Annotated in this window: 97 protein-coding genes, 7 tRNA genes and 10 pseudogenes (1 of these 114 only partly in view); 41 read left to right on the top strand and 73 right to left on the bottom strand. The window is 70.5% G+C overall.

The window, feature by feature from the left end; genetic code table 11:
• Nucleotides 1-104: 104 nt before the first annotated feature.
• The 7 genes from ACZ45E_RS21580 to pgsA all read right to left on the bottom strand — a co-directional run bounded on the left by ACZ45E_RS21580 (nt 105) and on the right by pgsA (nt 5,890).
• Nucleotides 105-857, bottom strand: coding sequence for a YebC/PmpR family DNA-binding transcriptional regulator (locus tag ACZ45E_RS21580; protein ID WP_468222777.1), 753 nt, complete (start codon nt 855-857; stop codon nt 105-107).
• A gap of 47 nt (nt 858-904) precedes the next feature.
• The gene (pdxT, locus tag ACZ45E_RS21585) at nt 905-1,513 is read right to left on the bottom strand and encodes a pyridoxal 5'-phosphate synthase glutaminase subunit PdxT (protein ID WP_468222778.1); all 609 of its coding nucleotides are present in this window, start codon (nt 1,511-1,513) and stop codon (nt 905-907) included.
• Between the two features lie 5 nt (nt 1,514-1,518).
• Entirely contained in the window at nt 1,519-2,454 is a 936-nt protein-coding gene (gene pdxS / locus ACZ45E_RS21590) for a pyridoxal 5'-phosphate synthase lyase subunit PdxS (protein ID WP_468222780.1), read from the bottom strand.
• A 116-nt stretch (nt 2,455-2,570) separates the two neighbouring features.
• The gene (locus ACZ45E_RS21595) at nt 2,571-3,116 is read right to left on the bottom strand and encodes a hypothetical protein (RefSeq protein ID WP_468222781.1); all 546 of its coding nucleotides are present in this window, start codon (nt 3,114-3,116) and stop codon (nt 2,571-2,573) included.
• Nucleotides 3,117-3,159: 43 nt separating this feature from the next.
• On the bottom strand, nt 3,160-4,323 hold the full coding sequence (locus tag ACZ45E_RS21600; protein ID WP_468222783.1) for a glycosyltransferase family 4 protein: 1,164 nt from the start codon (nt 4,321-4,323) through the stop codon (nt 3,160-3,162).
• Entirely contained in the window at nt 4,320-5,234 is a 915-nt protein-coding gene (locus ACZ45E_RS21605; protein ID WP_468222785.1) for a phosphatidylinositol mannoside acyltransferase, read from the bottom strand. Before ACZ45E_RS21605 ends, ACZ45E_RS21600 begins: the two co-directional genes overlap by 4 nt.
• Entirely contained in the window at nt 5,231-5,890 is a 660-nt protein-coding gene (pgsA, locus tag ACZ45E_RS21610; protein WP_468222787.1) for a phosphatidylinositol phosphate synthase, read from the bottom strand. The genes ACZ45E_RS21605 and pgsA overlap by 4 nt, the downstream gene beginning before the upstream one ends.
• A 247-nt stretch (nt 5,891-6,137) precedes the next feature.
• On the opposite strand from pgsA, the gene ACZ45E_RS21615 reads away from it, so the two are divergent.
• Entirely contained in the window at nt 6,138-8,354 is a 2,217-nt protein-coding gene (locus ACZ45E_RS21615; protein ID WP_468222789.1) for an elongation factor G-like protein EF-G2, read from the top strand.
• 168 nt (nt 8,355-8,522) lie between these two features.
• Nucleotides 8,523-10,271, top strand: a complete 1,749-nt coding sequence (locus ACZ45E_RS21620) for a hypothetical protein (protein ID WP_468222791.1) — start codon at nt 8,523-8,525, stop codon at nt 10,269-10,271.
• Here the strand turns inward: ACZ45E_RS21620 and yczE are convergent.
• A complete protein-coding gene (yczE, locus tag ACZ45E_RS21625; protein WP_468222793.1) occupies nt 10,216-10,893 on the bottom strand; it encodes a membrane protein YczE in 678 nt (225 codons plus the stop codon). The genes ACZ45E_RS21620 and yczE overlap by 56 nt on opposite strands.
• A gap of 112 nt (nt 10,894-11,005) precedes the next feature.
• Between yczE and yczR the strand changes: the two genes are divergently transcribed.
• Nucleotides 11,006-12,469, top strand: a complete 1,464-nt coding sequence (gene yczR, locus ACZ45E_RS21630) for a MocR-like transcription factor YczR (protein ID WP_468222794.1) — start codon at nt 11,006-11,008, stop codon at nt 12,467-12,469.
• Nucleotides 12,470-12,582: 113 nt separating this feature from the next.
• On the opposite strand, the gene ACZ45E_RS21635 is transcribed toward yczR, so the two are convergent.
• A complete protein-coding gene (locus tag ACZ45E_RS21635; protein WP_404219617.1) occupies nt 12,583-13,146 on the bottom strand; it encodes an HIT family protein in 564 nt (187 codons plus the stop codon).
• A 67-nt stretch (nt 13,147-13,213) separates the two neighbouring features.
• Here ACZ45E_RS21635 and ACZ45E_RS21640 point away from each other — a divergent pair, with 67 nt between their 5' ends.
• Nucleotides 13,214-13,903: a potassium channel family protein gene (locus ACZ45E_RS21640; RefSeq protein WP_468222796.1), complete on the top strand. Its 690-nt coding sequence runs from the start codon at nt 13,214-13,216 to the stop codon at nt 13,901-13,903.
• A gap of 25 nt (nt 13,904-13,928) precedes the next feature.
• Here the strand turns inward: ACZ45E_RS21640 and thrS are convergent, their stop codons facing one another.
• From thrS to ACZ45E_RS21655, 3 genes are all read right to left on the bottom strand, one after another.
• A complete protein-coding gene (gene thrS / locus ACZ45E_RS21645) occupies nt 13,929-15,908 on the bottom strand; it encodes a threonine--tRNA ligase (protein WP_468222798.1) in 1,980 nt (659 codons plus the stop codon).
• Nucleotides 15,909-16,028: 120 nt separating this feature from the next.
• Nucleotides 16,029-17,246 carry a hypothetical protein gene (locus tag ACZ45E_RS21650; protein WP_468222799.1) on the bottom strand — a complete coding sequence of 406 codons (1,218 nt, stop codon included), beginning with the start codon at nt 17,244-17,246 and terminating at the stop codon, nt 16,029-16,031.
• A 50-nt stretch (nt 17,247-17,296) separates the two neighbouring features.
• A complete protein-coding gene (locus ACZ45E_RS21655) occupies nt 17,297-17,863 on the bottom strand; it encodes a DUF4365 domain-containing protein (RefSeq protein WP_468222801.1) in 567 nt (188 codons plus the stop codon).
• Nucleotides 17,864-18,073: 210 nt separating this feature from the next.
• Here ACZ45E_RS21655 and ACZ45E_RS21660 point away from each other — a divergent pair, with 210 nt between their 5' ends.
• A complete protein-coding gene (locus tag ACZ45E_RS21660) occupies nt 18,074-18,799 on the top strand; it encodes an exonuclease domain-containing protein (RefSeq protein ID WP_468222803.1) in 726 nt (241 codons plus the stop codon).
• 75 nt (nt 18,800-18,874) lie between these two features.
• Here ACZ45E_RS21660 and ACZ45E_RS21665 read toward each other — a convergent pair.
• The 9 genes from ACZ45E_RS21665 to ACZ45E_RS21705 form a co-directional block, all read right to left on the bottom strand.
• A tRNA-Val gene (locus ACZ45E_RS21665) sits at nt 18,875-18,946 on the bottom strand.
• Nucleotides 18,947-18,985: 39 nt separating this feature from the next.
• Nucleotides 18,986-19,441 carry an SRPBCC family protein gene (locus ACZ45E_RS21670; protein ID WP_468222805.1) on the bottom strand — a complete coding sequence of 152 codons (456 nt, stop codon included), beginning with the start codon at nt 19,439-19,441 and terminating at the stop codon, nt 18,986-18,988.
• 40 nt (nt 19,442-19,481) lie between these two features.
• The gene (locus ACZ45E_RS21675) at nt 19,482-22,238 is read right to left on the bottom strand and encodes an exo-rhamnogalacturonan lyase family protein (RefSeq protein WP_468222807.1); all 2,757 of its coding nucleotides are present in this window, start codon (nt 22,236-22,238) and stop codon (nt 19,482-19,484) included.
• Nucleotides 22,239-22,306: 68 nt separating this feature from the next.
• Entirely contained in the window at nt 22,307-22,885 is a 579-nt protein-coding gene (locus ACZ45E_RS21680; RefSeq protein WP_468222809.1) for a hypothetical protein, read from the bottom strand.
• Complete coding sequence (locus ACZ45E_RS21685) at nt 22,882-23,757, bottom strand: carbohydrate ABC transporter permease (protein ID WP_468222811.1); 876 nt, start codon at nt 23,755-23,757, stop codon at nt 22,882-22,884. The genes ACZ45E_RS21680 and ACZ45E_RS21685 overlap by 4 nt, the downstream gene beginning before the upstream one ends.
• A complete protein-coding gene (locus tag ACZ45E_RS21690; protein ID WP_468222812.1) occupies nt 23,754-24,728 on the bottom strand; it encodes a carbohydrate ABC transporter permease in 975 nt (324 codons plus the stop codon). The genes ACZ45E_RS21685 and ACZ45E_RS21690 overlap by 4 nt, the downstream gene beginning before the upstream one ends.
• A 13-nt stretch (nt 24,729-24,741) precedes the next feature.
• A complete protein-coding gene (locus ACZ45E_RS21695) occupies nt 24,742-26,025 on the bottom strand; it encodes an ABC transporter substrate-binding protein (protein WP_468222814.1) in 1,284 nt (427 codons plus the stop codon).
• 233 nt (nt 26,026-26,258) lie between these two features.
• Nucleotides 26,259-26,330: transfer RNA gene (locus tag ACZ45E_RS21700), tRNA-Val, on the bottom strand.
• Nucleotides 26,331-26,391: 61 nt separating this feature from the next.
• The gene (locus ACZ45E_RS21705; protein WP_468222816.1) at nt 26,392-26,829 is read right to left on the bottom strand and encodes a TIGR02611 family protein; all 438 of its coding nucleotides are present in this window, start codon (nt 26,827-26,829) and stop codon (nt 26,392-26,394) included.
• 189 nt (nt 26,830-27,018) lie between these two features.
• On the opposite strand from ACZ45E_RS21705, the gene ACZ45E_RS21710 reads away from it, so the two are divergent.
• The gene (locus ACZ45E_RS21710; protein WP_004002642.1) at nt 27,019-27,432 is read left to right on the top strand and encodes an SsgA family sporulation/cell division regulator; all 414 of its coding nucleotides are present in this window, start codon (nt 27,019-27,021) and stop codon (nt 27,430-27,432) included.
• A 251-nt stretch (nt 27,433-27,683) separates the two neighbouring features.
• On the top strand, nt 27,684-28,253 hold the full coding sequence (locus ACZ45E_RS21715; RefSeq protein ID WP_468222818.1) for a CGNR zinc finger domain-containing protein: 570 nt from the start codon (nt 27,684-27,686) through the stop codon (nt 28,251-28,253).
• Between the two features lie 12 nt (nt 28,254-28,265).
• Here the strand turns inward: ACZ45E_RS21715 and ACZ45E_RS21720 are convergent, their stop codons facing one another.
• A complete protein-coding gene (locus ACZ45E_RS21720; protein WP_468223096.1) occupies nt 28,266-28,487 on the bottom strand; it encodes a hypothetical protein in 222 nt (73 codons plus the stop codon).
• A gap of 206 nt (nt 28,488-28,693) precedes the next feature.
• Nucleotides 28,694-29,161, bottom strand: coding sequence for a hypothetical protein (locus tag ACZ45E_RS21725; RefSeq protein WP_468222820.1), 468 nt, complete (start codon nt 29,159-29,161; stop codon nt 28,694-28,696).
• A gap of 188 nt (nt 29,162-29,349) precedes the next feature.
• On the opposite strand from ACZ45E_RS21725, the gene ACZ45E_RS21730 reads away from it, so the two are divergent.
• On the top strand, nt 29,350-29,853 hold the full coding sequence (locus ACZ45E_RS21730; protein WP_468222822.1) for a DsbA family protein: 504 nt from the start codon (nt 29,350-29,352) through the stop codon (nt 29,851-29,853).
• Nucleotides 29,854-29,878: 25 nt separating this feature from the next.
• Here the strand turns inward: ACZ45E_RS21730 and ACZ45E_RS21735 are convergent, their stop codons facing one another.
• The 3 genes from ACZ45E_RS21735 to ACZ45E_RS21745 form a co-directional block, all read right to left on the bottom strand.
• Nucleotides 29,879-30,703, bottom strand: a complete 825-nt coding sequence (locus tag ACZ45E_RS21735; RefSeq protein WP_468222824.1) for a GNAT family N-acetyltransferase — start codon at nt 30,701-30,703, stop codon at nt 29,879-29,881.
• Nucleotides 30,704-30,746: 43 nt separating this feature from the next.
• Nucleotides 30,747-31,568 (bottom strand): aminotransferase class IV, encoded by an 822-nt coding sequence (locus ACZ45E_RS21740; RefSeq protein ID WP_468222825.1) that lies wholly within the window; start codon nt 31,566-31,568, stop codon nt 30,747-30,749.
• A gap of 86 nt (nt 31,569-31,654) precedes the next feature.
• Complete coding sequence (locus ACZ45E_RS21745) at nt 31,655-32,701, bottom strand: chorismate-binding protein (protein WP_468222827.1); 1,047 nt, start codon at nt 32,699-32,701, stop codon at nt 31,655-31,657.
• 167 nt (nt 32,702-32,868) lie between these two features.
• On the opposite strand from ACZ45E_RS21745, the gene ACZ45E_RS21750 reads away from it, so the two are divergent.
• The 5 genes from ACZ45E_RS21750 to ACZ45E_RS21770 all read left to right on the top strand — a co-directional run bounded on the left by ACZ45E_RS21750 (nt 32,869) and on the right by ACZ45E_RS21770 (nt 33,373).
• Nucleotides 32,869-32,941 (top strand) — tRNA-Gly (locus tag ACZ45E_RS21750).
• Between the two features lie 35 nt (nt 32,942-32,976).
• Nucleotides 32,977-33,050, top strand: a tRNA-Cys gene (locus ACZ45E_RS21755).
• A gap of 1 nt (nt 33,051) precedes the next feature.
• Nucleotides 33,052-33,123: transfer RNA gene (locus tag ACZ45E_RS21760), tRNA-Val, on the top strand.
• Nucleotides 33,124-33,161: 38 nt separating this feature from the next.
• Nucleotides 33,162-33,233, top strand: a tRNA-Val gene (locus ACZ45E_RS21765).
• A 65-nt stretch (nt 33,234-33,298) separates the two neighbouring features.
• A tRNA-Val gene (locus ACZ45E_RS21770) sits at nt 33,299-33,373 on the top strand.
• A gap of 59 nt (nt 33,374-33,432) precedes the next feature.
• Here the strand turns inward: ACZ45E_RS21770 and ACZ45E_RS21775 are convergent.
• From ACZ45E_RS21775 to ACZ45E_RS21785, 3 genes are all read right to left on the bottom strand, one after another.
• Nucleotides 33,433-33,717, bottom strand: a complete 285-nt coding sequence (locus tag ACZ45E_RS21775) for a TFIIB-type zinc ribbon-containing protein (RefSeq protein ID WP_468222829.1) — start codon at nt 33,715-33,717, stop codon at nt 33,433-33,435.
• Nucleotides 33,718-33,786: 69 nt separating this feature from the next.
• On the bottom strand, nt 33,787-34,743 hold the full coding sequence (locus ACZ45E_RS21780; RefSeq protein ID WP_468222831.1) for a phosphotransferase: 957 nt from the start codon (nt 34,741-34,743) through the stop codon (nt 33,787-33,789).
• A 260-nt stretch (nt 34,744-35,003) separates the two neighbouring features.
• Complete coding sequence (locus tag ACZ45E_RS21785; RefSeq protein WP_468222832.1) at nt 35,004-35,213, bottom strand: hypothetical protein; 210 nt, start codon at nt 35,211-35,213, stop codon at nt 35,004-35,006.
• Between the two features lie 646 nt (nt 35,214-35,859).
• On the opposite strand from ACZ45E_RS21785, the gene ACZ45E_RS21790 reads away from it, so the two are divergent.
• Complete coding sequence (locus tag ACZ45E_RS21790) at nt 35,860-37,047, top strand: serine/threonine-protein kinase (protein ID WP_468222834.1); 1,188 nt, start codon at nt 35,860-35,862, stop codon at nt 37,045-37,047.
• 106 nt (nt 37,048-37,153) lie between these two features.
• On the opposite strand, the gene ACZ45E_RS21795 is transcribed toward ACZ45E_RS21790, so the two are convergent.
• From ACZ45E_RS21795 to ACZ45E_RS21835, 9 genes are all read right to left on the bottom strand, one after another.
• On the bottom strand, nt 37,154-37,981 hold the full coding sequence (locus ACZ45E_RS21795; RefSeq protein WP_468222835.1) for a TrmH family RNA methyltransferase: 828 nt from the start codon (nt 37,979-37,981) through the stop codon (nt 37,154-37,156).
• A 54-nt stretch (nt 37,982-38,035) separates the two neighbouring features.
• A complete protein-coding gene (gene cobA / locus ACZ45E_RS21800; protein WP_468222836.1) occupies nt 38,036-39,271 on the bottom strand; it encodes a uroporphyrinogen-III C-methyltransferase in 1,236 nt (411 codons plus the stop codon).
• A 226-nt stretch (nt 39,272-39,497) separates the two neighbouring features.
• The gene (gene cobT / locus ACZ45E_RS21805; RefSeq protein ID WP_468222837.1) at nt 39,498-42,746 is read right to left on the bottom strand and encodes a nicotinate-nucleotide--dimethylbenzimidazole phosphoribosyltransferase; all 3,249 of its coding nucleotides are present in this window, start codon (nt 42,744-42,746) and stop codon (nt 39,498-39,500) included.
• 364 nt (nt 42,747-43,110) lie between these two features.
• Nucleotides 43,111-44,328: a precorrin-6y C5,15-methyltransferase (decarboxylating) subunit CbiE gene (cbiE, locus tag ACZ45E_RS21810; protein ID WP_468222839.1), complete on the bottom strand. Its 1,218-nt coding sequence runs from the start codon at nt 44,326-44,328 to the stop codon at nt 43,111-43,113.
• A 139-nt stretch (nt 44,329-44,467) separates the two neighbouring features.
• Nucleotides 44,468-45,106, bottom strand: a complete 639-nt coding sequence (locus ACZ45E_RS21815; protein ID WP_468222840.1) for a GNAT family N-acetyltransferase — start codon at nt 45,104-45,106, stop codon at nt 44,468-44,470.
• Between the two features lie 141 nt (nt 45,107-45,247).
• Nucleotides 45,248-46,081, bottom strand: coding sequence for a MetQ/NlpA family ABC transporter substrate-binding protein (locus ACZ45E_RS21820; protein WP_468222842.1), 834 nt, complete (start codon nt 46,079-46,081; stop codon nt 45,248-45,250).
• A gap of 29 nt (nt 46,082-46,110) precedes the next feature.
• Nucleotides 46,111-46,941, bottom strand: a complete 831-nt coding sequence (locus ACZ45E_RS21825; protein WP_468222844.1) for a MetQ/NlpA family ABC transporter substrate-binding protein — start codon at nt 46,939-46,941, stop codon at nt 46,111-46,113.
• A 75-nt stretch (nt 46,942-47,016) separates the two neighbouring features.
• Nucleotides 47,017-47,769, bottom strand: coding sequence for a methionine ABC transporter permease (locus ACZ45E_RS21830; RefSeq protein ID WP_468222846.1), 753 nt, complete (start codon nt 47,767-47,769; stop codon nt 47,017-47,019).
• Nucleotides 47,766-48,821 carry a methionine ABC transporter ATP-binding protein gene (locus ACZ45E_RS21835; protein WP_468222848.1) on the bottom strand — a complete coding sequence of 352 codons (1,056 nt, stop codon included), beginning with the start codon at nt 48,819-48,821 and terminating at the stop codon, nt 47,766-47,768. The genes ACZ45E_RS21830 and ACZ45E_RS21835 overlap by 4 nt, the downstream gene beginning before the upstream one ends.
• A gap of 702 nt (nt 48,822-49,523) precedes the next feature.
• Here ACZ45E_RS21835 and ACZ45E_RS21840 point away from each other — a divergent pair.
• Complete coding sequence (locus ACZ45E_RS21840) at nt 49,524-49,883, top strand: hypothetical protein (RefSeq protein ID WP_468222849.1); 360 nt, start codon at nt 49,524-49,526, stop codon at nt 49,881-49,883.
• Entirely contained in the window at nt 49,864-50,304 is a 441-nt protein-coding gene (locus ACZ45E_RS21845; protein ID WP_468222851.1) for a hypothetical protein, read from the top strand. Before ACZ45E_RS21840 ends, ACZ45E_RS21845 begins: the two co-directional genes overlap by 20 nt.
• Here the strand turns inward: ACZ45E_RS21845 and ACZ45E_RS21850 are convergent.
• The 3 genes from ACZ45E_RS21850 to ACZ45E_RS21860 form a co-directional block, all read right to left on the bottom strand.
• Nucleotides 50,294-50,818: a GNAT family N-acetyltransferase gene (locus tag ACZ45E_RS21850; protein WP_468222853.1), complete on the bottom strand. Its 525-nt coding sequence runs from the start codon at nt 50,816-50,818 to the stop codon at nt 50,294-50,296. The two genes, ACZ45E_RS21845 and ACZ45E_RS21850, sit on opposite strands and share 11 nt — an antisense overlap.
• A 38-nt stretch (nt 50,819-50,856) precedes the next feature.
• Nucleotides 50,857-51,372 carry a sigma-70 family RNA polymerase sigma factor gene (locus ACZ45E_RS21855; RefSeq protein WP_468222854.1) on the bottom strand — a complete coding sequence of 172 codons (516 nt, stop codon included), beginning with the start codon at nt 51,370-51,372 and terminating at the stop codon, nt 50,857-50,859.
• Between the two features lie 74 nt (nt 51,373-51,446).
• The gene (locus ACZ45E_RS21860) at nt 51,447-52,649 is read right to left on the bottom strand and encodes a glycerophosphodiester phosphodiesterase (protein WP_468222855.1); all 1,203 of its coding nucleotides are present in this window, start codon (nt 52,647-52,649) and stop codon (nt 51,447-51,449) included.
• A 210-nt stretch (nt 52,650-52,859) separates the two neighbouring features.
• Between ACZ45E_RS21860 and ACZ45E_RS21865 the strand changes: the two genes are divergently transcribed.
• Entirely contained in the window at nt 52,860-53,612 is a 753-nt protein-coding gene (locus ACZ45E_RS21865; RefSeq protein ID WP_468223098.1) for a lysophospholipid acyltransferase family protein, read from the top strand.
• A gap of 138 nt (nt 53,613-53,750) precedes the next feature.
• Here the strand turns inward: ACZ45E_RS21865 and ACZ45E_RS21870 are convergent, their stop codons facing one another.
• Nucleotides 53,751-55,028: an ABC transporter substrate-binding protein gene (locus ACZ45E_RS21870; RefSeq protein ID WP_468222856.1), complete on the bottom strand. Its 1,278-nt coding sequence runs from the start codon at nt 55,026-55,028 to the stop codon at nt 53,751-53,753.
• A gap of 562 nt (nt 55,029-55,590) precedes the next feature.
• Between ACZ45E_RS21870 and ACZ45E_RS21875 the strand changes: the two genes are divergently transcribed.
• From ACZ45E_RS21875 to ACZ45E_RS21885, 3 genes are all read left to right on the top strand, one after another.
• Nucleotides 55,591-56,583, top strand: coding sequence for a LacI family DNA-binding transcriptional regulator (locus ACZ45E_RS21875; protein WP_468223100.1), 993 nt, complete (start codon nt 55,591-55,593; stop codon nt 56,581-56,583).
• Between the two features lie 784 nt (nt 56,584-57,367).
• Entirely contained in the window at nt 57,368-58,342 is a 975-nt protein-coding gene (locus ACZ45E_RS21880) for a LysR family transcriptional regulator (RefSeq protein ID WP_468222858.1), read from the top strand.
• A gap of 403 nt (nt 58,343-58,745) precedes the next feature.
• Nucleotides 58,746-59,366, top strand: coding sequence for a hypothetical protein (locus ACZ45E_RS21885; RefSeq protein WP_468222859.1), 621 nt, complete (start codon nt 58,746-58,748; stop codon nt 59,364-59,366).
• Between the two features lie 390 nt (nt 59,367-59,756).
• Here the strand turns inward: ACZ45E_RS21885 and ACZ45E_RS21890 are convergent, their stop codons facing one another.
• Nucleotides 59,757-60,878 carry an epoxide hydrolase family protein gene (locus tag ACZ45E_RS21890; RefSeq protein WP_468222861.1) on the bottom strand — a complete coding sequence of 374 codons (1,122 nt, stop codon included), beginning with the start codon at nt 60,876-60,878 and terminating at the stop codon, nt 59,757-59,759.
• A 168-nt stretch (nt 60,879-61,046) separates the two neighbouring features.
• Between ACZ45E_RS21890 and ACZ45E_RS21895 the strand changes: the two genes are divergently transcribed.
• Both ACZ45E_RS21895 and ACZ45E_RS21900 read left to right on the top strand, forming a co-directional pair.
• The gene (locus tag ACZ45E_RS21895; RefSeq protein WP_468222863.1) at nt 61,047-62,675 is read left to right on the top strand and encodes a hypothetical protein; all 1,629 of its coding nucleotides are present in this window, start codon (nt 61,047-61,049) and stop codon (nt 62,673-62,675) included.
• Between the two features lie 194 nt (nt 62,676-62,869).
• Nucleotides 62,870-62,998: pseudogene (locus tag ACZ45E_RS21900) on the top strand (IS256 family transposase); the annotation flags it as partial.
• Nucleotides 62,999-63,028: 30 nt separating this feature from the next.
• Here the strand turns inward: ACZ45E_RS21900 and ACZ45E_RS21905 are convergent.
• Nucleotides 63,029-63,808 carry an NAD(P)H-dependent oxidoreductase gene (locus ACZ45E_RS21905; protein WP_468222865.1) on the bottom strand — a complete coding sequence of 260 codons (780 nt, stop codon included), beginning with the start codon at nt 63,806-63,808 and terminating at the stop codon, nt 63,029-63,031.
• A gap of 139 nt (nt 63,809-63,947) precedes the next feature.
• Between ACZ45E_RS21905 and ACZ45E_RS21910 the strand changes: the two genes are divergently transcribed.
• Both ACZ45E_RS21910 and ACZ45E_RS21915 read left to right on the top strand, forming a co-directional pair.
• Nucleotides 63,948-64,796: a helix-turn-helix transcriptional regulator gene (locus ACZ45E_RS21910; RefSeq protein WP_468222866.1), complete on the top strand. Its 849-nt coding sequence runs from the start codon at nt 63,948-63,950 to the stop codon at nt 64,794-64,796.
• Nucleotides 64,797-65,555: 759 nt separating this feature from the next.
• On the top strand, nt 65,556-66,329 hold the full coding sequence (locus ACZ45E_RS21915) for an alpha/beta hydrolase fold domain-containing protein (protein ID WP_468222868.1): 774 nt from the start codon (nt 65,556-65,558) through the stop codon (nt 66,327-66,329).
• On the opposite strand, the pseudogene ACZ45E_RS21920 reads toward ACZ45E_RS21915, so the two are convergent.
• Together ACZ45E_RS21920 and ACZ45E_RS21925 are read right to left on the bottom strand one after the other, a co-directional pair.
• Nucleotides 66,326-67,250: pseudogene (locus tag ACZ45E_RS21920) on the bottom strand (IS481 family transposase). The gene ACZ45E_RS21915 and the pseudogene ACZ45E_RS21920 overlap by 4 nt on opposite strands.
• 16 nt (nt 67,251-67,266) lie before the next feature.
• Nucleotides 67,267-67,656, bottom strand: coding sequence for a MerR family transcriptional regulator (locus tag ACZ45E_RS21925; RefSeq protein ID WP_468222869.1), 390 nt, complete (start codon nt 67,654-67,656; stop codon nt 67,267-67,269).
• Between the two features lie 170 nt (nt 67,657-67,826).
• Here ACZ45E_RS21925 and ACZ45E_RS21930 point away from each other — a divergent pair, with 170 nt between their 5' ends.
• The 3 genes from ACZ45E_RS21930 to obgE all read left to right on the top strand — a co-directional run bounded on the left by ACZ45E_RS21930 (nt 67,827) and on the right by obgE (nt 70,727).
• On the top strand, nt 67,827-68,318 hold the full coding sequence (locus tag ACZ45E_RS21930; protein ID WP_468222871.1) for a flavin reductase family protein: 492 nt from the start codon (nt 67,827-67,829) through the stop codon (nt 68,316-68,318).
• 13 nt (nt 68,319-68,331) lie between these two features.
• Nucleotides 68,332-69,528: an LLM class flavin-dependent oxidoreductase gene (locus ACZ45E_RS21935; protein ID WP_468222873.1), complete on the top strand. Its 1,197-nt coding sequence runs from the start codon at nt 68,332-68,334 to the stop codon at nt 69,526-69,528.
• 200 nt (nt 69,529-69,728) lie between these two features.
• Nucleotides 69,729-70,727 carry a GTPase ObgE gene (obgE, locus tag ACZ45E_RS21940; protein WP_468223102.1) on the top strand — a complete coding sequence of 333 codons (999 nt, stop codon included), beginning with the start codon at nt 69,729-69,731 and terminating at the stop codon, nt 70,725-70,727.
• Nucleotides 70,728-70,809: 82 nt separating this feature from the next.
• Here the strand turns inward: obgE and ACZ45E_RS21945 are convergent.
• Nucleotides 70,810-70,947 (bottom strand): annotated as a pseudogene (locus ACZ45E_RS21945) (IS5 family transposase); the annotation flags it as partial.
• Between the two features lie 531 nt (nt 70,948-71,478).
• On the opposite strand from ACZ45E_RS21945, the gene ACZ45E_RS21950 reads away from it, so the two are divergent.
• Complete coding sequence (locus ACZ45E_RS21950; protein WP_468222874.1) at nt 71,479-73,218, top strand: cellulase family glycosylhydrolase; 1,740 nt, start codon at nt 71,479-71,481, stop codon at nt 73,216-73,218.
• A gap of 1,018 nt (nt 73,219-74,236) precedes the next feature.
• Here the strand turns inward: ACZ45E_RS21950 and ACZ45E_RS21955 are convergent.
• From ACZ45E_RS21955 to ACZ45E_RS21965, 3 genes and pseudogenes are all read right to left on the bottom strand, one after another.
• On the bottom strand, nt 74,237-75,055 hold the full coding sequence (locus ACZ45E_RS21955) for a ribosome-inactivating family protein (RefSeq protein WP_468222876.1): 819 nt from the start codon (nt 75,053-75,055) through the stop codon (nt 74,237-74,239).
• A gap of 624 nt (nt 75,056-75,679) precedes the next feature.
• A pseudogene (locus ACZ45E_RS21960) lies at nt 75,680-76,004 on the bottom strand (HU family DNA-binding protein); the annotation flags it as partial.
• Complete coding sequence (locus tag ACZ45E_RS21965) at nt 76,004-76,288, bottom strand: transposase (RefSeq protein WP_468222877.1); 285 nt, start codon at nt 76,286-76,288, stop codon at nt 76,004-76,006. The pseudogene ACZ45E_RS21960 and the gene ACZ45E_RS21965, both read right to left, overlap by 1 nt.
• 3 nt (nt 76,289-76,291) lie before the next feature.
• On the opposite strand from ACZ45E_RS21965, the gene ACZ45E_RS21970 reads away from it, so the two are divergent.
• The gene (locus tag ACZ45E_RS21970) at nt 76,292-76,480 is read left to right on the top strand and encodes a hypothetical protein (RefSeq protein ID WP_468222879.1); all 189 of its coding nucleotides are present in this window, start codon (nt 76,292-76,294) and stop codon (nt 76,478-76,480) included.
• 74 nt (nt 76,481-76,554) lie between these two features.
• Here the strand turns inward: ACZ45E_RS21970 and ACZ45E_RS21975 are convergent, their stop codons facing one another.
• From ACZ45E_RS21975 to ACZ45E_RS22015, 9 genes and pseudogenes are all read right to left on the bottom strand, one after another.
• Nucleotides 76,555-77,169 carry a TetR/AcrR family transcriptional regulator gene (locus ACZ45E_RS21975; protein WP_468222881.1) on the bottom strand — a complete coding sequence of 205 codons (615 nt, stop codon included), beginning with the start codon at nt 77,167-77,169 and terminating at the stop codon, nt 76,555-76,557.
• 389 nt (nt 77,170-77,558) lie between these two features.
• Nucleotides 77,559-78,524, bottom strand: coding sequence for an alpha/beta hydrolase (locus ACZ45E_RS21980; protein WP_468222882.1), 966 nt, complete (start codon nt 78,522-78,524; stop codon nt 77,559-77,561).
• 481 nt (nt 78,525-79,005) lie between these two features.
• Complete coding sequence (locus ACZ45E_RS21985) at nt 79,006-79,278, bottom strand: response regulator (protein WP_468222884.1); 273 nt, start codon at nt 79,276-79,278, stop codon at nt 79,006-79,008.
• Nucleotides 79,279-79,509: 231 nt separating this feature from the next.
• Complete coding sequence (locus ACZ45E_RS21990) at nt 79,510-80,481, bottom strand: quinone oxidoreductase family protein (RefSeq protein WP_468222886.1); 972 nt, start codon at nt 80,479-80,481, stop codon at nt 79,510-79,512.
• Between the two features lie 132 nt (nt 80,482-80,613).
• On the bottom strand, nt 80,614-80,796 hold the full coding sequence (locus ACZ45E_RS21995; protein ID WP_468222887.1) for a hypothetical protein: 183 nt from the start codon (nt 80,794-80,796) through the stop codon (nt 80,614-80,616).
• 379 nt (nt 80,797-81,175) lie between these two features.
• Nucleotides 81,176-81,533 (bottom strand): annotated as a pseudogene (locus tag ACZ45E_RS22000) (thiamine pyrophosphate-dependent enzyme); the annotation flags it as partial.
• Between the two features lie 329 nt (nt 81,534-81,862).
• Nucleotides 81,863-82,291, bottom strand: coding sequence for an SRPBCC family protein (locus ACZ45E_RS22005; RefSeq protein ID WP_468222888.1), 429 nt, complete (start codon nt 82,289-82,291; stop codon nt 81,863-81,865).
• Nucleotides 82,292-82,417: 126 nt separating this feature from the next.
• Nucleotides 82,418-82,894 (bottom strand): annotated as a pseudogene (locus ACZ45E_RS22010) (Dps family protein).
• A gap of 140 nt (nt 82,895-83,034) precedes the next feature.
• Nucleotides 83,035-83,790 carry a dienelactone hydrolase family protein gene (locus ACZ45E_RS22015; RefSeq protein WP_468222890.1) on the bottom strand — a complete coding sequence of 252 codons (756 nt, stop codon included), beginning with the start codon at nt 83,788-83,790 and terminating at the stop codon, nt 83,035-83,037.
• A 568-nt stretch (nt 83,791-84,358) separates the two neighbouring features.
• On the opposite strand from ACZ45E_RS22015, the gene ACZ45E_RS22020 reads away from it, so the two are divergent.
• Both ACZ45E_RS22020 and ACZ45E_RS22025 read left to right on the top strand, forming a co-directional pair.
• On the top strand, nt 84,359-84,577 hold the full coding sequence (locus ACZ45E_RS22020) for a hypothetical protein (RefSeq protein ID WP_468222891.1): 219 nt from the start codon (nt 84,359-84,361) through the stop codon (nt 84,575-84,577).
• Nucleotides 84,578-84,691: 114 nt separating this feature from the next.
• Nucleotides 84,692-85,159, top strand: a complete 468-nt coding sequence (locus tag ACZ45E_RS22025; RefSeq protein ID WP_468222892.1) for an SsgA family sporulation/cell division regulator — start codon at nt 84,692-84,694, stop codon at nt 85,157-85,159.
• Between the two features lie 82 nt (nt 85,160-85,241).
• Here ACZ45E_RS22025 and ACZ45E_RS22030 read toward each other — a convergent pair whose 3' ends face one another.
• The 4 genes from ACZ45E_RS22030 to ACZ45E_RS22045 all read right to left on the bottom strand — a co-directional run bounded on the left by ACZ45E_RS22030 (nt 85,242) and on the right by ACZ45E_RS22045 (nt 89,157).
• Complete coding sequence (locus tag ACZ45E_RS22030; protein WP_468222893.1) at nt 85,242-85,853, bottom strand: DUF308 domain-containing protein; 612 nt, start codon at nt 85,851-85,853, stop codon at nt 85,242-85,244.
• 44 nt (nt 85,854-85,897) lie between these two features.
• The gene (locus tag ACZ45E_RS22035) at nt 85,898-87,517 is read right to left on the bottom strand and encodes a tannase/feruloyl esterase family alpha/beta hydrolase (RefSeq protein ID WP_468222894.1); all 1,620 of its coding nucleotides are present in this window, start codon (nt 87,515-87,517) and stop codon (nt 85,898-85,900) included.
• A 247-nt stretch (nt 87,518-87,764) separates the two neighbouring features.
• On the bottom strand, nt 87,765-88,484 hold the full coding sequence (locus tag ACZ45E_RS22040; RefSeq protein WP_468222895.1) for a cytochrome b/b6 domain-containing protein: 720 nt from the start codon (nt 88,482-88,484) through the stop codon (nt 87,765-87,767).
• Nucleotides 88,432-89,157, bottom strand: coding sequence for a molybdopterin-dependent oxidoreductase (locus ACZ45E_RS22045; protein WP_468222897.1), 726 nt, complete (start codon nt 89,155-89,157; stop codon nt 88,432-88,434). The genes ACZ45E_RS22040 and ACZ45E_RS22045 overlap by 53 nt, the downstream gene beginning before the upstream one ends.
• 542 nt (nt 89,158-89,699) lie before the next feature.
• Here ACZ45E_RS22045 and ACZ45E_RS22050 point away from each other — a divergent pair.
• Nucleotides 89,700-90,263, top strand: coding sequence for a hypothetical protein (locus tag ACZ45E_RS22050; RefSeq protein ID WP_468222899.1), 564 nt, complete (start codon nt 89,700-89,702; stop codon nt 90,261-90,263).
• Nucleotides 90,264-90,385: 122 nt separating this feature from the next.
• On the opposite strand, the pseudogene ACZ45E_RS22055 reads toward ACZ45E_RS22050, so the two are convergent.
• The 3 genes and pseudogenes from ACZ45E_RS22055 to ACZ45E_RS22065 form a co-directional block, all read right to left on the bottom strand.
• Nucleotides 90,386-91,036 (bottom strand): annotated as a pseudogene (locus tag ACZ45E_RS22055) (FAD-dependent oxidoreductase); the annotation flags it as partial.
• A gap of 76 nt (nt 91,037-91,112) precedes the next feature.
• A pseudogene (locus ACZ45E_RS22060) lies at nt 91,113-91,637 on the bottom strand (SDR family NAD(P)-dependent oxidoreductase); the annotation flags it as partial.
• A 128-nt stretch (nt 91,638-91,765) separates the two neighbouring features.
• Nucleotides 91,766-93,208, bottom strand: coding sequence for an aldehyde dehydrogenase (locus ACZ45E_RS22065; protein WP_468222901.1), 1,443 nt, complete (start codon nt 93,206-93,208; stop codon nt 91,766-91,768).
• 140 nt (nt 93,209-93,348) lie between these two features.
• Here ACZ45E_RS22065 and ACZ45E_RS22070 point away from each other — a divergent pair.
• From ACZ45E_RS22070 to ACZ45E_RS22090, 5 genes and pseudogenes are all read left to right on the top strand, one after another.
• Nucleotides 93,349-93,630, top strand: a pseudogene (locus tag ACZ45E_RS22070) (TetR family transcriptional regulator); the annotation flags it as partial.
• A gap of 267 nt (nt 93,631-93,897) precedes the next feature.
• A complete protein-coding gene (locus ACZ45E_RS22075; protein ID WP_468222903.1) occupies nt 93,898-94,977 on the top strand; it encodes an alpha/beta fold hydrolase in 1,080 nt (359 codons plus the stop codon).
• A gap of 61 nt (nt 94,978-95,038) precedes the next feature.
• Nucleotides 95,039-95,821: a creatininase family protein gene (locus tag ACZ45E_RS22080; RefSeq protein ID WP_468222905.1), complete on the top strand. Its 783-nt coding sequence runs from the start codon at nt 95,039-95,041 to the stop codon at nt 95,819-95,821.
• Nucleotides 95,822-95,930: 109 nt separating this feature from the next.
• Entirely contained in the window at nt 95,931-96,782 is an 852-nt protein-coding gene (locus tag ACZ45E_RS22085) for an alpha/beta fold hydrolase (protein WP_468222906.1), read from the top strand.
• A gap of 106 nt (nt 96,783-96,888) precedes the next feature.
• Nucleotides 96,889-97,767: pseudogene (locus ACZ45E_RS22090) on the top strand (helix-turn-helix domain-containing protein).
• A gap of 171 nt (nt 97,768-97,938) precedes the next feature.
• Here the strand turns inward: ACZ45E_RS22090 and ACZ45E_RS22095 are convergent.
• Together ACZ45E_RS22095 and ACZ45E_RS22100 are read right to left on the bottom strand one after the other, a co-directional pair.
• A complete protein-coding gene (locus ACZ45E_RS22095; RefSeq protein ID WP_468222908.1) occupies nt 97,939-98,076 on the bottom strand; it encodes a Bax inhibitor-1/YccA family membrane protein in 138 nt (45 codons plus the stop codon).
• 227 nt (nt 98,077-98,303) lie between these two features.
• Nucleotides 98,304-99,815, bottom strand: a complete 1,512-nt coding sequence (locus tag ACZ45E_RS22100) for an MDR family MFS transporter (RefSeq protein ID WP_468222910.1) — start codon at nt 99,813-99,815, stop codon at nt 98,304-98,306.
• Nucleotides 99,816-100,506: 691 nt separating this feature from the next.
• Here ACZ45E_RS22100 and ACZ45E_RS22105 point away from each other — a divergent pair.
• Nucleotides 100,507-103,239, top strand: coding sequence for a helix-turn-helix transcriptional regulator (locus tag ACZ45E_RS22105; protein WP_468223104.1), 2,733 nt, complete (start codon nt 100,507-100,509; stop codon nt 103,237-103,239).
• Between the two features lie 10 nt (nt 103,240-103,249).
• Here the strand turns inward: ACZ45E_RS22105 and ACZ45E_RS22110 are convergent, their stop codons facing one another.
• On the bottom strand, nt 103,250-104,041 hold the full coding sequence (locus ACZ45E_RS22110; RefSeq protein ID WP_468222913.1) for an alpha/beta hydrolase: 792 nt from the start codon (nt 104,039-104,041) through the stop codon (nt 103,250-103,252).
• A 310-nt stretch (nt 104,042-104,351) separates the two neighbouring features.
• On the opposite strand from ACZ45E_RS22110, the gene ACZ45E_RS22115 reads away from it, so the two are divergent.
• Nucleotides 104,352-104,816, top strand: a complete 465-nt coding sequence (locus tag ACZ45E_RS22115) for an SsgA family sporulation/cell division regulator (protein ID WP_468222915.1) — start codon at nt 104,352-104,354, stop codon at nt 104,814-104,816.
• A gap of 181 nt (nt 104,817-104,997) precedes the next feature.
• On the opposite strand, the gene ACZ45E_RS22120 is transcribed toward ACZ45E_RS22115, so the two are convergent.
• The 3 genes from ACZ45E_RS22120 to ACZ45E_RS22130 form a co-directional block, all read right to left on the bottom strand.
• Nucleotides 104,998-105,924: an alpha/beta hydrolase gene (locus ACZ45E_RS22120; protein WP_468222916.1), complete on the bottom strand. Its 927-nt coding sequence runs from the start codon at nt 105,922-105,924 to the stop codon at nt 104,998-105,000.
• Between the two features lie 142 nt (nt 105,925-106,066).
• Complete coding sequence (locus ACZ45E_RS22125; protein WP_468222917.1) at nt 106,067-106,261, bottom strand: hypothetical protein; 195 nt, start codon at nt 106,259-106,261, stop codon at nt 106,067-106,069.
• Between the two features lie 98 nt (nt 106,262-106,359).
• Complete coding sequence (locus ACZ45E_RS22130; protein ID WP_468222920.1) at nt 106,360-106,953, bottom strand: TetR/AcrR family transcriptional regulator; 594 nt, start codon at nt 106,951-106,953, stop codon at nt 106,360-106,362.
• A 45-nt stretch (nt 106,954-106,998) separates the two neighbouring features.
• On the opposite strand from ACZ45E_RS22130, the gene ACZ45E_RS22135 reads away from it, so the two are divergent.
• On the top strand, nt 106,999-109,239 hold the full coding sequence (locus ACZ45E_RS22135) for an ATP-binding protein (RefSeq protein WP_468222923.1): 2,241 nt from the start codon (nt 106,999-107,001) through the stop codon (nt 109,237-109,239).
• 2 nt (nt 109,240-109,241) lie between these two features.
• Here the strand turns inward: ACZ45E_RS22135 and ACZ45E_RS22140 are convergent, their stop codons facing one another.
• Complete coding sequence (locus tag ACZ45E_RS22140) at nt 109,242-111,500, bottom strand: tetratricopeptide repeat protein (RefSeq protein ID WP_468222925.1); 2,259 nt, start codon at nt 111,498-111,500, stop codon at nt 109,242-109,244.
• Between the two features lie 291 nt (nt 111,501-111,791).
• Here ACZ45E_RS22140 and ACZ45E_RS22145 point away from each other — a divergent pair, with 291 nt between their 5' ends.
• Nucleotides 111,792-111,978: the 5' end (the start) of a helix-turn-helix transcriptional regulator gene (locus ACZ45E_RS22145; protein ID WP_468222927.1), read on the top strand. The gene runs 2,615 nt beyond the window's last position; only the first 187 of its 2,802 coding nucleotides appear in the window; the start codon lies at nt 111,792-111,794; its stop codon lies off the right edge, out of view.

Raw genomic sequence — 111,978 nt, forward strand, 5'->3', positions numbered from 1 at the left:
CCCATACTTTGTTGGCGGCAGATTCAGAGGTCGCGGAACAAACAGAGAAAGAAGGGGGGGGGGGGGGTTGTTTTCCCCCCCCCCCCCCCCCCGCTGCTGTCACGTCAGGCGTCGACCTTCTCCATGACCTCGTCGGAGATGTCGAAGTTGGCGAAGACGTTCTGCACGTCGTCGCTGTCCTCGAGGGCGTCGATCAGCTTGAAGATCTTGCGCGCGCCCTCTTCGTCCAGCTCGACCTGCATGGTCGGGACGAAGTTGGCGTCGGCCGAGTCGTAGTCGATGCCGGCTTCCTGGAGGGCGGTGCGGACCGCGACCAGGTCGGTGGCCTCGGAGAGCACCTCGAAGGACTCGCCCAGGTCGTTGACCTCCTCGGCGCCCGCGTCGAGCACGGCGCCCAGGACGTCGTCCTCGCCCAGCTCACCCTTGGGGACGACCACGACGCCCTTGCGGTGGAACAGGTACGACACCGAACCCGGGTCCGCCATGTTCCCGCCGTTGCGGGTCATGGCGACGCGCACGTCGGAGGCGGCGCGGTTGCGGTTGTCGGTGAGGCACTCGATGAGCACCGCGACACCGTTGGGACCGTAGCCCTCGTACATGATCGTCTCGTAGTCGGCGCCACCGGCTTCGAGACCGGCGCCGCGCTTGACCGCGGAGTCGATGTTCTTGTTCGGGACCGAGCTCTTCTTGGCCTTCTGGATGGCGTCGAAGAGGGTCGGGTTACCCGAGATGTCGGCGCCGCCGGTGCGGGCCGCCACCTCGATGTTTTTGATCATCTTCGCGAAGAGCTTGCCGCGCTTGGCGTCGATCACGGCCTTCTTGTGCTTCGTCGTAGCCCATTTAGAGTGGCCGGACATCTGCCTGTCTCCTTCGCGTAACCAACCTCAGTACGAACGCACAGATCCTACAAGGAACCCGAAGCGCCCTTCGCCCGCACCATGTCCACGAAAAGACCGTGGAGCCGGTGGTCCCCCGTGAGCTCGGGGTGGAAGGACGTCGCGAGCGCGCTGCCCTGTCGTACGGCGACGATGTGCCCTTCGTGCTCGGCCAGCACCTCCACCGCGGCTCCCACGGACTCCACCCAGGGGGCGCGGATGAAGACGCCCTCCACAGGATCGCCCTCCACGCCCTGTACGTCGACCGTCGCTTCGAAAGATTCGTTCTGTCGCCCGAAGGCGTTACGGCGCACGATCATGTCGATGCCGCCGATGGTCTCCTGGCCCGAGCGCGGATCGAGGATCTTGTCGGCGAGCATGATCATTCCGGCGCAGGTGCCGTAGACCGGCAGACCGGCGCGCACGCGCGCGCGGAGCGGTTCCATCAGGCCGAACAGTTCGGCCAGCTTGGAGATGGTGGTCGACTCGCCGCCGGGGATGACCAGGCCGTCGACCTCGGCCAGTTCTTCGGGGCGCCGCACCGGCCTGGCCACGGCGTCGGCCGTGGCCAGGGCGATGAGGTGCTCCCGTACGTCGCCCTGGAGAGCCAGGACGCCGATGACGGGGGTGGTGCTCATGGGGCTTACCAGCCCCGGTTCGCGTAGCGCTCGGCCTCGGGCAGAGTGTCGCAGTTGATGCCGACCATGGCCTCGCCCAGGTTGCGGGACGCGTCCGCGATGATCTTGGGGTCGTCGTAGAAAGTGGTGGCCTTCACGATGGCGGCGGCGCGCTTGGCCGGGTCGCCCGACTTGAAGATGCCGGAGCCGACGAAGACGCCCTCCGCGCCGAGCTGGCGCATGAGCGCGGCGTCGGCCGGGGTGGCGACGCCACCGGCGGAGAAGAGGACCACCGGCAGCTTGCCCAGCTCGGAGACCTCCTTGACCAGCTCGTAGGGGGCGCGCAGGTCCTTGGCGGCGGCGTACAGCTCGTTGTTGTCGAAGCCGCGCAGGCGGGCGATCTCGTTCTTGATCTGGCGCAGGTGGCGGACCGCCTCGACGACGTTGCCGGTGCCGGCCTCGCCCTTGGAGCGGATCATGGCCGCGCCCTCGGCGATGCGGCGCAAGGCCTCGCCCAGGTTGGTGGCGCCGCAGACGAACGGGGTGGTGAAGGCGAACTTGTCGCTGTGGTTGACCTCGTCGGCCGGGGTCAGGACCTCGGACTCGTCGATGTAGTCGACGCCGAGGGACTGCAGGACCTGGGCCTCGACGAAGTGGCCGATGCGCGACTTCGCCATGACCGGGATGGAGACGGCGCCGATGATCTCTTCGATCATGTTCGGGTCGGACATCCGGGCCACGCCGCCGTCCTTGCGGATGTCGGCCGGGACCCGCTCCAGGGCCATGACGGCGACGGCGCCTGCGTCCTCGGCGATCTTCGCCTGCTCGGCGTTGACCACGTCCATGATGACGCCGCCCTTGAGCTGCTCGGCCATGCCGCGCTTGACGCGGGCGGTGCCGGTGGCGGGATCGACGGGGGAGGCGGCGGACTGCGGGGTGCTGGTGGACACGGATGACCTCATTCGATGACGAAGGCTTGATGCACCCCCGAGGAAACCCCTGCCGACCAGGCCACTACAAGAGCCAATGACTACGCGGTGGCTCTTTTCGCCGTGTGCCCGTCCGCCGGGCGCGCGTCCTACGCGGTGGCGCGGTCGGCGAGGGCCGCCGGAGGCTCGTCGTCCATCTCGAAGGCCAGCGGGAACGGGGCATGGCCGGCCAGCCGGAACCAGCGGACCGTGCGGTGGCGGCGCAGGGCGCGGGCGGCGCGGACGGAGTCGTTGTGGAAGCGGCGGGCCATGGGCACACGGCGCACCGCCTGGGCGAGTTCCTCGGCGGCCTCCTCGCCGCCGGGCGCCTCCCGCACGGCCTCGACCTGGTCGGCCTCGCCGAAGACCGCTCTGAGCGCCTGGCTCAGCTCGCTCTCGGCGACCTCGCGGTGGTCCTCCTCGGCCTGCCGGGCGGCGTGCGCGGCCTCGTAGAGCACGATCGAGGCGGCCGGGTCGAGGACGCCGGACGTGGCCAGTTCCTGGGCGACGGAGGCCCGGCGCAGGAGTTGGGCGTCGAGGGCGGCGCGGGCCGCGTCGATGCGGGCGTGCAGGCGGTCGAGGCGCCCCGCGGTCCAGCTCAGATAGAGGCCGATCGCGAAGAGGGCTACGGCGATCCAGATCAGGGTGGCGGTCACGGGCGGCAACGTTACCGGTGGTGGACCGCGGCCCCGCGCCCGCTCAGTCCCTGGCCGCCAGGCCGAACCGGGCCCGCAGCCCCGTCCGCTCGTCGGCGGCCACCACCGTCGCCCCGTGCGTCACCGTCTCGTAGACCGAGAGGATGTCGGCCCCGACGGTCGACCAGTCGAAGCGGCGGACGTGCTTGCTGCCGTGCTCGCGCAGCTCCGCCCGGCGCTCGGGGTCGGCGAGGAGGCGCAGCACCGCCTCGGCGAGAGCGTCGGCGTCCTCGTTCGTGAAGAGTTCGCCGGCCGCGCCCTGGTCGAGGACCTGGGCGAAGGCGTCCAGGTCGGAGGCGAGCACCGGGGCGCCCGCGGACATCGCCTCGACCAGGATGATCCCGAAGCTCTCGCCGCCGGTGTTCGGGGCGACGTACACATCGACGCTGCGCAGCAGCCGCGCCTTGTCCACGTCGCTGACCATGCCGAGGAACTCGACGCGCTCGCGCATCTCCTTCGGCAGCGACTCGACGGCCTCCACCTCGTCGCCGCGCCCCGCCACGAGCAGCCGGGTGTCCGGACGCTCCGCGAGGATCTTCGGCAGCGCCTTGATCAGGACGGGCAGGCCCTTGCGGGGTTCGTCGATCCGCCCGATGAAGCCGATCGTGCCCCCTTGCCACTCGGCCTTGGGCTCGGCCCGCGCGAAGAAGTCGACATCGACCCCGTTCGGGATGACCACCGCGTCGCCGCCCAGGTGTTCCACGAGGGTGCGGCGCGCGTACTCGCTGACCGCGATGCGGGCGCTGATCTTCTCCAGGGCGGGCTGCAGGATCGGATACGCGGCGATCATGGCGCGCGAGCGGGGGTTGGAGGTGTGGAAGGTGGCGACGATGGGGCCCTGCGCCGCCCAGCAGGCGAGCAGGCCGAGGGAGGGCGACGCCGGTTCGTGGATGTGGATGACGTCGAACGTCCCGTCGTGCAGCCATCGGCGTACGCGCGCCGCGCTCAGGAAACCGAAGTTGAGGCGCGCGACCGAGCCGTTGTACGGCACGGGGACCGCGCGGCCCGCCGACACGACGTACGGCGGCAGGGGGGTCTCGTCGTCCGCCGGGGCGAGGACGGAGACCTCGTGGCCGAGGGCGATGAGGTGCTCCGCCAGATCGCGGATGTGGAACTGGACGCCGCCCGGCACGTCCCATGAGTACGGGCAGACGATTCCGATCCTCACGCGGACCGCTCCTCGACATGCTTCAGGTCAGCGAGCCACAGACGTTGCAGCATGTGCCAGTCCTCCGGATGGTCCGCGATTCCCGTGGCGAAGGCGTCGGCCAGCGCCTGCGTCATGACAGACGTCTTCTCGGCCCGCGTACCTGTCTCGGGGACGTCGACGGGCGGGTGCACGCGGCCTCGCATGGTCGTCGGCGAGTCGTACCAGAGGGTGACGGGCAGAAGCAACGCGCCCGTCTGCTGGGCGAGCAGCGCGGGTCCTGCGGGCATCCGCGTCGTCTCGCCGAAGAACTTGACCTCGACACCTGAGGACGACAGGTCGCGGTCGGCGACGAGGCAGACGAGGCCGCCCCCGCGCAGCCGGCGGGCCAGGGCGCCGAAGGCGGAGCCGCCGGTGTGCGGGATCACCTCCATGCCGAGGCCCTCGCGGTACGCGACGAAACGGTCGTACAGCGTCTCGGGCCTGAGCCGCTCGGCGACCGTCGTGAACGAGGTCTCCAGCCTGGTGGTGACCCAGGCGCCCGCGTGGTCGTAGTTGCCCATGTGGGGCAGGGCGAGGACGACGCCCTTGCCCGCGTCCAGGCCCTCGGTGAGCTGGTGCAGGCCCTGGATGGTGAGACCGTCCTTGATGCGCTGCCTGCTCCAGGTGGGCAGCCGGAAGGATTCCATCCAGTAGCGCAGGTAGGAGCGCATGCCCGCCCGGGAGAGTTCGGCGAGCCTCTGGGGCGTCGCGTCCGGCACCACCCGGGCCAGATTCGCCTCCAGGCGGAGCACGCCCTTGCCGCGCCGCTTCCACACGGCGTCGGCGATGGTCCTGCCCAGGCGCGTCGCGACCGGTTCGGGGAGCTTCTTCACCGTGGACCAGCCGAGCCCGTACAGCGCGTCGGCGATCCGTTCCTGCGCGCCGCTCACGAGGCGGTCTCCTCCTGGGCTGCCGCGGCGTCGGCCTCGGCGGATTCGCGGCGGACGGTCACCACGCGCTGGATCAGCGTGACGAGGCTGCCGACGGCGACGATCCACAGGGCGACGGGCAGCAGGTACTGAATGCCGGGCACGCCGAACGTGTGCAGCCCTGCGAAGCCGGCGGCGACCAGGGAGATGACGAGCCGCTCGGCACGCTCCACCAGGCCGTTGACGGCGACGGGCAGGCCGATCGCCTCACCGCGGGCCTTCGTGTAGGAGACGACCTGGCCACTGGCGAGGCAGAAGATCGACACCGCGCACAGGACGTTGTCGTTCCCCGAACCCGCGTACCAGAGGGCCAGGCCACCGAAGATGGCGCTGTCCGCGACCCGGTCGAGCGTGGAGTCGAGGAACGCGCCCCAGCGGCTGGAGCGCCCGAGCTGGCGCGCCATGTTGCCGTCCACGAGGTCCGAGAAGACGAACAGCGTGATGACGACCGTGCCCCAGAAGAACTCTCCGCGCGGGTAGAAGACCAGCGCTCCCGCCACGACTCCGGCGGTGCCGAGGAACGTGACCGTGTCGGGGCTGACCCCGCGACGGATGAGAAACGCGGCGAACGGTGTGAGGACACGCGTGAAGAATGCACGCGCGTACTTGTTCAGCATGGCCTTCCCGAGGGTCGGTGCCGTGCGACCCCTCTGGCCACCGGCTGGCCCATCGTAGTCACGCGCGCACAGGAACGGCCGCCCGGCCACCTCGCGCGCGTGCGATCGCGTACGACGTATGGACGCACAGTGACCGGAGTGCAAAGCTCGGTGACACCGCGGGCGTCGCCGAAGCCGCCTCCGCACGCGGATTCGCGTGTCCGCGCCTCAGGGACCACCTCACCGTGGAACAACCGGGAGGCAAGGCATGGGCGACAAGGCGAACGGACACCCCGGAGCCGCCGGCAGGGCAGCGACGGCCGACCATCCCGCGTCCGTACGGAATGTGGTGCTGGTCGGCCACAGCGGATCGGGCAAGACGACTTTGGTGGAGGCCCTCGCGCTGACCGCGGGGGCGGTGAACCGGGCGGGCCGGGTCGAGGACGGCACCAGCGTCTCCGACTACGACGAGATCGAGCACCGCCAGCACCGCTCGGTCCAGCTCTCGCTCGTCCCGGTCGAATGGGGCGACTACAAGATCAACCTGCTGGACACCCCCGGCTACGCGGACTTCGTCGGGGAGCTGAGGGCCGGTCTGCGAGCGGCGGACGCGGCCCTCTTCGTCGTCTCGGCGGCGGAGAGCCCGGAAACCATGGCCGGCGCGACGCGCATGGTGTGGGAGGAGTGCGCGGCCGTCGGCATGCCCCGGGCGATCGTCGTCACGCACCTGGAGGCGGCGCGCTCGGACTTCGAGGAGATGACCCGCACGTGCGCGCGCGTGTTCGGCGGCGACGACCCCGACGCCGTACTCCCGTTGTACCTGCCGCTGCACGGGGCGGCGGGAGCGGACGGGCACGCGCCCGTGACGGGCCTGATCGGGCTGCTCTCGCAGCGCCTGTACGACTACGCCTCGGGCGAGCGCAAGGAGTCCGAACCCGGCGAGGAGCAGCTGCCAGGCCTCGATGAGGCCCGCAACCGGCTCATCGAGGGCATCATCTCGGAGAGCGAGGACGAGTCCCTGATGGACCGCTATCTGAGCGGCGGGACCATCGACTTCAAGACACTGGTGGAGGACCTGGAGCGGGCCGTCGCCCGCGGCGTCTTCCATCCGGTCCTCGCGGCCGCTCCGGCGGCCGACGGCGCACGGCAGGGCATCGGCACGGTCGAGCTCCTGGAACTGATCACGGGCGGTTTCCCCTCTCCCCTGGAGCGCGAGGCACCGGCGGTGAGCACGCCCGCGGGTGCGGCGCGGACGGTCGGCGGCTGTGATCCGGGCGGCCCGTTGGTGGCCGAGGTCGTGAAGACCGCCTCGGACCCGTACGTGGGCCGCATCTCCCTCGTACGGGTCTTCTCGGGCACCCTGCGCCCCGACGAGACGGTGCACGTGTCGGGGCACGGGCTCGTGGACCGGGCGCACGAGGCGCGCGCCCTGCACGAGTCGGACGAGCGGATCGGTGCGCTGTCGGCGCCGTTCGGCAAGCAGCAGCGCACTCTCACGCAGTGCATAGCCGGCGATCTGGCGTGCGTGGCGAAGCTGCACAGGGCGGAGACCGGCGACACCCTCTCGGCGAAGGAGGACCCGCTGCTGATGGCGCCGTGGGACCTGCCGGCGCCCTTGCTGCCGCTCGCCATCCAGGCACACAGCAAGGCCGACGAGGACAAGTTGTCGCAGGGCCTGTCGCGGCTCGTCGCGGAGGACCCGACGATGCGGCTGGAGCAGAACCCGGACACCCACCAGGTGGTGCTGTGGTGTCTGGGCGAGGCGCACGCGGACGTGGCCCTGGAGCGGCTGCGCAGCCGGTACGGGGTGCAGGTCGACGTGATCGGTCACAAGGTCTCGTTGCGGGAGACGTTCGCGGGGAGGTCCGCGGGGCGCGGCAGGCACGTGAAACAGTCCGGCGGGCACGGACAGTTCGCGATCTGCGAGATCGAGGTGGAGCCGCTGCCCGGCGGGTCCGGCATCGAGTTCGTCGACAAGGTCGTGGGCGGCGCGGTGCCGCGGCAGTTCATCCCGTCCGTCGAGAAGGGCGTACGCGCGCAGGCGGCGCGGGGCGTCGCGGCCGGGTATCCGCTCATCGACGTACGGGTGACGCTGCTGGACGGCAAGGCGCACTCGGTGGACTCCTCCGACGCCGCGTTCCAGACGGCGGGCGCGCTCGCCCTGCGCGAGGCGGCGTCCGACGCGAGGATCCATCTCCTGGAGCCGGTGGCCGAGGTACGGGTGCTGGTCGGCGACGACTACGTGGGGGCGGTGATGAGCGATCTGTCGGGGCGCCGCGGCCGGGTCGTCGGGACCGAACAGGCGCCGGGCGGGCGCACCCTCGTACGGGCCGAGGTGCCGGAGATCGAGATCGGGCGGTACGCGGTGGATCTGCGGTCGCTGTCGCACGGTACGGCCCGCTTCGACCGGGGCTACGCGCGGCACGAGCCGATGCCGCCGCAGCTGAGCGAGAGGATCCGCGAACAGGCGCAGGACACCGCGTAGTTCGGCCGCCGCCGTCCCCCTCGACCACCGGCATCCTCCTTGCCAGGGCGGATGTCGGTGGCGGCCGTTAGGCTGGTGCACGATCGGAGGGTTCAGGAAGATCAACTGATCAACAGGTGTGCGGGGCGCGGAAGTCGGGAAAAGCCGCAGCAGCGATGGTGCGCGGTGATGGGGGCGGCAGTGGCGGACGATGCATTCGATTTCAGGCCGGGGGCGCAGATCCCGCTCCAGGGGTCGGCGGGGCAGACCGCCGCGACCTTCGCCATCGCGTCGGCCGCGTACCGCGACGACAGAGCCTCGAAGATCGAGGACGCCAACAACGAGTGGCACAAGACCGAGGCGAAAGCGGGTACCTGGTCCCTGTTCGCGCCCAATCTGGGTGAGGCGTTCTCCCGGGCGGTGCAGGTGCGGATGCTGGGCGGCGGGCGCAAGGCCCTCATCCAGTCGTTCGGCACGGAGCCGCAGGTCGTCGTCGAGCACTGCCTGGCCGCCAACCGGATCAGGCGGCAGCGCGACAGCCTGCTGACCATGGTGACGCTGCTCTTCGGCGTCCTCTTCCTGCCCGGGTTCCTCCTGTGGCTGGCGGCGTTCCAGATCCGCCGTATGAACAACACGCGCGTGGAGCTGGCCGAGAAGATCGTCAAGGAGACCGAGGGCAAGTCCACCAAGGAGCGCAACGAGGCGAGGAAGAAGGAGCGCGCGGCCCGCGGCCGCGCCGCGGTGGCGATGGCGATCATGACCGTCGTCGGCGTCGGCCTCGTCATCCTGCTCATCCGGCTCCCCTTCGGCGGGCTGGGGGCCTGGTACCTGCGGGCCGCGTTCGTGGCCCCGGTCATCGGCGGCCTCTGGGCCCGGCAGATCTGCGAGCGCACCGCGAAGGACCTGCGGGACCGGTGGGACGGGCTGCTCTCCGGCGGCGGGGTCGCCGCGAAGATCCCGGAGGCGGTGCCCGGCAGCCCGGGCGAGACCGCGGCCGAGCAGCTGCGCCAGAACCTGGCCAAGCTCACGGCGGAGCAGCAGTCGAACACGGTCTTCTACGCGGGCCCCAAGGGCATCCTGGGCATGGGCACCCGCTGGGGCAGCTGGCAGCTCGCCGAGGACCTGGTGTCGGGCGAGGAGGGCAAGGAGATCCATCCGTTCCGCAGCTGGGACGTGATCCGCGCGATCCAGGACCAGCTCCGGCTCCTGGAGCGCGGCCCGCTGCACACGGGCGGCTTCCCGAAGCCGTTGGTGAAGGACTGGATCGTGACGCCGATCGGGGAGAACGCGAAGAGTGTGGCCCGCCCCACGGGTGAGGACGTCGCCGCGTTCCAGATCAAGCCGCACGAGATACAGCGGATCTGCAACGAGCAGCAGTTCGGCAGCGGCGACCGCCATTACCTGGGCGTGCAGTTCACGCTCTGGGACGGCCAGTTGGTGATCACCATGATGATCACGGTGACCGTGCTGCACCAGACGCTGCGCATCGAGGTGACGGGCCACGCCCTGGGCCCGGTGAACTCCCTGTTCACCTCGAAGCCCGACCCGAAGACCAAGGAAGTCGCCAAGTCGATACGGTTCTGGGAGACCACCCAGAAGTCGCTCCCGCTGGTCGACGCGGACGAGGCGGTCCGTGTCGCGGTCCGCGCCCCGCTCACCTGGTACCCGCCGCTCCTGGACCACCTGGGCGGCAAGATCGTCCTGCCCGAGCCGTTCGGTCTGCGCCATGCCTGGGCCGACCAGCCCTGGCGCCACCGGTTCATGGCGGACGACGCGCTGCGCACCGCGACTCCCGTGCTGCGGGTGGTCCACGCGGCGGCCATCAGGGTCCTGGAGGACCACGGCGTGGACACCGAGAAGTTCGGCAACCGCTCGGGGATGCTCAGCGGCCTGGTCCAGGATCCGACGCCGCGGAAGGCCGACGTGTACGACGCGTAGGCGCGGGGTCCCGGTCCGCCCGGTACCCGCACCGGGGCAGGCAGTACTGCGTGACGGCCCCGACCGTCACCGCGTACAGCACCGTGCCGGGGCCCACGGCTCCGCCCAGGAGCCAGCCCGCCGCCAGGACGACGACCTCGATGCCGGTGCGCACGAGACGCAGGGAGCGGCCCGTGGCGGCCGTGAGTCCGGTCATCAGGCCGTCGCGGGGGCCGGGGCCGCAGCGCGCGCCCACGTAGACGGCGATCGAGGCGCCGTTGAGGAGGATGCCGGCGGCGAGCAGGGCGGCGCGGGCCGGCGCCGTGGGATGGCCGGGGAGCAGCCACAGACCGGTATCCGATGACCAGCCGACCAGGGCGATGTTGGCGAACGTGCCGAGGGTCGGCCGCTGGCGCAGCGGGATCCACAGCAGCAGGACGGCCGCCCCGACCAGCGTCGTGAGCGTGCCGAAGCTGAGCGCGGTGTGCCGGGCGAGGCCGTCGTTGAGGACGCTCCAGGGGGCGAGTCCGAGGCCCGAGCGGACCATCAGGGCGAGGCTGAACCCGTACAGGGCCAGGCCGGCGGCGAGCTGCGGCAGCCGGCGTGCGGGGCGTTCGCGCAGCGGGACGTAGGTGAGCGGCATCGGGGCGACTCCGGGGGACGTGCGCCCCGTCCGGGGCGCTTACCAGGCCAATGCCGTCACTCTGTAGAGTGATCGGCCCGCTATACACAGCCAATTCCCGGAGAGTGGTTCTGTGGAGGTCGCCCCCGGTCACCGCGACCGGACACCCCGCACCGTGGGCAGCCGTCAGCTCGCCGCACTGCTCCCCGACCCCGCGCAGGCGCGCCCCGCCTACCGTCATCTCGCGCACGCCATCGGCGAGTTGATCCTCGACGGACGGCTCGCCCTGCACGTCCGACTGCCCGCCGAGCGGGAGCTGGCCACCGCGCTCGGCACCAGCCGCACCACGGTCACCGCCCTGTACGACCTGCTGCGCGAGAACGGGTTCGCGCACAGCCGCCGGGGCTCGGGGACCTGGACGTCCCTGCCGCAGGGCCGCGCCGCCAACGGCGTGAGCCGGCTGCTCGCCCCGCAGGACGCCGCGATCGACCTGGCCCGGGCCGCGCCGACGCTGCCCGGGCCCGTCCTCGCCCGGGCGCTCGCCGAGGTGGCCCCGCTGCTGGCCGAGCAGACCGGTACGCCGGGCTACCACCCTTACGGGCTCCCTGAGTTGAGGGCGGCGGTCGCCGACCACTTCACCGCCCGGGGCCTCGCCACGACCCCGGAGCAGATCCTGGTGACCGCCGGCGCGCAGCACGCGCTCAGCCTGGTCCTCGGCCTGCTGTCCCGCCCGGGTGAGCGGATCATGGTCGAGAACCCGTCGTACCCGAACGCCCTGGAGGCGATGCGCCGCGCCCGGCTGCGCCCCGTCTCCGTGCCGGTGACGGACGACACCGGCTGGGATCTCGGGATCATGGAGTCCACACTGCGCCACTCGGTGCCCCGGCTCGCCTATCTGATCCCGGACTTCCACAACCCGACGGGGTGCGTGATGCCCGCCGCCGAGCGGGCCGGCGTCCTGCGCGCGGCGAGCCGCTCCGGCACCTGGGTGGTCGTCGACGAGACCCTCGCCGAGCTCGCTCTGGACACGGCTCCGCCGCGGCCGTTCGCCGCGCACGGCCCGGCCGAGCAGGTCATCACGGTCGGCTCGATGAGCAAGACGTACTGGGCGGGCCTGCGTATCGGCTGGCTGCGCGCTCCCGCCCGAATGGTCACGGAGCTCGCGGCGCAGCGCGTGGCCAACGACATGGGCGGGTCCGTGGTGGACCAGCTCCTGGCCCTGGCCCTGCTCGCCCGGGACGACCTGCCGACCGCCCGTCTCGCCTCGCTGCGCTCCCGGCGCACCGCGCTCACCGAGGCGCTGAGCCGGCACGCTCCGCACTGGACGTGGCGGACCCCGCCCGGCGGCCTGTCCCTCTGGGTCGACCTGGGCGCGCCCGTCGCGTCGGACCTCGCCGAACGGGCGCTCGGCCAGGGCGTACGCATCGAGAGCGGCGCCTGCTTCGGCGCGGACCCCGGCCTGTTCGAGCACCGGCTGCGCATCCCGTACACGCTGCCCGAGGAGACGCTGCGCGAGGCGGTGCAGCGGATGGCCCGCGCCGAGGCCGAGGCCCCCCGCCGCCCGGCCGGGGGCACGCGCCCGCGCTGGATCGCCTGACGAGCGCCCGCCGGCCACCGGTCACCAGCTACCAGCCACCAGCCACCAGCCACCGGCTACCGGCTACCGGCTACCGGCTACCGGCTACCGGCTACCGGCCGTCGAACGAGCCCTCAGGCGTCCGGCCACGCCTTGGCCAGTGCGGTACGCGTGTCACCGAGCAGCTGCGGCAGCACCTTCGTGTGGCCGACGACCGGCATGAAGTTCGTGTCGCCGCCCCAGCGCGGGACGATGTGCTGGTGCAGATGGGCGGCGATGCCCGCCCCGGCGACAGCGCCCTGGTTCATGCCGATGTTGAAGCCGTGCGCCCCGGAGGCGGAGCGCAGCGCGGTCATGGCCAGCTTGGTGAAGGCGGCCAGCTCGGCGGTCTCCGCCTCGTCGAGGTCGGTGTAGTCGGCGACGTGCCGGTAGGGCAGCACCATCATGTGCCCGCCGTTGTACGGGTACAGGTTGAGGATCGCGTAGACGTGCTCGCCGCGCGCCACGATCAGGGCGTCCTCGTCGGTCTTGCCGGGAGCGGCGCAGAAGGGACAGCCGTCGTCGGCACCGGGGCCCGTCGGCTTGCCCTCACCCTGGATGTAGGCGATGCGGTGCGGGGTCCACAGACGCCCGAACCCGTCCGGTTCACCCACAGGACCGCTCTGCTGCTCCGGCTCACTCGTCATGAAGTGCAGCATATGGCGTCACCTCGGCATGGCGTGTCGGCGGGTGTCGCCCCCGCCCGGCAGGCGCGATGCTGTCCGGATGACCGACAGTCCCCTCGCCCGCTGGGAGCGGTACGACAGCGCCGTCCTCGCCGTGGCGTCGCTGCTCTTCCTCACCTCGTACGCGATCCGGGTCCTCGGCGAGGACCTGCCCGGCGTGGTGCGCGACCTGTGTCTGGCGGTGACGCTCGGATGCTGGGCCGTGTTCCTCGTGGACTACGTGGCACGCCGCGGGCTGAGCGGACAGCGCTGGCCCCACTTCGTGCGCACGCACAAGCTGGACACGCTCGTCCTGCTTCTGCCGCTGCTGCGGCCGCTGCAGATCGTGCAGACCTACGAGCGGGTGCAGCACCTCCGTAGGCGGCCACGCCTGCCGCTCTACGCGCGCGTGATGTCCTACGCCGGCGTCTCGGCGGCGCTGCTCGGCTTCGCGGCGTCGCTCGCCGTGTACCAGCAGGAGCACGCGGCGCGCGGGGCGACGATCCGTACGTACGGGGACTCGGTGTGGTGGACCTGCTCGACGCTGTCGACCGTCGGCTACGGCGACCTGGCGCCGGTGACCCCGCTCGGCCGGATCGTCGCGGTGGCCCTGATGATTTGCGGCCTGGCGCTGTTCGGCGCGATCACCGGCTCGTTCTCCTCGTGGCTCGTCCAGGTCTTCGCCCGGGAGGACGAGACACGGCCGGGGCCCCCGGGAAGCAACTCCCCGGGGGCCCCGGCACGCGACTGAGCCGGCTGTGGCCGGATCCGTCCGGTCAGACCTGCGCCCGCTCCTCGACGACCTTGGCGATCTTCGCGATGGCCTCGTCGACCGGGATGCCGTTCTCCTGCGAGCCGTCGCGGTAGCGGAAGGAGACCGAACCGGCGTTCATGTCCTCGTCGCCCGCGATAACCATGAAGGGCACCTTGGCCTTCTGCTGGTTGCGGATCTTCTTCTGCATGCGGTCCGAGGACGAGTCGACCTCGACGCGCAGGCCCTGGGCGCGCGCCTTCTCGGCGAACTCCTCCAGGTACGACACGTGCGCGTCGCCGATCGGGATACCGACGGCCTGCACGGGCGCGAGCCACGCCGGGAAGGCGCCCGCGTAGTGCTCGAGGAGCACGCCGAAGAACCGCTCGATGGAGCCGAACAGGGCGCGGTGCAGCATGACGGGCTGCTGACGCGAACCGTCGGCCGCGGTGTACTCCAGGTTGAACCGCTTCGGCTGGTTGAAGTCGACCTGGAGGGTCGACATCTGCCAGGAGCGGCCGATGGCGTCCTTGGCCTGCACGGAGATCTTCGGGCCGTAGTACGCGGCGCCGCCCGGGTCGGGCACGAGCGGCAGGCCCTGCTTCTCGGCGGCCAGCCGCAGCGCCTCGGTCGCCTCCGCCCAGTCCGCGTCCTCACCGATGAACTTGTCGGAGTCGTCGCGGGTGGACAGCTCCAGCTCGAACTCGGTCAGGCCGTAGTCGCGCAGCAGGTCGAGCACGAAGGTGAGGAGCGTGTCGAGCTCCTCGGGCATCTGCTCCTTGGTGCAGTAGATGTGCGAGTCGTCCTGGGTGAAGCCGCGCGAGCGGGTCAGGCCGTGCACGACGCCCGACTTCTCGTACCGGTACACGGTGCCGAACTCGAAGAGACGCAGGGGCAGTTCACGGTAGGAACGGCCACGGGACTTGAAGATCAGGTTGTGCATCGGGCAGTTCATCGCCTTGAGGCGGTAGTTCTGCTCGTCGAACTCGATGGGCGGGAACATGCCCTCCGAGTAGTGCGGCAGGTGCCCGGAGATCTCGAAGAGCTTCTCCTTCGAGATGTGCGGGGTGTTCACGAACTCGTAGCCGGAGACCTCGTGGCGGCGCCGCGAGTAGTCCTCCATGACCTTGCGGACCACGCCGCCCTTGGGGTGGAAGACCGCGAGGCCCGGGCCGAGCTCCTCCGGGAAGGAGAACAGGTCGAGCTCCGCGCCCAGCTTGCGGTGGTCGCGCTTCTCGGCCTCGGCGAGGAAGTCGAGGTACGCCTTGAGCTCGTCCTTGGACGGCCACGCGGTGCCGTAGATCCGCTGGAGCTGCGGGTTCTTCTCACTGCCCCGCCAGTACGCGGCGGCCGAGCGCATCAGCTTGAACGCCGGGATGTTCCGGGTGGTGGGCAGGTGCGGGCCGCGGCAGAGGTCCTTCCAGCACAGCTCGCCGGTCTTGGCGTCGAGGTTGTCGTAGATGGTCAGCTCGCCGCCGCCCACCTCGGCGTCGGCGCCGTCGGCGGCCTGGGCCGCATTGCCCTTGAGGCCGATCAGCTCCAGCTTGTAGGGCTCGTCGGCGAGCTCGGCGCGGGCGTCCTCGTCGTTGGTCAGGCGCCGGGAGAAGCGCTGCCCCCGCTTCTGGATCTCCTGCATCTTCTTCTCGATGCGCTTGACGTCCTCGGGGGTGAACGGCTCCTTGACGTCGAAGTCGTAGTAGAAGCCGTCCTTGATGGGCGGGCCGATACCGAGCTTGGCCTCGGGGAAGAGCTCCTGGACGGCCTGGGCCATCACGTGCGCGGTGGAGTGCCGCAGGATGTTGAGACCGTCCTCGGAGGAGATCTCGACGGGTTCGACGGTGTCGCCGTCGGCCACGGTGTACGCGAGGTCCTTCAGCTCACCGCCCACACGGGCCGCGACGATGCTGCGCTCACCGGCGAAGAGCTCGGCGGCCGTGGTGCCCGTCGTCACCACGCGCTCGTCCCGCTCGGAATCGCGTTGGATGACTACACGGACGTCTGACACCGGTCTCTCCTGCCTGAAGGTGGTACGCCACGTCAGTACCTGTGACGCGCGCACTGAGGATCGTACCGAGTCGCCGGGGTCCCTCGCGAAGCGGTTGTCCGCGGGCGGGGGCGCCGCCGGTCACTCCTCCCCCGCGCACGCCTCCTCGAAGAAGTCCAGATTCTCCTGGAGGGACTTCATCAGGCGGTCCCGTTCGGCCTCCTCCACCTGTACGGGCACGACGCCCCGGGCGCCGGTGAGACGGCGGAAGCCGCCTCGGCTCTCCAGGCGTCCGTGCACCCGGATCGGCAGGCCGACGAGGTGGGCGTGGCCCGCTGTGCGGTACGCCTCCTCGTCGAGGGTCATGCGGACGTGCGGGACGTCGGCGCCCGCGATGACGTGCAGCCGCACTGTGCCCTCGCCGTACGGCCCCGACCTGCGCAGACGGACGACGGTGCCGGTGATGCGGACGGGGACGGCGGGCTCGGTGTGCCGGTAGCGGGCGCCGGCCGCGCGCAGCACGTCCAGGTCGCCGGGGGAGAACTCGACGGGCGCGTCCCCGTCCGTGCACTCCCCGGGCACCCCGGCGGCGGGCGCCCAGGCGACGCCGACCCGCGCGCCCTCGGTGCCGCACACCAGCGCGACGAGCGCTTCGGTCAGCTCGTGGCTGACCCCCGCCTCGATCGCCCCGTCGAAGGCGTCCATGCCGCCGGTGGCGCGCCGGTAGTCGATGGCCTCGCGTGCCGCGTAGAGCGCCTGGTGCAGCCGGACGGCGAGGGGGCGGCCCGTGGCGACGGGCACGAAGGCGGTGAGCCGGTGGCCGCCGGGCGCCGTCTGCACCAGCACGTTCTCCAGGGCCGCCGCGGCGGGCCGCCGGTGCCGGGCCCCGTAGTACCCGGCGCGGCCGCGCGCGGCGAGGGCCCCGGCGAGCAGCATCCGCCGCGCGGCGGATCGCAGTTGTTCCTCCGCGGTCCAGGTGGGCGCGGTGCCCGGGCTCTCGGGCCCGTCCCGCCACCAGCGGACCTCGTCGCTCGGCACGGCGAGGGAGACGAGGATCTCCCGGGCGGAGGGGGCGCCGCTGCGCTCCAGCGCGAGGAGTGCTTCGCCGAGCAGTTCCTCGCTGTCCGGGAAGGCCCGGCTCTCCGGTACGAGCAGGCTGGTGCGGGTACCGGGCCCCGGCAGCGTCCAGCGGGCGTACCGTCCGGCCGCACCGCCGCGCCGCCGCCAGCCGTGCCGGTCGAGCAGGGCGCTGAGGACGGCCGGGTCGACGTGGGCGGGTTCGGGCCCCGCGACGTCGGCGGGGTGGGCGCGGTCCGCGCCGAGGGAACGTACGGGCTCGTCGGTCGAGCGGTGCTGCATCTCGTGCCTCCCTTCCGGGCCCGGCGCTCCGGCCGGGTACCGGCGGCCCGTCAGGGCCGTCCGCCCGTCCCGACGCGGGTCATGATCTCGCAGAGCGCGCGGTCGTCGAAGATCCGCGCGGTCGGGACGCGGACGGTGGTCCTGCGCCGGCCGGTGACCGGATGGCCGGCGAGGTTGGTCCAGTAGCAGCAGTGCCGCAGGTCGAGCCCGTCGTGGGCGGCGCGCAGCCAGTCGTCCTGGGAGCGCGGTACGAGCATCACGACGAGGATCTTGTGCACCGAGACCGGGGTCCGGGCGAGCTTCTCCAGGTGTGCGTTGTCGAGCGTGAAGGAGAAGGAGGGGCCTGGCGGGTTCGGTGGGATCTGGTAGGTCGCTTTGAGCTGGACCTTGATGGTGACCTCGTCGTCGACCGTGTGCCCGGGGGCGCTGTGGCTGACGTGCCAGTCGATGCCGTTGTCGGGGAAGGGCTGCGAGAGCGAGCATCCGGCGGCCGCGGCCACCGCGTGCAGGTAACCCACCTGGAGGGTCTCCATGCAGGCGGTGGTGGCGAGTGTGCCGCGCGGCGGTGCGATCCGCTCGGGCAGCAGCCCGCCCTGTTCGGGCTGCGCGAGCGCCATGTCCAACTGGCCTTTCGGGAGGGTGGATGCACGCGGAGATCAGTGACGTGCCGGAGCCGAGTCGATGGCACCCCGCTGAACTGCCATGACGCGTAACTGTGTTGTCACCGCTCCGCGTACGACGCAAACGGCCCGGGTATCACCGGGATGGCGGCGCACGCGAATCGACGGGACGTCAGCCGCCGTGCGGGAGCAGGGAGTTGCATTGTCATGACGTGCTGGTACGAAGGACCGCTCGCCGCCTTCGACACGGAGACGACCGGTGTGGACGTGGAGAGCGACCGCATCGTGTCGGCGGCGATCGTGGTGCAGGACGCGCCGGGTACGCGGCCGAAGGTGACGCGCTGGCTGGTCAATCCGGGGGTGCCGGTGCCGCCCGGGGCGACGGAGGTGCACGGTCTGACCGACCTGCATCTGCAGCGCAACGGCCGCTGGCCGGCGCCGGTGATGGAGGAGATAGGCCGCGAGCTGGCGGATCAGGCGGCGGCCGGCCGGCCTCTGGTGATCATGAACGCTCCGTTCGATCTGACCATGCTGGACCGGGAGTTGAAGCGGCACCGCGCCTCGTCGCTGGCTCGCTATCTGGACGGCTCGCCGCTGCGTGTGCTGGATCCGCGGGTCCTCGACAAGCATCTGGACCGCTATCGCAAGGGCCGTCGTACGCTGACGGATCTGTGCGCGCACTACGAGGTGGAGCTGGCGGAGGCGCACGACGCGGCGGCGGACGCGCTGGCCGCGCTGGACGTGGCGCGTGCGGTGGGCCGGCGGTTCGCGAGCCGGCTGGAGCGCCTCTCCCCCGCCGAGCTCCACACGCTCCAGGAGTTCTGGCACGCGGCACAGGCGCGCGGCCTCCAGGCGTGGTTCGCGCGCAGCGGCACGCCCGAGGTGGTCGACACGGCGTGGCCGCTGCGCCCGGAACTTCCGGCGGCGGCCTGAGCGTTCCCCCGCTGGGGGCCCGACAAGCAGAAACGAAAAACCGGCCCGTCGACTGACGGACCGGCTCTCCCGGGGTGGGCGATACTGGGTTCGAACCAGTGACCTCTTCGGTGTGAACGAAGCGCTCTCCCACTGAGCTAATCGCCCGGGAACGGGTTGAACCATACAGGGCGCGGCGGGCTGTGTTCAAACCGGTCGCAGGTCGGCGCGGAGTCCGCGTCGTCCGCCGCGCATCATCCACGCGTGGTTGGCGAGGAACACGGGCCTGCCCAGCAGGGCGAGGCGGCGCATCAGCGGCTTGCCGACCTCGACCTGCTGGTCGTAGACCGCGCGGGTGCCGCTGCCCCGGGCGGTCAGCGTCCAGCGCGCCCAGCCGTCGAGGTCCCCGCTCATGGCGATCTCCAGGACCCCGGCGGCCGGGTCGCGGCGCTGTTCCCGGGCCGTGACCGTGAGCTCGTAGGGGAGGAAGGACCGGAAGACGGCGACGCCGCTGGTCTCGTCCAGCGACGTCACCGACCGCACCTGCGGCCACCACCGCGGGTACTCCTCGGCCCGCTCCAGCACGGCGAACACGGCGGCCGGGGGTGCGGGCAGATCCCAGACGCTGCGGAAGCGGTAACGGCTGAGCGCGTTCCAGTCCATGGCCCGAGTCTGCCCGCGGATCGCTCCCCGCGGCGGGACGTCAGGGCATCTTGTCCCCGACCAGGGCCAGATTCTCGATGGCGGCGAGACCGTACAGGGCCGTGTCGTTGGTGTAGACCCAGTTCGCCTCGGTGCCCGCGACCAGCGTGACCGGGCCGCCGACCTTCTCGGTCCGCCATGGTGAGGACTCGGTGTAGCCGTCGCTCTTGTAGAACTTCTCCCACGCGCGCGTGGCGAGTTTGGCGTCGCCGGTCCGCACGGCGGCGTACGCGTCGAGCCGGGAGTGGCCCTGGAAGAGCAGCAGGGAGCCGAAGTCGCTGCCGTAGCGCGCCTTCTGTTCCGCCTTGGTGGCGTTGAAGTAGCGGCAGTAGTCGTAGTACGCCTCCTCGAACTCCGGCATGTCGACGAGGTCGATGAGTTCCGCGCACAGTTCGTTGAGGCCGAAGACGGCCGACAGGTGGGAGACGCCGACGGCCGGTTTGTCGGCGATGGCGAACTTGCCGGTGTCGAGGTCGTAGAGGCCGCTGCCCTGCACGAAGCCGTTGGGCTGTGCGGCGATGGTCTCCATGGTGGACAGGACGCGGGCCCTGGCCTTCTCCCACGCGGGCCCGCGCCGCTCCCATTCGGTGAGCCAGGCGGAGACGAGGCCGCTCCAGTCGGTGCCGAAGCCGATGGACAGTGCGTGCGGGTCGGGCCGGTAGTCGGGGTCGGGGCGGACCTTGCGCTGCGGGTCGAGGACGAGGAAGGTCTCGTCGGAGTCGACGTTGGCGTGCATCAGGTCGCCGACGCGTTCGTCGCCGGTGAGGAAGTAGTAGTAGCGGCGGTACGTGGTGTTGGCGATGCGCTGCTGCTTCGCGGAGTCGGCGTAGTGCTGGACGCCGTGGCGGGTGCCGAGCCCGGCCCACTTGCCGAGGTGGTAGACGTCGACCTCGCCGGTGTGGCGGGTCATGGCCTCGGCGAAGCGGAAGATGTCGGCGCGGCCGCTGCGCAGGTAGGCGAACCAGAGCCACAGGTCGGGCGAGAGTTCGGAGTTGTCCCAGGCGTAGCCGCCGACGTCGTACCGCCACTGGTGGCGGACCGGGTCGTAGGAGTGCATCACGTCCCCGTAGTCCCAGAAGCCGTACCAGCGCCGCATCTCCACCTGGTCCTTGTAGTAGGTGAAGAGGAAGTCGAGGTGGTCCTCGATCTTGGCCTTGGCGGGGGTGGAGCGGTCGGGTTCGGAGTAGAGGCCGGGCCCGAAGACGCCTGCCTCGATCAGCTGCCTCGGCGGGGCGGCGAGCTGGGGCAGGACGCGGACGGCCCGCACCTGTTCGGCCAGGACCTCGGGCTTCGGAGTGGCCTCGTTGGCCCAGAACAGCAGCTCGCTGGTGCGCGCGATGCCGTAGGGCGTCCCGAACCCGGGCTCGTAGTCCTCGTAGGTGATGTTGAGACCTTCGAGCTGTTCCGCGTAGGTGTCCTGGCCCATGCCGTCGTGGTAGAAGCGCAGGTCCATCGGCTGGGCCTCCGGTGACCAGAGCCAGAGGGTGACCTCGGCCTCGTCGGTCGCCGCGTCGCGGATGTCGAGTCCGGCCGGGTGCTTCTCCCAGAAGTCGCGCAGGCCGAAGGAGAAGCCGCCGCTGGGGCCGCCCACGTAGCCGAAGCCGCTGGCCCGCCGACCGCCGCCGGCACCGATCCAGCCGTGGCCCTTCTTCGTCCGCTTGCGCAGGGTGAAGCCGTCGGCCGAGAGCTGGGAGAGGGTGTAGTCGCCCCATTGGGGGATGTACTGGAGTCGGGTGGTGACGCGCTGGTCCCAGGTCGAGGGGTCGGGTAGTTTCTCGCCCGCGAACTGGGCGGCCTGGACGGCGGCGCCGGGGTCGCGGCGCAGGCCGGTGATGCCCTGGACGGCTTCCCTGAGCAGGCCGGTGTCCTCGCCGCCGATGCGGATGTGCCGGTCGTACGCGGCGTCGCGCAGGGGGACGGTGAAGCGGACGCCGAGCCCGCGGACGAAGTCGCCGGACGCCTTGCCGGGTTCCTGGGTCCCGTCGAACGTGATCGTGTGGACCATGCGGAACGAGTCGGCGCCCGCGTAGAAGTAGAGGCGGACCGAGAAGGGCAGCCAACTCCTCTTGCCCTTGCGGTGTTTGCCGTCGATCCGGACGACGGCGCGGACGGGTCCGTCCTGTTCGACCTCCGTCTCGCCGATGACGCTCTCGAACCGTTCGTACGTCTGGCTCCCCTGGTCGCCGTCCTCGATCTCGCCCTGGCGCAGGAGGACGAGCCGGCCGTCCTTGGCGATCTCGGTGGAGCCGCGGGTGACGGACTTGACGAGGGTCGAGCCGCTCTTGCCGAGCTCGGCGACGATGACGCCGGTGTCGACGGTGACGGCGCCGCCCTTCGTCGAGACGCTCACCTTCTTCTCGGGCGCGGTGGCGTCCCCGGCGGTCAGGGTGAGCTTCCCGGCACCGGCTCCGGGGCCGACGGCGTGCGCGGTCCACTTCAGGGAACCGTCCGGCCACTGCGCCAACGGCCAGGTCTGTACGGGGACTTGAGCGCCACCGGCGTCCGTGAGGGCGAACTCCTGGCCCTTCTCGTACGCGCCCTTCGGCCAGGGCACGCCGACGGTGGAGCCGGGTGCGGCGCCGAGGCCGCCGTCCTCCAGCCAGCCCAGGGTGACGGGTTCGGCGTCGGCGGTCTCGGTCTTCGGCGCGGCCTGCGCGTTCCTGCTGCCGAGCACCCAGCTGAACTGGGCGGCGGCGCCGGCGACGGCCGCGGCCTTGAGAAGGGATCTGCGGGGCGGGCCGGCGGGGACTGGGGACATCGTCGTTCCTTTCCGTGCATGCCAGACGTGCTGTACGAGAAGGGGGTCGGGGGTGCCGGGGCCGGGGTTCAGCGGGCCCGGCCGCGCTCCTCCACGGCGACGGCCGCCGCGGCGAGGATGCCGAGCACGGGCACGGCGAGCGGCGCGAGGAACCCGGCGCACAGGACCACGACCGCGAGGCCGCAGACGAGGAGGAAGGAGCCGGCGGGCGCCCGGACGGTGCGCCGGGCGGCGTCGGCGAGCAGGGGGCGCCAGCGCGCTCCGGGCTCCCAGACGGCGGCGGCCCGCAGGACGGTGACGGCGGCGCCGAGCAGGGCGAAGATGCCGACGGCGGCGGCGAGCTGTCCGCCGGGGAGTCCGGAGCGGGCGACGCGCAGGTCGATCCATACGGCGGTGCCGGCCGCGATCCCGGCGAGCCCGACGAGCCAGCCGTGCCGGGCCGCGTCCCGGAAGTCGGCCGTGAACTCCCGCCAGCCGCCGAGGCGTTGGCCCAGGTGCCGGCGCAGGTGGCGGGAGCCCGCGGCGAACGCGGCCGGCGCGGTGACGACGGGCACGGAGGCGAGCGCGATCCACACCCCGGTCAGCAGGCATTCGGCGAAGACGCCGAAGCCGACGCGTCGGCGGGACTCCACCGGTGGCGCGCTCATCCCTTGAGCCCGGAGGTCGCCATGCCGTCGATGAGATAGCGCTGGAAGGCGAGGAAGAAGGCGATGACGGGGATCAGCGCCACCATCGACATGGCGATCATGCCGCCGTAGTTGGAGATGCCCTCCTGGTCGCGGAACATCATCAGGCCGAGCGAAACGGTGTACTTGGAGGGGCTGTTGAGGTAGATCAGCGGACCCATGAAGTCGTTCCAGGCGTTGATGAAGGTGAAGATGGCGCTGGTGATGATCGCGGGGCGGCTCAGCGGCAGGACGATGGACCAGTACGTCCTCAGGTGTCCGCAGCCGTCGAGCTTGGCCGCCTCGTCGAGTTCCCTGGGCAGTCCGCGCATGAACTGCACCATCAGGAAGACGAAGAACGCCTCGGTGGCGAGGAACTTCCCGGCGACGAGCGGCACGAGGGTGTCGATGTAGCCGAGGTTGCGGAACAGCACGTACTGCGGGATGAGCAGCACGTGGTACGGCAGCAGCAGGGTGCCGATCATCAGCGTGAAGAGCAGGTTGCGGCCTGCGAACCGGATCTTGGCGAAGGCGTAGGCGGTCAGCGAGCTGGAGAGCACGACACCGACCACGGCGAGGACCGCGTACATCAGCGAGTTGGTGAAGAAGCTGCTGATGGAGATCCCGGAGATGCCGTCGGCGAGTCCGGAGAAGTTCGACCAGACCGGCTCGGCCGGGAGCAGGCCGAGGCTGCCGACGATGTCCTTGCTGGGTTTGACGGAGGCGCCGATCACCCAGATCACGGGGTAGAGGACGACGGCGAGCACGAGGAGCGCGCTCACGTGCCAAAGGACGGATCCGGTACGCCGCCGCTCGCGCGCGGTGCCGGCAACAGGGCTGGTGGCGCTGGTCACTTGGCGGCCTCCGTGCTGTCGTCGCTGTTGGCGTAGTGCACCCATTTCTTCTGCGACCAGAAGAGGACCGCCGTGACGAGCGCGACCGCGATCACGAGCGTCCAGGCCATCGCGGAGGCGAAGCCCATTTGGGACTCCTTGAAGCCCTTCTGGTAGAGGTAACAGGTGTAGACGAGCGTGGCGTCGGCGGGTCCGCACCGGGTGTCGGAGACGACGTAGGCGGAGCCGAACACCTGGAAGGCGTGGATCGATTCGAGCAGCACGTTGAAGAAGAGCACCGGCGAGATCATCGGCAGGGTGATGTTCCAGAACCGGCGCAGCGGTCCCGCGCCGTCGACCTCGGCGGCCTCGTACAGCTCCTGCGGCACCTGTTTGAGGCCGGCCAGGAAGATGACCATGGGTGCGCCGAACTGCCAGATGCTGAGGGCCACCAGGGCGTACAGGACGTAGTCCGGGTTGCCGATCCAGCCGCCCACGTCGACGCCGAAGATCTTCTGTGTACGGTCCACGACGGCGTCGTCGGAGAACAGGGCGCGCCAGACGAAGCCGACCGAGACGCTGGCGCCGATGAGCGAGGGCAGGTAGAACGCGGCCCGGTACAGGGCCTGGCCGCGGCGTCTCTGCGCGAGCAGCATCGCGACGCCGAGCGCGAGCAGCAGTTTCAGGGGGGTGGCGACGACGACGTATTTGAGGGTGACCTGCACCGACTTCTGCCAGCGCGGGTCCTGGAACATCGTGGTGAAGTTGTCGAGCCCCACCCATTGCGGCGGTGTGAAGAGGTTGTAGCTGGTGAAGGCGTAGTACAGCGAGGCGATCATGGGTCCTGCGGTGAGCAGCAGGAACCCGGCGAGCCACGGCGACATGAAGAGGTAGCCGGCGAGGTTCTCGCGGCGCCGCCCGCGGCGCCCGGGGCCGGGAGCGGCGGGCCGCGCCTTCCCCAGGGTCGCGGGCGCATCCTTGACGAGCGTCATGACGTACGTCCCCTCAGCCCGCGAACGCGGCCTTGGCCTCGTCGAAGAACTGCTTGGCGGCTGCGGCCGGTTTGTTCTTGCCCTGGGCGACCTCGCCGCCGATGCGCAGGAACGCGGCCTCGATGACGTCGGCCCCGGACGGATGCGGGGTGATCTTGCCGAGCACTCCGGCGGCGGCGACCTCGTCCTCGTAGGCCGCGACGCCCTTGTTGTTGGCGTCGGCCGGCTTGTACGCGGCGTACTGCTCGGTGGTGGCGAGGATGCCCCGGTCGTAGCCCATGATCTTGCCGACCTCGGGGTCGTGGACCATGAAGTCGATGAACTGGGCCACTTCCTTCGGGTGCTTGGTGCCGGTGAAGGCGCTGAGCATCAGCGAGCCGAGGTACTGGCCGGTGTCCTTGCCGTCGGTGGTCGGGATCGGTGCGAGCCCGTAGTCGGACTCGCCCTCGCCCGCGTAGCGGATGGAGAAGTTGTCCCAGGTGAATTCGGACGCGGCGAGCCCTGCCGAAAGCCCGGACTTCGGCTTGACCTGCTCGATCTTCTTCGGGTCGGCGACGAGGCCGGACTTCACGCGCTTGTAGCCGTCGGTCCACCACTGCGTCAGGTCGGCCTCGGTGAACCCGAGTTCGGTGTCGGTGAAGAACGCCTTGCCGTTCTGACGGAGGTACAGGTCGTAGAGGTACATGATGGTGAAGTAGCCGGTGTCGCCCGCGACTTTCTGGGTGTCCTGGATCTTCTGCAGCGCGTCGAAGTAGTCGTCCCAGGTCCAGCCCATTTCGGGCGTGATGCCCGCCTTTTTGAAGACCTTGAGGTCGACGACGAGCGACATGGTGTTGGCGCCCACCGGTATGCCGACCTGTTTGCTCTCGACCTGACCGACCGTCAATACGCCGTTGCGGAAGTTCTTGAGGTTCAAATTCCCGGCGTCCGCCTGCGACTTGAGGTCCATGAGGACACCGCGCTTGTCGTACTTGCGGAGAAAGGCGACGGAATTCTGGAAAACGTCCGGCGGATTCCCGCCGGAGGCCTGTGTCTGGAACTTCTCCCAGAAGGACTCGTAGTCGGTGAATTCGGGCTTGATCTTGATCTTCGGGTACTTCTTCTCGAAGAGCGCGATGGTCTTCTTGATCGCGATCGTCCGCGGCTCCCCGCCCCACCATGCGTACCGGAGGGTCACCGGGCCGTCGCCCGAGCCGCTTCCGCCACCACAGCCGGCCGCCGTCAGACCGAGCGCCGCGAGCGACCCTCCGACGACCTTCAACAGGCCGCGCCGGTCAAGATCCCTGTTCGTAGGCACAGTTCGCCCCTCCACCCTGCGCATTGAATCGTTTTAGGAAAGCGCTTGCCGGGCAAAGGTAGAGACGGGGCGAGGGCACGTCAACGGTTCGGGCAGAATTTGAATCGAAGCGCTTCGAATGAGCAGCTCAGCGCCGTGACCGAACCGGTGTCGGCGGCGTCCGGCCCGTCGGACGCGCACGCGGGAACGCCGAAGGCCCCGGAGACTGATGTCTCCGGGGCCTTCGATCCGGGTGGGCGATACTGGGTTCGAACCAGTGACCTCTTCGGTGTGAACGAAGCGCTCTCCCACTGAGCTAATCGCCCGGGCGCAGGAAGAACATTACCCCATGTCAGACGGTGCCTGGGACCATCCCGCGCCCCGCCGTCACTGCGTGATGTTCCACGGCATCTCAAGGCCGAACTTCCATACGTAGACCGCGACCAGCACCGCGATGATCACCAGGCCGACCGTGGTCAGGATGATGTTCCGCCGCCGCACCCTGGGGTCGAGGGCGCGCTGGGTGGCCTCCGTGACCTTGCGTTTCGTCCAGCGCAGCACCAGCTGGGCCCAGACGAACTCCGTCGCCCAGATCGCCATGCCGCCGAAGATCACCAGCCAGCCGGGGCCCGGCAGCGGCAGCATCACGATGCCCGCGCCCACCACCGCGAGGCCCACGACGAAGACGCCGACCTGCCAGCTCAGATGCAGCGCCCTGCGTTCTTGGATGAAGCCCGGCGCCCGCGAGCCCAACGGCTTCGCCTCGGACCCGGTCTCGTCAGCACCGGCGACCGGGCCGGCCGCCTCGTCACTCCCCGTATTCATGGCACAAACCTACCCGACTCATTCGCGTCACCGGAATGGCCGTTACCGACCGGATAAGACTCGGCCGTACGAGCTACGTAAAGCCGCCCAAAACACTCAGAGGGGTTTACAACGGCACCGTAGGTGGCATGTCGATTTCGCCGACGTGCGAATCCCCGAGCGCACACTGAGCGAAAGGCCCTGGCGCTTATGAACACCACGGTCAGCTGCGAGCTGCACCTGCGCCTCGTTGTGTCGAGCGAGTCCTCACTGCCTGTACCGGCAGGACTGCGGTATGACACGGCCGATCCGTATGCCGTGCACGCCACCTTCCATACCGGAGCGGAGGAGACCGTCGAGTGGGTTTTCGCCCGCGATCTCCTCGCCGAAGGCCTTCACCGGCCGACCGGCACCGGCGACGTCCGAGTCTGGCCGTCCCGCAGTCATGGTCAGGGCGTCGTCTGCATCGCCCTGAGCTCTCCAGAGGGTGAGGCTCTGCTCGAGGCCCCGGCGCGGGCCCTGGAGTCGTTCCTGAAGCGGACCGACGCCGCCGTGCCACCCGGCACGGAGCACCGTCACTTCGATCTCGATCAGGAGCTCTCGCACATCCTCGCGGAAAGCTAGTCGCGCAGGAGGCCCGCGCCGGCAGCCAGTCGGCGTGAGCGGAGCGAGGGCGCCTCGCGTTGTCCACTCGGGGAGACAGCGCGGCCAGCAGGTGTGGAACAACCGCATAGGGCAGACACCGGCGTCGCCGCCGTGGGACCTTCCACGGGGGCGGCGCCGTTGCGTGCGCGCGACTCCCCCCGCACCGGAAGGACGCTAGGCTCGGCCAGCATCGGCGGGCGCGGGCCCGCCCCCAGGCCAGGGAGCGAATCGTGCTGATCACCCACGACACCCGATGCGCGCTCGACACCGTGGTGGATCTGGTGAACACCGCACCGGACAGCCACGGCGGCTCCGGGGTGACCGACGGCCTCGCAAATGTGGCGGCGCTGGCCGATTTCGTAGGAAAGCACGACATCAGCGATGTGGGGGTGCTCGCGGAGCGTGACCTCGCCATGGTGCGCGCGATCCGGACAAAATTCGCACAGGTGTTCGCAGCGCCGGATCCGCGGAGCGCCGCGACGGTGATCAACGACTTGGTCGCCGCCGCCGGCACCACCCCGCGCCTGACCGATCACGACGGCTACGACTGGCACGTGCACTACTTCGCCCCCGGCGCCTCCGTCGCGGACCACCTGGCCGCCGACTGCGGCATGGCGCTGGCCTTCTTCGTGGTCGCCGGGGAGCAGGACCGGCTGCGCCGCTGCGAGGCGCCGGACTGCCGGTACGCGTTCGTCGACCTGTCCCGCAATCGCTCGCGCCGCTACTGCGACAGCCGCACCTGTGGGAACCGGCTGCACGTGGCCGCCTACCGGGCGCGCCGCAAGGAGGCCGCGGGCTGAGCGCCGACGCGCTCACAGCAGCAGCAGGTCGTGCAGGGCTGCCAGCAGGAGCAGGCTGCCGATCACTCCCAGGAAGATCATCAGGGGTGGCTGGGAGAGGGCGAAGAGGCAGCCTCGCGGGGTCTCGGTTCGCGGGGTCTCGGCTTCCTGCGGATCGGCCCGGTGTGGGGCGAGGGGCGCGGGCGTGGGCGGCGCGGGCTCGTCGAGCGGCGCCTTCCCCTGATCGGCGTCCAGCTGGTCGGCCAGCTGCGGTGTGTCGAGCATCTCGCCGTGATGATGTCGCACGCCGCGGGTGACGGCTGCTCAGAATGCCTGCTCGACAGGGCAGTTCGCCGGATTACGTGACCTTGGACCGGGCACCTGCGCGATAACTCAGGCGCTTCTCGTACAGGCGTACAGGCGCACGGGAGCGGGATGAGGACGGGAGGCGCCGGGCGGGATCAGATGCCGTGCTTCTTCAGGATCGCCTCGATGTCGCTGAAGTCGTCGGCCGCGCCCGACTTCGGCTTCGGCTGTGCCTGCGCTCGCGGCTGTGGCTCGGCGACCGGCGCGGGGCGCGAGCCCGGTCCGAACGAGGGGGCCGAGGCGGCGGGGGCCACGGCCTCGCGCCGCGCCGCCTTCGCCGCGGCCCTGCGCTCCTTGCGGGTGCCGCCACCGCGCCGCTCGACCGCGCGGGTCCCCAGGAACATCAGCCAGGCCACCCCGAGCACCCCGAAACCGGCCCACGCGGTCGGGCTGAACGCGGTGTCCACGACCCAGCCGACGGCGCCGGTCATCACCAGGCCCAGCGGGACCAGGGAGTAGGCGGCGGTGCGGGCGGCCGCGAGGAACCGCTTGCGGTAGGCGGTGACCGCGGCGATGCCCAGGCCCGCCACGGACACGGCGGAGCAGACGGTCTCGGCAATCATCCGGTCTCCTTCGTTCGGGCTGGGCTCGGGCCGTGTCGACGGCGGTCGAGGTGTTCCGTCCCCTTCCATCCTGCACCGCGGGGGCGGCCCGGGGCCACGGTCCGGGCGGACCTCAGGGAGATCTCGGGGTCGCCCCTCCTCCGCAGGTCCAGGTCGGGAGCGGCGGGACGGCCTGGAAGACTGGCCCCATGAACACCCCGAAACCCCTTCTTGACGTGTGGTGCGAGCTGCAGTGCCCCGACTGCCGCTCGGCCCTTGACGACGTACGCGCGCTGCGTGAGCGGTACGGCGACCGGCTCGACCTGCGGCTGCGGCACTTTCCGCTGGAGAAGCACAAGCACTCCTTCGCCGGCGCGCAGGCCGCCGAGGAGGCGTTCGAGCAGGGCAAGGGGTGGCCCTACGTCGAGGCAGTACTGGGCCGGGTCGAGGAGTTCGACCGCGCGGGCGAGCCGTTCCTCGTCGAGGTCGCGGCCGAACTCGGCCTGGACGCAGAGGAGTTCGACACCGCGCTGATCGACGGCCGGCACATCCTGATCGTCGACGCCGACCAGGCCGAGGGCAAGGCGATCGGCGTGACGGGCACCCCGACGTACGTCATCGGCGGCGAGCGGATCGACGGCGGCAAGAGCCAGGAGGGCCTGCGCGCGCGCATCGAGGAGATCGCCGACCGGCTCCTCGCCGCACAGCCGTGAGCGGGCCCGTCCCGTCCCGGCCCCGTCAGAGCAGCTGCTTGTACAGGTGGTACGCGGTCGGCTCGTAGCCCAGCGACTCGTACAGGCGCAGCGCCGGGGCGTTGCCCGCGAACACGTTGAGGCCGATCCGGGCGGCGCCCGCGGCGATCGAGTCGGCCTCGGCCAGCACCATCAGGGAGCGCCCGTGGCCCCGGCCCCGGTGGTCGGGCGCCACCTCCACGTCGTAGACGTACGCTCCGTCGGCGCGCTGGGCCAGCCACAGGGTGCCGACCGGCTCCGCTCCGTGTTCCAGGACGCTGATCAGGACGTCCGGGGTGGCGATGCCCTCGGGCAGCAGCAGTGCGTGATCGCGCTCGGCCTTCTCGCGGGCTTCTTCCGGCGTGGCACCGCGCTCGACCACGGTGCGCGCGTAGCGCTCCTTGGCCCGCGCCAGCCACGGCCCGAACTCGGCCTCCGTCATGCGCCGCCCGGCGCTGTGCGCGGGGAGCGGCGGCGCCGGCTCGGTCAGCGGCTTCGCCAGGTTCCGGTTGCGCTCCACGTAGCCGAGCGCGGCCGCGAGCCGGAGCAGGGCTCCTTGGTGCGCGGGCACCGACGCCTCGATGCGGCGGCAGTTCCAGGAGCGGGCCACCTCCTCGGCGGCGAGCGCGGCGACGGTGCCGCGGCCGCGGCCCCGGTCCGGCTCGTCGATGCGCAGGTCGAGGAGGTGGGCGACGGTCGGGCCGAACACGGGGTGCGTGGCGAGATGGAGTGTGCCGGCGGGTCGGCTGTTCACACACACCGTGTAGTGGCGCGAGCGGGACCCGTCGGCCGTGCGCTGGAGCGGCTCGGTCGGCCGCAGAGTCGTGGTCATCACGGGTGTTCTACCCGCCCGTGCTCCGCGGACGACAGTGGATCTACGGGTCGAGGTGGTCCGCGGCCCGCTCGTCCCAGACGCGCATCGCCTTCGCGGTGACCGGGCCGGGTGCGCCGGGCAGGTCGCGGTCGTCGATCCGGTGCACGGCCTGGACGTCACGGAGCGTCGAGGTCAGGAACACCTCGTCGGCCCGGGTGAGCACCGACAGCGGCAGATCCGTCTCCTTGGCGCCGGTCCATTCGACGGCGAGGGCGCGCGTGATGCCCGCCAGGCAGCCGGAGGCGACCGGCGGGGTGTGGATCTCGCCGTCCAGGACGACGAAGACGTTCGAGCCGGTGCCCTCGCACAGCCGGCCGAGCGTGTTCGCGAACAGGGCCTCGGAGGCGCCGAGTTCACGGGCGCGGGCCAGGGCCACGACGTTCTCCGCGTACGAGGTGGTCTTCAGGCCGGCCAGGGCGCCGCGCTCGTTCCGGGTCCACGGCACGGTGATGGCCGCTGTGGTGTCGGGGCGTCGGACGGCCTCGCCGAGCGCGACGACGAGCGTGGTGCCCGCGTCGCCGCGGTCGGAGCCGAGCGGGGAGAGGCCGCCGGTGTAGGTGATGCGCAGGCGGCCCAGTGCCAGCGGGTTGGCCTCGATGACGGCGGCGCAGGCCCTGCACACCTCGTCCAGGTCCGGCTCGGGCAGGCCGAGGCCGCGCGCCGAGCGGGTCAGCCGGTCCAGGTGCCGGGTGAGTGCGAACGGCTTGCCGTCGACCGTCTTCACGGTCTCGAAGATGCCGTCGCCCACGGTGAGCCCGTGGTCGAGGACGGAGACGCGTGCCTCCTCGGTGTCCTGCAGCCGGCCGTCGAGCCAGATCTTCACGTGAGGTCCCTCCACCTTGCCCGGAGTACTGAGTACGGAGTACGGACCGCGCGTCACGGACCGTGATCGCGAATCGCGGATCGCGGTCATGAACCGGTCGCTTGCCCGTCGTACCCCTCCGACGCTACCGCGAGCAGCCGCGACGCCTTCAGCTCGGTCTCCCGCCACTCCCCCTCCGGGTCGGAGCCCCAGGTGATCCCGGCGCCGGTACCGAAGCGCAGGACGGCTCCCGCGTCGCTTCGCTCGATCCAGAACGTGCGGATGCCGACGGCCAGTTCACCCGTCCCCCGGTCCGCGTCGACCCAGCCGATGCCGCCGCAGTACGGGCCGCGGGGCGCCGTCTCCAGGGCGTCGATGATGCGCAGCGCGCTGGACTTGGGCGCCCCGGTCACCGAGCCGGGCGGGAAGGCGGCGCCGAGCAGACCGGCCCAGCCGGTCCCCGGGCGCAGTTCGCCGCGCACCAGCGACACGAGGTGGACGAGGCCCGGGTGCTTCTCGACGACGCACAGGTCGGGGACGGTCACGGTGCCGGGCGCGCAGACGCGGCCGAGGTCGTTGCGGACCAGGTCGACGATCATGACGTTCTCGGTGTGGTCCTTCTCCAGGAGGTCCGCCTCGGTCCGGCCGGTGCCCTTGATGGGGCCCGACTCGACGACCGCGCCGCGGCGCCGCAGGAAGAGCTCGGGCGAGGCCGTCGCGATCTCGACGCCGTGGCCGGGCAGCCGGACGGTGCCGGCGTACGGCGCCGGGTTCCCGCGGGCGAGGAGCGCGGTGAGCGCGTCGATGTCGGCCTCGGCGGGTATCGGCGCGGACAGGACCCGGCAGAGATTGGCCTGGTAGACGTCGCCGGTCGCGATGTACCCGCGTATCCGCCGCACCCCTTCCGTGTACGCCTCGTGGTCGAGTGAGGACGTCCAGTGCGCGGTCGCCGGGCCGCGCCAGGCGCCGGGGCGCGGGAGGGGCACCGCCTCCTTGCGTACGTCGCCGAAGCGGGCGCAGACCAGGCGCCCCTCGAAGTCGGCGGTGACCGCCCAGAAGCCGGTGGAGTCCAGGGCCGCGGGGTCACTGGTCACGTCGCGTAGATCGGTCGCGAGGAGTTCACCGAAGCGGGCGAGGGGAGGGAGGCCGGTCACAGTGCCGAGTCTAGAGCGGGTATCGGGGCGGTGACCTGGAGTGGAGGTTCCGTTGTCGCTTCGCCGGTCGCACCTCAGCACGCTGCGCAAACGCGTTTTTGTACTGGCCCGGGAATCCGCTAGAGTTCAACACGTCGCCGGGACGCGCAAGCGGATCGGAAGGACACGCGAACGTAGCTCAGTTGGTAGAGCGCAACCTTGCCAAGGTTGAGGTCGCCGGTTCGAACCCGGTCGTTCGCTCGATGTGGGGGATCTTCCCGAACCCCTACGCTCCTGGTGGAGTGGCCGAGAGGCGAGGCAACGGCCTGCAAAGCCGTCTACACGGGTTCAAATCCCGTCTCCACCTCCATGCGCGATTAGCTCAGCGGGAGAGCGCTTCCCTGACACGGAAGAGGTCACTGGTTCAATCCCAGTATCGCGCACTGGATCTTCGGACTCCGGTTCGTATGTCATCCGTCCCGCGCGATTAGCTCAGCGGGAGAGCGCTTCCCTGACACGGAAGAGGTCACTGGTTCAATCCCAGTATCGCGCACGCAGTACACCGTGCGGTATACGGCGGTGCCCCTCGCGGAGCCTGATAGAGTCTGGCCCGTTCCCGCGCGATTAGCTCAGCGGGAGAGCGCTTCCCTGACACGGAAGAGGTCACTGGTTCAATCCCAGTATCGCGCACCAGCGAGAAGCCCCCGGTCCTCGGACCGGGGGCTTCTTTTGTGCCCGGGGGCCGCGGGTGCTCAGGACGAGAAGAGCATCCGGCCGAAGCCCTTGTTGTGGTGGCCGTGGTGCCCCTGGTGACCGCCGTGGTGCGGAGCGCCCCACGCCGGGGCCGGGGCTGCGGGGTACGCCTGCGGGGCGGGCGGCGCCGGCGGGACCTGCTGCTGCCACTGCGACTCCAGGCGGGTCAGCGACTCCAGCTCGCCGTAGTCGAGGAAGATCCCGCGGCAACCGCTGCACTGCTCGATCTGGACGCCGTTGCGGTTGTACGTGTGCATGGGTGCGTGACACTTGGGACACTGCATGGTCGGGTCAACTCCTCGCCGTTCGGCACTGCTTCGCCGGAACACTTCCCGGCTTCCGTCCTGCGCACCCTACTTGGCGGGGTCCCGGCCCAAGTGGGGCGGTACGCGCACCATTCGGTCGCAGGCGTCGACCACGGCGACCTCCACGTCGTCGAGGGGGCGGCCCGCCTCCGTGGCCTTGGCCACGGCGAGGGCGGCCGTCTGCACGGTCAGGGCGCGGGCCGGCACGTCCAGGGCGGGCCAGGGGTCGGGGGCGGCCGGCCCCCGCGCGCCGCCCGCCATCCGGTACGCGCCGAGGAAGCGGGCCCAGTCGTCGGCGGGCAGCAGGCCGCAGGCGAACCAGGCCGCGGGCCGGGCCAGGTCCCAGGCGGGGTCGCCGACCCCCAGGTCGTCGACGTCGATGAGGTGCCAGGGCCCCGAACCGGCCGGGCTGCGGACCAGCTGGCCCAGGTGCAGGTCGCCGTGGCACAACGCGCGGGCGTGCGCGTAGGGCGCTTCGGCGCGGGCCCACGGCGGGAGCGTGCCCCATGCCTGGCGCACGGGCCGGGCGGCGGGGTGCTCCGGCGCGGCGGCGTTCAGCCGGGCCAGGGCGCGGGCCGCCTTGAGCGGGCCTCGCATCGGCGGCAGGCCGCGCGGGAGCTGCTGGACTGGTGTCGTGTGGAGGCGGGCCAGGAGGGTGGCGGCGGCTTCCCAGGGGGCGTGTTCCGGGTGGTCGGGGTCGACCGGGGTGCCGTGCGGCCAGAAGGTGACGGGGCGGTCGTCGAGGGGCGTCGCCGCGGCGTGCAGGGGAGGCAGCAGCACGCCGGCCAGGGCGGGGTGGGCGGCCACGGCGAGGCGCAGTCGCAGTTCGCCGGGGTCCGTGCCGGGGGCGTGGACCTTGGCGACGGTGTCACCGTGCCGGACGACCGTGCCGTCGGGCCGGTCGGCGAGCGTGGCCGCGTCGCAGCCGCAGGGGGCCGGTTCCGGGTCCTGGTGGAGGGCGTCGCGGGCGGTGGCCTGGAGCGCGGGCGCGATGGACGGTGTCACGGCCCCGAGCGTACGGGTCGGGGCGGCCCGGGTTCGTCGGCCGGGCGCGTTCCGGCGGGCCTGGGCGCACGCCGCGGGGGTGCGCGCTCGTGCCCGCGGCTGCCGTCCGCCCCCGCGCCGGAGAGTGCGGGAAAGGCAATGCCGCGTGCAGCTCCCCAGCTGCACGCGGCATTTGTGCCGTCCGCCGCACCCCCGTCCCCACGGGGTTTCCTGGTCGGATGTCCCCGCCCGGACCGCTCATCCGGGCCTGGAGGCGCCGCTCAGCGCCCCAGCATCACGCCCACGGACGACGCTTGTGTGACCATCGCGTCCCAGCCGCCGAAGACGACGACGAGAAGGGCCGCGAGAGGGAGAACCATGGCCGTCGCCACCAGCGGGTGACGGCGGCCGGTCGCGGGGCTGCCAAAAGACACAGTCCTGCGGGCCCACGTGCTGCGGAACGCTGTCGTCCGCGGTGTCGTGTCCGCCATGGTCCTCTCCCGGTCGAGTTCTCGGTTCCCGCCGGACAGGTCCGGGGGATCTTCAGTTGTCGGCAGCGGCGGGTACCTGACCTCGGGGGACGAGTGCTGCACCCGCCGCTTGACCTCAAATCTATGGGCGGCGGCCCCCGGGCACGTCATGCCCTCGTACCGAATGCCGGGCCTCCCGGAGGATGAGCGCTCCCACCCCGCGTACTCCCCTGGGTGGAGACGGAGTCCCAGGTCTCGGGGTCTTCCCCGAGGGGACGGCGTCCGAGCACGGCGCCGCCCTCCGCGCGCAAGGGCCGCCGACGGAGATCAGGAGTGACATCACTCACTTCCGCACCCCCCGCGCACACCGCGGCCACCGCTCCGCGGACCGCCCGGCCGGTGACCACCTCGTACGTGCGGATCGGGCCCCCGGCCGCCGCGGCCGCCCCGGCCCTGCCACCCTTCGGGGAGTCAACCGCCCTTGTCGGGCCGGATGTTGGCATTCGGGCCGGTAGCAAGCCGCTTACCCGGTACGGTCCCTGACCGACTTTCACCCCTCCCGCCCGGCGGCCGCAAACGAATCCGGAGTGAGGGCGCGGCCTGAGCGCACAGTCGGCCGCGTAAACGTAAGCTGTCGCTCGTCAGACGAGACCGGGCAGCAGCGGGGATGAACATGGCGATGATGCGCCTGAGGCGCGAGGACCCGCGCGTCGTCGGCTCGTTCAGGCTTCACAGACGGCTCGGGGCCGGCGGGATGGGCGTCGTCTATCTCGGCTCCGACCGGCGTGGGCAGCGGGTCGCGCTCAAGGTGATCAGGCCGGACCTGGCGGAGGATCAGGAGTTCCGGTCGCGCTTCGCGCGCGAGGTCTCCGCCGCGCGCCGGATCCGCGGCGGCTGCACCGCGCGGCTCGTCGCCGCCGACCTGGAGGCGGACCGGCCGTGGTTCGCCACGCAGTACGTGCCGGGCCCCTCGCTGCACGACAAGGTCGCCGAGGAGGGCCCGCTCGCGGCCTCCGACGTGGCCGCCGTCGGCGCCGCGCTCTCCGAGGGGCTCGTCGCCGTGCACGAGGCCGGGGTCGTCCACCGCGACCTCAAGCCGTCCAACATCCTGCTGTCCCCCAAGGGGCCGCGGATCATCGACTTCGGCATCGCCTGGGCCACCGGCGCCTCGACGCTGACCCATGTCGGGACCGCCGTGGGCTCCCCCGGGTTCCTCGCGCCGGAGCAGGTGCGCGGCGCGGCCGTCACCCCGGCCACCGACGTGTTCTCCCTCGGGGCCACCCTCGCCTACACGGCCACGGGTGACTCGCCCTTCGGGCACGGCAGTTCCGAGGTCATGCTCTACCGCGTGGTGCACGAGGAGGCGCAGCTGCGCGGAGTGCCGGACGCGCTCGCGCCGCTGCTGCGCGCGTGCCTCGCCAAGGACCCGGAGGAGCGGCCCAGCACGCTCCAACTGTCAATGCGGCTCAAGGAGATCGCGGCCCGCGAGGCCCAGGGCCTCGGTGCGGTGCGGCCCCCGGCGCCACGCTCCGAGGCCGACCGGCCGACGGGACGGCTCGCGGAGAGCTACGTGGACCAGCGCACCCAGCGGCGTACCCAGCCGGGCACGCCCGCGCCGCGGCCCGGCACCGGCCGGACGGGCGGTGGTTCGGGGCCCCGCTCCACCACGTCCCGGTCGGGGAACAGGCCCGCGCCGCGCAGTGGCACCGGGCGTCCCGGGCCTCGTACGAACGGGACGGGGACCGGCAAGAAGCTGCGGCCCGCCAATCCGCGGCTGCTGCGGCAGCGGCTGTTCGTGTTCGTGGTGGTGACGCTGCTGGTGGCGCTGGTGATCGCGGCGGCCCAGAGCCTCTGACGGACCGCGTCGAAGTAGCCGTGCGCGGGGCGGCCCGCGTCAGGGTCCCGAGGGCGGGGCGGCCCGCATCGGGGTTTCAGTGCGCGGGGCGGACCGCGTCAGGGTGTCAGAGTTCGGGGCGGCCCGTCGCCACCGCGTAGAAGGCGACGGCCGCCGCCGCGCCCACGTTGAGCGAGTCGACTCCGTGGGCCATCGGGATGCGGACCCATTCGTCGGCCGCCATGAGCGCCTTGGTCGACAGCCCCTCGCCCTCCGCGCCGAGCAGCAGCGCGACGCGGTCCATGCGGTGCGGGGCCACCTCGTCCAGGGACTTGGCCTTCTCGGCCGGGGTGAGCGCGAGCAGGTTGAAGCCCGCTTCGCGGACGGTCTGCAGCGATTTCGGCCAGGCGTCCAGACGGGCGTAGGGGACGGCGAAGACCGCGCCCATGGAGACCTTCACCGAGCGGCGGTAGAGCGGGTCCGCGCAGTCGGGCGAGAGCAGGACCGCGTCCATGCCGAGGGCGGCGGCCGAGCGGAAGATCGCGCCGATGTTGGTGTGGTCGTTGACCGACTCCATGATCACGATGCGGCGGGCCGTGGTGAGGAGGTCGTCCGCGGTCGGCAGCGGTTTGCGCTGCATGGAGGCGAGGGCGCCGCGGTGCACGTGGTAGCCCGTGACCTTTTCGGCGAGGTCCGGGGCCACGGCGTAGACCGGGGCCGGGACCTCGTCGATGACATCGCGCATGACGTCGACCCACTTCGCGGAGAGCAGCATCGAGCGCATCTCGTAGCCCGCCAGCTTGGCGCGGCGGATCACCTTCTCGCCCTCGGCGATGAACAGGCCCTCGGCCGGTTCCCGCTTCCGGCGCAGCTCGACGTCGGTCAGGCCCGTGTAGTCGCGCAGGCGCGGGTCGTCGGGGTCTTCGATGGTGAGGAGACCTTGAGGTTCAGCCACGGGTCGATACTGCCTTGTCCTGGGAGTGGTGCCAACGGTTGAGCACGGCACTTGTTACCGCTGGTTACGGGTGGGGCTCTCGTGCACCACGGGGCCGATGACGATGACCGCCGGGGGCTTGACGCCCTCGGCCGCCGCCTTCTCACCGACCGTGGCGAGCGTCGCGTCGACCCGGCGCTGGGCGGCGGTGGTGCCCTCCTGGACCAGCGCGACGGGGGTGTCGGGGGCTTTGCCGTACGAGACCAGGGCCTCGGCGATCTTCCCGATCTTGTCGACGCCCATCAGGATCACGAGGGTGCCGGTCAGCTTGGCGAGCGCGGCCCAGTCGACCAGGGAGCGCTCGTCGTCCGGCGCCACATGGCCGCTGACCACGGTGAACTCGTGCGCCACACCCCGGTGGGTGACCGGGATGCCGGCCGCGCCGGGGACCGAGATCGAGCTGGAGATGCCGGGGACGACGGTGACCGGGATGCCCTCGGCGGCCAGCGCCTGGGCCTCTTCCATGCCGCGGCCGAAGACGAACGGGTCGCCGCCCTTGAGCCGGACGACGGCCTTGCCCTGCTTGGCGTGCTCGATCAGCGCGTTGTTGATCGCCTCCTGGGCCATGAAGCGGCCGTACGGGATCTTCGCGGCGTCGATCACCTGGACGTGCGGGGGCAGTTCGTCGAGCAGGTCGCGCGGGCCCAGGCGGTCGGCGATGACGACGTCGGCCTCGGCGAGCAGGCGCCGGCCGCGCACGGTGATCAGGTCCGGGTCGCCGGGGCCGCCGCCGACCAGGGCGACGCCCGGGGTGCGGGTCCGCTCGGTGCTGACGGTGCCGTCGCGCAGGGCCTCCACGAGGGCGTCGCGGACGGCGGCGGTACGGCGCGGGTCGCGGTCGGCGGCCTCGGTGGACAGGACGGCGATCGTCACGCCCTCGGTGCGGCCGGTGGCCGGGGTCCAGGCGGTGGCCGCCTCGGCGTCGTCGGAGCGCACGCACCAGATGCGGGCCGCTTCCGCCTCGGCGGAGACCCGCTCGTTCGCGGTGCGGTCGCCGGTGGCGACGAGCACGTACCAGGCGCCTTCGAGGTCGCCCTCCTCGTAGCGGCGCCTGACCCAGGTGAGTTCGCCCGCGTCCGCCATGGCTTCCACCGAAGGGGTGGCCGACGGAGAGATCAGGGTGAGGTCCGCGCCGGCCGCTATGAGCGCGGGCAGGCGGCGCTGGGCGACCTGGCCGCCGCCTACGACGACGGTCTTGCGGCCAGTGAGGCGGAGTCCTACGGGGTACGCGGGGTGCTGTGCGGCGGGCATGTCGTGCGGCTCCTGGGGCGACGGGCTGTTGGGCTGCGACAGTGGAGCCCTGTGACGTGCGGGATCTGCGAGGTCAGCTTATGCGGGGCCCCTCTGACCAGGCTGCCCGGCGCTGACGCGCTGTGCCCACCCGTTCCTCCCCCGGACCCCGGACTCCGTCCGGGGGGACCCCCGGCGGAACGCCTGCGCCGCATCAGTGGCGCAGGCGCTCCGTCATGGTGCGCGGCTACTTCTCGGTGACGCCCGCCGAGTCGAACGTGGCGACCTCGTGCATGGCGCGGGCCGCGCTCTGCACGATCGGCAGGGCGAGCAGGGCGCCGGTGCCCTCGCCGAGCCGCAGGTCCAGGTCGACCAGGGGGCGCAGGCCCAGCTTGTTCAGGGCGGCGACGTGGCCGGGCTCGGCGCTGCGGTGGCCCGCGATGCAGGCGGCAAGCACCTCGGGGGCGACGGCGCGGGCGACCAGAGCCGCGGCGCCCGCGCTGACGCCGTCGAGGATGACCGGCGTACGCAGTGAGGCACCGCCGAGGAGGAGGCCGACCAGCGCCGCGTGCTCCAGGCCGCCGACCGCGGCGAGGACGCCGATGGGGTCGGCCGGGTCGGGCTGGTGCAGGTCGAGGGCGCGGCGGACGACCTCGACCTTGCGGGCGTGCGTCTCGTCGTTGATGCCGGTGCCGCGGCCGGTGACCTCGGCGGGGTCGGCCTCGGTGTAGACGGAGATCAGCGCGGCGGACGCGGTGGTGTTCGCGATACCCATCTCGCCCGTGAGCAGCGCCTTGTTGCCCGCCGCCACGAGGTCGCGGGCCGTCTCGATGCCGACCTCGATGGCCGCCTTGACCTCTTCGCGGCTCAGGGCGGGGCCGGTCGTCATGTCGGCCGTGCCCGCGCGGACCTTGCGGGGCAACAGGCCGGGGGTGGCCGGGAGTTCGCCGGCCACGCCCACGTCGATGACGCAGACCTCGGCGCCGACCTGGTTGGCGAACGCGTTGCAGACCGCGCCGCCGCCCAGGAAGTTGGCGACCATCTGACCCGTGACCTCCTGCGGCCAGGGGGTGACGCCCTGGGCGTGCACACCGTGGTCACCGGCGAAGATCGCGACGGCCGCGGGCTCCGGGATCGGCGGCGGGCACTGGCGCGAGAGGCCGGAGAGCTGCGCGGAGATGATCTCCAGCATGCCGAGCGCGCCCGCGGGCTTGGTCATCCGCTTCTGCCGCTCCCACGCCTCGCCGAGCGCCTTGGCGTCCAGCGGGCGGATGTTGGAGATGGTCTCGGCGAGCAGGTCGTGCGGGTCCTCGCCGGGCAGCGCGCGGCGCCCGTACGTCTCCTCGTGCACGACCCAGGAGAGCGGGCGGCGCTTGGACCAGCCCGCCTGGATCAGCTCGGGCTCCTCGGGGAACTCGTCGACGTAGCCCACGCACAGGTACGCGACGACTTCGAGGTGCTCGGGCAGGCCGAGGGTGCGGACCATCTCGCGCTCGTCGAAGAAGCTGACCCAGCCGACGCCGAGTCCCTCGGCGCGGGCCGCGAGCCAGAGGTTCTCCACCGCGAGGGCGGAGGAGTACGGGGCCATCTGCGGCTGCGTGTGACGGCCCAGGGTGTGGCGGCCGCCGCGGGTCGGGTCGGCGGTGACCACGATGTTCACCGGGGTGTCGAGGATGGCCTCGATCTTCAGTTCCTTGAACTGCTTCGCGCGGCCCTTGGGGAGCGACTTGGCGTACGCGTCCTTCTGGCGCATCGCCAGTTCGTGCATGGTGCGGCGGGTCTCCGCGGAGCGGATGACGACGAAGTCCCAGGGCTGCGAGTGGCCCACGGACGGCGCCGTGTGGGCGGCCTCCAGGACGCGGAGCAGCACCTCGTGCGGGATGGGGTCGCTGCGGAAGCCCTTGCGGATGTCGCGGCGCTCGCGCATGACGCGCAGCACGGCGTCGCGCTCGGCGTCCTCGTAGCCGGAGGCCGCGGCGGGGCCCGGCTCGGGGCCCGCGGCCACCGGAAGCGGTTCCGGCTCGGCCGGCGGCTGCTCGGCGGCGGCCGGCTCGTCGGCGGGGGGCGCCGGCGGGGACACGGGCTCCGGGGCGACCTCGATCAGCTCGGGTTCATCGGACTCGTAGGACTCGAACGGCTCGGCCTGCACCGCCTCTTCGGCCTGTTCGGGCGCGGGCGGTGCGAGGGGTTCGCCGTCACGGGGCGCGGGCACGGCAGCCACGGGCTCGGGGGCGGGGTCTGCCGCGGGCTCCTCGACGGGGGCCTCGGCGACGGGGGCCGCGACGACCTGGACCTCGACGGGCGGGGCCTCCTGCGCCGGCTCGTCGGCAGGCGTGGTCTCGACCGGCGCGGTCTCGACCGGCGCGGTCTCGACGGGGGCGGCCTCGGGCTCGGCCTCGACGAACTGGGGCGGCAGGGGCTCGGCGGGCTGCTCGGCCACCGGCTCCGCCGGGGCCACCTGCTCCGCGGGGAGTACGGGCTCCGCGTGGACCACCGGCTCCACGAGATCCGGCTGCTCCGTGAACTCCTGCTCCGCGACCGGCTGCGGCTCGGCGAAGTGCGGCTGCTCGACGACGGCGACCGGCTCCTGCGGGGCCTCGGGGAGCTGCTCGGTTCTCTCGGGGGCCGCCGGTTCCTCGGGCGCCGGCTCGGGCAGCGGCGGGACGACCATGGGCTGCGGCGGGGTCGGCGCCAGGTGCGGGGTCGTGGGCACCGTGCCCTCGACGGGCACGAACCGGCCGAGGGGCTGCTCCGGCGCGACCTCCTGCGGGAAGGCGTACGGCTGCGGCTCGTGCGCGGCGTACTGGTCCGGCTGCTCGGCGTACGCGGCCGGTTCGGCGGCGGGCGCGAACTCCTGGGCGCCGTCCTGCGTGTGCGCGGACGGGAACCGCGGGGGCTGCTCGGCGTAGAAGGCCGGCTGCTCCGGAGCGGCCGCTTCCGCGGGGGCCGACGGCGCTTGCGCGGCTTCGGCGGGCTGCCAGGGGGCGCCGCCCTGCGGCGGGATGTCGAGGTACTCGGGGCCGGTGGTGGGCGGGCCCGACCGGCGCACCGGCATGGGGTGGGGCGGGGTCTGCTGGGCGGGGCCGCGGTCGGCGAGCGAGCGCACCGGGCCGGCGCCGGTCTCCGGCGTGGGCGGGCCCATGTGCAGGGGGCGGCGGCCTGGGACCTGACCGCCCTGGGTGGGCTGCGCCGGGCCGGGCGCCTGCATCGCGCCCATGTCGTGGTGGCCGCTGTCGCGGCCGGCCATCTCGTGCGGGCCCGGCTCGTGCACGGCGGGCGCCTGCGGATACTCCTGGTACTGCTGCGGCGCGGGCATCGCGGCCGGCGGCTCGCCCCAGGCGCCCTGGGAGCCGGGCATGAGGAGCATCTCGTCGTCCTCGACGGGGGCCTCGGGGTCGAGGTAGGTGTACGCACCGGGGGCGGGAGCGCCCGGCTGTCCCACCGCGCCTGCGTTCTCCGGCAGCCCTTCGCCCGGAACCTGACCGGTGTCGGTCATGCCTACCCCTCGCCCATCGATGAGAACTTCCCTGGCCGCTCCCGGCCGTCCGCCGGTGATGCGAGCCCCTTCGAGCCACTGACCGGAGTGGCACGTCGTCCGTTCTCCGTGAAGAACGAGCCCGCGCGCCGCGCGGCACGAACCGCTCCGGACAACAGGTATTGTCCCGGCCGGACCGCGACCGTGGCACCTGGATCGGCCACGGCCTTCTGTGGGCTGCGCCACGTTGCGCGTCCACCGGTCGCCGCCGTACCACAAGCGCTCCAAAAGTGGCGCGTTTCCCGGACATTGGCCGACGAACCGGCGCATGTCCTGGTGCGGTACAACGATCGGCCAGCCTACAGCGCGCGCTCGGCCGTCAGGGTCACGGGTTGCGGTCGGGAAGCCTGCCGGAGAGCAGGAACCCCACGGTCCGCTCCTTCTCCGTCCAGGCGCGCGTGTCCAGTTCGACGGATTGCAGCAGGGCGCACTCGACGTCGTAACCGTGCTCCGTCAGGTCCCTGCCGACGAGTTCGGCGGCGTCGCGTGTCGCGGCGTGCGTGACGATGCGCGCGGGCCGCCGGTCGGCGACGGCCGAGACGACCGCCGCTCCCCCGCCCCCGACGCGTACGACGTCGGGTTCGGGCAGATCCTCCAGGATGTGCGGGGCGGTGCCGTGCACGATCTGGGTCTGGACGCCGAAGCGGCGGGCCGTGGCGAGGGTGCGGGCGCAGGCGTCGGCGTCGCGGTCGACGGCGATGACGGCGGCGCCGAACCGGCCCGCCTCGGCCGTGAACGCGCCGCTGGCGCAGCCGATGTCCCACACGAGGTCGCCGACGCGCGGCCCGAGCCGGGCCAGTTGGGCGGCGCGCAGCTGCTCGCTCTCGCCCTCGCCGAAGGGGCCCGCGTACTCGGTGGCGGGCAGCGCCCAGCCGCGCGGGACGGTGTCGGGGTCGCCGCCGGCCAGCCAGCCGCCGTTCTCCGGGACGGCGACGGTGACCGGGCCGCCGATGACGATGACGACGTTCGGGTCGCGCCAGGCGTGGTCGGCGGCCTTGTCGGAGGTGACGACGGTGACCTGTTCGCGGTCGGTGCCGAGCTCCTCGCAGATGACGAAGGTGCGGTGGACGCCTTCGAGGAGGAGGCCGAGTTCGGCGGGGCCCGCGCCGGGTGAGGTGAGGACGGCGACCTTGGGGTGGGCGCGGCAGACGTTGACCGCGCGGCGCAGGGTGCGCCGGTGGGCGAAGACCACCTGGGCGTCGTCCCAGGGCATGCCGGCGCGGGCGAAGGCCTGGGCGACGGAGGAGACGGCGGGCACGACCTCGACCTCGAGTCCGTACTGCGGGGCGCGCAGGGTGCGGACGACGCCGAAGAAGCCGGGGTCGCCGTCGGCGAGGACGACGGCGGTGCCGCGGTGTCCCGCGATGCGGCGGGCGGCGAGCGCCACGCTGCCCAGCCGGATCCGCTCGGCGCGCGGGGGCACCTCGGGCAGCGCCAGGTGGTGGGCGGCTCCTGCCACCAGGGTGGCCGCGGCGAGCGCGGAGCGGGCTGCCTCGGTCGGCGGCGAGCCGTCCCAGCCGATCACCGTGACCCGGTCGGCCATCGTCGTCAGTCTCCAGGGGGTGCTCGGGTGCGTACGCGGTCGGGCGCGTACACGGGTCAGGGGGAAGCCGCCGGGTGGGGAGGGGGTCCGGGCGGGGCACCGAGAGCGTACCTGGTGGGTCCGGCTACTGCGCGTGGGGTCAGTTCCAGTCGGAGAAGGCCGTGAAGCCGCCGGCCTCGGCGAGCTGCTCGGTGACGCCTTCGATGTCCTCGGGCAGCAGGCTCCACACGATGAAGTCGGTGCGGACCTCGGCCCAGCCGCCGTCCTCGGTGCGCGTACGCGCTATGCAGGCGTTGCGCAGGACGCCCTCGCTGATGCAGCCGATCTTCTGGGCGACCTGCTGGGAGGCGGTGTTGTCGGCGGCGGTGCGCAGTTCGATGCGCTCCAGGCCCTGGTCGCCGAAGAGCCACTGGGCCATGGCGAGCGCGGCCTCGGAGGCGTATCCCTCACCGCGGGCCCAGGGGGCGATGATGTACGACAGTTCGGTGGCGCGGACGTGCCAGTTGGTCTTGGTCAGCTGGACGACACCGACGAGGCGCTGGGTGAGGAACTCCGTGACGGCGAGGTCGAGTCCGGTCCCCGCGGCGCGCTCCTGGGGTGCGTGGCCGGTGATCCACTCACGTGCGCCGTCCTCGGTGAAGGGCTGCGGCACGGAGGTCCAGGCGGCGACGAGCTCGTCGTTCATCATCTCGGCCAGAGCGGGGGCGTCGTCCTCGTCGAGCGGGCGCAGCACCAGGCGTTCCGTGCTGATGGAGATGTCGGGGAAGGTGTTCGTCATACGCCGCTCCGTAACCTTCGTGGCCGCCTTCAAAGCATCGCGTCGGCCGGGTGAAGTGCCCAGCATGCAGCATGAAGGCACGTAACTGCACACAGGGGCCGCGCCCGTCGCCGGGGGCGGCCCCTGTGTGCGGTGCGCGGTTCAGGCCCCGGTGACCGGGAGGACGGAGCCCTTGTACTTGTCCTCGATGAACTTCTTCACCTCGGGTGAAGTCAGCAGTTCTGCCAGCTTCTTCACGCGCGGGTCGTCCTCGTCGCCCTTCTTGACGGCAAGGACGTTGTTGTACGGGTTGTTCTTCGCGCTCTCCAGGAGGATGGCGTCCTTCTCGGGGCTCAGGCCCGCGTCGAGCGCGAAGTTGTTGTTGACGGCGGCCACGTCGACGTCGTCCAGCGAGCGCGGCAACTGGGCCGCTTCGAGCTCCTTGAAGGTGAGGTGCTTGGGGTTCTTGGCGATGTCCTTGGGAGTCGCGTTCACCCCGGCGCCCTTCTTGAGCTCGATCACCCCCTGCGAGGCGAGGAGTTCGAGTGCTCTCGCCTCGTTGGTCGCGTCGTTGGGGAGTGCGACGGTCGCCCCGGCGCGCACGTCGGTGACGTCGCGGGTCTTCTTGGAGTAGAAGCCCAGCGGCGGCAGGTAGACCTGTGCGACGGCGGTCAGGGTCGTGCCCTTGGACTTGTTGAAGTCGTCCAGGTACGGCTTGTGCTGGAACAGGTTGGCGTCGAGCTCGCCCTGCTGGAGCGCGGTGTTCGGCAGGACGTACTCCGTGAACTCCTTGATCTCCAGGTCGAGTCCGGCCTTCTTCGCCAGGTTCTGCCGTACGTAGGTGAGGACTTCACCGGCCGGGGTCGGGGTGGCGCCGACGACGAGCTTGCCGCTCTTGCCGTCGGCGCCGGAGCCCGTACCGCCGGAGCCGCAGGCGGTCAGAGCGAGCGCGAGGGCTCCGGTGACGACCGCGGCGGGAACGTTGAGCGTGCGCATCTGGGTCCCAGAGCTCCGAGGGGCGCGGCTCAGAAGGAGGGGAGGACGGAGCCGGCGTACTTGTCCTCGATGAACTTCTTCACCTCGGGGGAGGTCAGCAGCTTCGCGAGCTTCTTCACGCGCGGGTCGTCCTCGTTGCCCTTGGTCACGGCGAGGACGTTGTTGTACGCGTTGTTCTTCGTGGACTCCAGGGCGAGGGCGTCCTTGGCGGGCTTGAGGCCGGCGCCGATCGCGTAGTTGCCGTTGATCACCGCGGCGTCGACGTCCTCCAGGGAGCGGGGCGTCTGGGCCGCCTCGACCTCCTTGAACGTCAGGTTCTTCGGGTTCTTCTCGACGTCCTGCGGGGTCGCGTCGCTCTCCGAGCCGGCCTTGAGCGTGATGAGCTTGCTGGCGGCGAGGAACCGCAGGGCGCGGCTCTCGTTGTCGGCGTCGTTCGGGAGGGCGATGGTGGCGCCCTTCTTCAGGTCGGCGGCCTTCTTGGTCTTCTCGGAGTAGAGGCCGAGGGGCTCCAGGTGGACCGTGGCGACCGACTGGAGGTGCGTGCCCTTCTTCTCGTTGAAGTCTTCCAGGTAGGGCTGGGTCTGGAAGTAGTTGGCGTCGACGGACCCGTCCTCGGTCGCCGTGTTCGGCGTGACGTAGTCGGTGAACTCCTTGACCTCGAGGTTGAGGCCCGCCTTCTTCGCCAGGTGGTCCTTGACGTACTCGAGGATCTCGGCGTGCGGCACGGGGGTCGCGGCGACGACGAGCGGGTCGGACGCCTTGGCCTTGGAGTCGCCCTTGTCGGAGCCGCAGGCGGTCAGGCCCAGGGTGAGGGCGCCGGTGGCGAGGACAGCTGCGGTGATCTTGGTGGTGTTACGCACGAAAAGTGCCTTTCTCCATGGGTGGTGCAACCCGCCGGGTGAGGCGGGGAGTCCAGGGGCGGTGGGGGTGCGGGGTCAGCGGTTCTTGGAGGGCCCGGGCGTGGCCGCGGCCGGGCCGCCGGGCAGGAAGCCGCCGAGGACGCGGAAGCGGAGCGGTTCGCCGCCCTTGCCCGCGCGGCGGTGCAGGACGCGGGCACCGCTGTCGCCCGCGAACTGGATGAGGGCGATGACGACCGCGAGGACCGCCACGATGATCCACATCATCGCGGTCTCGAACCGCTGGTAGCCGTAGCGGATCGCGAGGTCGCCGAGGCCGCCCGCGCCGACCGTGCCGGCCATGGCGGAGTAGCCGATGATGGCGACGATCGTGGTGGTGGTCGCCGAGATCAGCGACGGCAGGGACTCGGGGACGAGCGCCTTGCGGACGACGGTCCAGGTGTTGCCGCCCATCGACTGCACGGCCTCGACGAGTCCGCCGTCGACCTCGCGCACGGACGTCTCGACGAGCCGCGCGAAGAAGGGGATGGCGCCGACGGCGAGCGGCACGATGGCGGCCTCGCGGCCGATGGTGGTGCCGACGATCCAGCGCGTGAAGGTCATCAGGGCGACCATCAGGATGATGAAGGGCATCGAGCGGACGATGTTCACGATCTGCCCGATGACCTTGTTCGCCACGACGTTCTGGAGCAGCCCGCCACGGTCGGTGAGGACGAGCAGGACGCCGAGCGGCAGGCCCGCGACGACGGCGATCAGCGTGGACCAGCCGACCATGTAGAAGGTGTCCCAACACGCCTGGGACAGCAGGGGCTGCATCTCCGACCAGGTCACTTGGTGACACCTTCCTTCAGCAGTGCGGACGCGCGGTCCTCGTGGGCGGCGCCGGCGACGAGTTCGACCTGGAGGCCCTGCTCGCGCAGGAATCCGATGGGGACGACGTTCTCCTCGTAGCGGCCGGGCAGTTCGATGCGCATGCGGCCGACCTGCTTGCCCGCGACGGTGTCCATGGCGGCGCCGAGGATCGAGATGTCGATGTTGTACGTGCGGGACAGCTGCGAGATGACCGGCTGGGTCGTGGACTCGCCGTGGAAGGTGATGTCGATGACGGTGCGGTCCTCGCCGGAGGCGTCGCCGCTGACCGGGAAGAGCGCGGCGGCGAGCTCCGAGCCGGGCGTCGCGAGCAGTTCGCTGACGGTGCCCGACTCGACGATCTGGCCGCGCTCCATCAGGGCGGCGGAGTCGCAGACGGTCTTGACGACGTCCATCTCGTGCGTGATGAGCAGGACGGTGAGGCCGAGCTGCCGGTTGAGGTCGCGCAGGAGCTGGAGGATGGAGCGGGTGGTCTCGGGGTCGAGGGCGCTGGTCGCCTCGTCGGAGAGCAGTACCTTCGGGTCGCCGGCGAGGGCGCGGGCGATGCCGACGCGCTGCTTCTGGCCGCCGGAGAGCTGGGCCGGGTAGGACTTGGCCTTGTCGGCGAGGCCGACGAGGTCGAGCAGTTCCAGCGCCTTGGTGGAACGTTCCTTCCCCGACTTGCCGAGGATTTCGAGCGGCAGCTCGATGTTGTCCTGCACGGTGCGCGAGGAGAGCAGGTTGAAGTGCTGGAAGACCATGCCGATGCGGCTGCGCGCCTCGCGGAGCTCCTTGCCGGCGCGCGGTCCGCGCCCGACGAGAGCCGTGAGGTCCTGGCCGGCGACGGTCACGGTGCCGGAGGTGGGCCGCTCCAGGAGGTTGACGCAGCGGATCAGCGAGGACTTGCCGGCGCCTGACTGGCCGATGACGCCGTACACCTCGCCTTCGCGAACGTGCAGATCGACGCCGTCGAGGGCGGTGATCTCGCGGCCGCGCGAGCGGTAGACCTTTGTGAGGCCCTGAGTGGTGATCACGTGGGTTTCCGTCACTGTCGAGTGCGCGGCACGGGTGGCGCCGGGCACGGGGCAAACTTCTCGGGAACGTGCGGAGTTACCGGGCGCGGCAGGCTCTCGCTCCGGACGCGGAGCGGTACTGGCATCAGTACGGGAATCTGTGCGCGGGGCAGGCCCGGTCACGCAGGCGGACTAGCTTCTCCCTGCGGAGTCACTCCCTACGGGACGGACGTGCGGGCACTCGCTTCGGGGCGCGAGTACAGGCAGTGCGGGGGCCCTCAGAAGGCGCACATTCGACACATACAACGAGCACCGGGCGTCATCGTCGCCTCGGTCGCAAGGGTGCGGCTGCTCGTCGTGGTCATGCGGGCAAGTAAAGCAGAAGTGCGGAGCGGCCCGGCCTCTGTTGTCCGAATAGCGGACAACGCTGGACGGGTGTGCCCGGGCGCCCGCGCCTCGGCGACGGTCCGCACCACGCCCCCGGTGACCAGCGCTGCCACGGCCGTCGCCTCCTCCACCAGGGGGTCCGCGGTGAGTTCCCCGGCCCGATGCGTTGTGGTCAACGCCACGGTCCTCGCTGCGCTCGCGGGGAGCGTGCGTGCCAGGCGTCGCGGGGCTGGGGGCACCTCCCGGCCGGAGGCTGGGGGAGGGAATTGTCAGACAGGCCCTAGCAGCCCCGGGGGCGAGCGCGTCGGGTCTTTTGGGCCGTAATAGGGTCTGCCCATGCTTGATGCCCTGACCCTGGTGACGGGTCTCGCCGCGCTCGCGCTCGCCGCGTGGTGCGGTTTCGCCTCCTACCGCGACCAGCCGACCAAGGACTGGCATTTCATCGGCATGGCGGTGGTCTCGGTCCTCGCGCTGGCGCAGCTGGTGATCGGGGTCGTGCAGCTGGCGCGCGGGGAGAAGCCGGCGCAGGGCGCGACGATCTTCGTCGCGTATCTGATCGGGGCGTTCGCCTGCGTGCCGGCGGCGGGGTTCATGTCGCTGGCGGAGCGCACGCGCTGGGGTTCGGTCACGGTCGCCGCGGGCGGCGTGGTCCTCGCCGTCCTCGAAGTACGGCTCTTTGACATCTGGGGAGGATGAGGTGGCTGTGACCTCGCAGAACGCGTCGAGGCGACTGACCAGCGGGCCCGGCACGCTGCTCGTATGGCTGTACGGGGTGATGGTCGTGGGCGCCGTGTCCCGTTCGGTGTTCCAGATCGCGACGGACTTCGGCAGGGCGCCGCTCGCGTACACGCTCTCCGCCGTGGCGGGCGTCGTCTACGGCTTCATCACGTACTCGCTCGTGCGGGGCGGGGAGGGTGCCCGCAAGGCGGCGCAGGTGTGCTGCGCCGCCGAGCTCGTCGGGGTGCTGGCCGTCGGTACCTGGACGCTGGTGGAGCCCTCGGCGTTCGCGGACTCCACCGTCTGGTCGGACTACGGCATGGAGTACCTGTTCATCCCGGTGCTCCTGCCGGTCTCCGCCCTGTTCTGGCTGCGCCGGGCGCGGGCCGTTACGCGCTAGCCGCCAGCGCCCGGGCGGCGGCCGGGGCCGCAGCGCCCGCAGCGTCCTTGGCCAGCGTCACCACGGTCAGCCGGTCGTCCACCCGCTTCGTCGACACCGCCGCGTAGCCGTGCTTGCGGTACAGGCGCAGGTTGTGCTCGCTGCGGTGGCCCGTGGAGAGTTCGAAGCGCTTGGCCGCGCCCGGCGCGCCGAGGGCGGTCTCGACGGCGGAGAGCAGGCGGCCGCCGAGGCCGTGGCGCTGCATCCGCGGGTGCACGATGAGTTTGCCGATCCGGGCGGTGCCGTCGGCGTCGACCGTGCCGCGCACGGACGCCACCACTTCGTCACCGAGGCGGGCCACCAGGACGGTGCCGCCCCTCAGCTCGGCCCTGACCGAGTCCAGGGACTGGGTGAGCGGCTCGATCGCGTAGTCGCCGTAGAGCTGCGCCTCGCTCTGGTAGCAGAGGTACTGGAGTTTGAGTATCTGCTCGGTGTCCGCTTCGGTCGCCGCAGAGATGGTCACGCTCATGCCCATGTGTGCATGCCTCCCGCTCACCTGTCCGCTGTTGTCCCTCACCCTTTTCCCCTGCGGGCTGTGGGCGCAACCTCGGAGGCGAGGATTCTGCGCAGGCATCCCAGACATCTGGAACGTTCCGGCCCAAGACTGCCCTGTGAGATACCCAACTCACCTGCGATTTCACGGTACGTGAGGTCTTTCGGGGACAGCAGCGCACCGATGAGGCGGGGGCAGCGTCCGGGGAGCCTGCGGATCGCGGCATGCAGCGCCCGGTCGCGTTCCCGGTCCAGGGTGCGGTGTTCGGGGTCCGAGCCGACCGTCCCGTCGGCGGGTTCGGCGACGTACGGCAGTTCGCGCAGGGCCTGTCCGCGCTGGCGGCTCGCCTCCGCGCGGACCGTCGCGGTGAGCCAGGCCGCCGGGTCCGCCGGCGGGCCCTGGGTGCCGAGGCGCTCCAACAGGCGGACCCAGACGGCCTGTTCGAGGTCGCGGGGTTCGGCGGCGCCGGGGAGTTCGGCGCGGACCTCGGCCGCGAGCAGGGGCCGCAGGGTCTCGATCACCGTGTCGTACGTCATGCCCGGCGGGACGCGGCCGCCCGGGCCCCTGGTTGCCGGGGCGGCCGTGTCTCACTCCAACCGGCGCCCGCGGGTCAGCGGTTGACGAAGTCCTCGCGGGCGAGGAGGGCGGTGTCGCAGTTGTCGGAGAAGATCCCGTCGATACCGGTGGCGAAGTACGCCTGGAAGGCGCCGAACGCGTCGCCGTAGGCGTTCGGGTCCGTGCCCTTCTTGAAGTCGGTCGGCAGGAAGGTGTTCTCGTTGCGCATGGTGTACGGGTGCAGGATCAGCCCGGCCGCGTGCGCGTCCTTGACGAGGGTGGTCGGGGCGAGGAGCCTGCCCGCCGCGTCCTTGGGGATGACCAGGTCCAGGGTCGGACCGATGCCCTGCGCGTACGTCACGATCTCCCTGAGCCCCTTGGGGGTGATGAGGTCGGCGACGGTGCGCGGGTCGCCGATGTCGACGAAGTCCGCCGGGCGGGAGTTCGCGGTGGAGAGCAGGACCACCAGGGGGTTGCCGACCAGCTTGTTCAGCCGCTGGATGCTCGTCGGCTCGAAGGACTGGAGGAAGGCGGGCGAGTTCTTCCGGTCGAGCTTGTGGGCGCGCAGCAGTTTGGCCAGGCGCTCCTCCAGGCCCAGGCCGAGCTTGCGGAAGTAGGTGGGGTGCTTGGTCTCGACGTGGATCCACACCTCGCGGCCGCGCTTGCGGCTCTGCGCCGCGCGCCATTCGAGGACCTCTTCGAAGGTGGGGATCTCCCAGCGGCCGTCGTAGAGGGTGTTGTGCTGGCGGGTGCCGGGGATGCGCTCCTTGGCGCGCAGCGTCTTCAGCTCGGCGAGTGTGAAGTCCTCGGTGAACCAGCCGGTCGTGGAGACCCCGTCGATGATCTTCGTCGTCCTGCGGGACGCGAACTCGGGGTGCGCCGAGACATCGGTGGTACCGCCGATCTCCGGCTCGTGACGGCAGACGAGGTGGCCGTCCTTGGTCGGGACGACGTCGCCTGCCTCGATGACGTGCGCGCCCATGTCGAGCGCCAACTGGTACGAGCCCAGGGTGTGCTCGGGGCGGTAACCGCTGGTGCCGCGGTGCGCGACGATCGTCGGCACGGGCAGGCTCCGGTACCCCTGTCCGGAGTGATTCCGGTCACTGTCGCGGGTGGCGGCTCTCGCGGCGCCGGGTGCGGCGAGGGTCGCGGCGCCCGCGCTCAGCACCGCGGCGCCGAGCAGCGAGCGTCGACCCAACGCCCCTTCCTCCCGCGCCTCCTGTGCGTTCTGCGCCGTCTGTGACTTCTTGTTCCCCATGAAGCACTCCTCCCGCCGGGTCCCGCCTCGTGCCTGTCAAAGCGCGTCGATCGTAGGTGGGCGGGAGTGACGAGTGGGAGACCCAGGACAGAACGTCGGGGTGACGCCGGATGACTCCTCGGGGTCGCTCCGGCACAGACTCGGGGGTCGCTCCGGCACAAAATGGGGCGCACAATCACGTCAACTCCGCGTATCAAGTCCGTGAACCCGATGTGCGAGGGGTACCCGCCCGCGAGTATCGTCCTCACCTGCACAGACCCCATCATCCATTCCTTGACACCGGAGGGCCCGTTGTCCCGCTTCGCGTTCATCAAGGCAGTGCTCGGTCCGATCATGCGCCTGATGTTCCGCACGCGTGTGGAAGGCGCCGAGAACATTCCGGGCACCGGCCCCGTCATCCTGGCGGGCAACCATCTGACGTTCATCGACTCGATGATCCTCCCGCTGGTCTGCGACCGGCAGGTCTGCTTCATCGGCAAGGACGAGTACGTCACCGGAAAGAGTTTCAAGGGCCGCCTGATGGCCTGGTTCTTCACCGGCGTCGGCATGGTCCCGGTCGACCGGGACGGCGCCAACGGCGGTGTGGCCGCGCTGATGACCGGCCGCCGGATCCTGGAGGACGGCGACATCTTCGGGATCTACCCGGAGGGCACGCGCTCCCCCGACGGCCGGCTCTACCGCGGCCGCACCGGCATCGCGCGCCTCACCCTCATGACCGGTGCGCCCGTCGTCCCGTTCGCGATGATCGGCACGGACAAGCTGCAGCCGGGTGGCTCGGGGATGCCGCGGCCTGGGCGGGTGACCGTCCGGTTCGGTGAGCCGATGGAGTTCTCCCGGTACGACGGGATGGGCCGCGACCGTTACGTGCTGCGCGCCGTGACCGACTCCGTGATGGCGGAGGTCATGCGGCTGTCGGGGCAGGAGTACGTGGACATGTACGCCACCAAGGCGAAGGCCGCGTAGCCACGTGACGGGCCGGGGGGGGGGGGGGGGGGGGGGGGTTGGGGGGGGGGGGGGGGGGGGGGGGGGGGGGGGGGGGGGGGGGGGGGGGGGGGGGTCCCCCCCCCCCCCCCCCCCCCCCCCCCCCCGGGGCTGTACGTGTCAGCCGACGGCCTTCTTGATGCGCTCGTCAGTGGTCTGCCACGCCTTGGCGGGAGCCGTGCCGTTCTCGACCAGTTGGAGGCCCTGCGAGAAGGCGTCCTTGATGGTGCCGTCCTTACGGCCGAGCACTTGCTCGGCGGGGATCTCGTTGGCCGCCGCTCCGAAGATCCGGCCGGTCGGGGCTCCGGAGAAGTACTCCGACGTGGCCTGCTTGACCTTCGGGTCCTCGAGCGCGGTCTTGGAGGACGGGAAGTTGCCCAGCTTCTCGAAGAGATAGGCCTGCTGCTCGGGAGCAGTCAGCCATGCCACGAGCTTCTTGGCCTCGTCCTTCACCGGGCTCTTCTCCGTGACGCCGAGGAAGGAGCCGCCCCAGTTGGCGCCCTTGGGGGCCTTCGCCACATCCCACTTGCCCTTGTTGGCGTCCCCGGCCTTGTCGGTGATGTGCGCGAGCATCCAGGCCGGGCAGACCGTGGTGGCGAAGGTGCCGTTGGCGAGACCCGGGTCCCAACCCGGCTGGAACTGCGGCAACTTGGCGGTGAGGTTCTTCTTGGCGGCTTCGGACGACAGGTTCCAGGCCTCCTTGACCGCCGGATTGGTCTGGTAGATCAGCTCGCCCGACTTGTCGTAGTACTGCTCGGAGCTGCCGAAGATCATGGCGTTGAACAGGCCGGAGGCCGCGTCCAGGTACGAGACCTTCTTGTCCTTGTTGCCCTTGGCGAACTTCTCGCCCGTCTCGACGTACTTGCCCCAGTCACCCGCCCACAGTTTGCCGACCTCCTCGCGGTCCGTGGGCAGTCCGGCCCGCTCGAACAGGTCCTTGCGGTAGCAGACCGCCATCGGCCCTGTGTCCGTACCGAGGCCCAGGACCTTGCCGTCCTTGGTCGTGATCTGGGCCTGCTTCCAGGGCAGGAAGTGGTCGGTACCCTTCGTGCCCGCGAAGTCGGTGAACTTGTCGGCCTGCGTCTCGGTTATCTCCTTCGCCCGCCCGATCTCGATGCCCTGGACGTCCTTGAGTCCGGAACCGCTGGCGAGGTGGGTCTGCAGGGCGGTGTAGTACGTCTGCTCGTCGCCGGCCGCCTCGACCTTGACGGTGACGTCCGGGTTCTCCTTCTCGTACTTCTCGATCAGGCCGGTCTCCTTGAAGCCCATCACGCCGTACAAACCCATAGTGATGGTGACCTTGCCGTCCTTGACGCCACCGCCGGTGGCGCTCGCACCGTCTCCGCCGCAGCCCGACAGCAGGGCTGCCGCCGCCGTACAGGCCAGCATGGCTGTCATTCTTGTACGCAATTCTCGCTCGACCTTGAGCATGAACGTCCTCCCTGAGACGGCGCCGACGCACCCCACGGCGCGAGTCGGCCCGGCATGCGGCCGCCCGCGGCAGATCTGGCCAAGTCCCCAGCTCAGAGCGGGTTTTCCGGAGGCCGACGAATATGATTCGCGGCCTATGGCGGACCTGCTGAGAGGTTGGTGGGAACGTGCCCACTAGATGGAGGAAGACTGTCGGCCCGACAACTCCCGTGTCAAGAAGTCGAATTCAGCTTGTTTCCGCTCCGTCATCACCGAAAATTTTCGGAAGGCGCCGGGGAGCGGGGCGGAGCCAGATCGAGAACTGGCAGAATGCGCAGGCCGGAAGGGCGAGCACCCAACTGGGCGGCCTTGGGGGCGAAGGGGAGGATCCGGGACGATGAGCGGCGACACCACACGAGAAGTTCTGGGCCGGGGGCGGGGCGGAAGCCGGGAACAGCGGACGGGAAGCCGCGAGCCGCGAAGCGACAGCCGGCCGCAGGGCACACGCCCGGAGCGCGAGCAAGGCGAGGCGGCAGGCTCCCGGCCGACCATCAAGACCGTGGCGGCCCGGGCCGGCGTCGGACGCACTACCGTCTCCCGCGTGGTGAACGGATCGGAACTGGTCAGCGAGAAGGCGCGGGCCGCCGTACTCGACGCCATCGCGGAACTGGGCTACGTCCCCAACTCGGTCGCCCGCGGCCTGGTCACCCGCCGCACCAACGCCGTCGCCCTGGTCATCCCCGAGTCCGAGAGCCGGCTCGGCTCGGAACCCTACTTCTCGGCGGTGATCCGCGGGGTGAGCGCCGCCCTCGCCGACACGCGCACCCAGCTCCAGCTGATGCTCGTCCGCGACCAGGCCGAACGCGACCAGCTCAGCCAGTCCGTCGCCGAACGGCGGGTCGATGGCGTGCTCTTGGTCTCCATTCACGAACAGGACGCCCTGCCGAACCTGTTGGAGTCCGCCGGTCTGCCGACAGTTCTCGCGGGCCGCCGCCACGAGGACGACCCGCTCAGTTATGTCTGCGCCGACAACCGCGGCGGGGCCGCCGCCGCCGTGCGCCACCTCCTGGACCGCGGTCGGCGTCACATCGCCACCGTCGCGGGCCCCCAGGACATGGAGGTCGGCCGCAGCCGGTTGCTCGGTTGCCGGGAAGCACTCGTCGAGGCCGGTGTCCCAGCTCGGGAACACCTGGTCGCGGTCGGGGACTTCACCGAAGAAGGAGCCCGCGCGGCGATGCGTTCGCTACTTGAACGTGCCCCGGATCTGGATGCGGTCTTCGCCGCCTCCGATCTGATGGCCGCGGGCATCCTGCTCGAACTGCGCGCACAGGGACGCCGCGTGCCGGAGGACGTCTCGGTCGTCGGCTTCGAGGACTCCTATCTCGCCCGCCACACCAACCCGCCGCTCACGACGGTCCGCCAGCCCACCGAAGAGATCGGCGGCACCATCGCGCGAACCCTCCTGCGCGAGATCGCGAACCCCGCCGCCCCTCGCACGCGGCTCGTGCTCGGCACGGAGCTGGTGGTGCGGGAGTCGTCCTAGGGCCTGTCTGAAAATTCCCTCCCCCAGCCTCCGGCCGGGGGCCCCAGAGCACGCAGCAGACGCCGCGGGGCCGCCCTTCGGGCGACGACGGGAATTATCAGCCAGGCCCTAGCCCGAGCGGGCCGCGCCCAGAGGGCGTCTGAGAAGCCGGTCAGTGGGTTGGTCTTGCGAGGCGTCGCACGAGGAACATGGCCATGGTGAGGTGGATGACGTTCTCCGAACACACACCTAGGTACTCGCAGTCCTTCGACAGACGGCGGCACCGTCCCGGCCAGGCGATCGTCCGTTCTACCACCCACCGTCACGGGGCCACCCGCGAAGGGGGGCACGGTCGGAGGCGGTCTCCCTGTCTTCGCCCAAGTTGGGCGGAATCCGCCGTCGCGGCGCTGCATGACCTGCACGATGATGCGTGTGGCGTCCCGGGCCCAGGCATGGAAGTCGGCGCCGCGGTAAGAGCCCATCTTCGAACTCACGAGCCGATGCTGCGCAGGTGGTCGGTTCATGGGGTGGCGCGACGGAGCAGAGTGCGTAGTCTCCTCTGCCATCGCCGGTGTCGGGCCGTGGCCGTGGGCGGCGGAGGAGACTCCGGGAAAACGGCTATCACATAAGTCTCGCCCACAACGGCGTAGAAGGGGCCCTGGAACAGGCGCTGGCGCGTACTGCTGACGTAAGGATGCGGCATGGATCCAGGCTGGTCGGCGGCTTCTGGACGCGTCCAACACCTGTTCCCGTGGAGTTGACGCAGTTCTGTTGTAGAGCCAGGTCAGTTGCTGACAATGGGAGGGTGCGAGAGGACATCAACCCGCGACTGCTGCGTGCGTTCGTGACCGTGGCCGAAGAACTGCACTTCACCCGGGCTGCCGCTCGGCTCTTCGTTGCGCAGCAGGCATTGAGCCGGGACATCCGGAATCTGGAGCAGGGCTGGGGCAGGACCCTCTTCGACCGGGACACCCAGCAGGTGAGGCTGACGCCCGAGGGGCATCGCCTCCTCCCGGTCGTGCGCCAGGTGCTGGCCACCCACGAACTGTTGGGAGAAGAGCTGCGGCGGACGTCCGGTCTGACCGGCGATCGTCCCCTCATCGTGGATGTTGCGCTCCACGGTTCCACCGGACCTGCGGTGCTGGCTGCGGCTCGTGAGGCAGCCCCGCACTTGGAATTCGTTCCACGATTCCATAGCGGCCTCGCGCGGGCAACGACCGAGATCCGTGACGGACGGCTCGATGTCTCCTTCGGCCGGGTGGCAGGTCTGTCGACTCTTGTCCGCACCGGCCTGCGCCATCAGCTGATCCGCTACGACCACCTCGCTGTGCACCTTGCCCCTGACCACCCTCTGGCCGCGCTAGCGCAGGTGCCTCTTGCAGCACTGGCCGGTGAGACCGTATATGCGGCCGCCGGCAACGAGGACACCAGCGAGTGGACGGACTACGCCCGCAGCTTGTTCGCCGGCCGGGGTATCCATCTGGCGCCGCCCTTCCCGAAAATCGAGGGCGAGACCGAGTTCAGACGGATCATGCACAAGCACCGCTGGTCGGTCCTGGCCAACGTCGATTTCCCCGACGTCCCGGAAATGGCACAGCGGCCGTTGATCAGCCCGATACCCCTCGCCCCAGTGTCCATGGTCTGGCGTCACAGCCTGAGCCACCCAGGAGTGCAAGCCCTGCTCGACGCAGCCCGCACCCTCGGTGCAATCCAGGGCTGGCTCGAACGCCCATCTGGAACTTGGCTGCCAGAGACCGACCGTGCCCTTCTCGGGGCTTGAGCCTCCGCCAACTTTAAGTCGTAGGCCAGCAGTCTGGCGTGACCGGCTCTCGCCGTGCTCACGCTGGTCATGGGTGGCTGCCTGCGGAGTAGATCATCTGACGGAGTTGGACGTTTCGCTGGTTCCTGCTCGCTGGGGTCAGACGGCGGGTCATGGGTGTGATCGCGGCGAGGGGGTACAGGCTGCCCGTCTGGGCTCGCGGGCAGGCCCACAACAAGGTTCGCTCCCAGCCCAGAGAGTTCTACCCTGGAATCCTCGACGCCTTCGCCCAGCACAAGCACGGTCTGTGCTCGAGGGAAGCCCGAACCATCCTGGCCGCAACACCGACTCCCACCATGGCTGCGAAGCTGATACGACGACGCCTGCAGACACTGCACTACCACGAGATCTGGGGTTGATCAGTGTGAAGAAGAAGATGCGCGCCGCCGCCCTCTCCATGGCCGGCCTAGCCATCGCCGTGGCCAGCTTCACCGTGCTCCAGGCCGCTGTCAGCGACTCCGGAGACGGAACGGTCCAAGACAACTTGATGGCCACGGACTTGTCCAAGGACGAGTACGTTTCCTACGCCTCAAGCGATGTCTTCTACGGCCAGGTGGTGAAGAAGGTCAGCGAGAACAAGACCGACCAGTCAGGCGAGTTGGAACAGCAGTGGGAAGTCTCTGTCAAGAAGGCCTTCAAGGGAGCCGCCACAGGAACGGTGGTGGTGAACACCGTCGCGTACGAGCGTTCCGACGGCACCAACTGGCCGGGCGAAGGCAGCGTGGCGATGGAACCGAGCAAGCGGTACGTCTTCGCCGGGCATTACGACACCGAGAACCAGCGCTATGAACCCTACGGCGGCCAGACCGGCGTCCGGCCTGAGTCTGGCCTCCAGGCGCCGGCCAAGAGCGCCAGCAACGCCTCGTCCACCGAGTCGGTTGAGGAGCACTGGACTCAGGCGGTCACCAATGAATGTCAGGGACCGTCTGATGTGGCCTCTCCCAGCGGCGACATTGTTGACGACGGCACTGAGCCCACTCCCTAACTGGCCGTTCTCTATCCGTTCGTGTGGTCGGTGAGGCTTCGAACGGCGTCCTGGTTCGGGTGAGTTGCTCGGTGTGGAGGCATGCAAGAAGGGTCTCTTGGTAGCTCGCAGGTGTCGAGTCCAGCGAGAGGCAAGAGGCCCTGTTGTTGAAGTGCCGCATGGTCGTGGTCGCCGGGTCCACTTCGTCCACTCGTGGGTGTGACTGTCTCGCTCATAGATACGGGAACGCGGTGGAACGGCCGGATCGCCGGCCCCGGCACGGCGCGGACATGAGCGATGCCGAGTGGGCTCTGATCAGGGAACTATTGCCGGTTCCGGGCTGGTTGGCGGGCCGAGGCGGCGTCCGGAGGGCTACTGCCACCGGCTAGCGAGCAGGCAGGGCACGGACGGTCAGCGGAACAGGCGGAAAAAGCCGCGCACCTGCTTGACCAGCGACTCCGGCTGCTCCAGCGCGGCGAAGTGGCCACCATGGGGCAGCTCTTCGAACCAGCGCAGGTCGGTGAACCGCAGTTCGGCCTCCCGCCTCGACGGGCGGGTTATGTCGCGCGGGTAGACCGCAAGCCCGGAGGGCGCGGTCACCTTGTCCCGGAAGTCGGCGAAGCTCTCCCAGTACAGGCGCGCCGACGAGGTGGCCGATGCGGTGAACCAATAGACCGAGATCTCGTCGAGGATCGTCTGCCGCGACAACGCGTCTTCGGGATGGCCGTCGTTGTCCGTCCACGCCCAGAACTTCTCGGCGATCCAGGCGGCCTGCCCCGCCGGAGAGTCGGTGAGGCCGTAGCCGAGCGTCTGCGGCCGGGTGGCCTGGATCGCCGAGTATCCCCGGCCAGTGCGCCGCATCTCCTTCTCGGCTTCAAGGTTCGCCCGCTCTGCGGGCGTGGGGTCGTCGAACGTGCCCGCCGCTACGGATCCCAGGTTCAGGTGCACGCCGGCGACCCGCTCGGGCGCCACCTCGCCAAGTGCCCCGGACACTGCCGAACCCCAGTCACCGCCCTGTGCGCCATATCGTTCGTAACCCAGCGAGACCATCAAGGTGTCCCATGCGCGCGCGGTGCGAGTGATGCCCCACCCGGTCGTCGACGGCTTGTCACTCCAGCCGTACCCGGGCAACGATGGCGCGACCACGTGGAACGCGTCCGCCGGGTCACCGCCGTGCGTGCGCGGGTCGGTGAGCGGGCCGAGGACCTCCAGGAACTCGAGCACCGAACCGGGCCACCCGTGCGTGAGCACGAGCGGGAACGCGTCCGGCTCCGGCGAGCGGACGTGCAGGAAGTGGATGCCCAGCCCGTCGATCGTCTCCCGGTACTGCGGGAACACGTTCAACCGCTCGGCGAACCCGAAGTCGTACTCCTCGGCCCAGCTGCGGCAGAGCTCTTGCGCATACACCAGCGGCAAACCCTGGGACCAGTCGTCCACCGGCTCGCGCTCGGGCCACCGTGTCCGCCGCAATCGTTCACGCAGGTCCGCGATCTCGGCTTCGGTGAGGGTAACCTCGAATGGCTCGGCGGACATGGCACGGCTCCTTACTGCCAGCTTCCAATGGGCCACCGCCCGTGGCCTTCTCGATCAAGTCTCGCGCGCATAGGCAATCCGTTCCGCGTTCATACAACCTTCATGCGACATCGCCGGTCTGAGCCGGTGATCGGAACGCTTTCGATCACCGACCTCTGAAGGAGCGCCATGCCGTTGAGACCCCAGCCCCGCTACGCACTGCGCGTCGGCGCCGTCGCCCTCACGGCGGGGTTGCTGGCGCTCGGTGCGGCCCCCGCCGGGCAGGCGGCCGACGGCGACCCTCCACTGGAGTTCAGCTTCGGTGGGGGCAGTGACGCGGTGGAGGTCCAGCCGTTCTCCATCAACACCGCAGACGAGATCACCCTCGAAGGGCGCAACACCAGCGCACAGGAGCTGAAGAACGTCGAGGTGACGATCGACGCGACCGCGCTCAAGGGCCAGTTGCGATGGGCCCTGCCCTATGGGTGCGAGGAGAAGCAGAAAGGGATCGTCGTCTGCCGGACGAAGAAGCCGGTCGAGCCGGGAGCGTCCTTCGCGACGACCTGGACCTGGGCCGCTCTGCCGGGAGCCGAGCCCGCCCGCACCGGCGAGGTCCGGATCTCCGCCGCCGCGGGGGGCGTCGCCGTCGGCGAGACGACGATGAAGGCGACCGTGGCGGACATCGGCTTGCTCGCCGCCAACGAGAACGGCGATACGTCGCCGAAGCCCGGCGAAACGGTCGAACCCGTCACGGCCATCAGGAACTTCAGCACCCGCACTGTGCAGGACGTGTACGTCTCGCTCTATCTCACCCAGGGCCTGTCCTTCGTCGAGGAGTTCAGCAACTGCGTATACGGCTCCGCGTCCGCGTACCGCGCCGGGGACACGCGGATGAAGTGCCGCGTCAAGGGGCCCGTCGAGCCAGGCGCCACCTATGACCTGGACATGTCCGCACTGAAGGTCGGAGCCAGCGCACAGAACGAGACGTGGACGGGCGCTGCCGAGGAGCGGGACACCGCCGAGGACCCCGTCTCCCCGCACCGCGGAGCCGGACGGGAGATGAAGCTCGCGAAGCGTACTGCCGGTCCCGGATCGCTGCAGCGGGGTCTGTACGGCGAGGCCACGGTGTCATCCTCCGCGGACCTCGAAGCGGTGGGGGCCACCGTCGACGGCAAGGCCGGACAGGTGGTGAAAGCGGAGCTGGGCGTACGCAACAACGGGCCCGCCACGATCGTGAACTGGGGCAGCGAACCGGGCGACTCCCCCTCCTCCGAAGTCTTCGTGACCATTCCGCCGGGCACGACGGCGGTCAAGGCACCGGCCGATTGCCGCCCGACTGAGTTCCCCCTCCCCGAGGGGGCCGACGCCAGGGAGTACTTCTGCCATCAGGACCTCGGGGAGTACTACTTCAAAGCGGGCCAACTCGCGCCGTTCGTCTTCGACCTGCGCATCGACAAGCCTGCCGCGCTCGCTCAAGGCTCGATCAAGCTGACGCACAGTGGGGACAGCAAGCCCAAGAACAACACCGCGCCCATCACCGTGACCGTCGACGGCAAGCTGGGCGACGGCTCCACCCCTCCCACGGCCGGTACTGGCTCGACTTCGGGCGGCTCCACGGCGACCCCGGGCACCGGTGACGCCTCTGCCTCCCCGGGCAACGGTGGCTCCGCCAGCGCGGGATCGGCCGGCACCGGGACCGGCCCCATGGCCGACACCGGCGCGGGGGCCCTGCCGTGGTGCGCGGCCGCCGCGGCGGTGACCCTGGCCGCGGGCACCGTGCTGTTCACGGTCGCCCGCCGCCGCGCCGGCCGGGCCTGAGTCCGCCGGGAAGAGGACAGGCTCGTGTCGCTTGCCTGCCGGTCGATCTTGCCGATCATGCCCCAGTCGATGAGAAGGGCCTGGATCTCGCCCGTACTGCCCGGCCGCGCGCACGACCTGAAGGTGCGCCCCCACCCGGCCTCCACCGGGTGGGGGCGCACCGAACAGTCGGTCAGGTCATCGCAAGCCGGCCGTCATCTCTCGAGTGCGTATACATGGCGCTGATGAGCCTGGATCCGACCGGCAAGGGCCGCCGCCGCTGGACGATGCGCTGGAAGGCGCCACTGAACGCCTTCCAGATCGCCTTCGAAGGACGCCTCGCGCCTCAGCTCATCCTGTCCCATCGCTATCGGTCAACCGCGCACGTGCAGTCCGAAACCCGTGCGGCCCGCCGGTTCCAGGCCCTCCTTCAGGTGCAGTGAGGGGATCTCGTAGTCGCCGAAGTTCTGCCGCCGGAACGCGATCGGCTCGGTCGACTCCAGGGTGAGCAGGCGCTGTTCCCATGCCTTGGCGATGTCCGGGTAGTCCTCGGTGGTCGTCCGGTCGGCGCCGTACAGCACGAACGGCGGCAGCACCTCGATACCCGGGTAGTAGAGGATGCCGTGCTGGATCGGGAACAGCAGATCGTCGATGGGCCCGCCGATCCCACGAGCGGCGTAGTGCGACTCCGGGCCGCCGACGGTCACCGACAGCAGAGCCTTCCGGCCCGCGAGGGTGCCTTCGCCGAAGCGCTCGCCGTACTTCGTGTCGCTGTGCTCGCCGACGCCGTACGCGAAGTGGAAGGTGAACACCCGGTCCACCCAGCCCTTGAGGATCGCGGGCATCGTGTACCACCACAGCGGGAACTGGAAGATGATCGTGTCGGCCCAGAGCAGCTTCTCCTGCTCGGCGCGAACGTCCCGGGTGAGCGTCCCGGCGTCGAAGGCCCGGCCCGAGTCCCGGGCGACCTTCAGCGGGTTCGATGCGTCGGGGCCGTAGTCCGTGGCGTCCACGACCGCCTTCCAGTTCATCGCGTACAGATCGCTCACCCGCACCTCGTGCCCGGCGCTCTCCAGCGTGGACACCGCGAGATCCTTCAGCGTGCCGTTGAGCGACTTCGGCTCCGGGTGGGCGTAGACGATCAGCGTCTTCATGGGAACTCCTTCGGATCGGATGTCTCCGATCCTGGACGTCCCGCCGTCCGGCATTCAGGGGCTCCTCATCCATCGGAGGGGACTTCCTGGTATCGGCAGGACCACCCTCACGGGCTCCTGCCGAAGCCATACTGGGCACATGGACGATCTCGCGGGTTTCCTGCGAACCCGGCGTTCCCGGGTCGACCCGGCGGCCGCCGGCATCCTTACCGACAGCCGCCGCCGGGTCGAAGGGCTGCGCCGCGAAGAGGTCGCGCACCTGTCCGGAGTCAGCGTCGACTACTACGTACGCCTGGAGCAGGGCCGCGCGACCCAGCCCTCCGAGCAGGTCCTCGACGCACTCGCCCGCGTCCTCGACCTCGACGAGACCGAACGCGGGCACCTCTACCGGCTTGTCCGACAGCGCCGCCACCCCGCGAAGGCACCGAGCGGGCGGGTCCGCCCCGAGCTGCTGCGCGTCCTGGACCTGGTAGCCGACGCACCCGCGCTGATCATGAACCACCGCATGGACGTACTCGCCGGGAACCGCCTCGCCGGACTCCTCTACGGCCGCCCGATGCCGGGCCTGAACACCGCCCGGCACATCTTCCTCGAGGAAGCCGAGCGCGGCCTGTACGCGGGCTGGGAGAACTGCACCCTCGACGCGGTCGGGCACCTGCGCCTGGCCGCCGGCAAATACCCCGAGGATCCCCACCTGGCCTCACTCATCGGCGAACTGGCGATGGGCAGTGAACGTTTCCGTCGCCTCTGGGCCCGCGCGGACGTGCGCGCCCGCACCCATGGACGCAAGACGTACCGGCACCCTCTGGTCGGACTGCTGGAACTGCACCATGAGAACTTCGCGCTGCCGAACGAATCAGGCATCGAGCTACTGGTGCTGCAGGCGGCCCCCGCCAGCCCCGCCGAGGACGGACTACGCCTGCTCGCGAACCTGGGCACGGACAACGACAACGCACATCCCCCAGTGCGCGCGCAGATCCGCGAGTAACTCAATGCCCCCGCCGGCGGTGCACGTCCGGGGCCGCCAGCTCTGCCGAATCACGCGGAATGGAGTCGGACTCATGCGTACGGGGACCCCGGTTCCGATGCCAACTACGGGTCTCACACCAGGCTCCGCCGCAGGCACCGCCACCAGCGGCGTCACGTGACATCAAAATGAGAAGCCCGACCGACTTCAAGCTGAGTCATCGCACCGGCGGACGTCGACGGCCCGGAAGGCGCGGAGCCGATCGAGTCGGTGAGTGCAGGGGGCGCGGGAGTCGCTGAAGTTCCCCAGTCCGCGGGACCCGGTGGAGCTCGCGCGGTTTGTGCAGCCGCGGGTCTTGAAGCCGGAAGGCTCGTACTGCGCGGCATCGATGCCGCGGCCCGGTATGTGAAGGAGCACGGCGACGGGCAACTGGCGGCCCCGTACGCCTTCGTGACGCCCGAGGACTGGACACCTGAGACACCGGCTGGCAACGCTGCCTGCGGCTCGTCCACGGCCGCCCCCATCCGCAGCCCTCGCCGCCACGTACCCGGACCGCCCGCAGCGGCCGGCCGAACTGATCGACCCGCGACCCCGTGAACGTCTCCGCCCACACCCGATCGGCCCTGATCGGCAGGGATCGATACTGTCTTGTCCTGCGCGGAGAGGGCTCTTCAGAGTTCAAGTACGAGACGCGGGCAGGCCGCGCGTGAGACACAGATGAGCATTGTCTCGTTACTCGCCCGTTCCTCGGGAGTCGCGTCCCTGCCCTCGGCCCGGCCGTTGGAGCTCGACCTGTGGTTGCCGCCGACGACGCAGGTCCCCGTACCGGTCGTCGTGTTCCTGCACGGCGGCGGTTGGCGGCTGGGCAGTCGGCACCGGATCGGCCCAGCCTTCGCCGAGACCGCGTTCGAGCAGTTGGTCCAGGCCGGCATCGCCGTGGCCAGCGTCGACTACCGCCTATCCGGAGAGGCGCGGTGGCCGGCGCAGCTCCATGACGCCAAGGCCGCGGTCCGTTGGCTGCGGGCCCGGGCCGGTGAGCTCGGGATCGATCCCGAGCTCGTCGCCGCCTGGGGAGAGTCCGCCGGCGGCCATCTAGCCGCGTTGCTCGGCCTCGCCTCCGAGGACCCCGCTCTGGAGGGTGACGTGGGTGTCACCGGCCCGTCCAGCCGCGTCTGCGCCGTCGTCGCGTGGTACCCGCCGACCGATCTGCGCACGTTCGCCGAAGACGTCGGTATCGACCCACTGGACCCGCACTCCCGCGAAGCGGAATTGCTGGGAGCCCCGCCGTGTACGGTTCCGGCCGTGGCAGAGCAGGCCAGCCCAGCCGCACACGTCTCCGCGACCGCACCGCCGTTCCTGTTGATGCACGGCGCCGCCGACCGGTTCGTCCCGCTGGAGCAGAGCGAGCGTCTTCACAGCGCTCTGCGTGAAACAGGTGCCGACGTCGAGCTGCAGGTCTATGAGGACGCCGACCACATGTGGCTCGGGTCGCCTCCGGCCGCGCAGCAAGCGCTGGAGAGGACAGTCGACTTCTTCCGGCATCGATTGGTCTAGGTGTATTGCCCTGTGAGGTTGGGGACGCGGCCGGCGGGTGGTTGGCCCTTCAGCGCGGTGTGTCCGCGGTGGTGATTGTAGGTGTGTCGCCAGGTAGGGAACGCCTCGCGCCGTTCGGTCTCCGTCCGATAGGGACGGGCGTAGGCCCACTCGTTCAGCAGGATGCGGTTGAAGCGCTCGACCTTGCCGTTCGTTTGCGGCCGGTAGGGGCGGGTCCGCTTGTGGGTGATCCCAGCTGCGGAGAGGGCATCGCGCCAGTTGCGTGAGCGGTAACAGGAGCCGTTGTCGGTCAGCACCCGTTGGACGGTGGTGCCGGCCTGGTCGAAGAAGGCCTGGGCCCGGCTCCAGAAGGCGGTTGCGGTTTCCTTCTTCTCGTCCTTCTCGTCGGCGAGGATCTCGCTGTGGGCAAGGCGGGAATGATCGTCGACGGCGTTGTACAGGTAGCTGTAGCCGCGCCTGCGCGGGTCCTGTGGTCGGCCTCGCGGACCAGGGTCTTGTGGCCACCGACGTCGGGGATTTTCCCGCGCTTCTTGCTGTCCACGTGCACCAACTCGCCCGGTGCGGACCGTTCGTAGCGGCGAATCGCCCGTCCGGTGGCGCGGTCGAGGTGAGCGAGACGGGCCAGCTCGAAGCGGGCCAGGAATCGGTGCACCGTGGAGGGGTTCAGTCGCAGCAGGTAGGCGACGTGGGCCGGCCCCCAGCGGCGCAGGAGGCGGACCTTAAGGGCCGCGTTCCCGATACGTCGGCCCGGTCGAGCTGAAGGCAGCGGTCTGGTCTGGCAGTGACGGGTGCCGGAGCAACTCGGTGGGAGTTCAACACCGTGCGCGAGAACGACTTCATCTGTGCTTCTGCCGTGGCGATCCCTCGGAGGCGTGGCACGGGTGGATCCAGCACGTTCCGGCACCGATCGACCTCGGCCATGAAATCCGCAGGCGGCTCACCATGCGCCTTTCGCAGGCAGTACCCCTCCCGCGATGTCCATCGCCTCGATGTAACGCGTGAGTGCGTCGCGGTTCTGCTCCAGGAAAGCGATGCGCTCGGTCATCTTGTCGCGCTGCGCGACGAGCATCTCGCGCAGCTCCGGGTCCGGATCGGTCACCACGATCTCCGGACCCTGGTTGAGGCAGGGCAGCATGTCGCCGATGATGCGGGTCGGTACGCCCGCATCGAGCAGCCCGCGGATCTTGTGTACGCGGTCGATGAGGTATTCGTCATACTCCCGGTACCCATTGTCGAGACGACCCGGTGTGATGAGCCCCTGCTCCTCGTAGTACCGCAGCATCCGAGTGGGGACCCCGGTCTTCTTGGACAATTCCCCGATGCGCATGACTCCTCCTCATCGAGATGGGCGTCAACGCCACCGCGCCCGGACTGCCGTGTACCTCATGCACCCGTCTCCGGGCCTTGTCCGTCAGCTGCACCGGATCGGTGGCGAGTGACACTGTGACGGATCCCATTTGACATTAACATGGGTGTGAAGGTTGGACCATGCGTCCCATGACGCAGACAACCACACCGTCCGTGACGTCGGCAGCGATGAGGCGCACACTCGCAGCCTTCGCCACGGGCCTGTCCGTCGTCGCCGCCGAGATCGACGGACAGATCGTCGGCATGCCGGCGAACTCGCTCACCTCGGTGTCGCTGGACCCCCCGCTCGTGTCCCTCGCGTTCGGGCACACGTCGACAACCTGGCCCATCCTGCGCCGCGCGCCGCGCTGGGGCATCAGCGTTCTCGGTGAGACGCAGGCACGGGTGCTCCAACACCTCCGGCGGCCCGCCACTGAACGTTTCGGCGGCGTCGAGATGCACATCTACGACGGTGCCGCGTTCGTCCAGGACGCTCTCGCGACGATCACCGTCACTCCCCGCACCGCCGTGGAGGCCGGCGACCACACGCTCGTGCTGCTCGAGGTGAAAGACCTGCACAGAGACGAAACGCAGCGTCCGCTGGTCTTCTTCGACAGCACGACCCACACACTCGCCCACTGAAAGGAACGCCCGCATGGCAGGCAAGAAGATGATCCTTGGCATGGCACTGACCGACGGCTACGGCAACCTCGCCGGAGCCTGGCGCGCACCCAATGTCGACGCCGACAACTACGCCAGGATCGAGGCGAACATCCGCTACGCGCAGGCCGCCGAGCGCGGCGGATTCACCTTCCTTTTCACCCCGGACTTCCCCGCCGTACGCGGCAATGACGAGCGCTCGACGCTCAGCAACATCATGGATCCGATGATGCAGCTGGCCGCCATCTCGCAGGCCACCTCCCGGATCGGCTTCGTCGCGACGGGTTCCACCACCTTCCAGGAGCCGTTCAACACCGCACGCCAGTTCAAGGCACTCGACGTGATGAGCCACGGCCGCGCCGGATGGAACGCCGTCACGACGAGCGATCCGGCCGTGTCGGCGAACTACGGCAGACCCGTCGTGGAGCGCGCCGTGCGTTACCAGCGCGCACATGAGTCGATCCAGGTCGTCGAGGCGCTCTGGGGCAGCTGGCAGGAGGGCGCCTGGATCAAGGACCAGACCTCCGGACGCTTCATCGACGCGTCGAAGCTTCGGCCCGTCAACCTGGAGGGCGAGTATGTCGCCTCGCGCGGGCCTCTCGCGATCCCGCCGTCGGAGCAGGGCCAGCCGGTGATCTTCACCTCCGGGGGGCCCAGCCCCCACCTGCTCCAACTCGCAGGCCGCTACGCGAGCGGCTTCATCGCCGAGGTGTGGACGATCGAGGAGGCCCGCGCACAGCGAGAGATGGTGCGCGACGCCGCGCGGGAGGCCGGACGCGACCCTGACGACATCAAGTACTTCGCGGGGCTGATGACGACGGTTGCCCCGACGGTGCGCGAGGGCCTCGACCGCCGCCTCGCCCTGGCCGGTGACGTCATCGAGGCGCGCCTGCCTCACCTTGGCGCGCTGCTGGGACTACACATCGAGCCGAGCCGATACGACGAGCCCCTCACCCCGGAGCAGCTAACCGCCGCTCACGCCTCCCCCATGGATCCGCGTTCCGGAATCGCCTTGACGGTCGCGCGGGGGGGGCTGGTCGCCCCGCGACATCCTCGCCCACGGTGTGATCGACTACCACCCCACGACGGTCGGCCCCGCAGAGGTGCACGCCGATCACCTGCAGGAGTGGTTCGAGGCGGGTGCCGTCGACGGGTTTTGGCTCTCCCCCGACATCTACGAGGACGGCGTTGACGCATTCGTCGACGCGGTCGTGCCCATTCTGCGCGCACGCGGCATCTACCCCGAGCACTACGTCGGTGCAACGTTGCGTGAGAACCTCGGCGTCCCCAGGCAGTACGGTCCTGACCCCCGCATCATGAAGGCTACGGCGGGGTAACGACCAGCCACCAGGGTCCCTCTTCGAACTGAGCTGGTTCCGCTTTGACGGACGCCTGAGTCAGGCAGCCGCTCGGCGGCCCCGACAGCGGCAACGGCGGGCGGGGCGACAATGTGATCCTCGTCGTCAATCAGGCTGTGACTACGCCGCGGACTACCACCACCCCCACTGCAAGGACCGCAAGGCCACGAACGGCCAGCCCGGCGCCGGTGACAACCGTTCCGGCAAGGACGGCCAGGACCTCGTCTTGCCCGTCCCGGACGGCACCGTAGTCCTCGACAAGGCCGGGAACATCCTCGCCGACCTGGTGGGCCAGGGCACCGCCTCCGTCGCGGGCCTGGGCGGCCGTGGCGGCCTCGGCAACGCGGCGCGCTGGCCTCCGCTCGCCGCAAGGGCGCCCGGCTTCGCGCTGCTCGGCGAGCCGGGAGAGAGCCGGGACATCGTCCTGGAGCTCAAGACCGCCGCCGACGTCGCGCTCGTGGGCTGCCCGAGCGCGGGCAAGTCCTCGCTGATCTCGGTGCTCTCCGCGGCCAAGCCGAAAATAGCGGACTACCCGTTCACGAGCCTCGTCCCCAACCTGGGCGTCGTCACCGCCGGTTCGACCGTCTACACGATGGCGGACGTCCCGGGCCTCATCCCGGGCGCCAGCCAGGGCCCGGGCCTCGGCCTGGAGTTCCTGCGGCACGTCGAGCGCTGCTCCGCCCTCGTGCACGCCCTTGACACCGCGACGCTGGAGTCGGACCGTGACCCCGTCTCGGACCTCGACATGATCGGGAAGGAACTGCGTCTGTACGGCGGACTCGAGAACCGCCCGCGCATCGTCGCCCTGAACAAGGTCGACATCCCGGACGGCCAGGACCTCGCCGACCGCCCGGACCTGGAGGCACGCGGTTACCGCGTCTTCGAGATCTCGGCCATCGCGCACAAGGACCCAACAACCTCTCATCCGCCCTCGCCGGGATCATCGCCGAAGCGCGGGCCACCAAGCCGACGGAGGAGTCGCCCCGGATCGTCATCCGCGCCAAGACCGTCGACGACGCCGGCTTCACCGTGACCGCCGAGGAGGACGGCATCTACCGCGTGCGCGGCGAGAAGCCCGAGCGCTGGATCCGATTGATGGCTGCGACCAGCGCCGTCGACCGTCCGAGGCCATGATCGTCCGGCTCGGTGTCGATCCCGCCGGGCGGCTCGCGCTGCAGATCCTTTTTGCGTGCGCCGACAGCATGCTGCTGGGCACGGCAGACAGTCGAATCCACGCTCACGTCCCAGGCGATCAGACCTGCGCATCGGCCTGGACCTGCAGCTGCTCCAGGATCCAGGAAGCCGACGACGCCGGCGGTGTGGTGGTGCGTCATGCCCTCGGAGGGCATGCCGGGGGCCTGCGGTGTCCAGAAGCCGCCGACCGCTCTGGGCTCCGTACAGGGGCTGAACCATTCGGACTTTTGTCACGCAAATGAATCGCCCCCATCCCGCTTCCGTCGACCACCTTCCTCTGCCCGCTTCCATAGCCCCAGGGTTCGACACCAGAAACAAGTCCTGCAGAGAGCTTCCGTCCGGTTGCCCGGCGCGTCTACGCTCACCGCCTATGGGAGCGCTCCCATAGGCGCAGCGTTATGCGCAGTATCGAGGGTCATCCAGTCAGTAGAGGCGCCTTGCCCATTGTGGAACCTGCTCTGAGGCCGGTCTCCCGCTGGGCGGTCCCATATGGAGTGATCGGTCATATACGTGCGTTGAGGGAGAGTGCGATGAGCATGCGAAGAGCCCTTCGGGCTTTCGGCGTTGTCGGAGTGCTTATGGCGGGTTCGGTGGCCGGATTCGGTGGCCCGACCTCGGCGGTCGCCTCACCGGCGGCCGGTCAGTCCGCCGCTGACGGCAAGGCGTCGGCGGTCGCCGCGGCGCCGGCACTGCACGTGTCGGGCAACCGCCTGGTCACCGGGTCCGATTCCACGTTCCGCCCACTGGGCGTCAACCGGTCCGGCGGGGAGTTCGGCTGTGTCCAGGGCAAGGAGATATTCGACGGGCCGACGGACCAGGCGGCCGTCGACGCGATGAAGGCATGGAAGATCAACACTGTCCGGATCCCGCTGAACGAGGAGTGCTGGCTGGGCACCGCGAACTTACCTCCGACAGCGCCCAGCGCGGCGGCGTACCAGCAGGCGGTCAAGGACTACGCGGACCTCCTGGTGACCAACGGCATCAACGTGATCCTCGACCTGCACTGGACCTGGGGCGAGTACACCGGCCCCGGCGGAGGCTGCCCGGACGTCGCGGCCACCTGTCAGAAGCCGATGCCGGACGCGCGCTACTCCCCCACGTTCTGGTCCGAGGTGGCCACGATGTTCAAGGGGAACGGAGCGGTCATCTTCGACCTGTTCAACGAGCCGTACCCGGACGCCGCCAACAACTGGTCCGACGCCACGGCCGCATGGACCTGTCTGCGTGACGGCGGCACCTGCGCCGGAATCACCTACCCCGTCGCCGGCATGCAGACCCTCGTCGACGCGGTACGCGCCACCGGTGCCACCAACGTGATCATGTCGGGCGGCCTGGAGTGGACCAACAACCTGAGTCGGTGGCTGGAATTCAAGCCGGCCGACCCCACCGGCAATCTGATGGCCTCATGGCACTCCTACAACTTCAACGGCTGCGTGACCACCTCGTGCTGGGACAGCACCATCGGAGCGGTCGCCGCCCAGGTGCCGGTCCAAGCCGGCGAGATCGGTCAGAACACCTGCGCCCATGACTATATCGACCAGGTGATGGCCTGGGCGGACGCCAACAAGGTCGGGTACACGGCCTGGACCTGGAACCCCTGGGGTTGCAGCGGTGGCAGTGTGCTCATCGAGGACTGGAACGGCACACCGACCAGCACCTACGGTGAGGGGTTCAAGGCGCACCTGCTCAGCCAGACCCCCGGTGATCCCGGCAGTGACACCGCCGCGCCCACCGCTCCGGGGACTCCCACCGCCTCCGAGGTGACGGCCACCTCCGCGACCTTGAGCTGGGCGGCCTCCACGGACGACGTGGGTGTCACCGGCTACGACATCGTCCGTGTCACCGGCGACACCGAGACGCGGGTGGCCGGCTCGGCGTCCAACCGGGCCACGGTCGCAGGGCTGTCCGGCAACACGGCCTACACCTTCGCCGTTTACGCCAAGGACGCGGCTGGCAACCGCTCCACCCGCTCGGCCACCGTCACCGTTACCACCACCGGCACCCCGGCGGGCGCCTGCTCCGTCGACTACCGCTTGGTGGGGGACTGGGGAAGCGGCTTCCAGAGCGAGATCACCATCCGCAACACCGGCGCCGCCGCTGTCAGCAACTGGAAGCTCGGTTTCACTTTCACCAACGGCCAGACCATCAACAACATGTGGGGCGGTACCCCCACCCAGACAGGCGGCTCCGTGAGCGTCATCCCCGCCTCCTACACCGACACCATCACCGCCGGCGGTTCCGTCACTCTTGGTTTCATCGCCAACAGGGGCGCCACGAACACTGCCCCGACCACCTTCACCCTCAGCGGCAGGACCTGCACCACAGCCTGACCACAGCCGCTTCCCCGCGACCGACATCAGTTGCGCCCCCCGCAGTTGCCCCACCGAAACTCCCGGAAACCCAGGCCCGGCGGTATCGGACAGGGAGCACCCGTCGGCCCGGCCACAACCGCCGGGCCGGCGGCCCTGTAGGGGACCGAAATCGCAGCACGGCCGGGACGTGCACCACCGCGCGCTGGGCCGGTTGCGGGACTCCGGCGAGTTCGGTTCTGCGCCGCGTCACCTCCGTGGCAACGGGCACTGTGCGGCGACGGCGGTGCGCGACCGGTGAAGAGCCGGGCGACGCTATCCGGCCCTTTGACGCGTTGATCGTTTCCGTCGATCCGGACGGCAACGCTTGCACAGAAAGAGCGTCAGAGGGATCGGACAATTGGCGCGGGTACCTGCTCGGGCGACATGATGCGGGTGAACTCCCGGCAGGAGCCCAGCCAGTGATGCCCGTCGTGCACGCGAACGCGCCCCCTGTACCCCTCGGGCGGGCCTTCGTAGTCGTCCAGGCCGGTGAGCACCCGACTGTCCGTCCCGACGGGCTGCCCCGAACTCTCCGCGTCCTCCAGCAGCCAGGCATCGCACGCCTCATCCCCCGGCACCGGCCACAGCTGCCGACCCAGCCGGACACGCCGGATCCCTCCTCCGGACCCAGCCGAACAACTCGTACGTCCCGCGCCGGCATTCTCCGAACAGCCCCTCCACCTCGGCACAGACGCCGGCCGTCTGGGCCCAGTGACACGTTCGAAGCCGCTGCCACCCACTCCATCAAGCGATTACGGGCGGGACTCGCGACGGTCACGGCGAACACCGCCTTCGCGAGGACCGGCCCGGCCGCCCAGGATGCGACCGGGCACAGGGGCGCCGGCCCGGTCACCGCCCACCCTCGCGCCGGCCCGCCCGGCGCGGGCAGGATCGGCTTCAAAGGCCGCCTGCCCCGAGCAACTGACACCTCAACATCCGTGATCAGCCTTTAAGTTGGCACGCAGTACTTACTGCAGGCCCTGAGCACTGGCCGACGTCAGAGCTCGTCGTGACCCCAGTTGCCCGAGTTTCCCTGATCCGGTACCGCGCTGATGCGGTACAGCATAATTGCAATGCGGGACGCCACGTCGCTCCAACTGTTCCAGGTGATACCTCCGGTGGAGGTGCGACCTGGGATGGTCGAGGAGTTGGTGACGTCGTAGCCGTACGCTGAACCAGCGCTCCAGCCGTTTTCGAGATTCTGCTGATAGGTAGTCAGCCCCCTGCTGCCGAATTGGCCGATCATCGTGGTCCTGAACACGCCGTTGATGTCGTAGAACCGTGCAGCCTCGGAGGTGAACTGAATCAGGAGCAGCAAGGACCGTGCGGTCCACTGCTGGTCGCTACCGTTAGCCTGGCCACCGGTCGGATTCGTGACAGTGGCCAGCTGTGTCACGGACCCGTAGATGTCGCCGTAATCATGCAAGAAGTTGCTGCGGGTCACGCCGGCGGACGCGGGAAGGCTCGAGTAGGCGCCGCCAAATAGAAGGGTCTGGACGCCACCGTTGGGCGTGAATCCGCCCTGCGCAAGTCGTTCGCTCAAGCTAATTCTGTTGTCATTGAACTGCCAGGTCTGGTTCGCTCTGTTCGAGAACCCGAGAACGTAGAGATCCGTGGGGTCGATCCAGAGGCTCATCTCGTTGTTGTCCCTGGTGGTATTCAGACTCAGACGGATGAGCCCCGCATCGGCGTACTGAGTGATATAGGTGTTCCCACGATAGGGGCCTGAGTTCTGCGCCGCCGCCCGTCGGAGGCTGTCTATCAGCCCCTGGTACTGACTTTGCTGCGATGCACTCCCCTGCGTGTCCAGGTTCATGTAGACGCGAGTGATGTTGCCGCGTCCAACGGCCGCCGAAGCTGAGTCGGCCCCTGTCGTCAGAGCGACGGCGAAGGCGAGAAGCAATGTGAGGGCGAATACGAGTAGGGCGCGCGCTCCGCGGCTCGCCCGGGAGTAAAGTGGCATTTTTTTGCAGACCTTTCGCGTAGTGATCGGGACCACTGTTCTCTGTCTTAAAAACCTTTCGAATCCGCAACGGATCCACGCTCCCACATGCCAAAGGTGTTCGTGGCAGCGGGACGTACGACAGTGGCCTTGGCCTCACTGTGCTCCAAGGCCTGACCCAGTGCATCAGTCATCTGACTGCCGAAGGCTGCAGTTACTTTGTTGAGTAACTGAATGTGAAGCTGTGCAGCTAGGACGGCGGGTTGGCAGCGTTGTCTGCGGCTCGTACGAGCCCACCTGGCCGACGGCGGAGACCTGCCAACGGCAGCCGGTGAAGTCGTCGCCCGGGGCGAAGACCTCGGCCGCTGGGTGCAGGCGCAATACCTGGAGTTCGCGCAGCTGCGGTCCGCGCAGCGGTGGCTGCTGGAGAACGCCCTTAATATCGAGGCGGCCGACAACCCGGCGCCGCTCGGCGGACTGTGAGGCACAACGGAACACTTCCTGGAGCTTGGAGTCCGCGGAGACCTTGACGCCGTAACCGGCCGCGATGGTCATCGCCTCACCCCTGAACGGGTTACGGCCTTACCCCGGCGGTCCGGTAGGTGCGCTCGAAGAACACGCAGCCGGGAACGGTTACCTTCTCGTCACCCTTGGCGACGATCTCGCTAAGCGTACGGGCGAACGCGGCCAGCACTGCGTCCGCGTCCTTCCGGCTCGCTACGGCACGCCGACTGCCTGGACAGCGCAGTATCAGGATCACGGCCGACCGGGTGCAGGACGGCGGCGAGGACGGCGCTGTACGCCTAGGCGCTTTTGTTTGCATCAACGGGCGGGCCGGAGGAAGACGCCCGCGATGTGGAGTCCGGCGAGGTAGATGGTTGCGGTCTTCTCATACCGGGTGGCGATACCGCGCCACTGCTTGACAGCCCAGTTGAGGTCCTGGTCCGCATCGGCCTGGGCTACCAGGGCGGTGAACACCCACTCCCACCTGCCGTCGACGGCCCACATCCGCAGCCGGTTGTAGACCCTTCGCCAGTTGCGGCACTTCTCCGGCAGGTGAACCCGCTGCGTGCCGGTCTGAAACTTGAAGGCGATCGCGTCGATCACCTCATGATGGTCCGCCAGCGGCCACCCCGCTTCGGCGTCCGGTCCGGGATCCATGGCTCAATCGATCCCGCCCGCGGCTGGGGCGACACCTGGGAGGAGATCCAGCCCAACTCCGTCAACGCCCTCATCCCCAACGACCAGGAGCGCTTCGGCGAGCCGGCCGAGAGCGCCGCAGCGGTGGCGTACCTGTGAAGCAACTACGCCCAGTACATCAGTGGGCGCCACCATCCGCGTCGACGGCGGGCTCATCCGCCCCGCCTTCTGGACTATTCGCTGGTGCCCTCCGCGCCGGCGAGGGACCCTGCCCCGCCCTCACGGGTGACCGGACGGAGCATGTCGGTGAGCAGGTCCGCGAGGCGTTCGTCGTCCACCGCTGCAAGCGCGGTGGTACCGACGATGCTGCGCAGCAGCCACGTGCCGGCCACCAGTGCGAGCCCGAGCTGGGCCCTGAGGTCCGCGTCGGACCCCTCTAGCAACCCGGCGAGCCGGGCACCGACATGTCTCTCGACGCCCCCTCGAACGATGTCGGTCGCCTCGGGGTCGGACGCCGAGCGCAGCAACAACAGGAACGGATCGAGCTGTGGGGCGTGCGGGGCCGTGCGTTCGGCCAGGGTGCGTGCTATCGAGCGGCTCAGGGGGGCGAGCCCGTCGCCGATGACGGTCGGCGGAGCGAAGGCCCGGTCGACGGTCTGAGCGAACAGGCCCTCCTTCGAGCCGAAGTAGCGGTTGATCATCATTGCCGTGACGCCCGCCCGCTCGGCGATCTGCCGCACCCCGGCCCCGGCGTACCCGTGCTCGGTGAACTCGATGACCGCAGCGGCGAGGATCGCCTCGCGCGTCGCGGCACCGTCGCGTCTGCGGGCGGGAAGGGCGGCACTCATGAGCACGAGCATAGGTCCTTGCCCCTTGCGCGAGCCCATCCCCCGGATCAGGCCGTCGACCGGGCTCCCGTGCGGTGAGGCGTTGCTTCGCCAAGCATCACCTCATGCCGACGGTTATGACCTTCGTGCTTTTCCCTGGCCTCCTTGCGGCAGGAGTCGGTGATCCTTGACTTCCACACACCGTCGGCCGGTACGGCGCAAGCACGACGGTGAACGTGTCGTGCGGTTCCGCGCCCAGCCCCACCGGAGGTCTTCGACCGGGAGCACTGTGTCGTCGGGGGTGACCGGTCGGATGACCTGGGCGCCGCCGCCGCTCCGACTCGTCCGGTGGAGTGACCGGTCCGGTGCGAAGCACGTGCTGGGTGCGCGGCGCGTGGCGGTGTCGCGCCTTACCGGTGCAGGACGCGGCGGAGCCAGCGGACGCGGGCCTCACGGGCGTCGCGGGCCACGGCGGTGTCAGGGGCGATCTGGTCGAAACCGTGGAATCCGCCCGACCAGACGTGGAGTTCGGCATCACCCCCGGCTCGCCAGATGCGGGTGGCGTAGGCGATGTTCTCATCGCGGTACGTCTCCGCCGCACCGACGTCGATGTAGGCCGGCGGCAAACCGGACAGGTCGGTGGCGCGGGCCGGTGCGGCGTACGCCGGAACCCGGTCGGTACCGCGGGCCGCGCCGAGCAGCGACGTCCAGCCGGCCTCGTTGGCGCTCCGGTCCCACACGCCGCGACCGGCCATCTGCCGTGCCGAGGGGGTGTCATTGCGGTCGTCGAGCATGGGGCACATGGCCAGCTGACCGATCAGACGTGGTCCGCCCCGGTCTCGCGCCATGAGCGCGACGGCCGCGGTCAACCCGCCACCCGCGCTGCCGCCCGCGACCACGATCCGCTCCGGATCGCCGCCGAACTGGGCGGCGTGCCGTGCCACCCACACCAGGCCCGCGTAGCAGTCCTCGATGCCTGCGGGGTAGGGGTGTTCGGGAGCCAGCCGGTAGTCGGCGGAGACCACGACCAGCCCGAGGGGCGCGGCCCACTCGCGCAGGATGCCGGGCATGCCGGTGCGGCAGGTGCCGCCGATCATGCCGCCGCCGTGCAGGTGGTAGATGACGGGCGCGTTGTCGGGCAGTCCCGCCGGGCGCGCGATCAGCAGCGGGACGTCCGGCGCTCCGGCGGGTCCCGGTACCGCGCGTTCCACCACCTCGAAGCGGCCGCCGTCACACAGTTCTTCCGGCGTGGGATCGGGGGCGGTGGCGGCGAGGTGTGCGCGCCACCGCGGCACGTCCGTGGGCGAGGCCGGCTCGGCGCCGCGCAGGTCGCCCAGCGCGTCCAGGACGGCCGCTGCTTGAGGGTCGAACGGCACCGGAGGGGGCGAGGCCTCTTCATCCGTTGGGGGTGTGTGAGCGTGTGGCATGGGGCGGGTGTACACGGTTCCTTCTCCGATCGATGCGGGCCGGATGTGGCAGGGGGAGACACGGGAGGGGCGACGGGTCACCAGGGAGCGCCCGAGGGAGCGCCCGAAGGAGGATCCGCTGGCCGTGCTGACGCCCAAGGAGCGGGAGGTACTGGCGCTGATGGCCGAGGGCCGCTCCAACACGGGGGGTCTCGGAGCAGCTCTTCGTGAGCGTCGCCGCCGTGGAGCGCCATGTGACCGGCATCTTCATGAAGTTGGGGCTCAGCCAGACGGCGTCCGGACAGCACCGGCGGGTGTCGGCGGTGCTGCGCCACCTCGGGCAGTAGGGTCCAGGCCCTCAGGGCACGGCGGGGGCGAACAGGCCGCGCAGGTCCGGGTCCACCAGGCGGTCCTTGGCGACGAAGGAGTCGATCCCGGCGTTCGCGAGCTGCTAGCGCGACCAGGGCGACTCGTCGGTGGAGGTCAGTACGATGCGGGGCGGGCGGTCCTCCTGACTCGGCAGCCGGGCCACAGCCACTCCGTCCAGATCGGGCAGGTGCAGATCCAGCAGCAGTCCGTCGGGGCGGTGTGCCCGCACCTCGGCGAGGGCCGAGGTGCCGTTCCCGGACTCCGCCACGACACACAGCCCTCGTGCCGTCAGGAGGGCAGTGGCGATGCGGCGGAAGCCGGGGTCGTCGTCGACGAGCACGATGTTGCTACACATGCTCCCAGCTTGCCCAACGCCCTGGTGAGCGGGCCATAGGGGGAGCCCTACGGTTTGTCCCCCGCGCCGGCCGGGGGACGCCTCCGGGGACCTCGTGCCGCCCGCGGCCGCAGCGGGCGGGCCGCAGGCCGTTGTGGGGTTGGCCCTACATCGACGGGCCGTGGCCGGAGGCGGTCTCCGGCCCTCTCCCTGCGCGGCGACGGTCACCGAGAACGTGCAAAGGGCAGGCTCTCAGCGGCTCGTGTCGAGCAGCAGCTTGCCCGAGGTACGCCGGGACTCGATGTCAGTATGGGCCTGCGCGGCCTCGCCCAGCGGGTAGCGCCCGGTGATGTCGACGCTCAGCCCGCCCTCGCGGATCTTGTCGAACAGGTCGCCGGCGTGCTGGAGCAGCAGTTCCCGGGTGTGGATGTGGTCCGCGAAGACCGCGTAGGTGAGCTTGATGCTCTTCGGCAGGTCGAACAGCCGCACCGTGGGGATCTCGCCGATCAGCGGGCCGAAGTAGACCAGCGTGCCGGAGCGCCTCAGGGCCTCGGTGGAGGGCCAGAACGTGCTCGCCCCGCTGCCGTCGAACACCGCGTGCACACCCTCGCCGCCGGTCAGCTCCTTGACGCGGTCGACGAAGTCACCGTTCTGGGAGACGAGGACCTCGTCCACGCCCGCGGACTTCGCGGCCGCGGCCTTCTCCTCGCGGGAGACCAGGCCGATCACCCGGACGCCGCGCAGTTTGAGCAGTTGGGTGAGCATGCGGCCCACACCGCCCGCGGCGGCGTGCACCAACGCGGTCTCGCCCTCGGCCAACGGCGCCGACTCGGTGACGAAATGGTGCGCGGTGATGCCCTGCATCATCGTCGCGGCGGCGATGTCGCTCGGGATGTCGTCCGGGACCGGGACGACCTCGGCGGAGGGGACCGCGATCTTCTCGGCGTAGCTGCCGAAGACCCGGAGCCAGGCGACCCGGTCGCCGATCGCGAAGCCGTCGACGCCCTCGCCGATCGCGGAGACCCGGCCGGCTCCCTCGACGCCGGGGATGAGAGGGAGTTCGCCGGGGAGCGAGAACCCGACGCGGGAGCCGGTGTCCATGAAGTTGACGCCTGCGAACTCGATGTCGACGACCAGTTCACCTGGTCCGGGCTCGGGGTCTGGCCAGTCCTGCAGCCGGAGCACCTCCGGGCCGCCCAGCTCGTTCAGAACCACAGCGCGCATGGGTCACACCTCTTTCTGTCCGATCAGGTTGGCGACGGTTGCGGTGGGGCCGCCGCCGTCGTCACGATCGTGAACGTAGGTCGCATTTTTTGTACGAGTGAGTCCAGATACGGCGAGCCGAAAGCCGGAGCCTCAGGTCGCGGCGGTGAGGTAGGCGCTGGTCGCGTACAGGCGCGCCTGTACGGTCTCCGCCCGGACCCCGCGATCCCTGGACATGCCGCGTTCGGCGCGGTGCTGCTGCTGGAGCGCCTCGATCGAGCTGTCGCCACCCCAGAGGGTCCAGCGCCTGCCGATACCTCGGTTCTTGCGTCCCATGATGCCCTCCGATGGAGCGTGCGCCGCGCAGGTTCGTCACCACTTTAACCGGTGACGACCGTCTCGGCAAGTCAGGTTCGGAGCACGCCCATAGACTCCGGAGAGATCCAGGTGTCCACCCCGGCAACGGGGGCCGTGGCGGCGACGTACACCTGGCCCGCGGGGACGGAGTACATGCTCAGCGGGGCCTGCGTGGAGGGGCTCAAGCCAGTCGGTTACTCGGTCGCGTCAGGGCAGTTGGTCCCGTAGACCGACACCGCGGCGGTGCCCGCGGGGCGGATCACCTGTACGCCGTGACTGATCTTCGTGTTCACCCCGTGGGGGTTGTGGACGACCTCGGCGACCTGCGGGTTGTCCAGCTCGGTCGCGTAGTTGACGATGCCGGCCGCCTTCATCTCCAGCTCGACGAAGTTCAGGGAGCCGTTGTTGAAGACCACGATCTTGGCGGGCAGACGGTTCTGGCGCAGCGTGAACAGTTCGCCGAGCAGCATGGTGCGGCCGCCGTCGCCGGACAGCGAGACCACCTGACGGCCCGGGTACGCCGCCTGCGCGCCCACGGCGTGCGGTAGGGCGTTGGCCATCGTGCCGTGATTGAACGAACCGATCAGCCGGCGCTGCCCGTCGAACGTCAGATAGCGGGCCGCCCACACCACCGGGGAGCCGACGTCCACGGTGAAGCCGGCGTCGTCGTCGGCGAGGCGGTCGAGGGTGCTCGCCACGAACTGCGGATGGACCGGGGCGCGTTCGCGGTCATTCACCGCGAGCGAGACCAGGGACTTATAGGTACGGGCGTAGTGGGCGAGGGCGTCGTCGAGGTGGCGTCGCGCGCTCCGCGCGGTCAGCAGTGGTCCCGCTCTCGGGGACGGTCTACGACGACCTCGTCATGATCCATCCGTCCGGCGTGCTCGACGCCCTCATAGAGCTCTACGAGGCCTACCGGGCCCGCACCGCGACCCGGCGCGTCGCCACCGTCCTGACCAAGCTCGGGGCGGACACCCGTTTCCAGACCGGGATCAGGGCAGCAGCTCGCGGGCTGATCTGCGCCACTCCCGGGCGGCCGGGCCGGTCACTTGGCCTGCAGGGGCCCCGCGAACGACTTGCGCAGGGAGCCAGGGGCGACCAGTGGGAGCAGCGAGGCGAGCACCTTGCCCTTGAAGGTGCCCGGCTGCCGGGTCAGTTCGACGTCGACCCGGGTGCCGTCGCCCTCGGGGGTCATGGTGAAGACCCAGCCGCCGCCCGCCCCGAAGAGCTTGGAGTCCAGCGTGGTGACCGTGACCGTGTCACCGGCCGGCTGCCACTCGTAGCGCGCCCGCTCCCAGGCCGCGGCGGTGCCTTCGGTGACCTCGGCCCAGGTGTCACCGAGGTCATGGACCTCGAAGTACTCGGCGTCGATGGTCGGCCAGGACTGCGCGCGGGAGGGGCCGAAATCAGTCAGCACCCCCAGCACGTCCTTGGGGGCGAGCTGGGAGACGAGCTGGAAACGGACGACTGCCATGGTTTTCCCTCATTCACAAAGTGACTGTCCTGGCGGGTGGCTTCACACTTGCACGCCACATAATCACCCGTCAAGACGGTTATCCGGGACTGCTTCTCCGGGGTGCTTGTCCGTTGAGACATGTGCTCAGCCCGTGTTCGCGGCGTTCTCGGCCTGGAACATCCAGCTGTGCTTCTCGAGGGCGGCGCTCAGGCGATCAACAGGTCCTGGGTCACGGCGTCCGCCGGACCGGTCTCGTCGATGCGCCGACGCACCCGTTCGATGACGGCGGAGAACGTGCGCGCCAGGGCTTCGATCACCTCGGTGTCCTTCGTCCAGCCCGCCGGGAAGGGCACCGCTGGTGGCGGTGATGGTGGTGGCCCGGCCGTCCGGGCTGACACCCAGCGCCGCGGCGTGTTCGGCCACCGTGTCGGCGAAGTCGCGCGCGGCGGTCACCACCTCGTCGAGCTGGAAGTGGACGGGGCGGAAGCGCGGTCCGTAGAGGTTCCGGTGCGCCTGCTTGGCCACCAGGGAGAGGTCGAGCAGGTCGACGAGCGTCGCCTGCAACGCGCCGCCCACGAGGGCGCGTTCGCTGTCCTGCAGGGGGCCGTTGATGACGGTCATGGGTTTGCGGGTCCTTTCCGGTTCTGCCACTGACAGCACCAGTCTCGAACTCGCCGGCCTCCCGCGAATCAGTCGTTTGACTGCCGCCCGGTCCGTCTGTCACACAGGCCGCCTCGCCCGTCACGAAGGCCCCGACGACCTCAAAAGGTACGGTCGAACAGCGCCAGCAGCTCCGTCCAGTGCCGCTCGGCCGCCCCGTGATCGTAGGCCGCGGTGTCGGACTGGGTGTAGCCGTGGTGGGCGCCCTGGTACACCTCGCAGCGGTGCTTGACGCCCGCGTCGCTCAACGCCCGCTCCAGGCGCAGGATCTGTTCCTCGGGCATCGAGTCGTCCTCGTCGGCGTGCGCGAAGTAGAGCTCGGCGGTGATCCGTCCGGCCAGCAGGTGAGGGCTGTCGGGTGCCTCGCTCGCCAGGTCACCGCCGTGGAAGCCGGCCGCCGCGGCTACCCGGTCCGGGTGGGTGCCCGCTGTGTAGAGGGCCAGCCTTGCCCCCATGCAGTAGCCCGCGACGCCCACCGGCCCGTCCGTGACCAGCGGCGACTGCGCGAACCATGCCAGGTAGGCCCCGGCATCGCGCTCCGTGTGTGCGGAGGTGAGCGCCGTCATGAGCGGGACGACCTTCTCCACGATGTCCGGACGGGCCCGCATGTCGATGAACTCGGGCAGCTCCACCACCGGGGCGCGCCCGGCCCGGTGGAAGACGTTGGGGACGAGCACCGTGTAGCCGGCGACGGCCAGCCGGTCGGCTATGGCCTTCAGGTGCGGGCGCACCCCGAAGGCGTCCTGGTACAAGAGCACCCCCGGGTGGGGGTCGCCGTCGATGGGGTGGACGAGGTAGGCGTCGGCGGCGCCGTCCGCGGTGGGGATGTCGATCAGCGTGCCGGTCACGGTGCTCATGAGGGTGCCTTTCTGGAGGCAAGAGAGGGTCCCGGTGCGTACGGACAACGGGACCGGGTGGTGCGGAGCTCACACCTGAGGATGGGTCGCGCGTCCGTCCGAGACGGTGGGCTGACACACCGACGGGAGACATATGCCGCTTCGCAGTATGACAGAAACACATGTTCTGGATCCGGGCTGTTCAGGCGGAGAGCCACCGCGACCACCCCGGCCGTCTCTTCAGGCGACCCGGTTCTGGCGGCGACGCTCGGGTACGACGAGAGGACAGGGAACTCTCCCGCCACGTACCGGGCGCCTCAAGGGAGGGCGACGAACACTGAGGTCAAGCGGACGGCGCTCGACTGGTTCACGGCCGAACAGCGCGCGATCACCGGGCTCAGCGACGACGTGTGGCAGCACGCGGGGTTGTCGTGGCGTGAGTCAAGCGGCAGATCGGCGCCCCGAAGTTCACCGACGCCGATCACACTCTGGCCAGGGCGGTGCAGAAGTCGCCGAGCAAGCCCGAGATAAGCATGCCGACCGGGCTGACTCCGCTCGCGCCTCCGGCGGCGGCCTTGCCACCGACGCCGTGGACATCAGCTGGCAGGTACCCACCGCGGTCCTGCTCTCCGCAGCCCTCTATCTGGCCGCGGGCGCGATCGACCTGATCGAGGTACGAGCCGCCCGCCGAGTTCCTGCGAGCGACCGGGCAGAGCTGGCCGCTGAAGGGATGACCCGGCCGGTGCCCCAGGTGGTGGCGCACGAACAGCTCGGCACGACCGGACCGAACCTGGCGCCCGTGACCTGAACCGGAGCGGCACGGCGTGGGCACCCTTCGACCGTCATGTGACCGATGTGCCGGGCTCATCCGCGGCGAAGAGTGGTAGGTGCAGACGCCGTCCGATGGAGGGGAACTCCTGTCATGCACCGTGATCAGTCGCCTCTGAGCGCGCGTTCGGCGCCCGAGCTCGTGCCGCCGCTTCACGTCGAACTCGACGAGTTGCTGGACGAGTTCACCCGGGTACCGGTCCGGGCGACGTTCCGCTTCGACCCGGGTACGCCCGCCGTGGTCACGTTCGAGCTCTTGGCGGCACGCGGGCCGAGCCTGATCTGGCATCTGAGCCGCGGGCTGCTCCACCGGGGACTGACGGCGATGAGCGGCGCCGGCGACGTGCGCATGTGGCCGACGCTGCCCGGCAAGCGGCCCTCGTCGTGGCTCATGCTCGCCTCGCACGAGGTGGAGGCCCTGTTCGAGTTACCCACGGAGCCGCTGGCCACCTGGCTCGACGCCACCTACCGCGTCGTCCCCTCCGACGCGGAGATGGCCGGACTGAACTGGGACGGTTTCCTGACGACGTTGCTCGACGGCCGGTGGCCGCCCTCCATGTGACGCCGCGTGCGTCGTGCACAGCACGCTGCGGCCCGCGCCTTTCGAGGCGCGGGCCGCAGTGTCTCCGGAAGGGGTACGACCGTCAGACGGACCGGGCGCACAGCTGGCGGGACTTCCAGCCCAGCAGCAGTGCCTGCAGGATGAACCACACCCCGCCGCCGGTGGCGTACACCGACAGCACGTCGAGCGAGGGTTGGTCACCCGCGGCCTGGACGTTGTAGGTGATGCCGACGAGGAAGGAGAGTCCGCCCGAGATCAGGGTCGGCCACTGCTTGCCGAACTCGGGACCGCGTCGCCGCACTCCGACGATCACCTGCGCGAGACCGGAGATGACGGCCCAGACGCCGAACACATGGAGCACCGGTGCCTCACCGCCGGCGCCGGCGACGCCGATGGCGATGGCGGCCACCGCGCTGAGCACCCCGTTGAATGCGGTGACCCGGCGCTCGGTCCCCTCGGGTGTGGCGCGGTGGTCGATCAGCGAGGAGACCGCGTCGATCAGCGGGTAGACGACCAGCAGCGTGATGGCCACCGCGTCGACGTCCTCATGGCCTCGGGCGAACGCCAGGGCCCACACCACGGCGAGAACACCGCGGCCGAGGTACAGCTTCAGCAGGGAGGAACGTTCGTCCGTGGCGGCCCGGATAGTCGCGGACGCTGCCCGGGTGGTCGCGGTCGCCGTCTGGGTGCTCATGGGTGTTCGGCCTTTCTCAGGTCAGGAGGTCGTCGCGGGCCCGGTCAGTGCCGGGGGAAGACGCAGCGGAAGCTGGAGGCGAAGGCGGGGTCGCCGTGGCCCTTGTAGCGGGATACCTCGGGGTAGGCGCACAGGTCGCGCTCGGCCTTCTCGCCGTTGGTGTCGATCAGCGTGGCGGGCAGGGTCCGGGGCGCCTTGCCGTGCTCGACCCAGGCGGTCAACGCGGCGAGGCCGTCGGCCGAACCGTCCTGGCCGTTGAGACCGCAGTGGGCGGTGTTCGGGGCGAGGAAAACGCGGTAGAAGTCGTCCACCCGCCCGGCGCTCAGCTCACGCTCGACCTGCCGGTGGTAGCGCACGGTGCCCTGCGCGGGGATGAACTGGTCGGTGTCGCCCTGCCAGGTGATCAGCTTGCCGCCGGAGCGGCGGAAGTCCACCAGGTCAGGGTCGTCGGTACCGATGACCTTGTCGTACTCGGCCTGAGACTGCTGGAACAGCTTCGTGAAGTCGCTGTAGGTGACCTTCGTGAGGTCGAAGGACGGGTCCTTCTTCAGGAAGAGCTGGGCCCAGAGGGCGGGAACCTGGAAGGGCTGCCCCACGGCTGGGCCGTCAGGCTCTGTCGGCGCGGAGTGGGCCAGGCCCGCCAGGTCGGCGCCGATCGGGACACCCGCCCACAGCTTCTGGCCGGAGGTGGTGCGGGGACCGTCCCAGATCTTGTGGACCACGGCCGCGTCGGCCGCTGTGATGGTGAGCTCCTTGCCGTCGCAGTCGACCTTGGTGCCGATCAGGCGGCGCGGGTCGTAGTCACACCGGGATGCGTCGTTGACAAGACCGTCCTTCACCCCGTCGAGCTTGTCGCAGGCCTTGATCGCGGCGTCGGTGAACGCCTTCAGCTCGCAGTCGCTCGGGTAAGTCTTCTCGTTGTTGAGGACCACCTGTGGCCAGAGGGTGGCGACCTCGAACTCGTCCCAGTTGATGGCGGGCGCGTCCGCGAGGATGCCGTCGTAGTCGTCGGGGTAGGCCTGGGCCTCCATGTACCCCTGACGGCCGCCGGTGGAGCAGCCGGTGAAGTAGGAGTAGGCGGCACGCTTGCCGTAGACGCCGCCCACCACCGCCTTCCCGACGGCGGCGGCCTCGTGCTGGGAGCGGGAGGCGAAGTTCTTCAGTGCCGTGCGGTTGACCTCGCCCTTGCCGTCGAGGACCCAGCTGGTGTCCAGTACGTCACCGACGCCGGCGTCCGTGGTGGTCACCGCGTAGCCGTTCTTGACCGCGCCGCCCAGGCCGACACCGTTGTCCCCGGCGCTGTAGGCGCTGCCGCCGATCGCCTGGAAGCGGCCGTTCCACTTCCGCTCGGGCAGCCAGGTCTGCACCGTGGCGTGGTCGCCCTCACCGGGGTGGGTGAGGGTGACCGTCACCTGGCAGAAGGCCGGGACGCCGGAGACCTCGCCGCCGAGCAACCCGGTGCCGTGGATGGTGCCTCCGGCCTGCCGGGCCGCCGTCACGGACTCCACCCGGGTGCCGGCCGGAGCCTTCACGGTCGGCGCCGCACAGGCGGCGGTGGTGGCGGTGGCGGGATTGCGCGTCTCGTCCGCCGAGGCGGTCGGCAGCCACACCGCCGCCGCGACCAGCGGCACGCCTGCCGCGAGTGCCGTCAGAGCCTTCTTCATTGTTCCCCATCCAAGTGGTAGGTGTGCGCCCATTGCGGCGACACATGTGCAGGTCGTACGACACGCTGCGAGCCGACCCGGAACATATCACCTGTTAGATCGGTGATAATTGAATCGAAGCGAGAATCAGCCGCTTGAACGGGCTCGACCGCCCGTCCGGCACCACTCTGCCCGTGTGCCCACAGCGGAGCCACAGTCATCTGACGGTCCACGCCCTGGATTGAGTGACTACGTCATTCGACGGTCGTCAGTGTGTGTCGGTTTTTGTCGACACATGTGAGCGCTGCTCGACATCGGCCGACGACCCCGCCCGCTCCTCGCCCAGCCACTTCGCGTGGTACCGCTGCGCCCAGGTGCTGCTGACGTATCCGGTGCGCATGCCGAGCAGCGCCTCCGGATCCTGCCGGGCCTTGCGCAGGTGTCCGAGGACGACGAGGGTGATCGCCCAGGCCATCAGGTCGTGGACGAAGATCGCGCTGGTGCGGGAGATGCAGGGCAGCAGCCCCATGAACCACATCAGCAGGCCCGTGAACATCATCACCAGTACGGCGCCGGCGATCCAGCCCGCGTAGAGCTTCTGGCCCGCGTTGAACTTGCCGGCCGGGCGCGCCCTGTGCGAGGTGCGGCGCCGGCGGACAGCACGCAGCCACTGGCGGTCGTATACCGCGAAGCGGTTGATCCGGCGCAGGTCGGCGCGGAAGGCGGGAGAGAGGAGCCCCAACAGGAAGGGCAGGGGCAGAGCGATGCCGGACCACTCGTGCAGGGCGACCATCAGGTGCCGTCGACCGACGAGTTGGGCCAGCGGCCCGAGGTACAGACAGGCGGCGGTGACCAGGCACACCAGCATCAGGTAGCCGGTGGTCCGGTGGATCCAGCGCTCGGCGGTGCTGAACCGCCGGACCCTGCCGGACGGTTCAGGCAGCATCGCCGTGCCGGTCGGCGCCGTCGAGCCAGCCGTCGACCGCATAACCGCGCTCCTCCCAGTAGCCGGGAACGACCTTGTCGGTGACCGAGATGCCGGACAGCCACTTGGCCGACTTGTAGAAGTACATGGGAGCTACGTAGAGGCGAACCGGCCCGCCGTGCTCGTGGGTGATCGGCTTGTCCTGCATCTTCAGCGCGACCAGGACGTCGGAGCGGCGAGCCTGCTCCAGGGTGAGGCTCTCGCTGTAGGCGCCGTCGAAACAGGTGAACCGGATCGCCGCGCCCGGGGAACGCACTCCGGCATCGTCGAGGATGTCCGCCAGTCGCACCCCGTCGAACGGGGTCTTCTCCACCCGCCATCCGTCGGTGCAGACGACGTCGTTCACGACCCGGCGCTGTGGCAGCGCGCGCAGCTGGTCGAGGGTGTAGCTCTTGGGGCGGTCCACCAGGCCGGTGACCCGCAGCCGATAGGTGGTCTCATCCTTGTGCGGGACCGAGCCGACGACGCTGTAGTACCGGAAGCCACCGGGGTTGGGCAGCAGTCCGGTCGCGCCGGTGGGGTCGAGCTGGGAGGCGGCGCCGAGGAAGCCTTCCCAGCCGCGCTGGAGGTAGGGGGCGGCGGCGAGCCCCGCGGCCCCGGCGGCGAGCACGCTCAGCATCGCGCGCCGCCCAACGGGTGCGCCTTCGGCGGCCGTCCGTTTCGGGTTCTCTGCCATGGTCAGTGCTCCTTCGAGGGACATCGCCACTCGTCGTCACCGGTTTAACTGGTTACGATCGTGGCATGGCTCTCCGTGACTGTCAACGACATGTCTGCCAGGGTGCCCAGAGGCGACCGGAGTGGCGGGACGACGCATACGCGATCACCTACGTCATTTGCACAGGTGTGCCAGACGAGTCCCAGAAGGCAGTGCTCTCGCGACAACGGCCTGACGGCGGATCGTTCAGCCGGGTCCGGTCCGGAGCCCGCGCACCCTTCCCCCCACATGCCGCTCTGCCACCACATACGTATGATCAGCGACCGCAGCCGGCCCTCGTTCTGGCCACGGGTCCGCGGGCACGCCGCCTTGATGTCGCCCGACATCCATCGCACCCCGGGTCGTCGAAGAAGAGCTGTCCTTTCCTCCGTGCTCGGGCACATCAGCCCTTATCGTGAGGAGCGAACATGCCGGGCGAACAGTGGAGCGTCGACACTTATCTGCATGGCCCCCTTGACATGGGTACCATGCACACGTCATTCATATCGAGGGAGAGAACGGTTGTGACCAGCCAGTCAGCCGCCGCGCTCCGATCGCGGTACGTCGATCAAGCCGCATCGGACCTGGAGGAGAACCGCCGCCTGCAGCAGGAGCTGCGGGAGAGGATCTCGATGTTGAAACAGGAGGAAGCCCTCCTGGGAGACATCATCAGCCTCGCCGAGCGGTACGAGGGTTTCACCGACGCGTCCCGGCTGCCCGAGCAGCTGCAGGACGAACGGACTGTCACGAGGCCGAAGCGGGCCACGGCCGGAGCCACTTCACGGCGTACGGCACCGTCGAGGACCGCGTCGGCGGACACCCCGGCGAAGGCCGGTGCGGAGGGGAAGCCGCGGCAGGCCCTGCTCGGGGACCTGCTCACCAAGCTGCTCGCCACGTACGACGAGCCGCGCCTGGCGAAGGAGCTGCGGGACGAGCTGCTGAAGAAGCACCCCGACCGCAACCCCACACCCCAGGTGGTGCGCAACACCCTGGAGTCGCTTGTGGCCAAGGGACGCATTCAGCGACACAAGCAGCAGCGCTCCGTCATGTACAGCCTGGTGAAGCAGGACGGCGCGGGCGCCGCCTGACACGTCGCCGGACGGTGCGGGCCCCGACAGGACCACATCCGCCATATGTGTCACATGAGCGTGGTTCCGACCGTCGGGAGCGCGCGCTTGCGCACACCGGTCACGCGTCTCGCCTCGACAGGCCGGTACTGCAGGGCGCCCGCGAGGTGGTCGACGACTTCGACGTCCCGGCCGGCCCGTTCGGTGTCCGCGACGGTCAGCCCCACAGTGGCGACTTCGGGGTCGGTGAAGGCGACGCCGGGCACGGCCTCAAGGTCGGCGGTGCTGCGGTGCGCGGCCCAGCGGTGGTGTCCAGCGGTTCCCCCGCGGCGCGGACGGCGATCACGGCTCCTGCGATACGTGCCTGGTACTTGCCCTGGGTGAAAAGGGCCTGGCGGTTGACGTCGCCGACGGCGTACAGCCAGGAACCCGGCACCTCGGTGACAGTCGCTGTCGTCCGTGGTGAGCCACTCCCCCGGGGCCGCCCCGACCGTGTCGAGCCCGATGTCCTCGGTACACGGGGCACGGCCGGTGGCGAAGAGGAGCTCGTCGGCGACGACCTCAGCGCCGTCCGACAGCGTGACGTGGGCCTCGCCCGCCACCCGGTGCACACCCTCGACGGAGGTGTCGAAGGGGACGCCCGACCCGGTCTCCCGCAAGCGCCCGGTGACCAGCTCCCCCGCGAACGGCTCCACCCTGGGGAGCAACCCGTCCCCTCGGGCGAGCGCGGTGACCCGGCTGCCCAGTGCCTGCCAGGCGGTGGCCATCTCCAACTCGTGCGGGCTTGACCCCAGGGCCTCGGGCCCGACGGCCGAGGACGCCCGTGAAGGTGTCGGTGCGGGTGCCCGCGGGGTGCACGGAGACGACGTTGACGCCGCTCGGGCCGAGTTCGTCGGCCAGGTTCTTCGACCGGGCGGTCACCGCGACATTGCGGAGCGAACCAACCACCGAGCCGCTCTGACGTGCCGCCAGTCCGCCGATGTTGATGATCCGGCCCCAGCCGCGCTCCGCCATGTCCGGAGCGAGGGCACGGGCACAGCGCAGGTAGCCGCGGACCTTCACATTGATCTCGGCCTCCAGGTCGTCCTCGGAGATGGAGCCGGAGTTGGTGGCGGCGGCGTTGTTCACCAGGATGTCCACGCCGCCGAGCCGCTCACGCACCACCCTGGCCATCTCCGTCACCGAGGCGTCGTCCCCGGTGACGGCCACGACGCCGATGACCTCGGCGGGGGTCTCCGCCCTGAGGGTCGCTGCCTGCTCCTCGACGTACGAGGCGGTCCTGGAGACCAGGGCGACGGACGCCCCCTCCTGGGCGAGGGCCCGCCCGGCGGCGAAGCCGATACCGCGGCTGCCGCCGGTGACGACAGCGCGCAGGCCCTTGAGCAGAAGATCCATGACGCACGGCTCCTTCAGAATTTCTCCGCCACAGGTGTGCCATGGAGAAGATACGCCGCTGCACCTCACACATATTTGTATCCACGACAGTACGTATCAGATACGTATCCTCGGCGGGTCCGCTGTGATCAGACGGTGATGGTCTTGTACTCGGTGTAGGTGCCGAGGCCGACCGCGCCGTACTCGCGGCCGATGCCGCTGGCCTTGAAGCCGCCGAAGGGGCCGTCGAAGGCGACGGAGGCGCCGTTGACGGTGAGGGTGCCGGTGCGGATGCGGCGGGCGACGGCGAGGGCGTGCTCCTCGTCGGCGGACCAGACGCCGCCGGAGAGGCCGTATTCGGAGTCGTTGGCGATCCGGACGGCGTCGTCCTCGTCCTCGTAGGCGATGACGACCAGGACCGGGCCGAAGATCTCCTCCTGCGCGATCCGCATGGAGTTGTCGACGTCAGCGAAGACGGTGGGTGTCACGTAGTTGCCCTTCTCCAGGCCCTCGGGGACGCCCGGTCCGCCGACGACGAGACGGGCGCCCTCCTCGATGCCGAGCTGGATGTAGTCGCGTACGCGCTGCTGCTGGTCGGGGCGGATCATCGGGCCGATGAAGGTGTCGGGGTCGTTGGGGTCGCCGACCTTCAGCGATCCGACCAGCTCTTTCAGGGCCGTCACGACCTCCTCGTACTTCGCGCGCGGGGCCAGCACCCGGGTCTGGGCGATGCACGACTCACCGTTGTTGAGCAGGGAGGCGAACTTCAGGCCCGCGACGGCCTTCTCGACGTCCGCGTCGGGCAGGATGACGGCCGCCGACTTGCCGCCCAGCTCCAGGCTGACCCGCTTGAGCTGCTCGCCCGCGATCGAGGCGATCCGGCGGCCGGCACGCGTGGAGCCGGTGAAGGCGATCTTGTCGACGTCCGGGTGCGACACCAGGTATTCGCTGGTCTCCCGGTCCGCGGGCAGCACGCTGATCACACCCTCGGGCAGGCCCGCCCGCTCGAGCAACTCGGCCAGGAAACCCATGCTCAGTGAGTTCTCCGGCGAGACCTTCAGGACCACGGAGTTGCCCGCGAGCAGCGAGGGGATGATCTTCGAGGTGGCCGAGGAGAAGGGCGAGTTCCACGGGATCACCGCGGCCACAACGCCGATCGCCTCACGGCGCACCACGCTGCGCGTCGGTGAGGCCGGGTCCGAGGGGACGAGTGTCTCCTCCCAGCCGAACTCCTCCGCGGCCTTCAGGTAGGCGTTCACCTGCCGGGTCAGACCCGGCTGTCCGGCCCGGGTGAACCAGCCCGCCGAGCCGTTCTCCAGGGAGATCAGGTGCGCGACCTGCTCCGCGTTCTCCTCGCGCAGCGCGTTGAACCGGCGCAGCAGTGCGATCCGCTCCGCCGGCGGGGTCAACCGCCACTCCCCCTTCTCGAACGAGGCGCGGGCCGCGGCGACCGCGCGGTCGATGTCCGCCGGGCGCGCCTGGGCCGCACGGCCGATCAGCGACTGGTCGTGCGGCGAGGCGATGTCCAGCAGCTCGCTCCCGCTCGGCTCGACCCAGGAACCGCCGATGTAGAGCTTGCCGTAGGTGATCATGCGCTTTCTCTCTCTCAGTGTTGTCGGTCCGTGAGGACGCGATCTACAAACGCCACTTCAATGTAGCACTTATCACTGTGAGTAGCTCGTAAAGATGTCTGTATCTTTTTCAAACTCCTCAGCATGGCTACCTTTGAGGGATGAGAGCCGACGCAGCACGCAATCTGGAAGCGGTCCTGACCACCAGGGCGCGCATCCTCGCCGCCGAGCCGGGTGCCACCATCGCGAGCATCGCCGCCGAGGCGGGTGTGGACCGGCGCACCGTCTACCGGCGCTTCGCCTCCCGCGAGGAACTCCTCGCCGCCATCCACACGGCCCGGGTGGAGGCCATCGAGGCGGCCATCGAGGACGCCCGGCTGCGCGAGGCGCCCATCGTCGTCGCCCTGCACCGCTACGTCGAGAACATCATCGGCGTCAATCGCCCCCGGCGAAGCGGCCGATCTCGCGGTCGATACGTTTCTACACGGCATCGGTGTCCCGCACGACAGTCGCATGACTTAGCGACTGTTCCGCGGTGTGTTCGGCGTCGTTGCCTCCGTCCTACCGTCAGATGACTGATGTAGTCGGATTCATGACAGACGAGAGTATGTGTCGCTGGTCCCGGTCCCGGAAGACGGCGGTCCCCACGTCTGCCGCCCGCTTCGCGGACACGGCCCATCGCCCACCATGCACACACGAGAGGGTTTGACATGATCAACAGGCGCACCTTCAGCAAGGCCGTCGGCCTGGGCACCGGCGCGGCCGCGGTCTCGCTGGCCGGCCTGCAGGGCTCCGCGTCCGCGGCGTCCGCGGCCCGCAAGCCGGGCGGCACGGCCGCCGCCACCGCCCCGACCGTGCCCACGATCACCCCCGGCACCCATGCCGGCTTCCCGAGGATCAAGCACGTCAGGGCGGGTGTCCTGAACATCGGCTACGCCGAACTCGGGCCCGCCCACGGCCCAGTCGTCCTCCTCCTGCACGGCTGGCCGTATGACATCCACAGCTACGTCGATGTCGCTCCGCTCCTCGCCGACCAGGGGTACCGGGTCCTCGTCCCCTACCTGCGCGGCCACGGCAGCACCACCTTCCTGTCCCGGCGCACCCCGCGCACGGCCGAGCAGTCCGCCGTCGCGCTCGACATCATCGCGTTCATGGACGCCCTGAAGATCCCGAAGGCGCTCCTCGCCGGCTTCGACTGGGGCTCGCGCACCGCGGACATCATCGCCGCTCTGTGGCCCGAGCGGGTCACCTCCATGGTCTCCACCAGCGGCTACCTGATCACTGACGTCAACGCGCAGGCCGAACCCCTCGCCCCGGCCGCGGAGCACAACTGGTGGTACCAGTGGTACTTCGCGAGCGAGCGAGGCAAGACGGCCATGGAGGACGAGAAGAAGCGCATCGCGCTGTGCCGTTACGTGTGGACGCTGGTCTCCCCGAACTGGAACTTCTCCGACGCCGTCTTCGAGCGCACCGCCGAGGCGTTCAAGAACCCCGACTACGCCGCCATCGTGCTCTTCAACTACCGCTGGCGCATCGGCCTCGTCAAGGGCGAGCCCCGCTACGACCGTTACGAGAAGCGACTGTGGGCCCAGCCCTCCATCACCGTGCCCACGGTCACCCTTGATGCGGCGCTCGACCCCTTCACCCCGCCGCCCGGCGACGGCTCCGGCTACCGCACCCACTTCACCGGCCCGTACCTGCACCGAACGATCGCGGACATCGGTCACAACCTGCCGCAGGAGGCGCCCACCGCCTTCGCCCAGGCCGTCGTCGACGCCGACCACCTCTGAGTTCCCGCACCCCCACCGGCCGATGCCCCGCACCGCGCCGACCGTCCAGGAGGAGCCTCCAATGAGCGAAGTCCAGTGGAACCGGCTGACCGCGGTCGAACTGCCCGCCCTTGCGGCGCGGGACGCGGTGGTGGTGCCCATCGGGGCCACCGAGCAGCACGGGCCCCATCTGCTCACCGGCGTCGACGACTTCCTCGCCACGGAGGTCTGCCACCGAGGGGGGGGCGGCCCCGGCCGCCGAGCGCACCGGGGTGGTGGTCACCCCCTCGATCCCCACGGGCCTGTCGGAGCACCACATGGCCTTCGGCGGCACCCTCACGCTCAGCCGCCGACGCTGCACGCGCTGCTGCGTGACATCTGTCGGTCCGTGATCCGGGCGGGTTTCTCCCGCATCCTGATCGTCAACGGGCACGGCGGGAACATGACCGCGCTGAACGCCCTGACCACCGAGCTGACCACGGAGCTGGCGACGCCGATCGCGTCCGCCAGCTACTTCGGGGCCGGCCGGGGGGTGCGCCGGACCCTGGAGACACAGGACGCCCTGATGCACGCGTGCGAGGGCGAGACGTCCATGATGATGGCGGCCCACCCCGCCCTGATCCACGCCGAACAGCTGGCGGCGGCGCACGGGCCCCGCATCACGCTGCCCGCGGAGTCCACCGCCCCGGTGTACCTGGCCGTGCCCTTCGACCGGATCACAGCGTCCGGGGTCGCGGGCGACGCCCGTACGGCGAAGCGCCGAGAAGGGCGAGCGGATGCTCGCCGGCTGCGCGACGGCGCTGGCGGACATCATCGTGCGCGATCCCTGGGCGAAGCAGTACGCCACCCCACATCACCCCCTTGACGGGTGACCTTCCACCTGACACGTTGATCACCGGTCAAGGAGGTGACGGTTCGTCGGCCGACTCCTGGCCCCCTACTCCACGTACCGAAGTGCTTGAGAGGAATTTGTCATGGTGAGCATCAAGGGTCGCCGCAAGCGACTGACCACGGGTGCGGTCGCGGTGGCCTCGGCGGGACTCGCGCTCGGCGCGATCGCCCTCAGCGGCACCGCCAGCGGCGCAACGGGGGCCGCCGACATCGGCCGGCACATCAAGCCGACCGTCGTCCTCGAGCACGGTGCCTTCGCCGACGGCTCCAGTTGGAACGGCGTCATCGCCGATCTGCGCGCCGACGGCTACCCGGTCGTCGCCGCCGCCAACCCGCTGCGCGGCCCGGCCTCCGACGCGGCCGCCCTGCGCACGGTCCTCGACCACGTCAAGGGCCCGAAGATCGTCGTCGGCCACTCCTACGGCGGCAACGTCATCAGCGAGGCCGCGACCGGCGACCCCGACGTCAAGGCGCTGGTCTACGTCGCGGCCTTCCTGCCCGCCCCCGGTGAGAGCGCGCTGGAGCTCACCAACAAGTACCCGGGCTCCACGCTCCCCGATGCCCTCGACCCGGTCACGTACCAGCAGGCCGACGGCTCCACCGCCACCGACCTCTACATCCAGCAGGACAAGTTCCGCCACCAGTTCGCCGCCGACGTGCCCGCGAAGCAGGCCGCTCTGATGGCCGCCGGGCAGCGCCCCGCCTCCCAGGCCGCCCTGGAGGAGAAGACCACCACGGCCGCCTGGAAGACCAAGCCCAGCTGGGCCGTCGTCACCACCGAGGACCTCAACATCCCGGTCGCCGTGCAGCGCTTCATGACCAAGCGCGCCCACGCGCACACCACGGAGGTCGCCGCCTCGCACTCGGTCGCCGTCTCCCACCACCGTCTGGTGGCCGACATGATCGAGCGGGCCGCACACGCCACCGTCCTCTGACGCCTCTCGAAGGGCGGCGGGGCTCCCAGCCCCGCCGCCCTCGGGGGGCACGCGGATCATCAGCGGCACACCTCACTCGTGTGCGGCCCGCGGGAGGACCCATGTCATGAACTCACCCTCGGACGCCCATGCCCTCGGGGACTTCCTCAGGGCCCGCCGGGCAGAGCGCGAACCGCACGAGTGCGGCCTGCCGCGGACGGGCTCCCGCCGGGTCGCCGGGCTGCGCCGCGAAGAGGTGTCCCAGCTCGCCCCGATCAGCGTCGACTACTACACCCGGCTCGAGCAAGGCCGTATGCGCGCCTCCGCCGCCGTCCTCGGCACCCTCTCCAGGGCCCTGCGCCTCGACGAGGACCAGCCGAGCTACCTCTACGAGGTGGCCGGGCGGACGGACGACCTGCCACGCCGTACGCGTCGCCCCGCCCAGCAGGTGCGGCCCGCCATGCACCGACTGCTGGGCCGGCTCACCGACACACCCGCGCTCGTCCTCGGCAGGCGCCTGGACATCCTGGCGTGAAACCGCTCCGCCGTCGCCCTGTACACGGACTTCGCCGCGATCCCGGCGGAGCGCCGCAACTATCTGCGTCTGATGTTCACCGACCCGGCCGTCCGGTCCCTGCACCGAGAATGGGCCCACGGTGCCAGGGACGCGGTCGCCGCGGTGCGCATGGAGGCCGGGGTCGGCCCCGACGACCCCGAACTCGCCCGGCCGGTCGGGGATCTGACCCTGCGGGACGCCGACTTCAACGCCTGGTGGGCCGAGCACCGCGTCATCAGCGCGACGTACGGCACCAAGCAGTACCGCCACCCCCTGGTAGGCGACCTCACCCTCGACTGCGACACCTGGGCCGCGTCCGACGACTCGGGCCAGCAGCTGATGGTGCTGACCGCCGAGCCCGGGGGCCCGTCCCACGACGCCCTGCGCATCCTCACGGCCTGGACCGCGGACCTGGCCGACACGGAGCCGACGGCGACCCGGACCCCGTGATGCCCCGCGCGAGCGGCTCCGAGGCGGCGGCCAGCGCGGGTCCCGGCCCCCGGTGCGGGGTCCGTGACCACCTCCAACAGCGAGGCCCGGAGCCGGGCGCCCCCTCCTGGGCGTAGGTCAGCGCGACGTCGCCGTCGTGCAGCGCCTCGCGCACGGTATGCGGGACGGCGGTCAGTAGAGTTCCTCGGCCGGGTACAGCGTGAACAGCCGCAGGATCTCCACGTAGAGCCAGGTCAAGGTCAGGGTGAGCCCGAACGCGGCCGTCCGGCACAGCTCGCGGGACGCGCCGCGCATGATTTCGTCCTCCACCTCGCATCAGCCACCTGACGGCGACGGAGCGTCGTGAACATCAGTCCACCCTCGGCCGCAGAGACGATCCGGCGGGCGGCGGACTTCACCGCGACCGCCGGCGACCGGTCACAGCCTCCGCTCGCAGATTTCCGTTTTGGTAGACACGTATGCTCCATCCTGGTCGCTCCTCGTTCGCACATGTCGAATGCTGACGTCGCTGCAACGGGCCGGGCATGGTCCGCAGCTCACACCGAGGCAGGAGTGAGCTCGTCGGGGTTTCCCGTCCGGTCGTCGGCGGGGCCGGAGCCCGGGTCGTCGGCGGAGGCCGGGTCGTCGCGCTTACGTGACGGCTTGAGGAAAAGGGCGAGGACGACCGCGACGGCGAGGGTGGGGGCGATCCAGAGGTAGCCCATGGCCGTGGCGTGGGCGAAGGCGTCCAGGGCGGTGTCGTGCAGGGCGGCGGGCAGGTGGCCGATGGTGTCGGGGCGGGCGGCGTCGAAGCCGCCGCCGGTCGGCAGGCTCTGCGCGCGGTCGGCGAAGCCGGTGTTCAGCAATGTGCCGAAAACGGCGACCCCGAAGGCCGCGCCGATGGAGCGGGAGAAGGTGACCACGGCGCTCGCGGCACCCAGGTCGGAGGCGGGCACGCTGTTCTGGACGGTGGTCAGCACGACCATGGGGACCATGCCGATGCCGACGCCGGTGATCAGGAAGTAGACGCTCAGCACCCAGGTGTTCGTGGCCGCGCCGATGGTGCCCAGCAGGAGCAGTCCCGCCAGGTTGGCGCCCAGGCCGGCGAGCAGGATCGTCCGCAGCCGCTCGATGTGTGCGGCCCAGCGCCCGGCCAGGGATTGGCTGATGACCAGACCGGCGACGAGCGGCAGCATGTAGATGCCGGACAGGGTGGCCGAGACGCCGTGCACGATCTGCAGGTAGGTCGGCAGGTAGACCAGGACGGCGAACATCGCGGCGTTGGCGAAAAAGCCGATCAGCGAGGAGAAGACCACGGTCCGCGACCCGAGCATGGCCGGCGGCAGGACCGGGGCGGTGGCGCGGCGCTCGACCGGGAGCAGTACCGCAGCCAGGGCGAGGGTGACGACGATCAATCCCACGATGGCCGGCGAACCCCAGCCCCAGCGCTCGCCGAAGGAGGTGATCAGGACCAGCCCGGTGGCGATGGCAGCCAGGACGGTGGCGCCCAGGACGTCGATGCGGGCCTTGGCGCCGCGGGCGGCGGCGGGCAGCGCGCGGGCGGCGATAGCCAGGGCGACGATGCCGACGGGCAGGTTGATCAGGAAGGCCCAGCGCCAGGAGAGCTGGTCGGTGAAGATGCCGCCCAGCAACGGGCCCACGATGCTGGCGACGCCGTAGACCGAGCCGAACATGCCCTGGTAGCGGCCGCGTTCGCTCGGGATGACGATGTCGCCGACGAGGGCGAAGGTCAGCACGATCATGCCGCCGCCGCCCACGCCCTGGAGCACGCGGGCGCCGATCAGTTCGGACAGGTTCTGCGCCAGGCCGCAGGTGACCGAAGCGGCCAGGAAGATCGTGGTGGAGGTCAGGTAGAGCCGCTTGCGGCCGAACATGTCCCCGAGCTTGCCCCACAGGGGGGTCACCGCCGTGGAGGCGAGCAGGTAGGCGGCGCTGACCCAGGCGATGTCGTCGAACCCGTTCAGGTCCTCTGCTATCCGGGGCAGCGCAGTGGAGACGATCGTCTGGTCCAGGGCGGCCAGGAGGACCGCGAGGATCAGCGCGCTCATGGCCGCGGCCACGCCCCCTGCCGCTGGGGGTGCGGACCGTTGTGTCTTGTGTGCCTTGAACATCGAAACGTGCCTTTCGGGAGTGACGCACCTGGGCGGTGCGCCGGTCGTATCGGACTATGCGACCCACATAAATGACACTCAATGAATCATATGTCACTTCACTGTAGCACTTAATGCCGACAGGTCTTCTGCTGTGTGGCGCTGGGGACCTCAGTCGTACGCCGAGGCCTTTCCAGGGCACGGAGATCGCGGCATACTCATCGGGTATCCAGCCCAGGCCGAAGCCGCCGACCAACGGGTTCATGTGGTTCTCGTAGGTGTGCGGCATCGCGCCGTCCACGCTCTGGCGTGAGGCGAAGGGGACCCGCGGGGCCAGGCCAAGGCACACATGTGTCTCCTCTGTGACGCGACACCTGCAGGTGTGACACGGACCATTCACACAACAAGAACTTTTTCGGCCATACGAGGTGACGAAATATTCTCCGGCCCTTAGTCTGCTGCGAGAGGTGGGGTGGGTCCGCTCAGGACAGGTCATGGGCTCGGCCGTCCTCCGGCGAAGAAGCACACCGCACACACGGCCATCGCCTCGTCGCCCGGTGCGCCTCTTCCGCGCGGACGCGAAAGCGCCTGGGCAGAGGGTGATTTCGGCGGTGAAGGAGTGGGGATCGTGCAGGCGCTCGACGGGACAATGATCGGCCGCGAGAGCGAGCAGGAGGTGCTGTCGGCATTCGTGGCCGACAGCGGGGGCCGCTCCCTCGTCCTGCGCGGTGACACAGGTGTGGGCAAGAGCGCGCTGCTGGAACATGTGGCCGACCTCGCGAAAGCTCAGGAGTACCGGGTCATCCGGGCCGCCGGGGTCGAGGCCGAGTCGGAGCTGCCGTTCGCCGGACTGCACCAGTTCCTGTATCCGCTGCTGTCCTCCATCGACCGCCTCGACGACGTGCACCGCACCGTCTTCGACGTCGTCTTCGGCCGGAGCGCGGGGACGCCCCCCTCGGTCATGACCCTCGGCATCGCCGTGCTCGACCTGCTCTCCCTCGCCGCGTCGGACCAACCCCTGCTGCTCGTGCTCGACGACGGCCAGTGGATGGACGAGTCCAGCACCGAGGTGTGCGGCTTCGTGGGCCGCCGGCTGACCGGCAGCTCGGTGAAGCTCGTCGTCGTGCTCCGCTCCGACCTGCGCTCGGGTTTCGACACCGCCGCGCTGCCGGAACTGCCGGTGACCACGCTGTCGGAGAAGGCCTCCGAGCAGCTCCTCGACGCCCGCCACCCGGGGCTCGCCCCCCGTATCCGCCGGCTCGTCCTCGACGAGGCGCAGGGCAACCCGCTGGCCCTGCTCGAACTGCCGCCGTACGTACGGCGGGCCGGACACGCCCCCGAGGAGGTGCTCGGCTACACCGGCATACCGCTCCCGGTGCGCCTGCAGCATGTGTACGGCGCCCGGATCGAGGCCCTCGACGACGGAGTGCGCGCGGAACTGCTGCGCGGCGCGCTGGACGGCGCCGGCGCAAGCGCCGGTCGCTCGCGAGGCACCCGCTACCGCATGACCGGGGCCGACGAGGCCGCGGACTGCGGCCTGCTGGACGTCGATCCGCTCACCGGCGACTTCGTCTTCCGCCACCCCTTGGTGCGCTCGACCGTAGTGCAGACGGCGACGCCCAACGAACGGCGGGCGGCCCACGCCCTGCTCGCGCAGGTGCACCGGGACGATCTGGAACGCCGCGCCACCCACCTGGCCGCCTCGACGATCGACCCCGACGAGGAGGCCGCGGCCGTGCTGGAGGCGGCCGCCGACTCCGCCACGGTGCGGGGCGGCGCGCAGGCCGCCGTCGCCTGGCTGACCCGGGCCGCGGAGCTGAGCGAGAGCCACGAGGCACGCTCCCGGCGCCTGGGCAGCGCGGCCTACATCGCCGGCCACTCCGGCCGCCTCGACCAGGCCCGCCAGCTGATCCGCTCGGGCAGCGGCTCCGGACCCGGCGCGTCACCGAGCTCGGTGGTCACCTCGGGGTACGTCGCGCTCTTCGAGGACGGGGACGTCCGCTCCTCTCACCGCCAGGTCTGCGCGGCGATCGAGAGCATGCGCGAGGCGGGGGTGCGCGAGCCGGACGTCATCCTCACCCGTCTCGTCGACCTGCTGCTGGCCATCAGCCAGTACGCGAGTGACGAGGCCGCCTGGGAGCGTACCCACGAACTCCTCGACAGCTTGGGCGACCTGGTGTCCTCACACTCGCGGATCTACCAGGACGCCTGGGGCGACGTGGTGCTCCGCGGCGCCGGTGTGCACGAGCGGGTGGAGCGCGCCTTCACCGGCCTCGCCGACCGGGAGCCGTGGGACGTCACCCGGCTGGGAGTCGCCGCGTACCACGTGGACATCCTCAGCCGGTACCGGTCTCATCTGCAGCGCACCGTGGACCGCGAGGTGGAGACGGGCGCGCTGGCCGACGGCATGACGATGCTGCACCTGATCATGCTCGGCCAGATCGCGTCCGGTGAGTGGGGTGAGGCGCAGCGCACCGGGGAGCGGTGTCTGGAGCTGACAACGGCCCACCAGCACGATCTGTTCACGTATCACACCCACGCCTATCTGGGGCAGATCGCCGCGCTGCGGGGCAACGTCGAACGGGCCCGGGAGCTACAGGCCGAGGTCGACACCTGGGCCCGGCCGCGCGGTGTCGGCTTCCTCACCCAGATCACCGACTCCATCGGCACCACCGCCGCCCTCGCCGAGGGCGACTACGAGGCCGCCTACCTCCACGCGATCGGCATCACACCCCCCGGCACCTTCAAGGCCTACGCCCACCAGGCCCCCCGCACCCTCCTCGACCTCGTCGAAGCGGCCCTGCACACCGGCCGGGCCGAGCAGGCCCGCACCCACGCCCTCGCGGCCGAAGCCGCCCGCCTCCCCGACCTCTCACCCCGCCTCGCCCTGATCACCTACGGCGCCCTCGCCATGACGACCACCGACCCCGCCGAGGCCGAGGCCCTTTACCACCGCGCCGAGACCCATCCGCACGCCGCCGACCACCCCTACGAACTCGCCCGCATCCATCTCGCGCACGGCATTTGGCTGCGCCACACCCGGGGGCGCAAGGCCGCCCGGCTGCCGCTCACCCTCGCCGCGGAGACCTTCGAGCGGCTCGGGACACCCACCTGGACCGAGCGCGCCCGGGCCGAGTTGCTGGCCACCGGCGCCTCCCCGCTCGCGCCCTCGGCCGACCTCACCGCCCTGACCTGGCAGGAGCGCCGGATCGCCGATCTCGCGGCCGGCGGGCTGACCAACAAGGAGATCGGCCAGCGGATGCACCTCTCGCCCCGCACCGTCAGTTCCCATCTGTACCGGGTCTTCCCCAAGCTCGGCATCACCTCCCGCGCCGCGCTGCGCGACGCCCTCGCCAAGGTGCCCGGCGAGCGAAACATGTGACCGCGGGCGGTCAGTACGGCCGGACGCCCTGGTCGTCGAGCCAGCCGAGCACGTGATCGGCGACGTAGCGCCAGCCGTTGTCCACGACGAGAGAGTGCGCACGGTCCGCGAACTGCTTGAGCTCCGTTATGGCCGTGGAGTCGCCGTAGGCCTTGTACGCGGCCCGGGTGACGGAGTCCGGGACGAGTCGGTCCTCCTGACCCGAGATGAGCAGCAGCGGTCCCCTGCCGGTGTTGGCCGTGTCGGCCTCGGCGGACGGGCCGCGCCCCGCGCCCGTGCCGTCCAGCTCGGTGAGGAGCTGGCGAGGGGCGGGCACCACGTACCGGTCGAAGAGCCGCTCGGCCTCCGCCGCGTCGAGCGTGTTCGCGAAGAGCGCCCGGAACCGCTCCGGGGAGAGCGACACCCGCGGGCCGGTTCCGCCCTCCTCTCCGGGCCACGGTCCGGGCCGGCCGCCGGGCAGCACGATGCCGTTGACGGGGGCGGGAGCGATGGCTACCGCGGCCCGGCCGAGGTCGACGCTGATCAGGTGCTGGGCGATGAGGCCGCCGACCGCGTGCCCGACAAGGACCGGCGCCGTATCGAAGGAGCGCACGATCCCCGCGTAGTGGTCCGTCAGAGCCTCCAGGCCGAGGTCACCGAAGGACGCGGGAGAGCGGCGCATCTCCACGGCGCCCGGCGCCTCCCCCGGCCAGCCGGGGGTGAGGACGAGGAACCCGCGGCCGGCGAAGCGGTCGGCCCATGACTCCCAGGAGAGCGCGTGCAGCCACTCACCATGGATGAAGACGACGGGCGTACGGTTCACGGTTGGCTCCTCCGAGCATGACGACCTTCCTGCGCACCGGCACGCGGGCGACGGTCCCAGCATCGTCGAGGCGCAGGTCAGGGACGACAGTCGAATGACTTAATGTCGGCGGCCGACCGGCCCGCACAAGCGGCGCCGGCCCGGCGCGAGAGCCGGTCCGGGGCGGGCGGGAGTCCTGTTTCGCGTCGCCGCCGACCGCACGCACCGTCGAAGCCGATGCATTACGACGGTCAACTTACTTATGTACGGCGATCACGCGCGGACGAGAGTGGGTCGAGTCAGTTTCCGCCCCACAGAAGGGCCTCTCGTCATGAGCGGCAACCATCCCGGTGTCCAGGCTCCCCAAACGGCCCCCTACGACCGCGGCCCCGAGCTGGTCCTGGACATCGAGCGGGTACTGGGCGTCTCGGCCCGGCAGGCGGTCAGGGCGGAGTTCGTATTCGATCCCGATGCGCCCCTGACCGTCCGCGTGGAGTTCCTCGTCGAGGACGGTCCTCGGGTGTCGTGGCAAATCGGCCGCGACCTGCTGTGGCAGGGGCTGTACTCGGCAAGCGGTCTCGGCGACGTACAGATCTGGCCGGCGTACGCGGCGCAGGACGCGACCATCGCCCGGTTGCTGCTGGCCTCCGGGGACATGGCCGCCCTGTTCGAGCTGCCCGTGTCGCCGCTGGCCCGGTGGCTGGAGTACACCTACGAGCTCGTCCCCGCCGGTGCGGAACTCTCCGCGGTCGACTGGGACCGGGCGAGCGCCGACCTGATCCGGCCGGGAGCGTGAACGCGCGGCGGGAGCGGTCCCGTCGCTCTGAAGAGGGACTCCTACGACCGGAGTGTTCACTGGCTGGTCCCGGCCGGCTCAGGGCGCGGCGGTCGATATCGCCGACTCGGCGGCGCGGCGGTACTCCTCGTTGATGCGCTGTGCCTCTTCGAGCTGGCCCCCGAGGCTGACGATCAGGGTGTCAGAGGTCCGTTCCGAGGTGCGTGGTGCAGAAGTCGGCGAGCTTGTCGAGGACACGGTCGATGTACTCCTTCTTGTCGTAGAGGTCGACGTGGCTTGCGCCCTCGATCCAGTGGAGTTCCTTTGGGCCGGTGGCCCGCTGGTGGACGTCGACGGCCATCCAGGAGGTGACGGCGCGGGCTCCGACGACCTGGAGCAGGGGGCGGGGGTCGATCAGTGGCACGGCGTGGAAGGCGTCGAAGAAGGCGAGCCTGTCGACGCTCTCCCAGGCGAGGGATTTCGCCGAACGCTCGTGCGCCCCGCGCGGCGTGCAGTAGTACTCGAAGCCCTCCACGCCGTGTTCCCCGCCGAGCGCGGCGGCCTGTTCGGCGGTCTCGGGGAACATCGTCAGCACGCCGGGGTCCTCGCCGCGGGCCGCGGCGGTGCGGGCCCGGGCCGCGGCGTCGAGCAGGCTCCGGAAGACGGCCGGGTCCTGGGTGCCGTCGGCGCCCAGCCGGAACTGGCGGGCGACATCCACGCCGCTGACGGTGGCGACGGCCCGGACGCGGTGGTCGCCACCGGCGGCGGCGAGCGCGTAGCCGCCGGAGGCGCAGATGCCCAGCAGGCCGATGCGGCCGGCGTCGACCTCGTCCCGAGTGGTGAGGAAGGAGACGGCGGCCTTGAAGTCCTCCACCCGCTGAGCGGGGTCCTCCAGCCCGCGCGGCAGGCCCTCGGACTCGCCCTGGTGGGCGGCGTCGAACGCGAGGGTGACGAAGCCGCGCTCGGCCATCCGCCGCGCGTAGGTGCCGGACGTCTGCTCCTTCACACCGGTGCCGGGATGACCGACCACGAGGGCCGGGCGCAGACCCACCGCCGGGGCGTCGGGGGTGTAGAGGTGTGCGGCGATCCGGAGGCCGGCGCTGTCGAAGGTGACGCTGGTGCGGGACATGGAATCTCCCTGAGGTGTGTGTGGGTTTCTCTCCGTGTCCGGGAACGTCTCTACGATTGCGCCGGATCGGCTGAGGGAAAGAACCAGGTTTCTGCCTGGGAGAGAACTTTCCCGCTCACCTCCGGATCGCCCGCAACGGTCGTCACAGGCCGAGATCGAGGGCGAAGCATGAGAAGTGCTGCCACTGTCCCTCGGGGTTGTACCCGCCGTTGACCTTGGCGTTCAGCCTGCTGTCCACGCCCTGGGTCGTGTCCTCGGCGCAGACGCGCTCGGGGAGCTTCCCGAATCGCGCGTGCCGCGCCGCCGCGGCGGCGTCGATGGTGGCTTTCTGATTCACGACCGTCCTCCACTTCGTGGATCGCGTCCGCATGTATCCCGGACAGCCACCAGTCTCCACACTCCCACGTAACCAGTCAAGGTGGTTACGAAGAACGGTCAGTCCACGCTGCCTGCGTCCAGGGCGAGCAGGCCGGTGACGGCCAGGCGCAGGGTGCGGGCGAGGCGCTCGGCGAAGTCGACCTTCGTGGCCGCGAGCTCCGGGTCCCGCTGGGCCTCGACGACGGCCGGAGAGGGGTGGGCGAAGGGCCAGAGGCCGGCGGTGCAGACGATGGCCAGGGAGACCACCTCGCGGGCGGCGGCCGGGTCCAGCGCGGGGATGTGCGCACGCAGCAGGCCGGCGAGCGTGCCCAGTAGCCGGGTGTGAGCCAGTTTGAAGTCACACACCGCCTCGGCGGAGATGTTCCGTTCGAGTTCGGAGCCCAGCGAGCCGATCAGTTCGCACAGCATGGTGCGACCGACCAGCGACCGGGCCACGGCCTCGGTCACGTCCTTGGGCTGCAGCGGTCCGGCCGCTCCGCCGGCCGCCAACTCAGTGGGCAACTCCTCGGTCCAGCGGGCGAGTTCACGGTTGAGAAGCTCGAAGAAGACCGCTTCCCGGGTCTCGAAGTAACGCACGACGTTGGTCTTCGAGACCCCCACCCGCCGGCTCAGCTCGCGCAGGCTGATGTCCCTGACATGATCGTTCCACAACTGGTAGGTTCACGGCCGTCCAAAGAGGGGCCTCGGAGGGTGCGGATGGACACAACGGCGTTCGGGCGGCTCCTTCGGGAGGCGCGGCAGCGTGCGCTGCTGACCCTGGAGAGCCTGGCCGAGGCGTCCGGCGTGAGTGTCCGCGCCATCAGCGACATGGAGCGGGGCCAGAGCCTTCCCCGCCATGCGACGTTGAGCGAGCTGATGGACGCCCTGGGGCTGGCCGAGGACGAGCGTCGGCGGTTCGTCGAGGCCTCCACGCAGCGCACCCGGCAGGTTCCGCGGCAGCTGCCGCCCGACCTCGCCGCGTTCCGCGGTCACGAACGCGCCCTGGCCGCAGTCGAGGAGCTCACCCGGGGCGCGGCCGGAGCCGGCCGGCATGTCGTCATCTCCGCGATCGGCGGCATGGCGGGGGTGGGCAAGACGACGCTCGCCGTGCACTGGGCCCACCGGGTGGCGGACCGCTTCCCGGACGGCCAGCTGTATGTGAACCTGCGCGGCTTCGACGACTCCGGGCTGCCGCTCGACCCCGGCGAGGCCCTGGGCGGGTTCCTCGACGCGCTCGGGGTGCCCAGCGCCGCCGTACCGCGCGGTACCGCGGAGCGCAGTGCCCTCTTCCAGGAGCGGACGGGGTCCCGGCGGCTGATCGTCGTCCTCGACAATGCGCGCAACGAGGAGCAGGTCAGGCCGCTCCTGCCGGCGTCCGCCGGGTGCCTGACCATCGTCACCTCGCGCAGCCGGCTCTCCGGTCTGGCCGTCGCCGAGGGCGCCTCGATGGTCGACCTGGACGTGTGGACCCGGCAGGAGGCGCTGGCGGCCCTGGCGGCCCGGATCGGCGAGGAACGGTGCCGCACCGAGCCCGCGGCCTGCTCGGACCTGGTGGAGCTGTGCGCGTACCTGCCGCTGGCCGTCGCCATCGTGGGCGCCCAGCTGCGCGCCGATCCGCACGTCCCGCTCCACGTCGGCGTGCGCGAGCTGCGGGAGTCGCGCTCGCGCCTCGACGCTCTGTCCACCGACGAACGGCACGGTGACGTCCGCGCCGTCCTCTCCTGGTCGTACCGGGCGCTGGCGCCCGAGACGGCCCGCTTCTTCCGGTACCTGACGCTGCACCCCGGGCCGTCGGTCTCGGCGGAGGCCGCCGCCTCGCTCGCGGGCGTGGCGATGGCACAGGCCCGGCGGCACCTGCGGGAGCTGACCTCGGCGAACCTGCTGTCGCGCGACGCGGAGGGCCGGTACGTCCTGCACGATCTGCTGCGCGCCTACGGCGCCGAGCTCGTCGAACGGGAGAAGGACGACCGGTTCGGCGCCGAGATGCGGCTCCTGGACTATCTGCGGCACAACGCCAACGCGGCCACCGGGGTCCTCGACCGGCGCCCCGGACTCGAACCGACCGGTCCCCCGGCCGAGGGCGTGGTGCGGGTCGCCGTCGGCAGCCGCGAGGAAGCGCTGGAGTGGTTCGGCCAGGAGGAGTCGACCGTCGCGGCCGCCCTGCGTTCCATGGAGGACCCCCGGCTGCTGCGCTACCGGGTGGACCTCACGGACGACTGGGTGAGTTACTACTCCGTCCTGGGTCGCTGGGCCGACGAGATCGCGGCCAAGCGGATCGGTCTGGAGGCGGCCCTCGCACTGGACGACCCGGTCGCCGTCGTCCGCAACAGCTCCAGTCTGGCCCGCGCGCTCGCCGAGACGGGTCAGGTCGAGGAGGCCGAGGATCAAGTGAGCCTGATGCTGGCGCGGTTGGACCGCCTGCCGCGCGCGCTGCGGGCCACCACCGAGCGGAGCATCGGCTGGGTGCGCGGCCGGCAGGGGCGTCATTCCGAGGCCCTGGAGCACGCCCGGCGGGCCCTGGCGCTCTTCCGTGCACTCGGGGACCGCGGCAGCGCGGCCCGCGAACTCAACGCCGTCGGCTGGTACTTGACGCTGCTCGGTGAGCACCGACAGGCGATCGACATGTGCGAACAGGCACTGCCCATCCTGCGCGAGACCGGCAACCGCCGCAGCGAGGCGGCGACCTGGGACAGCATCGGCTACGCCCGGCACCGGCTGGGCGACCTGGACGCCGCGATCGCCGACTACCGCAGGTCTCTTCAGCTCTACGAAGAGGTCCTCGACGCCTACAACCAGGCCGACGTGCTGGATCACATCGCGTCGGCGCAACAGGAACGGGGCGACGTGGAACAGGCCCGGGCGAGCTGGACACGGGCCGCCGAGTTGCTGAGCGAGATCGGCAACCCGCGCGCCGCGGAGCTGCGGGCCAGAGCCGACGAACTCGCCGCGCCACATTGACATCAGCCGGTGGCGGGCGGCGCGCCCGGCGGGGGCAGGGCCGCCATCTTGGCGTGTATCTTCGCGGCGCCGGCGCTGCGCAGGGCGCCGAGCAGTTCGGCGGCCCGCGTCCAGCTCGCGCGCGCCTGTTCCACGTCCCCCAGTTCCAGGAGCGCCGTGGCCAGATGGTCGAGCACCCCGGCCTGGCTGTAGTCGTCGTGGAGCTGGGCGAAGAGGCCGCGCGACGTCTCGAAGCCGGCGACCGCCGCCTCCAGATCGCCCAGGCCCTTGCGGGCATAGCCGATCCCCTGCCAGGCGCCCGCCTCGAACCGCCGGTCGCCGACTGCGCGGAGCAGCGGGATGGCCTCCTCGCTCGTGTCGATGGCCTCCTGGTACTCGCCGAGCTGGGCCAGCACCCAACCGACGTTGCTCAGCGCGCTCGCGATGCCGCCCTGGCTGCCGAGCGCGCGGTTGATCGTCAGGGTCGAGCGGGCGTGCCGCAGGGCCTCGGCGAACCGGCCCTGACGGATGCGGAAGTAGCCGATCTCCCGCTCGGCGCGGGCCCGGTCCCGCTGCGGCAGCCGGTCCAGTCGACCGAGTATCTGCTCGATCACCGACTCGGCCCGGTCGTCCTGGCCCGTCTCCAGCAGGGTCCGGGCCAGGATCGAACGGATCCGGACGGTGGCGACCGGGTCGTCCAGGGCGAGAGCGGCGTCCAGGCCGGCGCGCGCGAGGGGGAGTTCCTCGGGCCAGCGGCCGGCGGCCATGTTGTAGCCGATCCACTCCAGGGTGAGGTTCACCAGGGGGCGCCGCAACGCGGGTTCGTCCCTGGTCCGCAGCGCGGCGCCGACGGCCGGCTCCTCCTGGCGGAACCAGCTCAGCGCCTCGTCGCGGTCGTCGAACGCCACCTCCACGACCCCCTCGACGGGCTGGATGTCGGGGCCGGGGTCCAGGTGCGTGACGAACACGTTGGCGTGGTGGGCGTTGTGGCGCAGGTAGTCGAGCAGGCGCGCCCGAGGCGCGACACGGTCGTCGTGCTCCTGGTCGAACAGCTCGGTGCCGTAGGCGCGGACCAGGTCGTGCAGGACGTAGCGGCCGTCGGCGTCCCGGGACAGCAGGCTGGCGGTGGTCAGCTCCCGCAGATGGCGGCGGGCGGCGGTCATGTCGACGCCGGCCAGAGAGGCGGCGGCCTCGGCGGACAGCGCGGGGCCGGGGTGCACGGACATGGAGCGGAAGAACCGAGCCGTGCCGGCGGTGAGCGCGCGGTAGGACCAGGAGAAGACGGCCCGTACGTCGACGCGCTGATCGTCGGTGGCGAGGGCGTCGAGCCGCGGCCGGGTCTGGCGCAGCTCGCGCACGCCCAGGCGCAGCGGCAGCCGCTGCTCGGCACCCAGCTGGGCCCCGACGACCGAGACGGCCAGGGGCAGGAAGCCGCACAGCTCGACCAGTTCGGCGGCGGCCTCTGGTTCGGCCCGGCACCGCTCCTCGCCGATCCGGGCCGCCAGGGCCGCCAGCGCCTCCTCGGGTGACCACACGTCGAGGCTGATCCGGGAGACGCCCTCCACGACCGCCAGGGCGGAGAGGTGGTCGCGGGAGGTGACGATGGTCAAGCAGTCGACGGCGGCGGGCAGCAGCGGTAGCACCTGCGCGGAGTCCCGCGCGTTGTCCAGGACCACGATCAGCCGCCGCGCCGTGGTCTGCCGACGGAACAGGGCGCCGCGCTCCTCGACGCCTGCGGGGATGTCGCTGCTGGGCACGCCGAGGGCCCGGAGGAACCCGCCGAGCGCCTCGCCGGGATCCAGGGGCTGCCCGGAGGGTTCGAAGCCGCGCAGGTTCGCGTACAGCTGACCGTCCGGGAAGCGGTCCGCCATCCGGTGCGCCCAGTGCACCGCCAGGGCGGTCTTGCCCACCCCGGCCATGCCGCCGACGGCGAAGACGAGGCGCCCGCCTTCCGCGGTGATCCGGTCGGTGATCGCCTGCGCGGCCTCCTGGGCCGCCTCATGACCGCGGAACACGGCGAGATCCGGCGGCAGTTGTTGTGGGACGGGGCGGTCGGGCGCGGGGCGCGTGGCCATCTGCACCAGCCGGCGCCGCTCGGCCTCGCCCAGTTCGAGCGCGTCCATCAGCTCGCCCAAGGTGGCCCGGCGGGGCAGGCTGTGCCCGCGTTCCATGTCGCTGATGGCCCGGACGCTCACGCCGGACGCCTCGGCCAGGCCCTCCAGCGTCAGTAACGAACGCTGCCGCTCCTCGCGCAGCAGCCGACCGAACGCGCTCTTGTTCATTCCCACCCAGCCAGCCAGTACGGGGCCCTTCCGCCGAGGTCCGCCGCCACGTCGACGGCGTAAAGATAGCAGTTCTGGATCGAGCAATCCGTTACAGGCGACTCTCCGACATCGCCCAGGGCCAGAAGGACTCCCAGGCCGAGAACATCGTCCGGGGCTGCCCCTGCTCTTGGGCAAGCTGCATGGGAACTGCCTGTTGTCGTGAACCGGTGTCCGGTGAGATGGGCTCAGGCATGAGAGCGCCCCGGGATCGGGAGGGGACCGCTCGATGTCCCGGACCAGGGGGCACTGATGAACACGCGGACCGAGGTCTCCGCCTTCTCCGTGGTGGAGAGCGGCCGCCACATACCCCGGCCCGGCAGCGGCGTGCTTCGCCGCCCGGTGGGGCGCAAGGGGCTCGTCGGCCGCGGTGCCGAGCTGCGCCGGCTGCGGGCGTTCGTCCGGGACGCGGCGGCGCACGGTGCGACCCGTGTCGTGT

This window comes from Streptomyces sp. NPDC030991 (genome assembly GCF_055571235.1).

What these genes read in the sequence shown, in the direction of transcription:
- ACZ45E_RS21580 (WP_468222777.1), bottom strand. Translation starts at nt 857, where the DNA reads ATGTCCGGCCACTCTAAATGGGCTACGACGAAGCACAAGAAGGCCGTG.
- pdxT (WP_468222778.1), bottom strand. Translation starts at nt 1,513, where the DNA reads ATGAGCACCACCCCCGTCATCGGCGTCCTGGCTCTCCAGGGCGACGTA.
- pdxS (WP_468222780.1), bottom strand. Translation starts at nt 2,454, where the DNA reads ATGAGGTCATCCGTGTCCACCAGCACCCCGCAGTCCGCCGCCTCCCCC.
- pgsA (WP_468222787.1), bottom strand. Translation starts at nt 5,890, where the DNA reads ATGCTGAACAAGTACGCGCGTGCATTCTTCACGCGTGTCCTCACACCG.
- ACZ45E_RS21615 (WP_468222789.1), top strand. Translation starts at nt 6,138, where the DNA reads ATGGGCGACAAGGCGAACGGACACCCCGGAGCCGCCGGCAGGGCAGCG.
- ACZ45E_RS21620 (WP_468222791.1), top strand. Translation starts at nt 8,523, where the DNA reads ATGGGGGCGGCAGTGGCGGACGATGCATTCGATTTCAGGCCGGGGGCG.
- yczE (WP_468222793.1), bottom strand. Translation starts at nt 10,893, where the DNA reads ATGCCGCTCACCTACGTCCCGCTGCGCGAACGCCCCGCACGCCGGCTG.
- ACZ45E_RS21635 (WP_404219617.1), bottom strand. Translation starts at nt 13,146, where the DNA reads ATGCTGCACTTCATGACGAGTGAGCCGGAGCAGCAGAGCGGTCCTGTG.
- ACZ45E_RS21640 (WP_468222796.1), top strand. Translation starts at nt 13,214, where the DNA reads ATGACCGACAGTCCCCTCGCCCGCTGGGAGCGGTACGACAGCGCCGTC.
- ACZ45E_RS21650 (WP_468222799.1), bottom strand. Translation starts at nt 17,246, where the DNA reads ATGCAGCACCGCTCGACCGACGAGCCCGTACGTTCCCTCGGCGCGGAC.
- ACZ45E_RS21655 (WP_468222801.1), bottom strand. Translation starts at nt 17,863, where the DNA reads ATGGCGCTCGCGCAGCCCGAACAGGGCGGGCTGCTGCCCGAGCGGATC.
- ACZ45E_RS21660 (WP_468222803.1), top strand. Translation starts at nt 18,074, where the DNA reads ATGACGTGCTGGTACGAAGGACCGCTCGCCGCCTTCGACACGGAGACG.
- ACZ45E_RS21670 (WP_468222805.1), bottom strand. Translation starts at nt 19,441, where the DNA reads ATGGACTGGAACGCGCTCAGCCGTTACCGCTTCCGCAGCGTCTGGGAT.
- ACZ45E_RS21675 (WP_468222807.1), bottom strand. Translation starts at nt 22,238, where the DNA reads ATGTCCCCAGTCCCCGCCGGCCCGCCCCGCAGATCCCTTCTCAAGGCC.
- ACZ45E_RS21680 (WP_468222809.1), bottom strand. Translation starts at nt 22,885, where the DNA reads ATGAGCGCGCCACCGGTGGAGTCCCGCCGACGCGTCGGCTTCGGCGTC.
- ACZ45E_RS21690 (WP_468222812.1), bottom strand. Translation starts at nt 24,728, where the DNA reads ATGACGCTCGTCAAGGATGCGCCCGCGACCCTGGGGAAGGCGCGGCCC.
- ACZ45E_RS21705 (WP_468222816.1), bottom strand. Translation starts at nt 26,829, where the DNA reads ATGAATACGGGGAGTGACGAGGCGGCCGGCCCGGTCGCCGGTGCTGAC.
- ACZ45E_RS21710 (WP_004002642.1), top strand. Translation starts at nt 27,019, where the DNA reads ATGAACACCACGGTCAGCTGCGAGCTGCACCTGCGCCTCGTTGTGTCG.
- ACZ45E_RS21725 (WP_468222820.1), bottom strand. Translation starts at nt 29,161, where the DNA reads ATGATTGCCGAGACCGTCTGCTCCGCCGTGTCCGTGGCGGGCCTGGGC.
- ACZ45E_RS21730 (WP_468222822.1), top strand. Translation starts at nt 29,350, where the DNA reads ATGAACACCCCGAAACCCCTTCTTGACGTGTGGTGCGAGCTGCAGTGC.
- ACZ45E_RS21735 (WP_468222824.1), bottom strand. Translation starts at nt 30,703, where the DNA reads ATGACCACGACTCTGCGGCCGACCGAGCCGCTCCAGCGCACGGCCGAC.
- ACZ45E_RS21775 (WP_468222829.1), bottom strand. Translation starts at nt 33,717, where the DNA reads ATGCAGTGTCCCAAGTGTCACGCACCCATGCACACGTACAACCGCAAC.
- ACZ45E_RS21785 (WP_468222832.1), bottom strand. Translation starts at nt 35,213, where the DNA reads ATGGCGGACACGACACCGCGGACGACAGCGTTCCGCAGCACGTGGGCC.
- ACZ45E_RS21790 (WP_468222834.1), top strand. Translation starts at nt 35,860, where the DNA reads ATGAACATGGCGATGATGCGCCTGAGGCGCGAGGACCCGCGCGTCGTC.
- cobA (WP_468222836.1), bottom strand. Translation starts at nt 39,271, where the DNA reads ATGCCCGCCGCACAGCACCCCGCGTACCCCGTAGGACTCCGCCTCACT.
- cobT (WP_468222837.1), bottom strand. Translation starts at nt 42,746, where the DNA reads ATGACCGACACCGGTCAGGTTCCGGGCGAAGGGCTGCCGGAGAACGCA.
- cbiE (WP_468222839.1), bottom strand. Translation starts at nt 44,328, where the DNA reads ATGGCCGACCGGGTCACGGTGATCGGCTGGGACGGCTCGCCGCCGACC.
- ACZ45E_RS21815 (WP_468222840.1), bottom strand. Translation starts at nt 45,106, where the DNA reads ATGACGAACACCTTCCCCGACATCTCCATCAGCACGGAACGCCTGGTG.
- ACZ45E_RS21820 (WP_468222842.1), bottom strand. Translation starts at nt 46,081, where the DNA reads ATGCGCACGCTCAACGTTCCCGCCGCGGTCGTCACCGGAGCCCTCGCG.
- ACZ45E_RS21840 (WP_468222849.1), top strand. Translation starts at nt 49,524, where the DNA reads ATGCTTGATGCCCTGACCCTGGTGACGGGTCTCGCCGCGCTCGCGCTC.
- ACZ45E_RS21850 (WP_468222853.1), bottom strand. Translation starts at nt 50,818, where the DNA reads ATGGGCATGAGCGTGACCATCTCTGCGGCGACCGAAGCGGACACCGAG.
- ACZ45E_RS21855 (WP_468222854.1), bottom strand. Translation starts at nt 51,372, where the DNA reads ATGACGTACGACACGGTGATCGAGACCCTGCGGCCCCTGCTCGCGGCC.
- ACZ45E_RS21860 (WP_468222855.1), bottom strand. Translation starts at nt 52,649, where the DNA reads ATGGGGAACAAGAAGTCACAGACGGCGCAGAACGCACAGGAGGCGCGG.
- ACZ45E_RS21865 (WP_468223098.1), top strand. Translation starts at nt 52,860, where the DNA reads ATGTGCGAGGGGTACCCGCCCGCGAGTATCGTCCTCACCTGCACAGAC.
- ACZ45E_RS21870 (WP_468222856.1), bottom strand. Translation starts at nt 55,028, where the DNA reads ATGACAGCCATGCTGGCCTGTACGGCGGCGGCAGCCCTGCTGTCGGGC.
- ACZ45E_RS21890 (WP_468222861.1), bottom strand. Translation starts at nt 60,878, where the DNA reads ATGTCCGCCGAGCCATTCGAGGTTACCCTCACCGAAGCCGAGATCGCG.
- ACZ45E_RS21895 (WP_468222863.1), top strand. Translation starts at nt 61,047, where the DNA reads ATGCCGTTGAGACCCCAGCCCCGCTACGCACTGCGCGTCGGCGCCGTC.
- ACZ45E_RS21905 (WP_468222865.1), bottom strand. Translation starts at nt 63,808, where the DNA reads ATGAAGACGCTGATCGTCTACGCCCACCCGGAGCCGAAGTCGCTCAAC.
- ACZ45E_RS21910 (WP_468222866.1), top strand. Translation starts at nt 63,948, where the DNA reads ATGGACGATCTCGCGGGTTTCCTGCGAACCCGGCGTTCCCGGGTCGAC.
- ACZ45E_RS21925 (WP_468222869.1), bottom strand. Translation starts at nt 67,656, where the DNA reads ATGCGCATCGGGGAATTGTCCAAGAAGACCGGGGTCCCCACTCGGATG.
- ACZ45E_RS21930 (WP_468222871.1), top strand. Translation starts at nt 67,827, where the DNA reads ATGACGCAGACAACCACACCGTCCGTGACGTCGGCAGCGATGAGGCGC.
- ACZ45E_RS21935 (WP_468222873.1), top strand. Translation starts at nt 68,332, where the DNA reads ATGGCAGGCAAGAAGATGATCCTTGGCATGGCACTGACCGACGGCTAC.
- ACZ45E_RS21955 (WP_468222876.1), bottom strand. Translation starts at nt 75,055, where the DNA reads ATGAACCTGGACACGCAGGGGAGTGCATCGCAGCAAAGTCAGTACCAG.
- ACZ45E_RS21970 (WP_468222879.1), top strand. Translation starts at nt 76,292, where the DNA reads ATGATGGTCCGCCAGCGGCCACCCCGCTTCGGCGTCCGGTCCGGGATC.
- ACZ45E_RS21975 (WP_468222881.1), bottom strand. Translation starts at nt 77,169, where the DNA reads ATGAGTGCCGCCCTTCCCGCCCGCAGACGCGACGGTGCCGCGACGCGC.
- ACZ45E_RS21985 (WP_468222884.1), bottom strand. Translation starts at nt 79,278, where the DNA reads ATGTGTAGCAACATCGTGCTCGTCGACGACGACCCCGGCTTCCGCCGC.
- ACZ45E_RS21990 (WP_468222886.1), bottom strand. Translation starts at nt 80,481, where the DNA reads ATGCGCGCTGTGGTTCTGAACGAGCTGGGCGGCCCGGAGGTGCTCCGG.
- ACZ45E_RS21995 (WP_468222887.1), bottom strand. Translation starts at nt 80,796, where the DNA reads ATGGGACGCAAGAACCGAGGTATCGGCAGGCGCTGGACCCTCTGGGGT.
- ACZ45E_RS22005 (WP_468222888.1), bottom strand. Translation starts at nt 82,291, where the DNA reads ATGGCAGTCGTCCGTTTCCAGCTCGTCTCCCAGCTCGCCCCCAAGGAC.
- ACZ45E_RS22015 (WP_468222890.1), bottom strand. Translation starts at nt 83,790, where the DNA reads ATGAGCACCGTGACCGGCACGCTGATCGACATCCCCACCGCGGACGGC.
- ACZ45E_RS22025 (WP_468222892.1), top strand. Translation starts at nt 84,692, where the DNA reads ATGCACCGTGATCAGTCGCCTCTGAGCGCGCGTTCGGCGCCCGAGCTC.
- ACZ45E_RS22030 (WP_468222893.1), bottom strand. Translation starts at nt 85,853, where the DNA reads ATGAGCACCCAGACGGCGACCGCGACCACCCGGGCAGCGTCCGCGACT.
- ACZ45E_RS22035 (WP_468222894.1), bottom strand. Translation starts at nt 87,517, where the DNA reads ATGAAGAAGGCTCTGACGGCACTCGCGGCAGGCGTGCCGCTGGTCGCG.
- ACZ45E_RS22040 (WP_468222895.1), bottom strand. Translation starts at nt 88,484, where the DNA reads ATGCGGTCGACGGCTGGCTCGACGGCGCCGACCGGCACGGCGATGCTG.
- ACZ45E_RS22045 (WP_468222897.1), bottom strand. Translation starts at nt 89,157, where the DNA reads ATGGCAGAGAACCCGAAACGGACGGCCGCCGAAGGCGCACCCGTTGGG.
- ACZ45E_RS22065 (WP_468222901.1), bottom strand. Translation starts at nt 93,208, where the DNA reads ATGATCACCTACGGCAAGCTCTACATCGGCGGTTCCTGGGTCGAGCCG.
- ACZ45E_RS22075 (WP_468222903.1), top strand. Translation starts at nt 93,898, where the DNA reads ATGATCAACAGGCGCACCTTCAGCAAGGCCGTCGGCCTGGGCACCGGC.
- ACZ45E_RS22080 (WP_468222905.1), top strand. Translation starts at nt 95,039, where the DNA reads ATGAGCGAAGTCCAGTGGAACCGGCTGACCGCGGTCGAACTGCCCGCC.
- ACZ45E_RS22085 (WP_468222906.1), top strand. Translation starts at nt 95,931, where the DNA reads ATGGTGAGCATCAAGGGTCGCCGCAAGCGACTGACCACGGGTGCGGTC.
- ACZ45E_RS22100 (WP_468222910.1), bottom strand. Translation starts at nt 99,815, where the DNA reads ATGAGCGCGCTGATCCTCGCGGTCCTCCTGGCCGCCCTGGACCAGACG.
- ACZ45E_RS22105 (WP_468223104.1), top strand. Translation starts at nt 100,507, where the DNA reads ATGATCGGCCGCGAGAGCGAGCAGGAGGTGCTGTCGGCATTCGTGGCC.
- ACZ45E_RS22115 (WP_468222915.1), top strand. Translation starts at nt 104,352, where the DNA reads ATGAGCGGCAACCATCCCGGTGTCCAGGCTCCCCAAACGGCCCCCTAC.
- ACZ45E_RS22120 (WP_468222916.1), bottom strand. Translation starts at nt 105,924, where the DNA reads ATGTCCCGCACCAGCGTCACCTTCGACAGCGCCGGCCTCCGGATCGCC.
- ACZ45E_RS22135 (WP_468222923.1), top strand. Translation starts at nt 106,999, where the DNA reads ATGGACACAACGGCGTTCGGGCGGCTCCTTCGGGAGGCGCGGCAGCGT.
- ACZ45E_RS22140 (WP_468222925.1), bottom strand. Translation starts at nt 111,500, where the DNA reads ATGAACAAGAGCGCGTTCGGTCGGCTGCTGCGCGAGGAGCGGCAGCGT.